Annotated in this window: 106 protein-coding genes and 1 pseudogene; 78 read left to right on the top strand and 29 right to left on the bottom strand. The window is 71.5% G+C overall.

Going from position 1 to position 113,295, the window contains the following annotated elements:
- Positions 1-171 precede the first annotated feature (171 nt).
- A complete protein-coding gene (locus tag R8Z57_RS10305) occupies positions 172-687 on the bottom strand; it encodes a hypothetical protein (RefSeq protein ID WP_318353679.1) in 516 nt (171 codons plus the stop codon).
- A gap of 265 nt (positions 688-952) precedes the next feature.
- Here R8Z57_RS10305 and coaBC point away from each other — a divergent pair, with 265 nt between their 5' ends.
- From coaBC to R8Z57_RS10270, 7 genes are all read left to right on the top strand, one after another.
- On the top strand, positions 953-2,176 hold the full coding sequence (coaBC, locus tag R8Z57_RS10300) for a bifunctional phosphopantothenoylcysteine decarboxylase/phosphopantothenate--cysteine ligase CoaBC (RefSeq protein ID WP_318353678.1): 1,224 nt from the start codon (positions 953-955) through the stop codon (positions 2,174-2,176).
- Positions 2,177-2,254: 78 nt separating this feature from the next.
- Positions 2,255-3,151, top strand: coding sequence for a glycerophosphodiester phosphodiesterase (locus R8Z57_RS10295; protein ID WP_318353677.1), 897 nt, complete (start codon positions 2,255-2,257; stop codon positions 3,149-3,151).
- A 114-nt stretch (positions 3,152-3,265) separates the two neighbouring features.
- A complete protein-coding gene (locus tag R8Z57_RS10290) occupies positions 3,266-3,904 on the top strand; it encodes a hypothetical protein (RefSeq protein ID WP_318353676.1) in 639 nt (212 codons plus the stop codon).
- A 302-nt stretch (positions 3,905-4,206) separates the two neighbouring features.
- Positions 4,207-6,360, top strand: a complete 2,154-nt coding sequence (locus R8Z57_RS10285; RefSeq protein ID WP_318353675.1) for a DEAD/DEAH box helicase — start codon at positions 4,207-4,209, stop codon at positions 6,358-6,360.
- 108 nt (positions 6,361-6,468) lie between these two features.
- The gene (locus R8Z57_RS10280; RefSeq protein ID WP_318353674.1) at positions 6,469-7,557 is read left to right on the top strand and encodes a hypothetical protein; all 1,089 of its coding nucleotides are present in this window, start codon (positions 6,469-6,471) and stop codon (positions 7,555-7,557) included.
- A 107-nt stretch (positions 7,558-7,664) separates the two neighbouring features.
- Positions 7,665-8,693: an ATP-dependent 6-phosphofructokinase gene (locus R8Z57_RS10275; protein ID WP_318353673.1), complete on the top strand. Its 1,029-nt coding sequence runs from the start codon at positions 7,665-7,667 to the stop codon at positions 8,691-8,693.
- A 299-nt stretch (positions 8,694-8,992) separates the two neighbouring features.
- Positions 8,993-9,943 carry a hypothetical protein gene (locus R8Z57_RS10270; RefSeq protein ID WP_318353672.1) on the top strand — a complete coding sequence of 317 codons (951 nt, stop codon included), beginning with the start codon at positions 8,993-8,995 and terminating at the stop codon, positions 9,941-9,943.
- A gap of 340 nt (positions 9,944-10,283) precedes the next feature.
- Here the strand turns inward: R8Z57_RS10270 and R8Z57_RS10265 are convergent, their stop codons facing one another.
- A complete protein-coding gene (locus R8Z57_RS10265; protein WP_318353671.1) occupies positions 10,284-12,428 on the bottom strand; it encodes a S9 family peptidase in 2,145 nt (714 codons plus the stop codon).
- 155 nt (positions 12,429-12,583) lie between these two features.
- Between R8Z57_RS10265 and R8Z57_RS10260 the strand changes: the two genes are divergently transcribed.
- The 5 genes from R8Z57_RS10260 to R8Z57_RS10240 all read left to right on the top strand — a co-directional run bounded on the left by R8Z57_RS10260 (position 12,584) and on the right by R8Z57_RS10240 (position 17,658).
- On the top strand, positions 12,584-13,984 hold the full coding sequence (locus R8Z57_RS10260; RefSeq protein ID WP_318353670.1) for an inorganic phosphate transporter: 1,401 nt from the start codon (positions 12,584-12,586) through the stop codon (positions 13,982-13,984).
- Entirely contained in the window at positions 13,981-14,313 is a 333-nt protein-coding gene (locus R8Z57_RS10255; RefSeq protein ID WP_318353669.1) for a peptidase, read from the top strand. Before R8Z57_RS10260 ends, R8Z57_RS10255 begins: the two co-directional genes overlap by 4 nt.
- Positions 14,314-14,387: 74 nt before the next feature.
- Positions 14,388-15,299 (top strand): phosphodiesterase, encoded by a 912-nt coding sequence (locus R8Z57_RS10250; protein ID WP_318353668.1) that lies wholly within the window; start codon positions 14,388-14,390, stop codon positions 15,297-15,299.
- A gap of 142 nt (positions 15,300-15,441) precedes the next feature.
- Positions 15,442-16,932 (top strand): aspartate ammonia-lyase, encoded by a 1,491-nt coding sequence (locus tag R8Z57_RS10245; RefSeq protein WP_318353667.1) that lies wholly within the window; start codon positions 15,442-15,444, stop codon positions 16,930-16,932.
- Between the two features lie 147 nt (positions 16,933-17,079).
- Positions 17,080-17,658, top strand: a complete 579-nt coding sequence (locus tag R8Z57_RS10240) for a DUF4190 domain-containing protein (RefSeq protein WP_318353666.1) — start codon at positions 17,080-17,082, stop codon at positions 17,656-17,658.
- A 58-nt stretch (positions 17,659-17,716) separates the two neighbouring features.
- On the opposite strand, the gene R8Z57_RS10235 is transcribed toward R8Z57_RS10240, so the two are convergent.
- Positions 17,717-18,580, bottom strand: a complete 864-nt coding sequence (locus R8Z57_RS10235; RefSeq protein WP_318353665.1) for a fumarylacetoacetate hydrolase family protein — start codon at positions 18,578-18,580, stop codon at positions 17,717-17,719.
- 102 nt (positions 18,581-18,682) lie between these two features.
- Here R8Z57_RS10235 and R8Z57_RS10230 point away from each other — a divergent pair, with 102 nt between their 5' ends.
- From R8Z57_RS10230 to R8Z57_RS10220, 3 genes are all read left to right on the top strand, one after another.
- Positions 18,683-19,912, top strand: coding sequence for a PrsW family intramembrane metalloprotease (locus R8Z57_RS10230; protein WP_318353664.1), 1,230 nt, complete (start codon positions 18,683-18,685; stop codon positions 19,910-19,912).
- 233 nt (positions 19,913-20,145) lie between these two features.
- Positions 20,146-20,514 (top strand): FKBP-type peptidyl-prolyl cis-trans isomerase, encoded by a 369-nt coding sequence (locus R8Z57_RS10225; RefSeq protein WP_318353663.1) that lies wholly within the window; start codon positions 20,146-20,148, stop codon positions 20,512-20,514.
- Positions 20,515-20,691: 177 nt separating this feature from the next.
- Positions 20,692-21,255 carry a YceI family protein gene (locus R8Z57_RS10220; protein ID WP_318353662.1) on the top strand — a complete coding sequence of 188 codons (564 nt, stop codon included), beginning with the start codon at positions 20,692-20,694 and terminating at the stop codon, positions 21,253-21,255.
- A 78-nt stretch (positions 21,256-21,333) separates the two neighbouring features.
- Here the strand turns inward: R8Z57_RS10220 and R8Z57_RS10215 are convergent, their stop codons facing one another.
- Entirely contained in the window at positions 21,334-21,981 is a 648-nt protein-coding gene (locus R8Z57_RS10215; RefSeq protein WP_318353661.1) for an NAD(P)-binding oxidoreductase, read from the bottom strand.
- A 98-nt stretch (positions 21,982-22,079) separates the two neighbouring features.
- On the opposite strand from R8Z57_RS10215, the gene R8Z57_RS10210 reads away from it, so the two are divergent.
- Positions 22,080-23,027 (top strand): AraC family transcriptional regulator, encoded by a 948-nt coding sequence (locus R8Z57_RS10210; protein WP_318353660.1) that lies wholly within the window; start codon positions 22,080-22,082, stop codon positions 23,025-23,027.
- A 6-nt stretch (positions 23,028-23,033) separates the two neighbouring features.
- Here the strand turns inward: R8Z57_RS10210 and R8Z57_RS10205 are convergent, their stop codons facing one another.
- Positions 23,034-23,981, bottom strand: coding sequence for a DMT family transporter (locus R8Z57_RS10205; RefSeq protein ID WP_318353659.1), 948 nt, complete (start codon positions 23,979-23,981; stop codon positions 23,034-23,036).
- A 238-nt stretch (positions 23,982-24,219) separates the two neighbouring features.
- Between R8Z57_RS10205 and rpsO the strand changes: the two genes are divergently transcribed.
- Positions 24,220-24,489, top strand: coding sequence for a 30S ribosomal protein S15 (rpsO, locus tag R8Z57_RS10200; RefSeq protein WP_005048780.1), 270 nt, complete (start codon positions 24,220-24,222; stop codon positions 24,487-24,489).
- 191 nt (positions 24,490-24,680) lie between these two features.
- Here rpsO and R8Z57_RS10195 read toward each other — a convergent pair whose 3' ends face one another.
- From R8Z57_RS10195 to R8Z57_RS10185, 3 genes are all read right to left on the bottom strand, one after another.
- Positions 24,681-25,703 (bottom strand): isopenicillin N synthase family dioxygenase, encoded by a 1,023-nt coding sequence (locus tag R8Z57_RS10195; RefSeq protein ID WP_318353658.1) that lies wholly within the window; start codon positions 25,701-25,703, stop codon positions 24,681-24,683.
- A gap of 97 nt (positions 25,704-25,800) precedes the next feature.
- Entirely contained in the window at positions 25,801-27,045 is a 1,245-nt protein-coding gene (locus tag R8Z57_RS10190) for an oxygenase MpaB family protein (RefSeq protein ID WP_318353657.1), read from the bottom strand.
- Between the two features lie 181 nt (positions 27,046-27,226).
- Positions 27,227-28,402, bottom strand: coding sequence for an acyltransferase family protein (locus R8Z57_RS10185; protein ID WP_318353656.1), 1,176 nt, complete (start codon positions 28,400-28,402; stop codon positions 27,227-27,229).
- A 130-nt stretch (positions 28,403-28,532) separates the two neighbouring features.
- Between R8Z57_RS10185 and R8Z57_RS10180 the strand changes: the two genes are divergently transcribed.
- Positions 28,533-30,029 carry a carboxylesterase/lipase family protein gene (locus R8Z57_RS10180; RefSeq protein WP_318353655.1) on the top strand — a complete coding sequence of 499 codons (1,497 nt, stop codon included), beginning with the start codon at positions 28,533-28,535 and terminating at the stop codon, positions 30,027-30,029.
- A 12-nt stretch (positions 30,030-30,041) separates the two neighbouring features.
- Positions 30,042-30,923: an alpha/beta fold hydrolase gene (locus R8Z57_RS10175; RefSeq protein ID WP_318353654.1), complete on the top strand. Its 882-nt coding sequence runs from the start codon at positions 30,042-30,044 to the stop codon at positions 30,921-30,923.
- Positions 30,924-30,959: 36 nt separating this feature from the next.
- Here the strand turns inward: R8Z57_RS10175 and R8Z57_RS10170 are convergent, their stop codons facing one another.
- From R8Z57_RS10170 to R8Z57_RS10155, 4 genes are read right to left on the bottom strand one after another with little or no spacing between them, the layout of a single operon-like run.
- Complete coding sequence (locus tag R8Z57_RS10170; RefSeq protein WP_318353653.1) at positions 30,960-31,871, bottom strand: carbohydrate ABC transporter permease; 912 nt, start codon at positions 31,869-31,871, stop codon at positions 30,960-30,962.
- On the bottom strand, positions 31,871-32,806 hold the full coding sequence (locus R8Z57_RS10165; RefSeq protein ID WP_318353652.1) for a sugar ABC transporter permease: 936 nt from the start codon (positions 32,804-32,806) through the stop codon (positions 31,871-31,873). The genes R8Z57_RS10170 and R8Z57_RS10165 overlap by 1 nt, the downstream gene beginning before the upstream one ends.
- A gap of 1 nt (position 32,807) precedes the next feature.
- The gene (locus R8Z57_RS10160; RefSeq protein WP_318353651.1) at positions 32,808-34,097 is read right to left on the bottom strand and encodes an ABC transporter substrate-binding protein; all 1,290 of its coding nucleotides are present in this window, start codon (positions 34,095-34,097) and stop codon (positions 32,808-32,810) included.
- 36 nt (positions 34,098-34,133) lie between these two features.
- The gene (locus tag R8Z57_RS10155) at positions 34,134-36,302 is read right to left on the bottom strand and encodes an alpha-galactosidase (protein WP_318353650.1); all 2,169 of its coding nucleotides are present in this window, start codon (positions 36,300-36,302) and stop codon (positions 34,134-34,136) included.
- An 89-nt stretch (positions 36,303-36,391) separates the two neighbouring features.
- Between R8Z57_RS10155 and R8Z57_RS10150 the strand changes: the two genes are divergently transcribed.
- From R8Z57_RS10150 to R8Z57_RS10140, 3 genes are all read left to right on the top strand, one after another.
- The gene (locus tag R8Z57_RS10150; RefSeq protein WP_318353649.1) at positions 36,392-37,543 is read left to right on the top strand and encodes an ROK family transcriptional regulator; all 1,152 of its coding nucleotides are present in this window, start codon (positions 36,392-36,394) and stop codon (positions 37,541-37,543) included.
- Between the two features lie 189 nt (positions 37,544-37,732).
- Entirely contained in the window at positions 37,733-38,932 is a 1,200-nt protein-coding gene (locus R8Z57_RS10145) for an LLM class flavin-dependent oxidoreductase (protein ID WP_318354076.1), read from the top strand.
- A 1-nt stretch (position 38,933) separates the two neighbouring features.
- Positions 38,934-39,581: an FMN reductase gene (locus R8Z57_RS10140; RefSeq protein WP_318353648.1), complete on the top strand. Its 648-nt coding sequence runs from the start codon at positions 38,934-38,936 to the stop codon at positions 39,579-39,581.
- A gap of 3 nt (positions 39,582-39,584) precedes the next feature.
- Here the strand turns inward: R8Z57_RS10140 and R8Z57_RS10135 are convergent, their stop codons facing one another.
- Positions 39,585-40,454 carry a DNA/RNA non-specific endonuclease gene (locus R8Z57_RS10135; protein WP_318353647.1) on the bottom strand — a complete coding sequence of 290 codons (870 nt, stop codon included), beginning with the start codon at positions 40,452-40,454 and terminating at the stop codon, positions 39,585-39,587.
- A 163-nt stretch (positions 40,455-40,617) separates the two neighbouring features.
- Between R8Z57_RS10135 and R8Z57_RS10130 the strand changes: the two genes are divergently transcribed.
- Positions 40,618-41,499 carry a manganese catalase family protein gene (locus tag R8Z57_RS10130; protein WP_318353646.1) on the top strand — a complete coding sequence of 294 codons (882 nt, stop codon included), beginning with the start codon at positions 40,618-40,620 and terminating at the stop codon, positions 41,497-41,499.
- A 39-nt stretch (positions 41,500-41,538) separates the two neighbouring features.
- On the opposite strand, the gene R8Z57_RS10125 is transcribed toward R8Z57_RS10130, so the two are convergent.
- Positions 41,539-42,135, bottom strand: a complete 597-nt coding sequence (locus tag R8Z57_RS10125; protein WP_318353645.1) for a DedA family protein — start codon at positions 42,133-42,135, stop codon at positions 41,539-41,541.
- Between the two features lie 139 nt (positions 42,136-42,274).
- On the opposite strand from R8Z57_RS10125, the gene R8Z57_RS10120 reads away from it, so the two are divergent.
- Positions 42,275-44,269 (top strand): GDSL-type esterase/lipase family protein, encoded by a 1,995-nt coding sequence (locus R8Z57_RS10120; protein ID WP_318353644.1) that lies wholly within the window; start codon positions 42,275-42,277, stop codon positions 44,267-44,269.
- 33 nt (positions 44,270-44,302) lie between these two features.
- On the opposite strand, the gene R8Z57_RS10115 is transcribed toward R8Z57_RS10120, so the two are convergent.
- Positions 44,303-44,488: a hypothetical protein gene (locus tag R8Z57_RS10115; protein WP_318353643.1), complete on the bottom strand. Its 186-nt coding sequence runs from the start codon at positions 44,486-44,488 to the stop codon at positions 44,303-44,305.
- Between the two features lie 30 nt (positions 44,489-44,518).
- Entirely contained in the window at positions 44,519-44,698 is a 180-nt protein-coding gene (locus R8Z57_RS10110) for a DUF5302 domain-containing protein (protein WP_318353642.1), read from the bottom strand.
- 331 nt (positions 44,699-45,029) lie between these two features.
- Here R8Z57_RS10110 and R8Z57_RS10105 point away from each other — a divergent pair, with 331 nt between their 5' ends.
- The 3 genes from R8Z57_RS10105 (at position 45,030) to R8Z57_RS10095 (ending at position 49,454) form a co-directional block, all read left to right on the top strand.
- Positions 45,030-47,309, top strand: a complete 2,280-nt coding sequence (locus tag R8Z57_RS10105; protein ID WP_318353641.1) for a polyribonucleotide nucleotidyltransferase — start codon at positions 45,030-45,032, stop codon at positions 47,307-47,309.
- A gap of 297 nt (positions 47,310-47,606) precedes the next feature.
- Complete coding sequence (locus R8Z57_RS10100) at positions 47,607-48,668, top strand: aldo/keto reductase (RefSeq protein WP_318353640.1); 1,062 nt, start codon at positions 47,607-47,609, stop codon at positions 48,666-48,668.
- A 183-nt stretch (positions 48,669-48,851) separates the two neighbouring features.
- Complete coding sequence (locus R8Z57_RS10095; RefSeq protein ID WP_318354075.1) at positions 48,852-49,454, top strand: histidine phosphatase family protein; 603 nt, start codon at positions 48,852-48,854, stop codon at positions 49,452-49,454.
- A gap of 43 nt (positions 49,455-49,497) precedes the next feature.
- Here the strand turns inward: R8Z57_RS10095 and R8Z57_RS10090 are convergent, their stop codons facing one another.
- Positions 49,498-49,971 (bottom strand): GNAT family N-acetyltransferase, encoded by a 474-nt coding sequence (locus tag R8Z57_RS10090; protein ID WP_318353639.1) that lies wholly within the window; start codon positions 49,969-49,971, stop codon positions 49,498-49,500.
- Between the two features lie 60 nt (positions 49,972-50,031).
- Between R8Z57_RS10090 and dapB the strand changes: the two genes are divergently transcribed.
- Positions 50,032-50,847, top strand: a complete 816-nt coding sequence (dapB, locus tag R8Z57_RS10085; RefSeq protein ID WP_318353638.1) for a 4-hydroxy-tetrahydrodipicolinate reductase — start codon at positions 50,032-50,034, stop codon at positions 50,845-50,847.
- On the top strand, positions 50,844-51,293 hold the full coding sequence (locus tag R8Z57_RS10080; RefSeq protein ID WP_318353637.1) for a tetratricopeptide repeat protein: 450 nt from the start codon (positions 50,844-50,846) through the stop codon (positions 51,291-51,293). The genes dapB and R8Z57_RS10080 overlap by 4 nt, the downstream gene beginning before the upstream one ends.
- 61 nt (positions 51,294-51,354) lie before the next feature.
- Here the strand turns inward: R8Z57_RS10080 and R8Z57_RS10075 are convergent, their stop codons facing one another.
- The 4 genes from R8Z57_RS10075 to R8Z57_RS10060 form a co-directional block, all read right to left on the bottom strand.
- Entirely contained in the window at positions 51,355-52,299 is a 945-nt protein-coding gene (locus tag R8Z57_RS10075; RefSeq protein ID WP_318353636.1) for a TIGR01777 family oxidoreductase, read from the bottom strand.
- Complete coding sequence (locus R8Z57_RS10070) at positions 52,292-52,717, bottom strand: OsmC family protein (RefSeq protein ID WP_318353635.1); 426 nt, start codon at positions 52,715-52,717, stop codon at positions 52,292-52,294. The genes R8Z57_RS10075 and R8Z57_RS10070 overlap by 8 nt, the downstream gene beginning before the upstream one ends.
- Before the next feature lie 103 nt (positions 52,718-52,820).
- Positions 52,821-53,459 carry a DUF4395 domain-containing protein gene (locus tag R8Z57_RS10065; protein WP_318353634.1) on the bottom strand — a complete coding sequence of 213 codons (639 nt, stop codon included), beginning with the start codon at positions 53,457-53,459 and terminating at the stop codon, positions 52,821-52,823.
- Complete coding sequence (locus R8Z57_RS10060; RefSeq protein WP_318353633.1) at positions 53,452-53,889, bottom strand: thioredoxin family protein; 438 nt, start codon at positions 53,887-53,889, stop codon at positions 53,452-53,454. Before R8Z57_RS10060 ends, R8Z57_RS10065 begins: the two co-directional genes overlap by 8 nt.
- A 146-nt stretch (positions 53,890-54,035) precedes the next feature.
- Here R8Z57_RS10060 and R8Z57_RS10055 point away from each other — a divergent pair, with 146 nt between their 5' ends.
- From R8Z57_RS10055 to dapF, 17 genes are all read left to right on the top strand, one after another.
- Positions 54,036-54,845 carry a thymidylate synthase gene (locus tag R8Z57_RS10055; RefSeq protein WP_318353632.1) on the top strand — a complete coding sequence of 270 codons (810 nt, stop codon included), beginning with the start codon at positions 54,036-54,038 and terminating at the stop codon, positions 54,843-54,845.
- Positions 54,842-55,363, top strand: a complete 522-nt coding sequence (locus R8Z57_RS10050) for a dihydrofolate reductase (protein ID WP_318353631.1) — start codon at positions 54,842-54,844, stop codon at positions 55,361-55,363. Before R8Z57_RS10055 ends, R8Z57_RS10050 begins: the two co-directional genes overlap by 4 nt.
- A gap of 19 nt (positions 55,364-55,382) precedes the next feature.
- A complete protein-coding gene (locus R8Z57_RS10045; protein WP_318353630.1) occupies positions 55,383-56,147 on the top strand; it encodes an SDR family oxidoreductase in 765 nt (254 codons plus the stop codon).
- An 84-nt stretch (positions 56,148-56,231) separates the two neighbouring features.
- Positions 56,232-57,209, top strand: coding sequence for a 4-hydroxy-tetrahydrodipicolinate synthase (gene dapA / locus R8Z57_RS10040; RefSeq protein ID WP_318353629.1), 978 nt, complete (start codon positions 56,232-56,234; stop codon positions 57,207-57,209).
- A 71-nt stretch (positions 57,210-57,280) separates the two neighbouring features.
- Positions 57,281-58,957: a ribonuclease J gene (locus R8Z57_RS10035; protein ID WP_318353628.1), complete on the top strand. Its 1,677-nt coding sequence runs from the start codon at positions 57,281-57,283 to the stop codon at positions 58,955-58,957.
- Positions 58,958-59,264: 307 nt separating this feature from the next.
- On the top strand, positions 59,265-59,759 hold the full coding sequence (locus tag R8Z57_RS10030) for a GNAT family N-acetyltransferase (protein WP_318353627.1): 495 nt from the start codon (positions 59,265-59,267) through the stop codon (positions 59,757-59,759).
- Positions 59,760-59,843: 84 nt separating this feature from the next.
- Positions 59,844-62,585, top strand: coding sequence for an FtsK/SpoIIIE family DNA translocase (locus R8Z57_RS10025; RefSeq protein WP_318353626.1), 2,742 nt, complete (start codon positions 59,844-59,846; stop codon positions 62,583-62,585).
- A 65-nt stretch (positions 62,586-62,650) separates the two neighbouring features.
- Positions 62,651-63,223, top strand: a complete 573-nt coding sequence (pgsA, locus tag R8Z57_RS10020) for a CDP-diacylglycerol--glycerol-3-phosphate 3-phosphatidyltransferase (RefSeq protein ID WP_318353625.1) — start codon at positions 62,651-62,653, stop codon at positions 63,221-63,223.
- A complete protein-coding gene (locus R8Z57_RS10015; RefSeq protein WP_318353624.1) occupies positions 63,220-63,684 on the top strand; it encodes a CinA family protein in 465 nt (154 codons plus the stop codon). The genes pgsA and R8Z57_RS10015 overlap by 4 nt, the downstream gene beginning before the upstream one ends.
- A 164-nt stretch (positions 63,685-63,848) precedes the next feature.
- The gene (locus R8Z57_RS10010) at positions 63,849-64,157 is read left to right on the top strand and encodes a helix-turn-helix domain-containing protein (RefSeq protein WP_109211855.1); all 309 of its coding nucleotides are present in this window, start codon (positions 63,849-63,851) and stop codon (positions 64,155-64,157) included.
- 45 nt (positions 64,158-64,202) lie between these two features.
- Complete coding sequence (locus R8Z57_RS10005) at positions 64,203-64,427, top strand: DUF3046 domain-containing protein (protein ID WP_318353623.1); 225 nt, start codon at positions 64,203-64,205, stop codon at positions 64,425-64,427.
- A gap of 248 nt (positions 64,428-64,675) precedes the next feature.
- Positions 64,676-65,728: a recombinase RecA gene (recA, locus tag R8Z57_RS10000; RefSeq protein ID WP_318353622.1), complete on the top strand. Its 1,053-nt coding sequence runs from the start codon at positions 64,676-64,678 to the stop codon at positions 65,726-65,728.
- On the top strand, positions 65,728-66,555 hold the full coding sequence (locus R8Z57_RS09995) for a regulatory protein RecX (protein WP_318354074.1): 828 nt from the start codon (positions 65,728-65,730) through the stop codon (positions 66,553-66,555). Before recA ends, R8Z57_RS09995 begins: the two co-directional genes overlap by 1 nt.
- A gap of 76 nt (positions 66,556-66,631) precedes the next feature.
- Positions 66,632-68,188 (top strand): tRNA (N6-isopentenyl adenosine(37)-C2)-methylthiotransferase MiaB, encoded by a 1,557-nt coding sequence (gene miaB, locus R8Z57_RS09990; protein WP_318353621.1) that lies wholly within the window; start codon positions 66,632-66,634, stop codon positions 68,186-68,188.
- Between the two features lie 145 nt (positions 68,189-68,333).
- Positions 68,334-69,224 carry a tRNA (adenosine(37)-N6)-dimethylallyltransferase MiaA gene (gene miaA / locus R8Z57_RS09985; RefSeq protein WP_318354073.1) on the top strand — a complete coding sequence of 297 codons (891 nt, stop codon included), beginning with the start codon at positions 68,334-68,336 and terminating at the stop codon, positions 69,222-69,224.
- Positions 69,221-69,643, top strand: coding sequence for a GNAT family acetyltransferase (locus tag R8Z57_RS09980; protein ID WP_318353620.1), 423 nt, complete (start codon positions 69,221-69,223; stop codon positions 69,641-69,643). The genes miaA and R8Z57_RS09980 overlap by 4 nt, the downstream gene beginning before the upstream one ends.
- 59 nt (positions 69,644-69,702) lie before the next feature.
- Positions 69,703-70,590: a diaminopimelate epimerase gene (dapF, locus tag R8Z57_RS09975; RefSeq protein WP_318353619.1), complete on the top strand. Its 888-nt coding sequence runs from the start codon at positions 69,703-69,705 to the stop codon at positions 70,588-70,590.
- A 58-nt stretch (positions 70,591-70,648) separates the two neighbouring features.
- On the opposite strand, the gene R8Z57_RS09970 is transcribed toward dapF, so the two are convergent.
- The gene (locus tag R8Z57_RS09970; RefSeq protein ID WP_318353618.1) at positions 70,649-71,296 is read right to left on the bottom strand and encodes a class I SAM-dependent methyltransferase; all 648 of its coding nucleotides are present in this window, start codon (positions 71,294-71,296) and stop codon (positions 70,649-70,651) included.
- Between the two features lie 114 nt (positions 71,297-71,410).
- On the opposite strand from R8Z57_RS09970, the gene hflX reads away from it, so the two are divergent.
- Complete coding sequence (gene hflX, locus R8Z57_RS09965; protein ID WP_318353617.1) at positions 71,411-72,928, top strand: GTPase HflX; 1,518 nt, start codon at positions 71,411-71,413, stop codon at positions 72,926-72,928.
- Between the two features lie 23 nt (positions 72,929-72,951).
- Here hflX and R8Z57_RS09960 read toward each other — a convergent pair whose 3' ends face one another.
- Entirely contained in the window at positions 72,952-74,922 is a 1,971-nt protein-coding gene (locus R8Z57_RS09960) for a S9 family peptidase (protein WP_318353616.1), read from the bottom strand.
- Positions 74,923-75,194: 272 nt separating this feature from the next.
- Here R8Z57_RS09960 and R8Z57_RS09955 point away from each other — a divergent pair, with 272 nt between their 5' ends.
- Positions 75,195-76,157: a methylenetetrahydrofolate reductase gene (locus tag R8Z57_RS09955; RefSeq protein ID WP_318353615.1), complete on the top strand. Its 963-nt coding sequence runs from the start codon at positions 75,195-75,197 to the stop codon at positions 76,155-76,157.
- Positions 76,158-76,248: 91 nt separating this feature from the next.
- The gene (metE, locus tag R8Z57_RS09950; protein ID WP_318353614.1) at positions 76,249-78,594 is read left to right on the top strand and encodes a 5-methyltetrahydropteroyltriglutamate--homocysteine S-methyltransferase; all 2,346 of its coding nucleotides are present in this window, start codon (positions 76,249-76,251) and stop codon (positions 78,592-78,594) included.
- On the opposite strand, the gene R8Z57_RS09945 is transcribed toward metE, so the two are convergent.
- Together R8Z57_RS09945 and lexA are read right to left on the bottom strand one after the other, a co-directional pair.
- The gene (locus R8Z57_RS09945; RefSeq protein WP_318353613.1) at positions 78,584-80,230 is read right to left on the bottom strand and encodes a hypothetical protein; all 1,647 of its coding nucleotides are present in this window, start codon (positions 80,228-80,230) and stop codon (positions 78,584-78,586) included. The genes metE and R8Z57_RS09945 overlap by 11 nt on opposite strands.
- Before the next feature lie 69 nt (positions 80,231-80,299).
- Positions 80,300-80,980 (bottom strand): transcriptional repressor LexA, encoded by a 681-nt coding sequence (lexA, locus tag R8Z57_RS09940; RefSeq protein ID WP_318353612.1) that lies wholly within the window; start codon positions 80,978-80,980, stop codon positions 80,300-80,302.
- 264 nt (positions 80,981-81,244) lie between these two features.
- On the opposite strand from lexA, the gene R8Z57_RS09935 reads away from it, so the two are divergent.
- From R8Z57_RS09935 to R8Z57_RS09905, 7 genes are all read left to right on the top strand, one after another.
- Entirely contained in the window at positions 81,245-81,637 is a 393-nt protein-coding gene (locus R8Z57_RS09935) for a LysM peptidoglycan-binding domain-containing protein (protein WP_318353611.1), read from the top strand.
- Between the two features lie 74 nt (positions 81,638-81,711).
- A complete protein-coding gene (locus R8Z57_RS09930) occupies positions 81,712-82,806 on the top strand; it encodes a histidinol-phosphate transaminase (RefSeq protein ID WP_318354072.1) in 1,095 nt (364 codons plus the stop codon).
- The gene (gene hisB, locus R8Z57_RS09925; protein WP_318353610.1) at positions 82,803-83,411 is read left to right on the top strand and encodes an imidazoleglycerol-phosphate dehydratase HisB; all 609 of its coding nucleotides are present in this window, start codon (positions 82,803-82,805) and stop codon (positions 83,409-83,411) included. The genes R8Z57_RS09930 and hisB overlap by 4 nt, the downstream gene beginning before the upstream one ends.
- Complete coding sequence (hisH, locus tag R8Z57_RS09920) at positions 83,408-84,079, top strand: imidazole glycerol phosphate synthase subunit HisH (protein ID WP_318353609.1); 672 nt, start codon at positions 83,408-83,410, stop codon at positions 84,077-84,079. Before hisB ends, hisH begins: the two co-directional genes overlap by 4 nt.
- Before the next feature lie 73 nt (positions 84,080-84,152).
- On the top strand, positions 84,153-84,899 hold the full coding sequence (gene priA / locus R8Z57_RS09915; protein ID WP_318353608.1) for a bifunctional 1-(5-phosphoribosyl)-5-((5-phosphoribosylamino)methylideneamino)imidazole-4-carboxamide isomerase/phosphoribosylanthranilate isomerase PriA: 747 nt from the start codon (positions 84,153-84,155) through the stop codon (positions 84,897-84,899).
- Positions 84,883-85,713: an SseB family protein gene (locus tag R8Z57_RS09910; protein ID WP_318353607.1), complete on the top strand. Its 831-nt coding sequence runs from the start codon at positions 84,883-84,885 to the stop codon at positions 85,711-85,713. The genes priA and R8Z57_RS09910 overlap by 17 nt, the downstream gene beginning before the upstream one ends.
- 111 nt (positions 85,714-85,824) lie before the next feature.
- Positions 85,825-87,225, top strand: a complete 1,401-nt coding sequence (locus R8Z57_RS09905; RefSeq protein WP_318353606.1) for a pyridoxal phosphate-dependent decarboxylase family protein — start codon at positions 85,825-85,827, stop codon at positions 87,223-87,225.
- Between the two features lie 12 nt (positions 87,226-87,237).
- Here the strand turns inward: R8Z57_RS09905 and R8Z57_RS09900 are convergent, their stop codons facing one another.
- The gene (locus tag R8Z57_RS09900; RefSeq protein ID WP_318354071.1) at positions 87,238-87,618 is read right to left on the bottom strand and encodes a DUF1844 domain-containing protein; all 381 of its coding nucleotides are present in this window, start codon (positions 87,616-87,618) and stop codon (positions 87,238-87,240) included.
- A gap of 325 nt (positions 87,619-87,943) precedes the next feature.
- Between R8Z57_RS09900 and infC the strand changes: the two genes are divergently transcribed.
- The 19 genes and pseudogenes from infC (at position 87,944) to argH (ending at position 107,859) form a co-directional block, all read left to right on the top strand.
- Positions 87,944-88,579 (top strand): translation initiation factor IF-3, encoded by a 636-nt coding sequence (gene infC / locus R8Z57_RS09895; protein WP_318354070.1) that lies wholly within the window; start codon positions 87,944-87,946, stop codon positions 88,577-88,579.
- A 70-nt stretch (positions 88,580-88,649) separates the two neighbouring features.
- Entirely contained in the window at positions 88,650-88,844 is a 195-nt protein-coding gene (gene rpmI / locus R8Z57_RS09890) for a 50S ribosomal protein L35 (RefSeq protein ID WP_159844935.1), read from the top strand.
- Positions 88,845-88,876: 32 nt separating this feature from the next.
- The gene (gene rplT, locus R8Z57_RS09885; RefSeq protein ID WP_318353605.1) at positions 88,877-89,260 is read left to right on the top strand and encodes a 50S ribosomal protein L20; all 384 of its coding nucleotides are present in this window, start codon (positions 88,877-88,879) and stop codon (positions 89,258-89,260) included.
- A gap of 225 nt (positions 89,261-89,485) precedes the next feature.
- Positions 89,486-90,286, top strand: coding sequence for an RNA methyltransferase (locus R8Z57_RS09880; RefSeq protein WP_318353604.1), 801 nt, complete (start codon positions 89,486-89,488; stop codon positions 90,284-90,286).
- Between the two features lie 87 nt (positions 90,287-90,373).
- Positions 90,374-91,165, top strand: a complete 792-nt coding sequence (locus R8Z57_RS09875; RefSeq protein ID WP_378722865.1) for an amino acid ABC transporter ATP-binding protein — start codon at positions 90,374-90,376, stop codon at positions 91,163-91,165.
- 61 nt (positions 91,166-91,226) lie between these two features.
- A pseudogene (locus R8Z57_RS09870) lies at positions 91,227-92,147 on the top strand (glutamate ABC transporter substrate-binding protein).
- A gap of 68 nt (positions 92,148-92,215) precedes the next feature.
- Entirely contained in the window at positions 92,216-92,863 is a 648-nt protein-coding gene (locus tag R8Z57_RS09865) for an amino acid ABC transporter permease (RefSeq protein ID WP_318353603.1), read from the top strand.
- On the top strand, positions 92,860-93,786 hold the full coding sequence (locus R8Z57_RS09860; protein ID WP_318353602.1) for an amino acid ABC transporter permease: 927 nt from the start codon (positions 92,860-92,862) through the stop codon (positions 93,784-93,786). Before R8Z57_RS09865 ends, R8Z57_RS09860 begins: the two co-directional genes overlap by 4 nt.
- 48 nt (positions 93,787-93,834) lie before the next feature.
- Positions 93,835-94,884, top strand: coding sequence for a phenylalanine--tRNA ligase subunit alpha (gene pheS, locus R8Z57_RS09855; protein ID WP_318353601.1), 1,050 nt, complete (start codon positions 93,835-93,837; stop codon positions 94,882-94,884).
- A complete protein-coding gene (gene pheT / locus R8Z57_RS09850) occupies positions 94,884-97,421 on the top strand; it encodes a phenylalanine--tRNA ligase subunit beta (RefSeq protein ID WP_318353600.1) in 2,538 nt (845 codons plus the stop codon). The genes pheS and pheT overlap by 1 nt, the downstream gene beginning before the upstream one ends.
- Before the next feature lie 97 nt (positions 97,422-97,518).
- A complete protein-coding gene (locus R8Z57_RS09845) occupies positions 97,519-98,499 on the top strand; it encodes an NAD-dependent epimerase/dehydratase family protein (RefSeq protein WP_318353599.1) in 981 nt (326 codons plus the stop codon).
- Between the two features lie 127 nt (positions 98,500-98,626).
- Positions 98,627-99,601: a hypothetical protein gene (locus tag R8Z57_RS09840; RefSeq protein ID WP_318353598.1), complete on the top strand. Its 975-nt coding sequence runs from the start codon at positions 98,627-98,629 to the stop codon at positions 99,599-99,601.
- A 325-nt stretch (positions 99,602-99,926) separates the two neighbouring features.
- Positions 99,927-101,012: an N-acetyl-gamma-glutamyl-phosphate reductase gene (gene argC / locus R8Z57_RS09835; RefSeq protein ID WP_318353597.1), complete on the top strand. Its 1,086-nt coding sequence runs from the start codon at positions 99,927-99,929 to the stop codon at positions 101,010-101,012.
- Complete coding sequence (gene argJ / locus R8Z57_RS09830; protein ID WP_318353596.1) at positions 101,009-102,166, top strand: bifunctional glutamate N-acetyltransferase/amino-acid acetyltransferase ArgJ; 1,158 nt, start codon at positions 101,009-101,011, stop codon at positions 102,164-102,166. The genes argC and argJ overlap by 4 nt, the downstream gene beginning before the upstream one ends.
- Complete coding sequence (argB, locus tag R8Z57_RS09825) at positions 102,163-103,062, top strand: acetylglutamate kinase (RefSeq protein ID WP_318353595.1); 900 nt, start codon at positions 102,163-102,165, stop codon at positions 103,060-103,062. The genes argJ and argB overlap by 4 nt, the downstream gene beginning before the upstream one ends.
- Entirely contained in the window at positions 103,059-104,273 is a 1,215-nt protein-coding gene (locus R8Z57_RS09820) for an acetylornithine transaminase (protein ID WP_318353594.1), read from the top strand. The genes argB and R8Z57_RS09820 overlap by 4 nt, the downstream gene beginning before the upstream one ends.
- A complete protein-coding gene (argF, locus tag R8Z57_RS09815; RefSeq protein ID WP_318353593.1) occupies positions 104,270-105,193 on the top strand; it encodes an ornithine carbamoyltransferase in 924 nt (307 codons plus the stop codon). The genes R8Z57_RS09820 and argF overlap by 4 nt, the downstream gene beginning before the upstream one ends.
- A 31-nt stretch (positions 105,194-105,224) precedes the next feature.
- Complete coding sequence (locus R8Z57_RS09810; RefSeq protein ID WP_318353592.1) at positions 105,225-106,334, top strand: heparan-alpha-glucosaminide N-acetyltransferase domain-containing protein; 1,110 nt, start codon at positions 105,225-105,227, stop codon at positions 106,332-106,334.
- 94 nt (positions 106,335-106,428) lie between these two features.
- Complete coding sequence (gene argH / locus R8Z57_RS09805) at positions 106,429-107,859, top strand: argininosuccinate lyase (RefSeq protein WP_318353591.1); 1,431 nt, start codon at positions 106,429-106,431, stop codon at positions 107,857-107,859.
- A gap of 24 nt (positions 107,860-107,883) precedes the next feature.
- Here the strand turns inward: argH and R8Z57_RS09800 are convergent, their stop codons facing one another.
- The 3 genes from R8Z57_RS09800 to R8Z57_RS09790 all read right to left on the bottom strand — a co-directional run bounded on the left by R8Z57_RS09800 (position 107,884) and on the right by R8Z57_RS09790 (position 109,670).
- Entirely contained in the window at positions 107,884-108,486 is a 603-nt protein-coding gene (locus R8Z57_RS09800) for a hypothetical protein (protein WP_318353590.1), read from the bottom strand.
- Between the two features lie 94 nt (positions 108,487-108,580).
- Positions 108,581-109,192, bottom strand: coding sequence for a DNA-binding protein (locus tag R8Z57_RS09795; protein WP_318353589.1), 612 nt, complete (start codon positions 109,190-109,192; stop codon positions 108,581-108,583).
- Between the two features lie 73 nt (positions 109,193-109,265).
- Positions 109,266-109,670 (bottom strand): MerR family transcriptional regulator, encoded by a 405-nt coding sequence (locus tag R8Z57_RS09790; protein WP_318353588.1) that lies wholly within the window; start codon positions 109,668-109,670, stop codon positions 109,266-109,268.
- A gap of 53 nt (positions 109,671-109,723) precedes the next feature.
- On the opposite strand from R8Z57_RS09790, the gene R8Z57_RS09785 reads away from it, so the two are divergent.
- The 3 genes from R8Z57_RS09785 (at position 109,724) to R8Z57_RS09775 (ending at position 112,941) form a co-directional block, all read left to right on the top strand.
- A complete protein-coding gene (locus tag R8Z57_RS09785; RefSeq protein WP_318353587.1) occupies positions 109,724-110,677 on the top strand; it encodes an aldo/keto reductase in 954 nt (317 codons plus the stop codon).
- 113 nt (positions 110,678-110,790) lie between these two features.
- The gene (tyrS, locus tag R8Z57_RS09780; protein WP_378722856.1) at positions 110,791-112,092 is read left to right on the top strand and encodes a tyrosine--tRNA ligase; all 1,302 of its coding nucleotides are present in this window, start codon (positions 110,791-110,793) and stop codon (positions 112,090-112,092) included.
- Between the two features lie 39 nt (positions 112,093-112,131).
- The gene (locus R8Z57_RS09775) at positions 112,132-112,941 is read left to right on the top strand and encodes a DUF4184 family protein (protein WP_318353586.1); all 810 of its coding nucleotides are present in this window, start codon (positions 112,132-112,134) and stop codon (positions 112,939-112,941) included.
- Positions 112,942-113,295: the final 354 nt, after the last annotated feature.

Genomic DNA, 113,295 nt, shown 5'->3' with positions numbered 1-113,295 from the left:
TCAACGACCGGGGGAACCGCCTCGGTGGTCGGTGTTCGAGCGTTTCGTCTCGCTCCGCTTGCTCAACGACCGGGTCTCAGCAGAGGTTCCGGTCGTTGAGCGAGGGAGCGCCATCGACCGAGACGAAACGCCTCGGCGCCGGCGCAGATCCTCGGCGTCTGACGCTCCCGCTCAGGTGAGGTCGAGGCCGCCCCACTCGCCGGGCCGCGTCAGCTCGCCGTAGTGCACGTCGACGTCGTCGGCCGACACCGAGGCGACGCAGGCCAGCAGCGACAGCGTCGGGTACCCGTACGGGCGGTTGTCGCGGATGATCGCGCCGTCGTCGGTGGGCGGAAGCGCCGCCGAGCGCTCGAGCACCTCGACCCACGGCATCCACCATCGTCCTTCGGTCGCGGGCACCGTCGACCGGAAGTCGCCGAGCCACCGGGCGATGCGCGGCGTGGCGGGGTCATCGACGTCGTCGTGCGCGATCATGTGCGTGCCCGGCTCGAGCTCGGTCGTGCGCAGCGCGACGCCGTCCCACGTGAGCACCCGGGCGCGCGGCCCGTCCACCTCGACGAGGTTGAACCCGTGCGTCGCCGGGGCGCCCGCGGGCGGGCGGCCGGCGACCGTGTCCAGCACGATGCCGCCGCGCGACACCAGCTCGGACTCGGGACGCGTGGACTCGTCGGCCCGGTTGAGCAGCACCGCCAGCCGCCCGGCGGCGGGGTCCGCCGCGAGCCACGCGCCGCCGCCCGCACATCCCTGACGCCGACGACGCCGTCGTGCGGTTCGGGCCACCAGCGGCCGAGCGGGTTCCAGGGGCGCTGCGGATCCTCGTCGCGGATCGCCAGCAATCGCGTGGGCTCGTCCGCCGATTCCGGGACGCGGATGACGACGGTGCACATGCGGGGCCTTTCGAGGTGAGGGCCGGCGTGAGCCGGGCATCGGGCAGTCGTGCCAAGATCGGAGGGTGTTCGTCGTGGTCGGGGTCACGGGTGGCATCGCCGCCTACAAGACGGTGCAGCTCGTGCGCCTGCTGGTCAAAGCCGGGCACGAGGTCCATGTCGTGCCCACCGACGACGCGCTGCGGTTCGTGGGGCTGCCGACGTGGGAGTCGATCAGCCGGCATCCCGTGACGACCTCCGTCCACGACGACGTCGCGCGGGTGCGTCACGTCGCGCTCGGCCAGGCGGCCGACCTCGTGATCGTGGCGCCCGCGACGGCGAACACCCTGGCGAAGATGACCGCGGGACTCGCGGACGACCTCCTCGGAACGACCCTACTCGCCACCACGGCGCCGGTCGTCGTGGCGCCCGCCATGCACACCGAGATGTGGCGGCACCCCGCGACGGCGCACAACATCGCGACGCTGCGCGAGCGCGGCGTGATCATGGTCGGGCCCGAGGACGGCGAGCTCACCGGCGGAGACACCGGGCCGGGACGGATGTCGGAGCCCGAGGCGATCCTCGAGGCGGCGCTGGCCGCCGTCGCGGCGGGCCGGGGCGACCTCGACGGCCTCCGGGTCGTCGTCAGCGCCGGCGGCACGCGCGAGCCGATCGACCCGGTGCGCTACATCGGCAACCGCTCCAGCGGGCGTCAGGGCGTGGCCGTCGCGCTCGCCGCCGCCGAGCGGGGCGCCGAGGTTGTGCTCGTCGCGGCGCATGTCGACGACGGCGTGCTGGCCGCGGCATCCGCTCTCCCCGGCGTGCGGGTGGTGCGGGCGGGCACCGCCGCCGAGCTCGGTGCGGCGGCCGAGGCCGAGGCCGAGGCCGCGGACGTGGTCGTGATGGCGGCGGCCGTCGCCGACTACCGCGTGGCCGAGGTGTCGCCACGGAAGCGCTCGAAGGACGCCGCGCCGGGCGGCGGCATCACGCTCGACCTGATCGAGAACGACGACATCCTGGCGGGCCTCGTCCGCGCGCGGCGGGACGGGCAGACCGTCGTGGGATTCGCCGCCGAGACGCCCGGTGAGGGTGAGACGCTCCTCGACCGCGGACGCCGCAAGGCCGCGCGCAAGGGCACCGACCTGCTGGCGGTGAACGAGGTGGGGTGGGCCCGGGGATTCGAGACGGCCGACAACGCCGTGACGATCATCGACGCCGCCGGCGACGTGCTCGCGGCCCGCCGGGGCAGCAAGCAGGAGGTCGCACACGCCCTGTGGGACGCCGTCCTCGAGGTCCGGGGAAAAAGATAACGAAAGCGTAACGGCGCATGTAGAGTGGTCGGCACCACGTCGAAGGGGACGTGGTGTACGACCCGGAGGACATGCCCGATGCCCCATGCCGCGGCATCCGATCGCCCGCGCGACCGGATCCACGCCCTGTTCGTCGTCTGCGTGCTCGCCGTCGCGAGCCTCGTCATCGCCTTCCTCGGCGCCGCACCGTCGCGCGTCACCTCTCGCGAGCTCCTCGGAGACACGCGGACGCCCGGCGAGGCGGCCTTCATCGCGAGCCATCGCGGGGGAGCGGCCACCGCGCCGGAGAACACCCTCCCCGCCGTGACGGCGGCACTGGCGGGCGGGTTCGAGTACGTCGAGGTCGATGTCGCACTCACCGCCGACCGCCATCCGGTGCTGATGCACGACAATAGCGTCGACCGCACCACCGACGGCCACGGGCGCCTCGCCGCCCTGACGCTCGCCGAGGTGCGCGCCCTCGACGCCGGCGCCTGGTTCGACGAGGCGTACGCCGGCACTCCCGTGCCGACGCTCGACGAGTTCCTCGATCTGCTCGTCACCGCCGACGGGCGGGCGATCGTGGAGTTGAAGGGGGAATGGGATGCCGCGGCCGTCGACGCGGCGGTCGCCGCCGTCGCCGCGCGCGGCCTCGAGCGCCGCATCGTCTTCGCGAGCTTCGACGCCCGGACGCTCGCCCTCGCGGCGGCGGGGTCGAAGGTGCTGTCGCGGCTGCTCATCCTCAAGCAGGTGCCGTCGGATGTCGTGAGCGCGGTCGCCGAGGCGGGCGCGCGGGGCGTGGTGGTGAACCGCAAGGCGGTGCTCGCGCGGCCCGAGATCGTCGACGAGCTCCATGACGCCGGCGCGCGCGTCGTGGTCTACACGCTCAACGACGACGACCAGTGGGACGCGGTGACCGCGCTCGGAGTGGACGGCATCGTGACCGACGACCCGCACACCCTCTCGGAGTGGCAGAGCGCCTACGCCGGCCCGTAGCGACTCGAGCGGTGCGGACGCGGCGTGGCCCCCGGCATCCGATCGTCCTCCTCGTTAGGGTCGGAGGCGCGCATGCTCCACCCGGGACGTGCGCTCGACGGAGGTGTGCGGCAGATGACCGAGCGGAAGACGGCGACGCGGATCGCGATCGGCTGCGTGGCGCTCGCGACGCTCGTGGGCCTGGTCACGGGCTGCCGGCCCGAGCCGGGGGCGACGCCGTCGAGCAGCCCGTCCACCACGGCGAAGGAGCCCCGTCCCGTGCCGTCGGGCACCCCGGTCGAGACGCAGAAGCCCCAGACAGGGTTCGAGGTGCCGGCGACGTGCGAGGAGATCTACTCGCCGGCGATGCTGGCCGAGCTGCAGGCGGCCAACCCGCCGCTCAACGACCCCGGCGTGACGATGCTCTCGGCCGAGAACGCCGATGTGCTCGAGATCATCCACGGCGGCGCGCCGACGCTGCGCTGCTCGTGGGGCGGGCCGGGCGAGTACGGCCTGGCCACCAACGTCACGGCGATCGACGCCGACCAGGCGACCGCCGTGCTGGCGGCGCTGCCGGCCGCCGGCTTCGGCTGCGAGGAGCTCGGCGACGGCACCGTCTGCCGCATCGAGCAGCGCGGCGTCACGCTCGACGACGAGGAGTACACGCGCGGCGAGACGCACTACGTCGGCGACGGCGGGCTGGTGACGACGGCCTGGATCAACTTCGCGCCGACCGGCTACACCGAGGACGTCGTCGCGACGCTCTGGGGGTGACCGCAGCGGGGATCGCGGCCGGGTGCTCGCGGCCGGGTGGCCGCGGACGCGCCCCGAGATCGTCCTCCCGGACACGCCCCGCGACATGACTTCCCCGGATGACCGCCCCGTCCCATAGAATGGGCCGAGGGGAATCCGCTGACGATGTCGCAGCTCGCAGAAGCGAGTGCCCGCGACCGCCGGCGGCGCCGCCCCGATCCCGCGTTCGCGACGGCGTCCGCGCCGCCCGCGGGAGCACGCAGAACCATCGGAGTCATCCGATCCTCGCCGGTCCCGATCCGGCACTCACGCTCAGGAGGAGCATGCCGACCACGGCACCCGCCCAGACGGCGCAGCGTCGCCGCAAGTCGTCGTCCGCGCGCCGCGACGACGAGGCCCCCATCATCCCGATCCTCGCGCGCAAGGTGCGCGAGGTCGAGGCCAAGGCGCAGCGCGGAAAGCTGGGCCCGACCAACCGCGTCAAGTTCCAGGTCATCGCGTTCCTGGTGCGCGAGGAGCGCGCCCGCGTGAAGGCCGACGGAGAGCTGACGGATGCCGCGCGCGCCGAGCTGCTGAAGCGGCTCGACGGCGTCGCGACCATCCTCGCCAAGACCGCCGCGCGCGACACCTCGCTCATCCAGCTGCTCGAGGTCGACCAGGCCACGTCGCCGGTGGCCCGCCGCATGCGGCGGGACTGGCTGCTGGAGTCGGGCGCGGAGCTCGCGCCCGACGAGCTCATCATCACCGACGTCGCGCCGGTCGCCGCCCCGGTGGTTCCCGCCGCGCTCGCGCAGCGGCAGGTCGTGCCGCAGCAGGTCGAGGCGCGACGCGAGTCGAACCCGTTCCTGGCGCCCGACCTCACCGCCCGTGCTCCGAAAGAGACGCCCCGTCGTCGCCTGGACAGCTGGGAGCTCATGGGCCCGCTGTACAAGGCGTTCGAGACGGGCGCCGGCGGCGGCAGCGCCACCATGGAGCTGCCTCCCGTCCCGGAGTTCGACCGCCTCTCGCCCAAGGGTCTCGAGGTCATGCCGCACCAGTCGCGGTTCCTCGAGTCGGTGCGTGCGGGACATCGCACGTTCCTCCTCGCCGACGAGCCGGGCCTGGGCAAGACCGCCGAGTCGGTGCTCGCGGCATCCGTCGCGGATGCCTACCCGCTGCTGGCCGTCGTCCCCAACGTCGTGAAGATGAACTGGGCGCGCGAGGTCGAGCGGTGGACGCCGCAGCGCCGAGCCACGGTCATCCACGGAGATGGCGAGGGGATCGACGCGTTCGCCGACGTCTTCATCGTCAACTACGAGATCCTCGACCGTCACCTCTCGTGGCTGAGCTCCATCGGCCTGAAGGGCATGGTCGTCGATGAGGCCCACTTCATCAAGAACCTGACGTCGCAGCGCTCGCAGAACGTGCTGGCGCTGGCCACCCGCATCCGCGAGCAGGTGCGCAACCCGCTCCTCCTCGCGCTGACGGGCACGCCGCTCATCAACGACGTCGAGGACTTCGACGCGATCTGGCGTTTCCTCGGCTGGACCAACGGTGAGAAGCCCGGCTCGGAGCTCATGGAGAAGCTCGACGAGACCGGGCTGACGCCCGCCGACAAGTCCTTCTACCCCGAGGCCCGCGACGCCGTCATCTCGATGGGCATCGTGCGACGCAAGAAGAAGGATGTCGCGGCCGACCTCCCCGACAAGCTCATCGCCGACCTCCCCGTGGAGCTCGACGACGAGTTCGGGCGCTCGATCCGCCAGGCCGAGCGCGAGCTCGGCGAGCGCCTCGCGGCGAAGTACCGCCGGATCATCGAGGCGCGCGGCGACCGCGGGCTCGCCCCCGGCGAGGTGGACGACGACATCGTGCGCCTCGTCGCCCACAACGAGCTCGAAGAGTCCAAGGCCGCCGGCACCGGCTCGGAGAACGTCTTCACGATGGTCCGCAAGATCGGCCAGGCCAAGGCCGTGCTCGCCGCCGACTACGCGGTGCAGCTGCAGCGCTCGGTCGGCAAGGTCGTCTTCTTCGCCAAGCACATCGACGTCATGGACGCCGCCGAGGCGCACTTCGCCGCCGCGGGCCTGAAGACGGTGTCGCTGCGCGGCGACCAGGCGACGACGGCGCGTCAGCAGGCGATCGACGCCTTCAACAACGATCCCGAGGTCGGCATCGCGGTCTGTTCGCTGACGGCCGCGGGCGTCGGCGTCAACATGCAGGCCTCGTCGAACGTCGTGCTCGCCGAGCTGTCGTGGACTGCCGCCGAGCAGACGCAGGCGATCGACCGCGTGCACCGCATCGGCCAGGACGAGCCCGTGACGGCGTGGCGCATCATCGCCGCGCACACGATCGACACCAAGATCGCCGAGCTCATCGACTCGAAGCAGGGCCTTGCGGCCCGCGCGCTCGACGGCGAGGCCGTCGACCCGCAGTCGAGCGACTCGGTGCAGCTGTCGGCGCTCATGCACCTGCTGCGCCAGGCGCTCGGCGCCGCGTAGGCGCGAGCACGAGGAGGGGCGGTCCGGCGACGGGCCGCCCTTCTTCGTGTGCACTGGTGCGTCATGGGGCGCGCGTCGGCTCGCCCCGGGCCCCGCTAGGGTGGCGGAATGCCCCTCGACGCCGACGCGCTGCTCGCCGGCCCGCGCGGTCGCCGTCTCTGCCTGGAGCTCGCGCGCCGGAGCGCGGAGCGCGCCGAGCGGCCTTCCCAGCAGGAGTCGCTCACGGTGCTCTGGTGGGCGGCTCGCGCTTACGATCCCTACCCCGGCGTCGTCCTGACTATGCGCAGCCCGGACGAGGGGTCTCCCTCCGAGCCGCCGACGCCGTCGGCGAGCGACGCCGCCGCGGCGCTCGACACGCTCGCCTTCGTCGAGCCCACCGCGGCCGCGCTGCGCGATGCGCTCGAGATGTCGGTGAGCACGGCGATGTACTGGCAGGAGCCCGACGGCGTCGACGGGCTGTGCGCGACCCCCGAGCTGACCGAGCCGCTCCGCCGCATCGCCGAGCTCATCTCCGCCGCCCCCGCCGCAGGCTGGTGGTCGACCGGGCTCGCCGAGGACGACCAGTGGACCATCCCGTGGGAGGGTGCCGGCCGCGCACCGACCGACCTCGACGCGCAGCTGCATGCGTGGCGCGACGAGACACTCGCCGATGACGCCCGAGCGGCGGCCGAGCGCCCCGACGACCCGGCCGCCCCTTGGGGCGGATACTGGTGGTCGATCCCGCCGCACGGCATGGTGCGCACCACCCGGTCGCTCGGCGCGGACGGGCCCGCACGGCTCTGGTTCGAGGAGGACTCGCTCGGGGGTGACGAGGCCGTCGCCACCCCGGTCGACGCCTACCCCGCGCGGGTGATCGAGATCGACGGCGCCGAGGACTGGGCAGAGCTGTGCCGGCGGCATCCGCTCGATGTCACGGCGTCGCGCCGGCAGGACTGGTACCGCGTCACCGGCCGCGACGGGCCGTGGGTGATCCCCGACTGGGTGGCGGTCGCAACGGTCGCCGATGCCGTGCACCTCACTGTGGCCGGGTACCTGGCGGCCGCGACGCGGCTCATCGAGCTCGGCGATGGGCGTGCGTCGGTGCTCGCGGGCTGGAACCCCGACGAGACGTTCTGGTTCCGCGGCGTGTCGCCGCGCCCCGCAGATCAACAGCGATGGCGCCGCGACGACGGCGTCTGGCGGCGGGAGCCGGACTGACCGGCGCGACGTCAGCCGGGGGCGTGTGACAGGGAGCGGCATCCGGCACTAATGTCGGGGGAGGCAGCGTCGCCGACCCTCTTCACCCGACAGCGAGGAACACAGCAATGAAGATCGGCATCCTGACGAGCGGCGGCGATTGCCCCGGACTCAACGCGGTCATCCGCGGTGTCGTGCTGAAGGGCACCACGAACTACGACCTCGAGTTCGTCGGCATCCGCGACGGGTGGCGCGGCGTCGTCGACGGCGACTTCTTCCCGCTGACCCGTCACGAGGTGAAGGGCCTGTCGAAGGTCGGCGGCACGATCCTCGGCACCAGCCGCACCAACCCCTACGAAGGCCCGCGCGGCGGCGCCGAGAACATCGCGAAGACGATGTACGGACACCGCCTCGACGGCATCATCGCGATCGGCGGCGAGGGCACTCTCGCGGCGGCCAACCGCCTCTCGAACGACGGCATCAACGTGCTGGGTGTGCCGAAGACGATCGACAACGACCTGCGGGCGACCGACTACTCGTTCGGCTTCGACACCGCCGTCAACATCGCGACCGACGCCATGGACCGCCTGCGCACCACGGGCGACTCGCACCAGCGCTGCATGGTCGCCGAGGTCATGGGCCGCCACGTCGGCTGGATCGCCCTGCACGCCGGCATCGCCGCGGGCGCCCACGCGATCTGCATCCCCGAGGTGCCGATGTCGATCGACGAGATCGCCGACCTCGTGACCAAGGCGCACGACCGCGGGCGTGCACCGCTCATCGTCGTGTCGGAGGGCTTCACGCTCACCGGCATGGACGAGGCGTACAGCGACAAGGGCCTCGACGCGTTCAACCGTCCGCGGCTCGGCGGCATCAGCGAGGTGCTCGCGCCCGAGATCGAGCGCATCACCGGCATCGAGACGCGCTCCACGGTGCTCGGCCACATCCAGCGCGGCGGCTCGCCGTCCGGCTTCGACCGCGTGCTCGCCACCCGCCTGGGCCTCCACGCCGCCGATGCCGTCGTGGACGGCGCGTGGGGCCAGATGGTCGCGATGCGCGGCACCGACATCGTGCGCGTGCCTTTCGCCGACGCCCTCGGCGAGCTCAACACGGTGCCCCTGTACCGGTACGAAGAGGCCGCCGCCCTCTTCGGCTGATCCCGCGGTCGCGGGCGCCTGAGCCCGTCCGAGCTCCTGCAGCCGCAGGCGCCGAGCCGTCGGCATCCGCTCATCGCTCTTTCTGTCATCGCGGCGGTTCCACCGCGCGCATGTCCCCATTTCGGCGACGCGTGTCCCAATTTCCGCGCTAAGACGGCGAGCTTGTGAAAGAAAAGGGGACATGGAGAGGAGCGGGCCGACGCTGTGACGGCTCCTCCACAACGAGCGTTCGACGGAGGCTGTACCCCATTCGCGCGCTCGAGCGCTGGCTGCCGACCGTGGTGGACAAGAGTGAGCGGATGCCGCGCCGCTCGCCCTTGCCGCCAGAACTGCTCGCTCGATTCAGCGTCGCCGACGCCCTCGCGCTCGGCGTCTCGCCGTCGAGACTGAACAGCCGCGAGCTCAGGCGTCCTTTCAACGGCGTGCGCTCGACCGTGGTTCCGTCCGGCGCGACCCTGCTGGACGCGTGTCTCGATTACGCGCCGCGGCTGGCGCCATGCCAGTTCTTCAGCCACGAGACGGTGTTCGGGCTCATCGGAGCGCCCACGCCGGGGTGGCCTTACCGTCCGCTGGTCCATGTCTCGGCGCACCGGCCGGCGCGAGAGCCGCGCACTGCCGGAATCGTCGGCCACCGGCTGCAGGTGCGCGAGCCGGCGACGCGGGTGCTGGCGAATGGCCTGCGGGTGGAAGATCCTGTGCGGGCCTGGCGGCAGGCCGGCACGCTCTGGCCGCTGGACGCGCTCGTCGCGGCGGCAGACTTCCTGATCAGCGACCGAGGTCGCAGGCCACTCGCTTCGCTCGATGAACTCGTCGCCGAAGTGAACGCGATGGGCGACGTCCGCGGAGGCATCCTGCGCACAGCGCTGCTCCACTCGCGTGAGGGTGTGCGCTCCTCGCGCGAGACCGACCTCCGACTCCGCCTCCTCGCGGCCGGCCTGCCCGAGCCCGAGATCAACTGGACGCTGCGCGACCACCGCGGATCCTTCGTCGCCGAGCTCGACCTCGCCTACCCGCGATGGCGAGTCGCGCCGGAGTATGACGGACGCGTGCACGCCGAGAACGCCGCGCAGTTCGAGAAGGACGCCGACCGGTGGGACCGCATCCGCGCTGTCGGCTGGGAGCATGTGCGGATCCTCAACCACCACATGCGCGGCGACGGTGGGGCGGCGGTCGCGAAGGTGCGCGACGCGCTGATCCGGGCGGGCTGGCGTCCCGGACAATCGAGCCGTGTCCCACTTTCGTTCGAATAGAGGCTCTCATGCGGCCGAAAGTGGGACATGTGCCGCGGAAAGTGGCACATGCACCGCAGAAAGTGGGACATCCCTGCAGGGAGTGCGACCTGCCGGTGGGGGTATGCCGCGTCCGGCGGTCTGCGGCGCGCCGGCGCCGCGACAGTCAGCCGTGTCCCACTTTCGTTCCCATAACGGGGCCGGTGGAGTCGAAAGTGGGACATGCGCCGCAGAAAGTGGGACATGCGCCGCAGAAAGTGGGACATGCAGCCGGAGGGCGGTCGGGTGCCGCGGTCCGCACCTCGAAGAGGAGAGCGGATGCCGCGGGCCGCGGCATCCGCTCTCCGCGAGCGCGTGAGGGTCAGGCGTCGGCCACGCCCAGCACGTCCAGGATCCAGGCGAGCTCGAACGCCCGCTCGCGCCAGGCGTTGTAGCGGCCGCTGACCCCGCCGTGGCCGGCGACCATCTCGCACTTGAGCAGCGCGTCGGCGCCGACCTCGCGTAGGCGCGCGACCCACTTCGCCGGCTCGACGTACAGCACCCGGGTGTCGTTGAGCGACGTGACGGCGAGTATGCGCGGGTACGAGGCATCCGTCCGCACGTTCTCGTACGGGGAGTACGACTTCATGTAGGCGTACACGTCGGGGTTGTGCAGGGGGTCGCCCCACTCGTCCCACTCGATGACCGTGAGCGGCAGCGACGGGTCGAGGATGGTCGTCAGCGCGTCGACGAACGGCACGTCGGCGAGCACGCCGGCGAAGAGCTCCGGAGCGATGTTCGCCACCGCTCCCATCAGCAGCCCGCCCGCCGAGCCGCCCTCGGCCACGAGCTGCGAGGCCGTCGTGTAGCCGTTGTCGATGAGGTGCAGCGCCGCGTCGACGAAGTCGGTGAAGGTGTTGCGCTTGTTGAGCAGCTTGCCGTCCTCGTACCACTGGCGGCCCATCTCGCCGCCGCCGCGGACGTGCGCCACGGCGAACACGACGCCGCGGTCGAGCTCCGACAGCCGCGCCACCGAGAAGCCGGGCTCGATCGAGTGCTCGTACGATCCGTAGCCGTACAGGTGCACCGGGCGCGGCGCGACGCCCGCGTCGCCAAACGAGCGCTTGTAGACGAGCGAGACCGGCACTTGCGTGCCGTCCTGCGCGGTCGCCCACACGCGCTCCTGCGCGTAGTCCGACGGCTCGTAGCCGCCGAGCACCGGCTGCCGCTTGCGCAGGTGCAGCTCGCGGCTCGCGACGTCGAGGTCGTACACCGTCCCCGGCGTGACGAACGAGCCGTAGCCCAGCCGCAGCAGCGGCGGCGCCCACTCCGGGTTGCCGCCGGTGCCCACCGAGTACAGCGGCTCGTCGAACGCGATCTCGTCGACGGCGCCGGTCGCGTAGTCGAGCATGCCGAGTCGAGCGAGGCCGCCGCGGCGATAGCCGACGACACCCCAGTCGCGGAAGGTCGAGACGCCGAGCAGACGCTCGCCCGGGCGGTGGGGGATGACGACCGACCTCGCGCCGGAGGGATCGGATGCCGCCACCCGCACCAGCTCGAAGTCCAGGGCTCCGTCGTTGTGGAGGATGAAGAGGACGTCCTCGCCCTCGACGACGGCGTGCTCGGAGTCGTACTCGACACCCTCGGTGCGCGGCCACACGACGCGCGGCTCGCCACGGAGGTCGTCCGCATCCAGCAGCCATTCCTCGCTGGTGATGGACGAGCCGAGGCCGATCACGAGGAAGCGGTCGCTGCGGGTGAAGCCGGCGCCCACCCAGTACTTCTCGTCGGGCTCGTGGAAGAGCTTCGCGTCCTCGGCGACGGGCGTGCCGAGCTCGTGCAGCCACACGGTGTCGGGGCGCCACGCGTCGTCGACCGTCGTGTAGACGATGAAGCGGCCATCGGGCGAGAAGGTGGCACCGGCGAAGGTGCCGGGGATCTCGTCGGGCTGCTGCTCGCCCGTGACCAGGTCGCGCACGCGCACGGTGTAGCGCTCGTCTCCCGCGACGTCGACGCCGAACAGCATGAGCCGGCCGTCGTTCGAGACCTCGAAGCTGCCGAGCGAGAAGAACTCGTGGCCCTCGGCCTCGACGTTGCCGTCGAGCAGGACCTGCTCGCCCGGCACCTCCACGTCGGGCGAGAGCTCCGGCGGGGTCCAGTCGTCGGGGGACGCCAGCGGCGCCCGGCACTGGATGCCGTACTGCTTGCCCTCCACGGTGCGGCCGTAATACCACCAGTCGCCGCGCCGCGTGGGCACCGAGAGGTCGGTCTCGAGCGTGCGGCCCTTGATCTCGTCGAAGATGCGCTCGCGCAGCCCGTCGAGATGCGCGGTGCGCTGCTGCGTGTACGCGTTCTCGGCCTCGAGGTGCGCGATGACGGCCGCATCCTCCTTCGCGCGGAACCACTCGTACCGATCCTCGACGTCATCGCCGTGGTGGGAGCGCACGGTGATCCGGCTGTCGGCGACGGGGGGACGGATGCCGGAGGCAGAGGCGGATGCGGCGGAGGCAGGGTCGCTGAGGGTCACCGTTCCACGCTAGTCGCCTCCGAGTTGACCGGTCGGGTCGCCGATGTAGGATTCTTCTGGCCGGTTGCCGGTTCCTGAATTCTTGGTGAACTGTTCGTTCGTCGCGCCGATCCCGTCGGCACCACTCCTTCTTCACTCCTCACCGAAAGCGAACGGTGGAAACCGCAACCCTCATCATCGTTCTGGTGATCGCGCTGGCGCTGTTCTTCGACTTCACGAACGGCTTCCACGACACCGCGAACGCGATGGCCACGCCCATCGCCACCGGGGCCCTCAAGCCCAAGACCGCGGTGCTGCTCGCCGCCGTCCTGAATCTCATCGGCGCGTTCCTGTCGACCGAGGTCGCCCAGACGATCTCGGGCGGCATCATCAACGAGGCGCAGATATCCCACGACATCTTCCCCGAGATCATCTTCGCCGGCCTCATCGGCGCCATCACGTGGAACATGCTCACGTGGCTGCTGGGGCTTCCGTCGTCGTCGTCGCACGCCCTCTTCGGCGGGCTGATCGGCGCGACGCTCGTGGGCGTGGGCGTCGCCGCCATCAACTTCGGCGTCGTGATGTCGAAGGTGATCCTGCCGGCGCTGATCGCGCCGGTGACCGCCGGGCTGATCGCCTTCCTCGCGACCAAGCTCGCGTACGCGCTCACACGGCGCTACGACAGCAAGCCCGACGGGCGCGACGGCTTCCGCTTCGGCCAGATCTTCACGTCGTCGCTCGTGGCGCTCGCCCACGGCACCAACGACGCGCAGAAGACGATGGGCATCATCACGCTGCTGCTGATCACGGCCGGACTGCAGTCGTCGGCCGATCCCGAGCCCCAGACGTGGGTCATCTTCGCCTGTGCGATCACCATCGCCCTCGGCACCTACATGGGCGGCTGGCGCATCATCCGCACGCTCGGCAAGGGGCTCACCGAGGTCAAGCCCGCGCAGGGCTTCGCGGCGGAGAGCTCGACGGCCTCGACGATCCTGGCCTCGAGCGCCCTCGGCTTCGCGCTGTCGACCACGCAGGTCGCGTCGGGATCGGTCATCGGCTCGGGCCTCGGCCGCCGCGGGTCGCAGGTGCGCTGGCGCACCGCGGGCCGCATCATGATCGGCTGGGTCCTCACCCTCCCCGCGGCCGGCGCGGTCGGTGCGCTCGCCGCGCTGCTGGTGGTGTGGCTGCCGGTCTGGGGCGTCATCATCGACGCCATCCTCGCGGTCGCCATCATCCTGGGCCTCTTCATGCGGTCACGTCGCGACGAGGTCAACGCGTCGAACGCGATGAGCGAGGTGGCCGAGTCCGGCCGCGCGGTCAAGGTCAAGAAGAACCCGCCGCCCACGCGGCGGCAGCGCGCGATCGCGCGCGAGGAGGCGCGACGCCGTGCGGCCGAGGAGGCCGCGGCGAAGAAGGCCGCGAAGGCTGCCAAGTCCGGCAAGCCGGCCAAGACCGCGCCCGCGGCGCCGGCCCCCGTGGCGCCCCGCACCTCGGGCGATGGCTCGGGCAGCGGTGCATCCCCCGACGCCGGAGACGACCGAACGCCGTCGTCGACGAAGAACGGGGCCGAGTCATGATCGAGATCAACTGGCTGGCCTTCGTCCAGGTCTTCATCGCGGCGCTGATCGCTGCGGTGCTCGTCGTCGGCTTCTACGCGCTGGGCCTGCGCATGCTGGTGCGCGCCGGCCGTGCGCCGGTCGTCGCGCCGGCCGAGTTCACCGACGCGATCACGGTCATCTCCGAGAAGGAGGCGCGCCGCGCCGAGAAGGCCGCGGCCAAGGCCGCGAAGCGCAGCCCCCTGACGACCGGTCAGAAGCGCCTGGCGCTGGTGGCCGCGTACGCCAGCTTCGCCGTGTGCGCGGCGGCCGTCCTGGGCGGGCTGCTGCTCATCGTCTTCAACCACTGAGCACTCCGACACCGGCCGGCGCGATGCCGGATCGGTGCGGCGCCCGGTCGGTGCTCGCCGAATAGACTCGGGGCATGGACGCGGCCCCGGTGCAGTTCGGTCAGTACCCTCCCGCGCGACGCACGCTGCTGCACCTCAGCGACACGCATCTCCTCGCCGGCAACGCCCCGCTCGGCGGCCGGTTCGACACGGGCGCCAACCTCGCCCGGACGCTCGACGCCGCCGAGGCCACCGGCATCCGTCCCGACGCCATCGTCTTCACCGGCGACCTGACCGATCTCGGCGAGCCCGAGGCCTACACAGCCCTGCGCGCGGCTGTCGAGCCGGTCGCCGAGCGACTCGGCGCCCCCGTGGTGTGGGTGGCCGGCAACCACGACGAGCGGCCGGCCCTGCGCCGTGACCTGCTCGGCCTCGACCCGACCGAGCAGCCGGTGACCGGAGTGTGGGATCTGGGGGGCCTCCGCCTGATCGCGCTGGACTCGACGGTGCCGGGCTGGCATCACGGCGATCTCGATGCCGCGCAGCTCGAGTGGCTGCGCGCGGAGCTGGCGACCCCGGCGCCGCTCGGAACCATCCTCGCGATGCACCACCCGCCCCTGCCCTCGCACGTGCCGCTGTTCGACATCCTCGAGCTGCGCGACCAGCGACGCCTGGCACAAGTGATCGCCGGAACCGACGTGCGCGCCATCCTCGCGGGCCACCTGCACTACTCCACGAGCGGCACGTTCGCGGGTGTGCCGGTGAGCGTCGCGGCGGCCACCTGCTACACCATGAACCTCGCCCGCGCGGCGGTCGAGGTGAACGGCATGGACGCCGGGCAGTCCTTCCATCTCGTGCACGTGCACGACGAAACGATCACCCACGCCGTCGTCCCGGTCGTCGACGCGCCTACGAGCGACTACTTCTCGGCCGAGTGGGTGGAGCGGATGTCGCGGCTCACGCCCGAGCAGCGCCTCGAGGAGTTCTCGCGCAAGCGCCGACTCTGACCTCTTCGACACCGTGAGTCCTCCGCCGTGTACGTCGCGCGTGGTCGCGCTGTACGCGGCGTACAGGCGGCCGCGGGTGTCCCGCGAGTAGGCTCGAACGCATCCCGCACACCGCTGTGAACGACCCACGAGGACTGCACACATGGCTCTGGACGCAATGACGCGAACCCGCACCGAGACCGACTCCCTGGGATCCCTGGAGATCCCCGCCGACGCGTACTGGGGCATCCACACCGCCCGCGCGCTGGAGAACTTCCCGATCTCGAAGCGGCCGATCTCGGTGTACCCCGACCTCGTTCGCGGGCTCGCGATGGTGAAGCAGGCGTCCGCGCGGGCGAACAAGGAGATCGGGGCGATCGACGCGGCCAAGGCCGACCTCATCGACCGCGCCGCGCAGCTGGTGATCGACGGCCAGTACCACGACCAGTTCGTGGTGGGCGTGATCCAGGGTGGCGCGGGCACGTCGACCAACATGAACGCCAACGAGGTGATCACCAACATCGCGCTCGAGCTGGCGGGGCGCGAGAAGGGCGACTACGCGTTCCTGTCGCCGATCGACGACACCAACCGCAGCCAGTCGACCAACGACGTCTACCCGACGGCGATCAAGGTGGGCCTCGGGCTCGACCTGCAGACGCTGCTGGAAGAGCTCGACCTGCTGCGGCGTGCCTTCCTGGCGAAGGCCGTCGAGTTCCACGACGTGCTCAAGGTCGGCCGCACCCAGCTGCAGGACGCCGTGCCGATGACGCTCGGACAGGAGTTCCACGGGTTCGCCACGACGCTCGGCTACGACCACCAGCGCCTCACCGAGAACGCGTACCTGCTGTACGAGGTCAACATGGGCGCGACGGCGATCGGCACCGGCATCACGACCCATCCGGCGTACTCGTCGGCGGTGCTGCGGCACCTCCGGGAGATCACGGGGCTCGACCTCGCGACCGCGGCCGACCTGGTCGAATCCACGAGCGACACCGGCTCGTTCATGTCGTTCTCGGCCTCGCTCAAGCGCAACGCCATCAAGCTGTCGAAGATCTGCAACGACCTGCGCCTGCTCTCGTCGGGCCCGCAGGCGGGCTTCGGCGAGATCAACCTCCCGGCACGGCAGGCAGGGTCGAGCATCATGCCGGGCAAGGTCAACCCGGTCATCCCCGAGGTCGTGAACCAGGTCGCCTTCGCCGTCGCCGGCGCCGATCTCACGGTCACGATGGCCGTCGAGGGCGGGCAGCTGCAGCTCAACGCGTTCGAGCCGGTCATCGCGCACTCGATCTTCCAATCCATCACGTGGCTCCGTCAGGCGATGTTCACCCTCCGGGTCAACTGCGTCGACGGCATCACCGCGAACCGCGAGCGGCTGGGCGCCATGGTCGGCTCGTCGGTCGGGGTCATCACCGCGCTCACGCCGTTCATCGGCTACGCCGCGGCCGCCGCGCTCGCCAAGACGGCCCTGCTCACCGGCCGGAGCGTCGCGGACCTCGTCGTGGAGGCCGGCTTGATGTCGGCCGACGAGGTCGCCAAGCAGCTCTCGCCCGCCCGACTGTCGGGCCTGGAGACGGTGACCGCCGCCATCCCGGTGGTGCAGGCTCCGGAGGACGTGGTGGTGGGGGAGTCCGCTGCCGACGCGCACCGCGTCTGACCGCCGGCCCGCGGGGCGGCGAAATCACCGGTCCGCCCGCGAAAGCCGCGTGCCCATCGGCGAACCCGGGCGCCCCCGGCGCGGCCGATTGCCCCGGGGGCGCCGGGACCGCTACCGTCATGCAGAGTCCATGCGAGAGGAACCCACATGACCGACCCCCAGACGCCTGCCGACCCGGCGAAGCAGCCCGACACCACCCCGGACGTCCCGCCGGCGCCCGCCGCCGACGCGCCTTCGGCAGCACCGGCCGCTCCGGCCTACGACGCGGCGCCCGCCGCCGACCCGGCGCCTGCCGTCCCGTCGTACGACAGCGCCCCGCCGGCGGCCCCGGCCTACGACACCGCCCCGCCCGCGGCCCCCGCCTACGGCGCGGCTCCGACCTACGCCGCTGCCCCGCCCGCGGCGTACGGCGGCCCGGCCGAGGGCCCGGTTCCGGGAAAGACGCTCGGCATCGTCGCGCTCGTCGTCGTCTTCTTCGCGTCGCTGATCGGCCTGATCCTCGGCTACGTCGCGCGCTCGCAGAGCAAGAAGGCGGGCGTGAAGAACACTCCCGCGAAGATCGCGATCATCCTGGGCTGGATCTTCCTCGTGCTCACCATCATCGGCACGATCATCTTCGTCGTCGTCCTGGTGAACCTGGGGTCGTCGGCTCTGCAGGAGCTGTGCGAGGGCATGCCTCCGGGAACGTACGACCTCACCACCGGCGGCACCGTCACCTGCCCGTGACGCGCTGACCACAGGAAGCCCCTTCTCCTTCGGAGGAGGGGCTTCCTCGTTCGTGCCGTCAGCCGACGATGCGGCAGTGCGTGGTGAGCGCGCCGATGCCGTCGATGCCCACCGTGACCGACGAGCGGTCGCGCAGGAACACCTGCGGGTCGCGCGAATACCCGGCGCCGCCGGGGCTGCCGGTCGAGATGAGCGTTCCGGGCAGCAGCGTGGCCGACCGGGAGAGATGCGAGATGAGGGTCGACACGGGCCGCACCATCTGCGCGGTCGACGCGTCCTGCAGCGTCGTCCCGTCGAGGACGGTCCAGATGTGCAGCGCCTGCGGGTCGGGGATCTCGTCGGCGGTCACCACGAACGGCCCGGTCGGGGTGAACCCGTCGAACGACTTGCAGCGCGACCACTGCGCTTCCGAGTACTGGATGTCGCGCGCGGTGATGTCGTTGACCACCGTGTAGCCCCACACGTGATCGAGCGCCCGCTCCGGCGCGACGTCCTTCGCGGGCGTGCCGATGATGACGCCGAGCTCCGCCTCGTAGTCGACCGACTCGCTGAGCGCCCTCGGCCATGTCGTCGTGCCCTCGTGGGCGGCGAGGGAGTTCGGCCACAGCACGAACACGGTCGGCGTGGAGTCCGTCTTCAACCCCAGCTCGCTGGAGTGCGCCGCGTAGTTCAGTCCGATGGCCAGGATCACGGGTGGCGCGAGCACGGCGGACGCGAACCGCAGGGTGTCGAGCGGATGCCGCGCCCCGGCGTCGGCGGCATCCCGCACACGCGCGAGCAGCTCGTCGCCGCCGGCGATGAGCTCCTCGAGCACGCCGGGCGCGCCGTCGAAGAGCCCGGCCACGACGATCGCCTCGTCGCCCTCGATCACGGCCAGTCGCGGCTCGTCCGACCCCGGGAACAGCACATGGGCGAAGCGCATGCCCCCAACCTAGCCGGGAGTCCTCTGCGGCCGGGTCATCTGCGACGTGCCCGATCCCGTCCAGCGGCCGGCGGTGCGCCGGCGCGGCCCTAGGCTGAGCGCATGACGTTGGATCCCGGCGCCGCGCGACCGCGGCCCTCGTTGACGCCGCCCGAGTTCGCCTCCGCGCTCGCCCAGCCCCGGCATGCGGCGCCCGCGCAGATCACCCCGCCGGCGACGTCGCCCGCGCCCGTGCCCTTCCCGACCGGGACGGCACCGCGCCGCGGACGTACGGCATCGGTCTGGCTGGTCGGGATCCTGATCCTCGTGCTGGTCGCTCTCATCGGCTACTTCCTCAGCGCGATGGGCCCGGGGGCGTCGCTGGTCGGCATGCTGCTCGCGCTGGTGCCGCTCGTCGGGGTCCTGTTCGCGGTGCGCATCGTCGACCGCTGGGAGCCCGAGCCGCGCGGTCTGCTGGCGCTGGCCGTCGCGTGGGGCGCGATCGCATCGGTCGGCATCGCCCTGGGGGTGGACTGGGTGCTCTCGCTCGCGTTCGGCGACGGCACCTCAGAGGTGCGCGAGGTGCTGCGGGCGGTGGTGCAGGCGCCGGTCGTGGAGGAGTTCGCCAAGGGCCTGGGTGTGCTGCTCATCTTCGCGACCGCGCGCCGGGCGTTCGACGGCCCGGTCGACGGCATCGTCTACGGCGCCCTCATCGGTGCCGGGTTCGCCTTCACCGAGAACATCCAGTACTTCGCGCTCAGCTACATCCAGGGTGGCGCCGTCGAGACGACGGCGACATTCTTCATGCGAGGCATCCTCTCGCCATTCGCGCACGTGATGTTCACGAGCGTCACGGGCTTCGCCGTCGGGCTCGCCGCGCGCCGCGGCTTCTCCACCGGGCAGGCGATCGGTCCCTGGCTGCTCGGGCTCGCGGGCGCGGTCGCGCTGCACGCCTTCTGGAACGGCTCCGCGGTCTTCGGCGACTTCTTCCTGCTCTACATCACCCTCCAGGTGCCGCTGTTCGTCGGCTTCATCCTCGGCGTCGTCGCCCTGCGCCGCGAGGAGTCGCGGCTCACCCGGCGGCGGCTGGGCGACTACGCGGCGGCCGGCTGGTTCACCCCGCAGGAGGTCGACATGCTCGCCACCTCCGCGGGGCGCAAGGCGGCACTGGCGTGGGCGCGCTCGCTGCGGGGCGACCGCAGTGCCCTCATGAAGACGTTCATCGCCGATGCGACGGCGCTGGCGGCGACGCGCCAGCGCGCGATCACGGGGCGGGATCCGCAGGCCGCCGGCGACGAGCGCGACCTCCTCGCCAAGACCACGGCCACCCGCGCGGCGATGTTCGCCCCGTAGACCTTGACACCGCGGCGGCCTCCCCGGCATCCTGAGACCAGCCAACTCAGCGCTCGGTAGACACGCAGGCATCGCCGCGGCACCGAGCGCTGAGTTTTGAGTCGGGCCGGATCGATGCGAGCGAAGCCCGCGTTGATGCGGCCCGACTCAAGATCGGGGAGCGAGCGCCAGCGAGCGTATCGAGATCCCCGCGACGGTGCGCGCACAGCCCTCGCCGTGCTTGGATGGGTGTCATGACTGACGACCGCACCAAGCCCGAGATCGACCCGCCCGCCGGCCCGGCGCCGGCCGACCTCGTCATCCGCGACCTCGTCGTGGGCGACGGCGCCGAGGCCAAGCCCGGCGACACCGTCACCGTCCACTACGTGGGCGTCGAGTACGAATCCGGTGAGGAGTTCGACTCGTCGTGGAACCGCGGCGAGAGCATCCAGTTCCCGCTGCGCGGCCTCATCCAGGGGTGGCAGGACGGCATCCCGGGCATGAAGGAGGGGGGTCGCCGCGAGCTGGTGATCCCGCCGAACCTCGCCTACGGTCCCGCCGGCGGCCACTTCCTCGGCGGCAAGACGCTGATCTTCGTCATCGACCTCATCAAGGTCGGCTGACCGCTTCTCGTGCACGCAGAGGGGGACGGATGCCGCGGCATCCGTCCCCCTCTCGCATGAGTCCCGCCGCCCCGGACGATATCAGTTTGCATTCATGGGAATAGAACTGGACGATGGTCGTGTTGGACCACGTATGCCCGGTCCCCGCGGGCGCCCCACACGACACGAAGGACGACCATGACCGACTCCACCACGATCGACGTTCCCGGCTACAAGGCAGGCACCTGGGTGCTCGACCCCGCGCACAGCGAGGTCACGTTCAGCGTCCGCCACATGATGATCTCGAAGGTCCGCGGCACCTTCGGCATGAAGAGCGCGACCCTCGTCGCTCCCGAGAACCCGCTCGAGGCCCAGGTCGAGGCATCCGTCGACGTCACGTCGGTCGACACGAAGGACGACGGCCGTGACAACCACCTCCGCTCCGCCGACTTCTTCGACGTCGAGAACCACCCGACGATGGAGTTCCGCTCGACCGGCGCCCGCATCGAGGGCGACGACTTCCTCGTCGACGGCGACCTGACCATCCGCGGCATCACCAAGCCGGTGACCTTCGAGTTCGAGTTCGGCGGCTTCGGCACCGACCCGTGGGGCAACTACAAGGCCGGCGCCACCGCCAAGACCGTGGTGAACCGCGAGGACTTCGGCCTCACCTGGAACGCCGCGCTCGAGACCGGCGGCGTGCTCGTGGGCAAGGACGTCACGATCACGCTCGACCTGCAGGGCGCGCTCCAGCAGGACTGACCGCAGCGCACGAGATGAGCGGATGCCTCGGCCCGAGGCATCCGCTCATCTTCGCGTGGGCGGGGCGCTCGACAGGAGTCAGCCCGAGACCGACACCGTCTCGCGCACGTGCACGACGCCCTCGACCAGCGCGACGTGCACGTGGGCGACGCCCCGCCGGGTGACCTTGTTGCGCCGGATGGTGCCGTCGGTCGATGTGAAGTGCTCGGGGGAGTCGTCGTCGGTGAGATAGACCGGCTGAACGATGGTCCAGTCGAGGTCGGAGCCGCGGAGCACTCCCTCCTGGATCTCGGAGTCGATGATCTGCGGGCGGATCAGCAGGGCGAAGAGGATCCGGTCGGTGAGCCGCAGGAGCGAGCGGGTGTCGCCCACGCCATAGGACGACTGCACGACCAGGCGGCGGACGCCGGCCCGGCGCGCGGCCGCGACGATGGCCGCGGTGCCGGTGGAGCGGACGTCATCGCGCGTGCCCTGCGCGCCGCGCAGCCGCACCCGTACGACGGGCTCGGAGATGCCGAGCGTCACGACGATGCCGTCGTGCCCGGGGATGACGGCATCGAGGACCGCCTGCTGGGTGGCGTCGCCGTCGACGCGCTGCAGCCCGGGGCGGGCGGAAAGCGCCGAGGCGTGGCGGGCGAGGGCGGTGACGGTGTGGCCGCGCTCGAGCAGGGCGTCGCAGACGGCCCGGCCCGATCCGCCCGTGGCGCCGATGACGAGGATGTTCATGAGGATCTCCCTTCGGTGGTGATCCCACTCTCGCGCCGCCGCGCAGGATGATCTATCGTCAGGTGTACGTATTCCATGATCGATCGTCCGGAGGCCGCATGACTGTCGCGATGCCGTGGGACAGCGAGGACGCCCTGACTGCGGCCCTCTACCAGGTGCGCATGCGCGGCGCCTTCTACTCGTGGACCGAGGCCTCGACGGAGTGCGCGGTCGCGATGCCGCAGTTCCCCGGCACGCTGAGCTTCCACATCGTGGCGCACGGCACCGCGTATGTGGAGGTGGCGGGTGCGGAGGCCGTCCGGCTGGATGCGGGGCGGCTCGCCTTGGTGCCGCGGGGGATCGACCACCGGGTCTCGACCGCGCCCGGCGCGCCGCTCGCCGGCCGTGCCGACCTGCTGCCGCAGGCCATGCTCGGCGACGCCTTCTCGGTGCTCCGGCTCGGGCCGGAGACCCCCGAACCGCCGCTGGCGCTGCTGTGCGGCGTCGTCGCGTTCGACTCGCCCGCCGTGGACGACATGCTCGCCGTGCTGCCGTCGATCGTGACGGTGGACTCCGCGCGCCACCCCGTCATGGCGGCGCTGCTGCCGCTGCTGGCGCGCGAGCTGCGCGAGCCCATGCCGGGCGGCGATGCCGTCGCGACACGCCTGGCCGATGTGCTCGTGGTCGAGACGATCCGCGCGTGGCTAGCCGACGGCGAGGCCGAGACCGGCGGCTGGCTCGCGGCGCTGCGCGACCCGCAGCTGGGGGCGGCGCTGGCTGCGGTGCACCGCGAGCCCGGGCATCCGTGGACCCTCGAGGTGCTCGCCCGGCGCGCGACGATGTCGCGCTCGGCGTTCGCCGCGCGCTTCACCGCCGTTGTCGGCACGCCGCCGATGGCCTACGTGGCCGCGGCGCGCATGCGCGCCGCGCGTGCGATGCTCGCCGAGGGGCGGAGCGTCGCGGCGGTCGCCGCCGCCCACGGCTACGGCTCGGAGGCCGCATTCAGCCGCGCCTTCGCCCGCGTGACGGGGGAGACGCCCGGGCGCGTGCGGCGCAGCGCCGCCTGACCGTCGTCAGGGCGACGGTGTCGCGCGCCGCCGACGGAGCCGGTCCTGTGCGAGCAGGATGCCCAGGAAGACCACGAGCGCGCCCACCGGCTCGTTCCAGGAGATCGTCTCGCCGAGGATCGCGATGCCGAGGATCACGCCCACCACGGGCGTGATGTAGGTCACCGTCGAGGCGCGCGTCGGTCCCCAGGCGCGCACGGTGTTCTGGTTCCAGACGTACGCGATGCCCGTCCCGAGGCATCCCAGCAGCACCAGGCTCAGGATGATGGGGGCGTCGAGGCGCACCGGCGACAGCACCAGCACGGGCGTGAGCAGCGCCATCACCACTCCCGCCATCGCGATGTAGCCGAACGTGAAGGCGAGCGCCGACATGCCGGTGTTCGAGACGAACCGCCGCATGTACGCGAAGCTGAACCCGTAGCTGGCGGTCGCCCCCAGGATCGCCAGTTCGGCCACGAGGCTGCCGTCGAAGGCGATGCCCTGCCAGGGCGCGATGATGACGATCACGCCCAGGATGCCGACCCCGATGCCGACGACCTGCATCGCCTTGAGCCGCTCGACGCGGAACACCAGCCACGCCATGATCGCGGTCATGATCGGCGTGGTGGCGTTGAAGATGCTCGCGACGCCCGAGCTGACGTGCTGCTGCGCCCACGAGAACAGCAGGAAGGGGATGACGCAGAACGTCAGCCCCAGGACGAGCAGGTGCGCCCACACGCGCAGGCTCCGCGAGAGCCGCTCGCGGCGGAGCAGTACGAGCGCCCCCAGCGTGAGCGCGCCGAGGAGGATGCGGGTCCAGGCCACCTGGGCGGGCGAGATGCCGGTGAGCGAGACCTTCATGAACAGGAAGCTCGATCCCCAGACGACGCCCGCCAGCACGAACTGGACGGCGACCCACCGCGCCGACGGGCCGGCGGCGGCGCGCAGCGTCGGGGTCGTCGCGGTGGAGGTCATGCAGCCACGGTACGACCGCGGCGGCCGGCCCACGCCGCTGCGGGGATGCGTCGTCCGAAATCCGCCGATGTGCGGCCGTCCGGCTACGGCGCGGAGCGGACCGGCGCGGGAGGCGGCGGTTCGCCGGGGCATCCGTTCACTGGTAGACTCTTCAGGTTGCCGTTGGATCGGCCGCGGAGAAAGAGAGCTCGCACATCGGGTGACGGGCACCGCGCAACAAGCAGAGAGGGGATCACCTATGGCACTGGAAGCAGACGTCAAGAAGGCGATCATCGAAGAGTACGCGACGCACCCCGGTGACACCGGATCCCCCGAGGTGCAGGTCGCGATGCTGACGCAGCGCATCAAGGACCTCACCGAGCACCTCAAGGAGCACAAGCACGACCACCACTCGCGTCGTGGGCTGTTCCTGCTCGTCGGTCAGCGCCGCCGTCTGCTCGGCTACCTCCAGGACATCGACATCAACCGTTACCGGTCGCTGATCGAGCGTCTCGGACTCCGCCGCTAATCGCAGCCAGCGTTCAATCGCGCAAAACATTCTTGTGAAGGCCTCCCCACGGTGTGGGGAGGCCTTCAACGTTTCCGCCCGCCTGCGCCGAAACAGGGCATTCGCGCCGAAACCGAGGACGAGGCCCCAGGTTTCGACGCGATTGCCTTGGTTCGAGAGCCCTGGGCGAAGAAGTCTGGCGGATGCCGCGGCTAACGCGCGGCGGAGGCCCGCGCGGCGACGAGGTCGGCGTGGTGGATCTCCGCCACGTCGGGGTGGGCGCGCAGCCGTGACTTCAGCGCGTTCTCGCCGTACAGCGCATGGATGGGGTTCGACGGATCCTGGGTGACGCCGCGCGCCTGCGCCGCCAGCTCAGCGGGCAGCTCGATGAGCGGCAGGCGCTTGTCGAGCGCCGGGTTGAAGAAGAACGGCACCGAGATGCGGTCGTCGGGGTACCTCGGGGAGATGACGCGGTGCTTGGTGGCGATGAGGTAGCCCTGCGTGGCGTACTCGAGCAGTTCGCCGATGTTCACGACGAAGGCCCCGGGCACCGGGGGAGCGTCGACCCAGACGCCGTCGCGCTCGACCTGGAGCCCGCCCTTGCCCGGCTCGACCCACAGCAGCGTCAGCACGCCCGAGTCCTTGTGGGCCCCGACGCCCTGCTGGGGCGTCGGGTCCTCCTTGCCGGGGTAGCGGACGATCTTGATGAGCGTCGAGGGCTCGCCGAAGTGCTCGTCGAAGTAGTCCTCGCGCGCACCGAGCGACAGCGCCCACGCCCGCAGGAGCTTGCGGGCGACGCCCGACAGGTGGTCGTGCCACTCCGACACGACCTCGCGCAGCTCGGGTTGCGCGTCGGGCCACAGGTTCGGGCCGACCAGGCGCGCGAAGTCGGGCGCGCCGGGATCGGCGACCGCCTCGCGCTCGGGGCCGATGTCGATCTGCTCGCGCCAGTCGACCTCGCCCTGGGTGCGCTCGCCGCCCACGCGGGTGTACCCGCGGAAGTGCGGGCTCTTGACGTTCTCGATGGCGAGCTTGTCGGCCTCCGGAAGGGCGAAGAAGTCGCGCGCGGCCCGGTGCAGGCGTGACTCCAGCTCGGGGGTGACCCCCGTCCCGGTGAGGTAGAAGAAGCCGACGTCGTGGGTCGCCGCCCGCAGGTCGTCGCGGAATCGCGCGGCGGCCTCCGGGCCCTCGTCCAGCCGGGAGAGATCGAGGATCGGCAGGTTCAGCTCGGTCATGAGCCGAGAGTAGGCGCGGGTCGCGGCATCCGTCCCGTTTGTTGCCGTGGGTTACCGGCGGTGGAGCCCGGCACGCCGACCGGGCCCCACCGTCCGGTCAGGAGGTCGGGCGGTTCATGTCGGGGATCGTGATGGGTGTCGTCGTCCCCGACTGGCCCTTGTTCAGGAACGCCATCGCGATCGCCCGCAGCAGCTGGTCGAACAGGTAGAAGTTCGCCGGCATGATGCGGATCAGCCCCTCGCGGAACAGGATGTACGACGGCCAGCCGACACGGATCGTCGCGGCCGCCACGTAGTCCCGCTTGAGCCCGAGCCAGTCACCGACGTCGTTGCCGAGCTGATAGCGCACGAACTCGTTGAGGAAGCCGCGCGTGACCCCGAGGTCGACCTGGGCGACGAGCCCGAGCAGCACCTCGGCCAGGTACTTGCCCTCGGTCGTCGGAGCGAGGATCGGGGTCAGGATCTGCGCGGCCTGGGCGTGGGCGGCATCCCACGTCGCGGGGATGTACTCGTCCCGCACGCCGAGGAAGTGCAGCGCCACCTGCCAGGAGTGCAGGAACGCGTCCTCGTCGGCCCGCGACATCGGCACCTTCCACTCCTTGAGCTTCTTGTGCGCGAACGTGCCCGTGCTGTGGAACGTGACGAGGATGTCGTGGTTCGAGATCGGGATCTCTTCGTCGTGGCCGCTGGCCTGCCAATGCGGCGATTGCGGCAGCAGGTGACGCACCGCGGCGTGCACCATGCGGGTGCGGTTGGCGGTGACGATGAACTCGCCGGTGTTCTCGAAGGCGTTGAGGTCGCTCAGGTCGTAGCCGAACGAGAACGTCTTCGCGGCGCGGTCCTGCATGTCGGCGCCGCCCTTCGAGTGATACACCGACCGCGCCTCGCGGGGGATCACCGTCGACATGATGCCGCCGCCGACGCCGTAGATCATGAAGAGGTACGTGTCCTTGCGGCGGTTGAAGTCGGCCGCGCGGCGCAGCTTGGTGCGGTCGGCCCACGCGGGCAGCTGCATGTGCCCGTTCAGCCAGCCCGAGATCTCGGGCGGGAGGCCGGCGGGAACGGGCTGCCAGTTGTTGACCCAGCCGTCCATCGCCGCGTTGACCTGGGCGGTCTGCCCGCTGTCGGTGATGGTCGCGATGATCTGGTCGATCTCGTCGTCCCAGACCCACTGCGGGTCGACGCCGCTGCCGCTGCCGACGACGGACTGGCTCGGCGCCCAGGTCCACGACCTCTCCGACACGGCACCGGTCGTCGCCGATGCGGCCTTGGGCACGACGGCGCCGGCCAGGCCGAGCGCTGCTCCCAGCGTCAGCACGGAGCGTCTGTTCACGTCGGTCATTTGCCACCTTCTTCCCGGAAAAAGGGATGGACCGACCCCGGCCGCCACGTCACCCTCGACGCGCTCTGTTACCCGCAGTCCATCCTGGACTGATGTGATTCGCCGTTAACATATGGGCAGAACGCGGCAGCGCGCAACCCCTCCCGTGGGAAGGGGTCGGGGCGCGCGGGAAAGCCGGAGGTCAGCCGTTCTGACGCGGATCGGGGCGCGGAGTCCGAGGCTCCTCCCGCGGGCGCCGCGACCCGGTCGGGTCGCTGCGGCGTCCCTCGCGCCTGGCCAGGGTCGGGTCGGCGAACAGCCAGTTCGGGCGGGGCTCGACGAGCGGCCGGAAGATCCGGCGGACCGGCTTCGTCGCAAGGCCCAGTGCGATGAGGACGGAGGCCACGATCACCAGCGGCAGCCAGAGCCACGTCGGCTCGGCGTGGCGGAGCAGCCCGTTCTCGCGGAACGGGTACAGCACGAACGAGTGCAGCAGGTAGACGTACATCGTGTACTGCCCGAAGTGCGTCCACCAGTGCCCGCCGCGCGGCAGCAGGGCGAAGAACGCGAACGACAGCGCGATCGCCACGAGCATCAGGGCGAGGCGCACGCCGCCCGCCCACCACTGCGTGCCGCCGATCGCCGCATAGTTCTCGTCGTAGAACAGCCACTCGCGCAGGTTCATGGCGCGCCAGTCGTCGACGAAGAACCACGCCGCCCAGCCCGCGACGGCGAAGAGGCCGACGCTTCCTGCCCAGACCCACCACGAGCGGTGGTCGAGGAGGCGCCATCTCGCCACGATGTCGTGCTCGCGCAGCCACCAGCCGAGCGTGAAGAAGGGCAGCAGTCCCAGCGTGCGCGACAGCGAGAAGGTCGAGTCGATGTTCGGCAGGTACCCGGCGCCGATCGAGATCGCCACCGTCCACAGCAGCGGCCACCGCAGCAGCGCGAGGTACGGCAGGACGACCCGGAAGATGCCCAGCGCCAGCAGGAACCACAGCGTCCACGACGGCTGGGTGAGGTTGGGGCTGGCCTGTCCCTCGACCAGCCACTTCGTCAGCGTCCACAGTCCCTCGAAGACGACGTAGGGCACGAGGATGTCGGTGATCACACGCGCCATCTGCGTCCGGGTGGGGGCATCCGACTTCGAGAAGTAGCCCGAGATGATCGCGAAGGCGGGCATGTGGAACGCGTAGATCACCAGGTACAGGCTCAGGGCGATGTCGGAGTCGTAGGTGAGCCGCTGCACCGCGTGGCCGAGCACCACGAGCACGATGCACGCGAAGCGCGCGTTGTCCCAGAACGGCACGCGCCGGCGCGGTCGAGCGACCGATCCCGTAGGGGTGCTCGCGGTGGGTGGAGCGCTGCTGCCGGTCATCGTCACCTCTCGCCGGGGCGCTGACCACCTTAGCCGCGTCCGCGGCGCCGGGCCGCTGCTTGACACCGCGTCCCAGGGTGCCGGAATCTGAGTGCGAGCGTGCCGGCGAGCCGCGCCGGAGAGGACGATGATGACGGATGCCGCGACCGGAGCCGCATCGCCGGGCTCCGCGACCGACCGCCCCGTGGTGAGGGTGAGCGCGGGTGCGGTCCGCGGCACCCGCGTGGACGGACTGGACCGCTTCCTGGGCATCCCGTACGCCGCCCCGCCCGTCGGCGAGCGCCGATTCCGGGCGCCGGAGCCGGCGGCGGCGTGGGAGGGGGAGCGGGATGCCTCGGCCTTCGGCCCGACCGCCCCGCAGCGCCCGTACGGCGCGGCGATCGCGAAGTACCTCGCCACCGTCGAGGTGCCCGGCGACGACATCCTGACCGTCAACGTCTGGACGCCCGTCGACCGCGCGCCCGATGCCGCGCTGCCGGTGCTCGTGCTCGTGCACGGCGGTGCCCTGACGCGCGGCGGCGCGGCGCTGCCGACCTACGACGGCGAGCGTTTCGCGCGCCACGGCATCGTGTTCGTGTCGGTGCAGTACCGCCTCGGCCAGGAGGGGTTCGCGGTGCTCGACGACGCGCCGCAGAACCTGGGCGTGCTCGACCAACAGGCCGCGCTGCGCTGGGTGCGACGCGAGATCGCGGCGTTCGGCGGCGATCCCGGCCGCGTGACGGTGATGGGGCACTCCGCCGGCGCCAACACGCTGGCCGCGCTCCTAGCGCTGCCGCACGCGAAGGAGCTCTTCGACCGGGCGATCCTGCAGTCCGGCCCCCTCGTGGCGCAGCCCGCGGGCAAGGCCGGCCGCATGACGCAGGCGATCGCGAAGCGCCTCCGGGTGCCGGCCACCCGAGCGGGCTTCGCCGCGGTGCCCGCCGACGACCTCGTCGCCCACCAGACCGCGATCGCCGCCGGCGGCTCGCCGGCCGGCCGTGGCCCGACGGTGGCCCTGGCGATCGGCGGCGAGGCGATCCCGCGCAACCCGCTGGAGGCACTCCTCTCGGGTGCGGGCCGCGGCATCCCCGTCCTCATCGGCTCGACGAGCGAGGAATACCGTCTCTGGCTCGTGCCCACCGGAGCTGTCGACCGGGCGAGCCGTCTCACGGTGACCCTCGCGCGGCTCGCGACGCGGGTGCCCGCCCGCATCGTGCGCGCCCATCGGGCGCGTCGGCCGGGTGCCAAACCGGGCGAGATCCTCGGCGAGGTCATCACCGACATGCTGCTGCGGGGGCCGATCACGCGGCTGGCCGACAGCCGTGTCGGCGCCGCGGACTCGCCGACGTGGGTCTACGAGTTCCGCTGGCGCAGTCCCGTCGACGACCTGGGCGCCGCCCACGTGATGGAGCTCGGCTTCGTGTTCGACCGTCTGGCGCAGCCCGACGCGATCGGCATCGGCGGCCCGGATGGACCGCAGCCGCTCGCCGACGCGATGCACCGGGCGTGGGTCGCCTTCGTGACCGACGGGGATCCCGGGTGGGAGCGATGGTCGGAGCGGCGACCGGTGCAGGCGTTCGACGCGGACGGCGGCCACATCGACTACGCGCCGCGGCAGGACGAGCTCGACGGCCTTCCCGAGCGGTAGTCTCGCACCGCGATGACGACGATCGACGACGCGCTCGAGCGCGACCTCACCATCCGCGACCTCGACTGGCGCGTCTTCCCGGACGGCACCGAGCGCGATGTGTTCGGCGCCCCGAGCGGTGGGCTGGCGCGGGTGCGCCTGGGCGAGGCGTCGGCGCCGCGCGTCGTGCTCGTGCCGGGAGTCGCCGGGTCGAAGGAGGACTTCGTCCTGCTCTTCCCCGTGCTCGCGGCGGCCGGCTACCGGGTCGAGTCGTACGATCTGGCCGGCCACTACGAGTCCGCCGGCGCCGGGCCGGCGAACCTCGACCCGCCGCGCACCTCCTACGACTACGCCCTCTTCGTCGACGACCTCGTCGCGATCCTCGAGGACGGCGGCCCCGCGCACGTGCTGGGCTACAGCTTCGCCGGCCTCGTCACCGAGCTCGCCCTCGTCGCGCGGCCGGACCTCTTCCTCAGCCTGACGCTCATGTCGGCGCCCCCGGCGACAGGGCAGGTGTTCCGGGGCGTGAAGCACATCGGCCCGATCTCCGACATGCCGCCGCATCGGGCGGCCGGGCTCATCCTGTGGGGCATCCGGTACAACCTCAACCGCACGCCGCCCGGTCGCATCGCGTTCGTGCGCGAGCGGCTGGGTGTCACCGGCCGCGCCTGCATCGACGACGTGGTCGGGCTCATGATGGCGATGCCCGACATCGCCGCCGACGTGGCCGCGACCGACGTCCCCAAGCTGATCGCGGTGGGGCAGCAGGACCTCTGGCCGCAGTCGCAGCACGACGCCTACGCCCGGCGCATCGGCGCTCGTGTCGCCACGTATCCCACCGGGCACGCGCCCTGCGAGACCGCGCCGCACCAGCTCGCGCGCGACATGCTGCGACTCTTCGCCGACGCGCGGTGAGGGGGGGATGCCGCGGCCGCGGCATCCCTCCCGCCCTCACTTGATCGAGCCCCGCGTGACCCCGGAGATCACCCAGCGCTGGCTGAAGATGTAGACGATCAGCAGGGGCGCCATCGCCATCAGGTAGGACGCGAACGCCACCGTGTAGTCGGTGTTGAACTGACCCTGGAACACGTACTGCGCGAGGGGCAGCGTCCGAGCCGAGGGTTCGGTCAGCACGACGAGCGGCATGATGAAGTCGTTCCACGCCCACACGCAGGTGAGGATGCCGACCGTGGCGTTCATCGGCATGAGCAGCGGGAAGATGACCTGCCAGAACACGCGCCAGGTGGAGGCCCCGTCCACCCGCGCCGCCTCTTCCAGCTCGATGGGGATCGAGCGGATGTACGCGGTGTAGATGAAGATGTTCAGCGACAGCCCGTAGATCGTGTAGAGCACGATCATCCCGACCTGGTTGTCCATCCCGAGCAGCGAGGTCTGCTTCACCAGCGGAAGCATGATGATGGGGAACGGGATGAAGAGCGCGGCCAGCAGATAGAAGAACACGCCCTTGAAGAAGGGACGGTGGATGTTCCGCGCGATGGCGTAGGCGACGATCGAGCTCGTCAGCAGCGTGAACACGACCGACCCGACGGTGATGAACGCGGTGTTGGCCAGCGCCTGCGGAAAGCTGGTGCGCTGCCACGCATCGGCGAAGTTCTCCCACCGCACCGGATTCGGCCACTCGAAGCCGGTGCCGGAGGTCAGCTGGTCGGGGGTCTTGAGTGCGACGACGACCGCGAGGTACAGCGGGACGAGGATCGTCAGCGAGCACACCGCGATCAGTGCGGTCGCCCACCAGTTGGTGCGGCGGGTGTCGTCGTCGTCCCGCACGCGGCGCCGGACCCGCGGCCGGACCGCAGCGGTGGCGTCTTCGATCTGCACGGAGGTGTTGGTCGTGGTGGTCATCAGAAATCGGCCTCTCTGCGCTGAAGGACCCGGAACTGGAACAGCGACACCACCGTGATCACGATGAAGAAGATCACGGCGTTGGCCGCCTGGTAGGCGAACTCCCCGCCGCTGAAGCCGCCGCGGAAGATGAGCAGCGTCACGGACTCGGTCGAGGTGCCCGGGCCGCCGTTGGTGAGCGCCACGATCGGGTCGAACACCTGCAGGAAGCCCTTGAGGCTCAACACCACGTTGATGGTGAAGAAGGCGCTGATGAGCGGGAAGGTGATCGACCGGAACTGCCGCCACGGCTTGGCGCCGTCCAGCGCGGCCGCCTCGTAGAGCTCGGCCGGGATCGTCTGGAGCCCGGCGAGGTAGATGATGATCGAGAACGCGCACGCCTGCCAGACCGCGAGGGCGACGATGGCCGTCCACGCCCAGGTCTCGTTGGTGAGGATGTTGTCGGCGAACAGCGGGATGCCCGAGAGGATCTTGGGCAGCGAGTTCGAGAAGAAGAATTGGAACACGTAGCCGATGACCAGGATCGCCAGCACGTACGGGACGAAGTAGACGCCCCGCCAGAACTCGCGCGCCCTAATCTTCGCGTTCAGGCCCAGCGCCACCGCCAGCGAGATGACGTTGGTGAGGATGGTCGCGAAGACGGCGAACAGGAACGAGAACCCGTACGCCTGCAGGATGCGCTCGTCTTTGAACAGATTGATGTAGTTCGACAGGCCCACGAAGTTCCAGGCGCCGTAGCCCGGGTAGTTCGTGAAGCTGAAGAAGATGCTCACGATGACGGGGAGGGTGTGGAAGGCGGCGAACGCGATGACGGCGGGCCACACCATCCAGTAGTACGCGGAGGGGGCTCTGCTCGTCTCCGAGCGCACCCTCCCAGCCCGCTTCGGCGCGTCGGGGGACGTGCTGGACCTCACGGCCTGCGTGACGGTGGTCATGTCACTCTCCTGTCGTCACGGGGATCGTTCGAGCGGCGACCTTCGCCCACTCGCTGTCGAGGGCCTTCAGGGCGGCTTCGGTGTCGCCCTCGAAGAGGTACTGCTGGTCGATCGGGATCAGCGGGATCGCCGGCGGGACCTGGTGGTCGATGAAGCCGGTGATCCGCCCGTCCTGGAAGTAGGGCGCGACCGACTGCAGGGCGGGATCGTCGCTGAGCTCTGCGCCCTCGACCGAGGGGACCATGTTCTGCGACGCGGCGAACCTCTCGATCACCTCGGGCTGGAAGACGTAGTCGAGGAAGCGCTGCGCCGCCTCCTCCTTCGCGCCGTTCCTGCCCATCGTGAAGACGACGTCGACTCCCGAGACCAGCAGGCTCTCGCCGGGCTCGTCGGTCGGGTAGGGGAAGATACCCATGCGGATGTCGGGGTTCACCTGCTTGATCGGGTTGGTCGCCCAGATGCCCTGCAGCAGCATGGCGGCCTCGCCGTTGGCGAACGCGGCGTTGCCGTCGTCGTACGTGCGCCCGCGGTAGCCCTCCTGCATGTACGAGAACAGCTCGTACTGGCGCTCCATGGCCTGCGGGAAGTCCTTCTCGAACGACACCTCCGAATCCGGCCCGACGTTCTCGCCCTCCTCGCGCATCTTCTCGAAGAAGTCGCCCTGCGCCGGGTACGCGCCCAGCGCGTTCCAGGAGGGGATGGCGGTCCATGAGTCGGCGAGCGTGCCGTAGAACGGCTGGATGCCCGCTTCGACGAGCGCGTCGCACACGGCGATGAGCTCGTCCCACGTCTCGGGCACCTCGAGTCCCTGCTCCTCGAAGATGTCCTGGTTGTAGATGATCCCGTTGGCGTTGTTGACGTATCCGAGACCGTTCACCTCGTCGCCGTACGTCCCCAGGTCGGCGAGGATCTCCTGCACCGCCGGGTTGATGGTGTCGAGGATCGGGTCGCCGGTGAAGTCGTGGAAGACCCCCGCCTGCGCGAGCCGGCCGAAGTTGCCGTTCGCGTTGAGGGTGATGACGTCCGGCACGCGATCCTTGACCAGCAGCGTGCGGATCACCGTGTCGGCGTCGGCGACCTGATTCTGCACGACATCGATGTCGGGGTTCTCGGCCTCGAAGTCGGCGATGATCTCGTTGAAGTCCTCGAGCGCCTCGCCTTTGAACTGGAAGAAGTTCAGCGTCGTCACGCCGTCGGCCGGCTGCTGCGCGCAGCCTCCCGCCACGGCGGCTGTCGCGGCGACGGCCGCGACCGCGAGGGGTCGGGTCCATCGTCGGTGAAGAGTTCTCATCGTTGCGCCTCCTTGCGCGTGGGGTGGGTGGAGTCTTCAGTCCTCGGCCGTCAGCTCGACGACCATCGCCTGCTGGGGGCGCTGCACCGGAGGGCGCACGCCGATCTCGGAGAGCTCGAGGCCCGTCAGCGCCGGCGGGTTCTCGGCCCACTCCAGCGGCGACTGGCCGGCGTCGTCGCCGTCGCGCGTCACGACGCGCAGCCGGTACACGCGCGAGGGATCGAGCCCCGGCACCCGGATCCGCCCCGCCGGGTAGGCGGCGCTCGTCGCCGTCTGCACGATGGTGAAGACGGCGGATGCCGCGTCCGTCGCGACGACGCCGCGCACGTCGATACCGGGTTCGGTGCCGTCGACGTGCACGACGCGTCCCGATGCGATGAGGGGGCGCAGGCGCTTGGCGAGCGCGACCCACTCGGCGATCTCGGCCCGGCGCGCCTCGTCGACGGTGGTGAGGTCCCACTCGATCCCGAAGTGCCCCAGGAGGGCGACCGCCCCGCTCAGCCCGAGCGAGACCGTCCGGCCGGACGAGTGCACGATGGGACTGGTCAGGTGCATGCCCATCATCTCGGGCGGCACGACGAGGCCCGTGTACCGCTGGTTGTCGAGGCGCTCGAGGGGGTCGAGGCTGTCGCTGGTCCAGATGCGGTCGGCGCGGTCGAGGATGCCGAGGTCGACGCGGGCTCCGCCGGAGGCGCAGCTCTCGATCTCAAGGCCGGGGTGCGCCGCCTTGAGCTCGTCGAACAGGCGGTACACCGCGAGGGTGTGGGCATGCACGCGGGCGCCGCCGGCCGGCCCGCCCGCCGCATCGACGAGATCGCGGTTGTGGTCCCACTTGAGATACGCGATGGGGTACTCGTCCAGGAGGGCGTGGAGTCGCTCCGCGATGTGCGCGTACGCCTCCGGCTGGGAGAGGTCGAGCACCTGCTGCTGCCGCGCCGACGGCGGGAGCGACATGCGTCCTCGCAGGATCCATTCCGGATGCCGGCGCGCGAGGTCGCTGTCGGGATTCACCATCTCGGGCTCGACCCACAGGCCGAACTCCATGCCGCGCGCGCGCACGTGGTCGACGAGCGGATGCAGGCCCTGCGGCCAGACGTCGGCGTCGACCGTCCAGTCGCCGAGACCGGCCGTATCGTCGCGTCGGCCGTGGAACCACCCGTCGTCGAGGACGAAGCGCTCGACTCCCACGGCGGCCGCCGCGTCGGCGAGCGCCATCAGGCGGTCGAGGGTGTGGTCGAAGTACACCGCCTCCCACGTGTTGAGCGTCACCGGACGGGGACGGCGGGGGTGCTGCGGGCGCGCCCGCCACTCGTCGTGGAAGCGCTGCGACAGCTCGGTGAGGCCGTCGCCCCACGAGCCGATGACCCAGGGCGAGCTGTAGGCGGCGCCCGCAGGCAGCACGACCTCGCCGGGGAGCAGCAGCTCGCCGCCGGCGAGGAGGGCGTCGCCGGTGACGACCCGCTCCGCCAGCAGCCGCTGGTTGCCGCTCCATGCGACGTGGATGCCGTGCACCCGGCCCTGCTCGAAGCCGAAGCCGGGACGACCCGCGGCGAGGAGGATCGCCGAGTCGGCGCCGGTGCGCCCGCGGCGGCTCTCGCGCACGTGCGTGCCGAAGGTGAGCGCGCGGCGCTGCGGGGCGCGCTCGCGGAGGTGATGTCCGGTGGTGTCGAGCACCTCCGTCGCATCCCAGGGCAGCGGGAACGTCGACTGCAGCGTGTGCACCGTGTACGGGGTCGCACCGGTGTTGCGTACGGTGGCCCGCTGGTGGAAGAGTCCGCTCGGCCCGATGCGGAGCTCCGCCCGCACCGCGATCCCGGCTTCGGCGTCGACGAGGGCGATGCTCGCGCGGTGGCCCGTCGCCTGCACGTCGGCGACCGAGAGCCGGATGCTCACGCCGGTGCCCTCGCGATGGCCTTCCACCCCGGGGGTGCCGAACCAGCCGTCCGCGGCGGCAGGGAGGAGGGTGAGTGCGGGCGTCGCGTCGAGCCCTCCCGACACGCGCTGCGCGCGAGCGGCCACCGCGAGCCCTCGGAGCGTCTGGGCGGTGGAGCCCTCGAGCGCGGCGCCCCAGTGGACGATCGCCGGAGCGGGCGCGGCGTCGAGGTCGACGACGACGCTCGTGCCGCCACGGCTCAAGTGGAGCACCCGTGGGTCGGGGGAAGGCGCTCGGTGCTCGGCCTCGAGCAGCCGTTCGGTGCTGTGCATGGACTTAGTTCTACCACGGAACTAATGATGCGGGCAAGACGGTCTTCTGTGACGATCGGACCGGTGTTCGGTGGTGTTTTCGTGTCAAAATGGAAACATTCGACGCCCAGGGGAGGCCGCCGACGATGCTGACGGAGAGTGAACGCGCGCTCGCGCGGGCCGTGCTCATCCACGGGCCGATCGCGCGCAGCGCCTTGACCAACCGGCTGGGGCTCTCGCCGGCGAGTCTCACGCGCCTGGCCAAGCCTTTTCTCGATCGCGGATACCTCGTCGAGCTCGACGATCTCGCGGACGGCTCGGTGGGGCGGCCCGTCCGGCCGCTCGACGTTGCCCCGGGGCTGGGCAGGTTCGGCGGCGTGAAGGTCACCGGCGACGCCCTCGAGGTGGTCGTCACCGATGTGCGCGCCGAGCCGGTCGCCCAGAGCGCCAAGCCGCTTGAGACCCACGAGCCGCGCGCGGTCGCAGGCCGGATCGCCGGCGCGCTGCGCGCGCTCGAGTCCGAGGCGCTGGTCGGCGTGGGGGTCGCACTCGGCGGCGCGGTCGACGACGGCATCGTCCGGTTCGCGCCCTTCCTGGAATGGGAGGACGTGGAGTTCGCGGCACTCGTCGAGCGCGAGCTCGGGGTGCCCGTCACCCTCGAGAACGACCTCGTCGCCCTTGCCGAGGCGGAGCGGTGGTTCGGGCTCGGGCGCGGAATGCCCGGCTTCGTCGTCCTCACGATCGGCGCCGGCGTCGGCTACGGCCTCGTCGTGGGCGGCGAGGTGGTCCGCTCGTCGGAAGCCGGACTGGGTCTCGGCGGGCACATCCCCTTGAGCGACAGCGGGCCGCTCTGCCAGGCGGGCCACCGAGGGTGCTCGCAGGCGATGCTCACGTCGGGGTCGATCTCCGCGCAGGTCTCGGCCGCGCTCCAGCGCCCCGTGTCCTACGAGGAGGCGCTCGCGCTCGCCGCGGCGGGCGAGCCGGCCGCGGTGGCCGTCATCGACGCCGCGGCCGACGCTCTGGGTCGGTTCATCTCCCTCGCCGCCAACCTCACGTTCCAGGATGCGGCCGTGCTGGCCGGCGAGGGCATCGGACTCTTCGCGATCGCGGAGGAGCGCATCCGCGCGGCGATCTGGGCCGGACGCGACCCTCGCGCCGAGCCTGTGCGGCTCTACGTCGACGACTCCGGCTTCGCCGCGTGGGCCCGCGGCGCGGCGGCGGTGGCGATCCAGTCCGCCGTCGACCGCCTACGCCTCGACTGAGAGACGCTCCGAGCGGTTCTTCCCTGCGGGTGTCGGCGGATGCCGGAGGCCGCGGCATCCGCTCGGGAATAACCTTGGTGCGGACGCGTTGCACCGGATACATTCATTTGCATAGATTCGTCCGACGGAGATCCCGCACGGCGAAGGAGCGGAGAAGCGATCGTGAGCGAGAGCACCACGTGGTCGGGAATGCAGTTCGGCATCTTCACGGTGAGCGACATCACCCAGGACCCGACCGACGGCACCACGCCCAGTGAGGCCGAGAGGATCCAGGCGACCCTGCGGATCGCGAAGCACGCCGAGGAGGTCGGCCTCGACGTCTTCGCCCTCGGCGAGCACCACAACCCGCCGTTCTGGTCGTCGTCGCCCACGACGACCCTCGCCTACATCGCGGCGCAGACCGAGCGGCTCGTCCTGTCGACCGCCACGACGCTCATCACCACGAACGACCCGGTGAAGATCGCCGAGGACTACGCGATGCTGCAGCACGTCTCGGGCGGTCGCACCGACCTCATGATCGGTCGCGGCAACACCGGTCCGGTCTACCCCTGGTTCGGCAAGGACATCCGCCAGGGGCTGCCCCTCGCGATCGAGAACTACAACCTCCTGCACCGCCTGTGGCGCGAGGACGTCGTGGACTGGGAGGGGAAGTTCCGCACGCCCCTGCAGGGCTTCACGTCGACGCCTCGCCCGCTCGACGGCGTCGCGCCGTTCGTGTGGCACGGGTCGATCCGCACACCCGAGATCGCCGAGCAGGCGGCCTACTACGGCGACGGCTTCTTCGCGAACAACATCTTCTGGCCGAAGGAGCACTACCAGCGCCTCATCACGCTGTACCGCCAGCGCTACGCCCACTACGGCCACGGCACGCCCGAGCAGGCGATCGTCGGCCTCGGCGGACAGGTCTTCATGGCGGCGAACTCGCAGGACGCCGTGAAGCAGTTCCGCCCCTACTTCGACAACGCCCCCGTCTACGGCCACGGCCCCTCGCTCGAGGACTTCAGCGAGATGACGCCGCTGACGGTCGGCTCGCCGCAGCAGGTCATCGACCGCTACGCCGCCATGCGCGAGACCTACGGCGACTACCAGCGTCAGCTGTTCCTGATGGACCACGCCGGACTGCCGCTCAAGACGGTGCTCGATCAGCTCGACATCCTCGGCGGCGAGGTGGTTCCGGTGCTGCGCAAGGAGCTGCAGAAGGGCCGCCCGGCGGAGGTTCCGGATGCCCCGACCCACGCGAACCGCGTGGCCGCTGCCTACGGCGACCAGGCGCCGCGCCAGGCCGTCCCCGGTGCGAACCGCGGCGACAACCTCGTCGGTGCGAGCCCCTACCAGGACAGCCCGGCGCCCGCGGGCGCGGCGTTCGGCCTCGGCCGGAAGGAGGCGTGAGATGACCACGGCACGCCGCATCGCGGTCGTCTCGGCCGGCCTGTCGAACCCGTCGTCGACGCGCATGCTCGCCGACCGGCTCGCGGTCGCCACGACGAAGCAGCTGGCTGAACGGGGCATCGAAGCGGAGGTCGACGTGTTCGAGCTGCGCGACTACGCCCACGACATCACGAACAATCTGCTCACGGGCTTCGCTCCGGCCGCCCTCGAGTCGGTGATCAACGCCGTCGTCTCGGCCGACGCCGTCATCGCGGTGACCCCGATCTTCTCGACGAGCTACTCCGGGCTGTTCAAGTCCTTCATCGACGTGCTCGACCCCGATGCGCTCACCGGCAAGCCGGTGCTGATCGGCGCGAACGCGGGGACCGCCCGCCACTCGCTCGCGATCGACTACGCCATCCGCCCGCTCTTCACCTACCTCCACGCGGAGCCGGTCTCGACCGGGGTCTTCGCCGCGTCGAGCGACTGGGGCGCCTCGGCCGACAACGTCGCGCCGCTCGGCGAGCGGATCGACCGGGGTGCGCGTGAGCTCGCCGAGGCGATCGCCCGCCGCGAGCCGGCGACCGACGCCGATCCGTTCGACCCCGCCAACTATCTCGGCGAGGGACGCTCGTTCGGCCACCTGCTCGGCGGCCTCGCGGGGGAGTAGCCCTCAGCCGAGGAACACGTCCTCCGGAGCGCGGAGGGGACGCCACCCGTCCTCTCCGCGCTCCTGCGCGTCGCCGAGGCCCGCGACGGCCGGCAGCACGTCGGCCTCCACCAGCGCACCGAAGTCCACGCCCGCGAGGTGCTCGATGTCGGCGACCGGCACCTGGAAGGTGCGGAAGGCCGCGAGCCGCGGGATCGCGAGGGCCCCTTGGCTCAGGTCGATGAGATCGGACTGGTCGAGCACGAATCCCGCGGCCTCGAGCACGGCCGGCAGTGCGTCGCCGTCGGGCGCCGGTTGCGGCATCCGCTCGTCCGCCGCCGTCCAGGCGACGACCTTGTAGAAGCGTCTCGGCACCTGGATGCCGCGATACGCGGGGTCGTCGGGGGCGAGCACGGGAGCCGTGAACACGCTGAGGCGCCGCCGCAGGGCGCCGGCGTACTCGAGGACGTGGTCCTCGAGGCCCAGCCACAGCTCTTTCGACTGATTGAACGCGCTCGCCTGCGGGGCGGCGTTGGGGTAGAAGAACGTGGCCTCCATCGCGCGTCGCGCCTCGGCCGGCGTGCCCCACCCCGGATCGCGGCGGCGCACCAGGTGGCCGCGGTCCAGGTCGTTGGCGGCGTACACGTCCGCGCCCGCCTGCTCCGCGTCGGGAACGCGCGGGTCGAGCCGCCACGTGCCGCTGCGCGGGAGGTCGCGCAGCGACGCGCCGTCGACGTTGACTCCCGTCACGGCGGCCAGGCGGCGGACGGGGTCGAGCAGCACGGTGAACCGCGGGTACGGGAGCTCGCGGATCTCGCTGTCTCCCAGCGGCCGCGGCAGCGGCACCGGCACGGGGAGGAAGCGGGGGTCGTATCCGGTCTCGTCGTCAGCCACGTCTCCATCCTGGCGTGCCGCCCGCCCGGCTCGAGCCGCCGCGTCCCGGCGAAGCCGCATTGTCACGTGCCGGCCAGGGCTTGGCAACCCCCGTGCCGATTCGGGGTCTGGGGGAGTGGGGTGGCCGGACACCGGGGGAGACCCGAGCGAGAAGAGGACGAGCATGTATTTCCACCGTCAAGAGCTCCAGCACAAGGCCACTCCGGATGCCCCGGACGCGGTCTACGCCCGCAAGCTGCAGGAGGTGCTCGGCGGTCAGTACGGCGAGATCACCGTCGCGCTGCAGTACCAGTTCCAGGCGTGGAACATGCACATCCCCGGCAAGTACCGCGACCTCGTGTTCGGCATCGGCGCCGAGGAGATGGGCCACGTCGAGATGCTCGCGGTGATGATCGCGCAGCTGCTCGAGAAGTCGCCGCTGGGCGTGACCGAGGACGCCGTGCAGGACGATCCGACGGTCGCCGCCATCGTGGGCGGCACCGATGTCCAGCACGCCATCGTCGCCGGCGCCGGTGCCCGCGCGGTGGACAGCAACGGCAACCCGTGGATGGGCTCGTACCTCACCTCGAGCGGCAATCTCCTCGCCGATTTCCAGGCGAACGCCAACGCCGAGATGCAGGGTCGGCTGCAGGTCGCCCGGCTGTACCACATGACCCAGGACCACGGCGTGCGCGACCTCCTGGCCTTCCTGCTCGCCCGCGACACGATGCACCAGAACCAGTGGCTCGCTGCGAGCGCGGAGCTGATGGAGGAGGGCGTCGAGGCGCTGCCCGTGCCGAGCAACTTCCCGCTCACCAAGGAGGAGCGCGACGTGGCGTACCAGTACATCAACTTCTCGGACGGCGCCGCCGCGGCGGAAGGACGCTGGGCGAGCGGCCCGACCCCGGACGGGCACGGCGAGTTCTCGTACGTCCCCGAGCCCGAGCCCGGCGTGCCGATGCCGCCGCCGACGCACCCCGACGCGCGCTTCTACGGCACGACCGACGTGCCGAACATTGTGGAGAAGGCGGCGGGCGGCATCCAGGACGCGATGACCAAGGAGTGAGGAGGAGCCGGCCGGCGGCACGGCGGCCGGCCGTGCTCATCACTCCGCGCGGGTGCCCCCGAAGCGCCGCGCGAGGACGGCGTCGATCCCCAGGCCGATCCCGACCGCGAGGACGACCGAGACGACCACGGCGACCACCGGGCCGCCGGGCAGCAACGCCGCCACCGCCGCCCCGATGAGTGCCTGGTACAGCGCCCACGCCAGCGCGGCCGCCGTCGCGATCGCCAGGTAGCGCGGCGCCCCGACCTTCGTGGCGCCCGCCGTCAGGTTCACCGCGAGCCGCGCGAAGGGCACGAAGCGGGCGGTGAACAGCACCAGCGCCGCGCGCTGCTCGAGCCGGGCCCGCGCCCACGCGAGGGCGGCGCGCACCCGGCGCGTCCGCATCCAGCGCCACCGCTCGAGCCCGATCGTGCGGCCGACGAGGTAGCAGGCGGCATCGCCGAGCACCGCGGCGACCGTCGCGACCACGATGACGGCACCGAGCCCCGGCTCGCCGGTCGACACCGACAGTGCGGCGAAGGCGGTGACGGCGGCCTCGCCGGGCACGACCACGAGGAACGCGTCGCCGAGCACCAGTGCGAACAGCACCGACAGCGCCCACGGGCTCTGCGCGACCTGGCTCAGCAGCTCCTCCACGTCTTCTTGGTAGCGGCCGCCGGTGAACGGCGACCGAACGAGGCACGTCCGGTGACCCGTCGTGGTGCATCCGGTGAACACTTGCGCGAGGGCGGTGTCCGCGGCATCCGTCGAGGCGGCGCGCCGTCACGCTGGAGGCGTGAGAGTCGCACTGCTCGCCGAATCGTTCCTGCCCCACATGAACGGCGTCACCGGGTCGGTCCTCCAGGTTCTGCGGCACCTCGCCGCAGAGGGCCACGAGACGCTCGTCATCGCGCCGAGGTCCGGCGAGGTCACCGCCGACCTCCACGGCGCCCGCACCGAGCTGCTGCGCTCGGTGCCCCTGCCGTCCTACCCCGAGGTGCGCGTCGTGTTCGCCCGTGCGGCGCGCCTCGCGGCGATCCTGCGCGCCTGGCACCCCGACGTCGTGCACCTCGCCTCCCCCTTCGTGCTCGGCTGGCAGGGCGTCGCCGCGGCGGACGCCCTGCGCATCCCGACGGTCGCCGTCTACCAGACCGACGTCGTGGCGTACGCGGAGAAGTACGGGATGCCGCAGGCCTCCGCGCTCGTCGGCCGCCACATCGCGCGTCTGCACCGCCGCGCGACCCTGACGCTGGCGCCCTCGACGGCGTCGATCCGGCAGCTCGAGGACCTCGGCGTGGACCGCCTGCGTCACTGGGGCCGTGGCGTGGACACCGCGCGGTTCGGTCCCGAGCGGCGCAGCGACGCGTGGCGCACCGCCGTCGCACGCGTCGCGGCCGGTGAGAGCGTCGTGGGCTACGTCGGCCGCCTCGCCCCCGAGAAGCAGGTGGAGGACCTCGCCGCGCTCGCCGCCCTCCCCGGCGCGCGCGTCGTCGTCGTGGGCGACGGCCCGTCGCGGGCGGGCCTGCAGCAGGCGCTCCCCGATGCCGTGTTCACCGGGCACCTCACCGGCACCGCGCTCGCCGAGGCACTCGCGAGCTTCGACGTCTTCGTGCACCCGGGCGAGAGCGAGACGTTCGGGCAGACCATCCAGGAGGCGCTCGCCAGCGGCGTGCCGGTCGTGGCGACCGGGGTCGGCGGCCCGGTCGACCTCGTGCGCTCGAGCGTCGACGGCTGGCTCTATCGCCCCGGCGACCTGCGCGACCTGCGGTCGCGGGTGGCCGACCTCGTGGGCGACGAGGGCAAGCGGCGCGCGTTCGCCGCGGCGGCTCGCGAATCCGTCCGGGAGCGGACGTGGGATGCCGTCTGCCACCGGCTCGTCGACCACTATGACGAGGCGCAGGCGCTCCGCCGCATCGACGACGCACAGGTGCAGCGGGGGGCGACGCGGCCGGCCGTGCCCACGCCGGCCGACACGCGGCCGTGGTCGAGGTTCGTGGCGCTCGGCGACTCGATCACGGAGGGTCTCTGCGACACGTCGCGCATGCCCGCGGGGGAGCTCCGCGGCTGGGCGGACCGGCTGGCGCAGCTGCTCGCACACGCGCGCGACACCGACGACCCGTTCCGCTACGCGAACCTGGCGGTGCGCAGCAAGCGGGTGAGGGACCTCCTCGACGATCAGCTGCCGCGCGCTATCGCGCTGCGTCCCGAGCTGGTCTCGATCCTGATCGGCGCCAACGACCTGGTCGGCCGGCGCGTCGATCCGCTCGCGGTCGCCGCGCAGCTGGAGGCCGCCGTCCGCACGCTGCGGGCGGCAGGCGCCGACGTGCTGCTCGTGACCCCCTTCCTGCCGCGCCGTCGCGCGGCGACGCTGTTCGCCCGGCGGTTCGCCGTGTTCTCGTCCGAGCTGCGGCGCATCGCCGCGCGCACCGGGGCGGTGCTGCTCGACACCGACGCGTTCGTCGACGACGCGTCGCGGCCGGCGATCGGCGACCTGGCGCTGTGGGCCGACGACAAGGTGCACCTGCGCTCGCGCGGGCATCGGTACCTCGCGTACCGGGCGGCGGAGGCGCTCGGCGTGCCGCACGCCGAGGCGCTGTCCGGCCTCGACGCGGCGCTGCACGCCGACGACGACACGGTCGTCGATGGCACGTGGCTGCGGCGCGACGCGCTGCCGTGGATCTGGCGTCGGCTGCGGGGACGCACGGCCGGCGACGGCCGGGCGCCCAAGCACACGGGCTACGTGCTGTTGGGGGGCGGGGGAGAGGTGCGCGCCCGCACGGCAGCGGGCTGAGGCATCCGTCGCCCCGCGAGGGAACCCGGGGGCCTACGCGCCCGGTTCGATCTCGCCGGCCTCGATGGCGGACTCGCGCTCCTCGAGCTCGAGCTCGTCGTCCTCGCGCTCGACCGCCTCGCGGGGGTCGAGCGTGGGCGGCGGCGTCTCGAGCTCCGCCTCGTCGTCGATCGGCACGTCCCGGTCGTCGTCCGGGATCCGCTCGCGGAAATCGCTCATGTCGGACTCGCGATCACCTTCGCTGGGCCGCTACCCGCTCTTGCGGCGGAACTCGCGCTTGGTCACGGCGCCGTGGGTGCCGTGGATCGCGGAGTCGGCGTCCATGTGCGCCTCGCCGTCGCGGTGCTGCGCGTTCTTCTTGTCGAGCGCTTCCTTGAACTTGCGCTTCATCTCATCGGATGCCGCGCTCGGCTTGCCGTCGGTGCTCATGTGCCCACCCTAGGCGGCGGGCAGGCCGGGGCGCCAGAGGATGCGGCCATCGCGGCGCCCGCTGATAGGCTTGTGCGGGTTGTCCTCTGGGCATCCGCTCAATTCCACATGAGCACGGTGCCGAGACAGGCACTGTGGAGCAGGCCGGCAGGAAGCTGGTCCCCTGTGGTGGGTTCCCCGTCGGCAGACGCCGGGTGGTCTTCTACTGGTGACCAGCGCTGGCGAGTCCCGCGGCATCGCCGCGCGCTGAGATCTGCCTGTTCCTGCTCCTTCGATCGACCCTCGCTCGGCGCACGGCCGGTGCGAGGCTAAACAAAGAAGGAGAGACCTCTTGGAAGGTCCTGAAATCACCGCCGCCGAAGCCGTCCTCGACAACGGCCGCTTCGGCACCCGCACCGTCCGGTTCGAGACCGGCCGACTCGCGCAGCAGGCACAGGGTGCCGTCGCCGCGTACCTCGACGAGGAGACGATGCTCCTGTCGGCGACCAGCGCCGGCAAGCACCCTCGTGAGGGCTTCGACTTCTTCCCGCTGACCGTCGACGTCGAGGAGCGCTCGTACGCCGCCGGCAAGATCCCCGGCTCGTTCTTCCGCCGCGAGGGTCGTCCCTCGACCGAGGCGATCCTCGTCTGCCGTCTCATCGACCGCCCGCTGCGCCCGTCGTTCGTCGACGGCCTGCGCAACGAGGTGCAGATCGTCGTGACGGTGCTCTCGATCGCGCCGGGCGAGTTCTACGACGCGCTCGCGATCAACGCCGCCTCGCTGTCCACGCAGATCTCGGGCCTGCCGTTCTCCGGCCCGATCGCCGGCGTGCGCCTGGCGCTCATCCCCGGCCACGGCGAGCACTCCGACCAGTGGGTCGCGTTCCCGACCGTCAAGCAGCTCGAGGAGGCCGTGTTCGACCTCATCGTCGCCGGTCGTGTGCTCGACGACGGCGACGTCGCGATCATGATGGTCGAGGCCGAGGCCACCGAGGGTTCGTGGAACCTCATCAAGGGCGGCGCGACCAAGCCCAGCGAAGAGGTCGTCGCACAGGGCCTGGAGGCCTCGAAGCCGTTCATCAAGGAGCTCGTCGCCGCGCAGAACGTCGTGGCGAACACCGCCGCCAAGGAGATCCAGGAGTACCCGGTGTTCCCGGCGTACAGCCAGGAGACCTACGACTTCGTCGCCGGCCGCGCGTACGACGAGCTGGTGGGCATCTACCAGATCGCCGACAAGCAGGAGCGCCAGAACGCCGACGACGCGGTCAAGGACCGCGTCAAGGCCGAGCTCATCGCCGCCGTCGAGGCGAGCGAGCTGCCCGCCGTCTCCACGCTCGAGTTCTCCGCCGCCTACAAGTCGGTGACGAAGAAGATCGTGCGCGGCCGCATCCTCACCGAGGGCGTCCGCATCGACGGCCGCGGCCTCGCCGACATCCGCCCGCTCGACGCCGAGGTGCAGGTCATCCCGCGCGTCCACGGCTCGGCGATCTTCCAGCGCGGCGAGACCCAGATCCTGGGCGTCACCACGCTGAACATGCTCAAGATGGAGCAGCAGATCGACTCGCTGTCGCCCGTCACGCACAAGCGCTACATGCACCACTACAACTTCCCGCCCTACTCGACGGGTGAGACGGGTCGTGTGGGCAGCCCGAAGCGCCGCGAGATCGGCCACGGGTTCCTTGCCGAGCGCGCGCTCGTGCCGGTGCTCCCGGCCCGCGAGGAGTTCCCCTACGCGATCCGCCAGGTGTCCGAGGCGCTCGGCTCGAACGGGTCGACGTCGATGGGCTCGGTGTGCGCCTCGACCCTCTCGCTGCTGAACGCGGGCGTGCCGCTGCGCGCCCCCGTCGCCGGCATCGCGATGGGTCTCGTCTCGGACGAGGTCGACGGCCAGACGCGCTACGCCGCGCTGACCGACATCCTCGGTGCCGAGGACGCCCTGGGTGACATGGACTTCAAGGTCGCCGGCACCAGCGAGTTCGTCACCGCGATCCAGCTCGACACGAAGCTCGACGGCATCCCGTCGTCGGTGCTGTCGGCCGCGCTCACGCAGGCCAAGGACGCGCGTCTGACGATCCTCAACGTGCTCAACGCCGCGATCGACGGCCCGGACGAGATGGCGCCGACCGCCCCGCGTGTGATCAGCGTGCAGATCCCGGTCGACAAGATCGGCGAGCTCATCGGCCCGAAGGGCAAGACGATCAACGCGATCCAGGACGAGACCGGCGCCGACATCTCCATCGAGGAGGACGGCACCGTCTACATCGGCGCGGTCGACGGCCCCTCGGCCGAGGCCGCCCGCGCCCAGGTCAACGCGATCGCCAACCCCACCAACCCGGAGGTCGGCGAGCAGTTCCTCGGCACCGTCGTGAAGATCGCGACGTTCGGCGCGTTCATCTCGCTCCTGCCCGGCAAGGACGGCCTGCTGCACGTCAGCGAGGTCCGCAAGCTCGCCGGCGGCAAGCGCGTGGAGAACGTCGAGGACGTCCTGTCGGTCGGCCAGAAGCTCCTCGTGAAGATCACAAAGATCGACGACCGCGGCAAGCTGTCGCTCGAGCCCGTGCTCGAAGAGGCGGCCGACCAGGAGGGTCGCGATGCGGCCAACCCCGGCCCCGAGGCGCCGGCCGAAGGCTGAGCCCGCGGCGGGTGACCGCCTCTCACACGGATGCCCGCCCCTCCCGGAGGGGCGGGCATCCGTCGTCCGGTCGCCTCGGCGTGGCGTATCCGGCGCGGATGACGTCGTGCACGGGCCGAAACTGCCGTGAATCCGCAGTTTTGACGCGCCGTGATCAAAGCGTTATGTAATGTTTATCGACAGTTCGCCTCATCGGCCGGTCCGCTGTCCGGACTGGCCTACCCTCTAAGTACGCGCCGGGGGGCGCGCGCACAGTGATCACGGAAGCTCCTGCGGGCGGTCGTGAGGGGGTGGCACATGGCTTACTTCGGCGTTGACTCGACGCTTCCTTCGGCGAGTCCGGATGCCGCGGCCTCCGCCGGTGCGCCGCAGGCCCCGCACGCTCGTGCCCCGCACCCCTCCGCACCCATCCCGGTGCAAGGGCCGTCGGTGGGGAGCAACGTGCGCGTCCCGCTGGGGGAGAGCGGTGCGGACGTGTTCCCGCTCATCCTCGGCGCGGCCGAGTTCGGATGGAACGTCGACCTCGAGTCGAGCCACGCGATCCTCGACACCTACGCGGAGCTCGGCGGCAACGCCGTGCACACGGCCGACAGCTACTCCAGCGGCCGCAGCGAGCACATCATCGGCCAGTGGCTGCACTCGCGAGGTCTGCGTGACGACGTCGTGCTGACGGTGCGCGTGGGCGGACACGCCGACAATCCGGGCCTGGGTCCGGTCCACCTGATCCGCGCGGTCGAGGCGTCGCTCACGCGGCTGCGCACCGACCGCATCGACGTGCTGTACCTCGATGCCACGACCGACCGTGAGACGTCGCTCGAAGACACGCTCGCCACGGCCGAGTGGCTGGTCGAGACGGGCAAGGTGCGCGCGCTCGGCGCCATCGGCTACAGCGCCGCCCAGCTCGTGGAGGCGCGGATCTTCTCCTCGGCGGGCTACCCGCGCATCACCGTGCTGGACGTGCCCTTCAACGTCCTGCGCCGCCACGAGTTCGACGCCGACCTCCGGCTCGTCGCGGGTGCCCAGGGCATGGCGGTGACGCCGTCGCACGCGCTCGAGCACGGGTTCCTCGCAGGTCGGCAGCGCTCCAAGCTGCGCGGCGCGCTCTCGGTGCGGGGCGCGCAGCTCGCCGCGAACCTCAACCGCCGCGGCAGCCGCACGCTGCGTGCCCTCGACGCGGTCGGCGCCGACCTCGGCGTGCCCGATGCCGCCGTGGCGGTGGCGTGGCTCCTGGCGCAGAAGCTCGTCACGGCGCCGATCGTCAACGCCTACGCGCCGCAGCACGTCGAGGAGCTCGTGCAGGGCGTCGGCGTGCGCCTGAGCCGCGCGCAGCTGTCCGACATCGGCCGCGCGTCGGTGTAGCAGCCGTTCGCCCGACCGCCCGCGCGGTCCGGTGCGCGGACCCTCAGCGATCCCCGTGCGCGCAGATGGGACGCGCCGTCCACAGCGTCGGCGGAGGCATCCGATCCGTGTCGTAGGGTGGATGAAGTGCCTCTCCGGGCACTCGATCCGGACCTGACCAACCTCGATGGCGAAGTGAGCGGCGTGACGCACTACATCTACCTCGTGCGGCACGGCGAACATCAGGACGCCGAGCACGGTCTGGTCGACGGGCCGCTCTCGCCGCGCGGTCGTCGACAGGCGTCGCTGCTGGCGGACCGCCTCTCGGGCGTGCCGTTCGACGCCGTGTGGCACTCGCCCCTCGAGCGCGCGAGCCAAACGGCGCGCGCCGTCGCCGAGCGCATGCCTTCGCTCTCGCCCGAGCCGTCCGCCCTGCTGTTCGACTGCGTGCCGACGGGGATGACCGAGGAGACCCCCGCCGCGTTCGAGCCGTTCTTCGGCGCGGTGACGGATGCCGAGATCGAGGCCGGCAGCGCGCAGATGTCTGATGCGGTGGCCGAGTTCCTCGCGCGCAAGCGCGGCGAGGTGCACGAGCTCCTCATCACGCACAACTTCGTCATCGCGTGGTTCGTCCGCGAGGTGCTGCAGGCGCCCGACTGGCGCTGGATGACGCTCAATCAGGCCCACTGCGGCCTGACCGTCATCGCGCAGAAGCAGGGGCGCCCCTGGACGCTGCTCTCGCACAACGACATGGCGCACCTCCCCGTCGAGCTGCGCACCGGGCTGCCCGAGATCTACCCGGTCTGACCGAGCCGCCCGCGCCCGGTGCGGCACCGGGCCGACGCCGCTGTCAGAGGGCCTTGCCGTACCAGCGCGACGCGTTGGGGTTGTCGTTGTAGGGCTCGATCTCGACGAAGCCGGTACGGGCGTACAGAGCGCCGGCGGCTTCGAGCGAGTGGTGCGTGTCGAGCACCAGCTCGGCGGCGCCGAACTCCCGCGCGCGCCGCTCCAGGTCGTCGACGAGGAGGCGCCCCCAGCCGCGCCCGCGGGTGACCGGACGCAGATACAGGTGCTTCAGCTCGTACCGGGAACCGAGCGGACCGGGCGGGATGCGACGGATGCCGGCGCATCCCTGCGCGACGCCCTCGTCGTCGTCGAGGACCACGAAGACACCGGCCGGCGGCTCGAACGCCGCCGGGTCGGGGAATGTCGTCCGGTACGCGACGCCCTGGAGGGTGAATCCCTCGGTGCGGGCCTGGAAGTACTCGGCCAGCAGCTCGTGTGCGTCGGGGGCGTCGGCGGGGGAGGAGCGCAGTGTCACCACCCCTCCAGCGTAGGCGCCTCGGCCGCCGGGGCGGCGCGGGCCCCCGCCTAGGATGGAGGCATGACGACACGCGTGGCCATCGTCGGCGGCACCGGCAAGCTCGGCGGCATCATCGCCGACGTGGTCGAGGCCGAACCGGGGTTCGAACTGGCCGCGGTGCTCTCGTCGCGCTCGGAGCTCTCGGAGCTCGACGGCGCCGATCTCGTCGTCGACGCGTCGACGCCGGCGGTGTCGATCGACGTCGTCCGCGCCGCCATCGAGCGTGGCGTCAACGTGCTGATCGGCACGTCCGGCTGGTCTGCCGAGCGCATCGCCCTCGTGCGGCCCCTCGTCGAGGCGGCGGGCACCGGGGCGCTCTTCGTCCCCAACTTCTCGCTCGGCTCGGTGCTGGGTTCTGCGCTCTCCGCCGCCGCGGCGCCGTTCTTCCCCTCGATCGAGATCGTCGAGGCGCACCGAGAGACCAAGATCGACTCCCCGAGCGGGACCGCGGTGCGCACCGCCGAGCTCATCGCCGCCGCGCGCGCCGGGGTCGGCCCCGTCGAATCGCCGCACGTCGACCAGCGGGCCCGCGGTCAGCAGGTCGCGAGCGTGCCCATCCACTCCCTCCGCCGGCCGGGCGTGATCGCGCGGCAGGAGACGATCCTCTCCGGAGCCGGCGAGTCGCTCACCATCGTCCACGACACCGTCGAGCCGGCGCAGGCCTATGCCCCCGGCATCCGTCTCGCCCTCGCGGCGGCGCGCGACGCGCGGGGCGTCACCGTCGGACTCGACAGCCTCATCGACATCGGCATCGGCCGCCGCACTGCGCCCGCCGACGCGCGTCCGGTCGACGAGGGCGGCGTCCCCGGTCAGGTCGCGCGCACGACGGGCGCATGAGCGCCCGCATCGGCGTCGCCGTCATGGCGGCGCTGCTGGCGCTGTACATCGTGCTCGTCGGGCAGCGTGCGTGGCTGCTGCTGACGAGCGGCGACGCCATCGCCGTGGGGATGGGGATCGCCCTCGTCGTGCTGCCCCTCATCGCGGCGTGGGCGCTCGGGCGGGAGCTGTGGTTCGGGGTGCGCGCTCAGCAGCTCGGCCGCCGTCTGGAGACCGAGGGCGGGCTGCCGCAGGACGACGTCGCGGTGCGCCCCAGCGGCCGCGTCATGCGCGAGGACGGGGATGCCGTCTTCCCCCGCTACCGCGCCGACGCCGAGGCGCACCCCGACGACTGGCGGGCGTGGTACCGGCTCGGCCTGGCGTACGACGCCGCCGGCGACCGCCGCCGCGCCCGCGAGGCGGTGCGCACCGCGATCCGCCTCGAGACGGCGGAACGCCGCGGCTGATCGCGTGTCGACGGCGTCAGCCGTCCGCCGGCACTGCCGCCGCGACGGCGTGTCGACGGCGTCAGCCGGCCGCGGGCACTGCCGCCGCGACGGCGTCCTCCACCGTGCGGTGCGTGAAAGCGAAGCCCGAGCCCTCCAGCGCCTCCGGCACCACGTGGGCGTCGGCGGTGAGGATCGCCTCGGTGGCGTCCGCGCCGAGCACGAGCTTCATGCCCCACACCGGAGCGCGCAGGAGGAACGGCCGGTTCATGCGCACGGCGAGCGCGAACCCCAGGTCGTTCGCGGTGGCGCGGGTGGGGCCGGAGAGGTTCACCGGGCCGGTGAGCCCGGTGTCGATGACGTGCCGGATCGCCGCCACCTCGTCGTGGAGCGAGATCCACGGCCACGCCTGGGTGCCTCGCCCGATCGGGCCCGAGACGCCGAGGCGGGTGAGCAGGAGGAGCGGCTTCAGCACGCCGTGCGGATGCACGACCGGCGCGGTCCGCAGCAGCGTCACCGCGGCATCCGGTCCCGCACCCGTCGCGGCGGCCTCCCATTCCCCGCACAGATCCGCCAGGAACGAGTCGCCGCGCGGGGCGGACTCGGTGAGCCGCGCGCCGGGCGCCGAGCCGTAGTACCCCACGGCGGAGGCCGAGACGAGGTGCGGGGCGTCCGGTCCGAGCTCCCGGACGGCGCGCGCGAGTGCGCGTGTGGGCACGATGCGCGACCACAGCAGCGTGTCCTTGTACGCCGCCGTCCACGGGAAGCGGCCGATGCTCGCCCCGTTGAGACCCACGACGGCGGCCGCCCCGGCCAGCACCTCCGGGTCGAGCGGCTGCTCGTCGGTGAGCCACTCCACCTCGTGCGCGGCCTGCGGAGGTCTGCGCACCAGGGTCGTGACGGTGAAGCCGTCGGCCCGGAGGCTCGCCACGAGCGCCTCGCCGATCAGGCCCGAGGCGCCCGCGACGACGACGCGGCGACCGGCGGAGACACCCCCGCCGGTGCCGGACGCGCCGGGATCAGGCAAGCGTCGCCTCGAGGGTGATCTCGACGCCCGCGAGGGCCTGCGAGACCGGGCAGCCCGCCTTCGCGCCCTGCGCGAGGCGTTCGAACTCCTCGGGGTCGAGCCCGGGGACCACCGCGTTGACGTTGAGGTGGCTGCCGGTGATGCCGGTGCCGGGTTTGAACGTCACCGAGGCGGTGGTGTCGATGGACTCCGGGGGAGTGCCGTTCTCGGCGAGCGCGAGCGAGAACGCCATGCTGAAGCACGACGCGTGGGCCGCGGCGATCAGCTCTTCCGGCGTCGTGACGGACGTCGAGCCTTCGCTGCGGGCCTTCCAGTTGACGGGGAACGTGCCCAGGCCCGACGACACGAACGTCGTCTCGCCGGAGCCGTCGAAGAGGCCGCCCTTCCAGGCGGTGGTGGCTTCGCTGGTGACGGTCATGTGGGGCCTCCTCGCTCGCGGGACGCCCGCGGTCCGGGCGTCAGGCGTCAGCCTAATCGGGACGGATGCCGCACCGCGACGGTCCCGGCCGGTCCAGTGCGCGTCAGGCCGACGCCGGCCGCGCCCGGCCCACGACCCCCGCCCGCTGCAGCAGCAGGTAGAGCTGGCAGCCGAGGCACAGGCCGAAGACGGCGTTGAGGAATGCTGCGACGAACGCCGCGGCGGCGGCGAGGACCAGGGCCCACGGCACCCCGCACAACTGCAGGACCAGCCCGGTGGCGGCGACGAAGAGGCCGACGCCCTGCGCGAAGCGCGGTGGGCGCGGGTCCTCGAGCTCGGTCGGCGCGGAGAGGCGAGGTGCCACGACCTTGCGGAACAGCACGCCCCAGGGGGCGGTGCGCGGCGACACCACGCCCCACAGGAACAGCAGAGCCGTCACCAGCAGCAGCAGGAACGCGGGATCGAGGATGCGCTGCAGCGGCGTGGCGTAGGTGATGAGCCACGGGCTGCCGCCCGCGAGGAACGCTAAGGACCCGCCGCCGGGCGCGAAGACCGCGCCGGCGAGCGGCTGATACGCGAACCAGCCGAACGACGCCGTGCTGTCCTCCGGCAGCCGCGCGGTCGACAGCCCCGTCAGCCCGAGGAACACGACGCCCAGCAGCAGCGCCGACGTGATCCCGGCCGCGAAGCGCGGGCCCCGAGGGTCGATGCCACGTGCGGCGCGGACGGTCCGCTCAGACATTGGCGTCCTCCGCGGTCAGGCGGTTGAGCTCGAGCTCGAGGACCTCCCGGCTCGGCGCGCCCCCGAAGCGGGTCTGCACCATGCCGTGGCGGTCCAGCACGAGCGTCGTCGGCGTCTGCAGCACGCGGAAGTGCTTGGCGATGTCGGGGCGGTGGGTGAGGTCCACATCGAGATGGCGCACGCCCGGGTGGTCGTCGGCGATCGCCGCGAGCGTGCGATGGACGCCCGGGCAGCGGGCGCACATCTCGGTGCTGAACTGCAGCAGGGTGGCCGCCTCGCCCAGGCCGTCGGCGCCGAGTCGATGCGGCTCGACCACCTCGTGCACCACCCGGCGGCGGGCACGAGACTGTCGCCAGTTGAGGAACGCGCCGAGCGCCACGGTCGCCGCGAGGAGCACGGCGAGTGCGATGAGGGCGCCGACGAGGGTCACAGCAGATCAGGGTAACCCCTTTCACCTGAATAGAGGCCGGATCGGCGAAGATGACGGGAATCGACGTAACACGGGCTCGGCTCCTCCCTCGGCGGAGGCCGGCGCGGGACGGCCCCCGTCGGCTGCTCCCCGGTATCGTGGCTGGCGTGACCACGCCGATCCCGACCCCGTACGAGGACCTGCTGCGCGACGTGCTCGACAACGGCACGCACAAGGACGACCGCACCGGCACCGGCACCACCAGTGCCTTCGGCCGGCAGATCCGCTTCGACCTCTCGCAGGGCTTCCCCCTCATCACCACCAAGCGCGTGCATTTCAAGTCGATCGCGTACGAGCTGCTGTGGTTCCTCCGCGGCGAGTCGAACGTGGCGTGGCTGCAGGAGAACGGCGTCACCATCTGGGACGAGTGGGCGGATGCCGCGGGCGAGCTCGGTCCGGTCTACGGCGTCCAGTGGCGCTCCTGGCCGACGCCGTCCGGCGACCACATCGACCAGATCGCGCTCGTGCTGGATCAGATCCGGGCGAATCCGGACTCGCGCCGGCTGATCGTGTCGGCCTGGAACCCGGCCGACATCCCCGATATGGCCCTTGCGCCGTGTCACGCGATGTTCCAGTTCTACGTGGCCGACGGCCGGCTCTCGTGCCAGCTGTACCAGCGCAGCGCCGACCTCTTCCTTGGCGTGCCCTTCAACATCGCGTCGTACGCGCTGCTGACCCTCATGGTCGCCCAGCAGGCGGGCCTCGAGCCGGGCGATTTCGTGTGGACGGGCGGTGACTGCCACATCTACGACAACCACGTCGAGCAGGTGCGCGAGCAGCTGAGCCGCGACCCGTACCCGTACCCGACGCTGCGCCTCGCGCGGAAGCCCGAGTCGATCTTCGACTACCGCTACGAGGACTTCGTGGTCGAGGACTACCGGCATCACCCCGCGATCCGCGCCGCGGTGGCGGTGTGACGGTTCCCGTCGGCCTCGTCTGGGCCGAGGCGCGCGGCGGCGTGATCGGCGCCGACGGCGGCATGCCCTGGCACGTGCCCGAGGACCTCGCCCACTTCAAGGCCGTGACGATGGGCGCGCCCGTCGTCATGGGGCGGCGCACGTGGGAGTCGTTCCCGCCGCGGTTCCGCCCGCTGCCGGGTCGCCGGAACATCGTGGTGACGCGGCAGGAGGCTTGGACGGATGCCGGAGCCGAGCGTGCGTCCTCGCTCGAGGCCGCCCTCGCCCTGGCCGGCGCCGACGGGCCCGAGCGCGCCTGGGTCATCGGCGGCGGAGGGCTGTTCCGCGAGGCCATCGGCGGGGCCGGCATCCTGGAGGTGACCGAACTCGACCTCGGCGTGGACGGCGACACCTACGCGCCGGACCGGAGCGGCTGGCGCACGGCGGCGGTCGACCCGGCCGAGGGCTGGCACACGTCCAGCTCCGGCATCCGCTACCGCTTCCTGACACTGGAACGTCCGGAGGGTCCCCTCGCCTGAGCGGCATAGGCTGGCCCGCATGGCGAAGACGGCACTCATCACCGGAGCGAGCTCGGGACTCGGCGCGGAGTACGCCCGCCAGCTGGCGGCGCGCGGCGCCCACCTGGTGCTCGTCGCACGCGACCGGGCGGCGCTCGACGACCATGCCGCGCGGCTGCGACGCACCTACGGCATCGAGGTCGAGGTGCTGGTCGCCGATCTGCTGAAGCCGCGCCAGCTCGCGAAGGTGGTCGCGCGGGTGGCCGACCCCGAGCGACCCGTCGAGATGCTGGTGAACAACGCGGGATTCGGGCTGCCGCTGGCGTTCGAGCGCAACGACATCGAGGACGAGGTGGAGCACCTGCGCCTGCACGTCGAGGTGCCGATGCGGCTGACCCACGCCGCGCTGGGCGCCATGCTCGGTCGTGGCCACGGCCGGATCGTGAACATCGCGTCGGTCGCGGCGTTCATCCCGCGCTCCACGTACGGGGCGTGCAAGGGGTGGCTCGTGGGCTTCAGCCGCTGGGCCAACGGGCGCTACGCGCCCTCGGGCGTGACCGTGACGGCGGTCTGCCCCGGCTACACGCACACCAGCTTCCATGAGCGCATCGGCCTGCCGCCCGGCCAGGAAGGGGTGCCCGACGCGCTCTGGCTGAACGCGCGCGACGTCGTCTCCGAGTCGCTGCGGGATGTCTCGCGGGGCCGCCCGGTCTCGATCCCGTCGCTGCGGTACAAGGCGCTCGTCGCCCTCGCGCGCTTCGCACCGCCGGCTCTGGCGTCCCGGCTGGGCGAGCGCGGACGGTAGCGCGCCCGCCTGCCGGGGCCGCGGCATCCGTCACACCACCACCGCCCGTGCGCAGCCGGCGCGGCATCCCGATAACCTGAAGACATGACGCATACGGGCAACCCCTTCGGACAGGTGCTCGTCGCGCTCGTCACCCCCATGACGGCCGACGGCGAGGTCGACTGGCCCGCTGTCGAGAAGCACATCGACGACGTCATCACCGCGGGGGCCGACGGCATCGTCGTGACCGGCACCACCGGCGAGACGTCGACCCTCACCGATGCGGAGAAGATCCGCCTGGTCGAGGTGGGAAAGGATGTCGCAGCCGGGCGGGCGAGCATCATCACGGGCGGCGGATCGAACGAGACCGCGCACGCCATCGAGCTCTACAAGGCCAGCGAGAAGGCCGGCGCCGACGGCATCATGATCGTCACGCCGTACTACAACAAGCCGACCCAGGCCGGCATCCTCACGCACTTCCGCCTCGTCGCCGACGCCACCGACCTGCCGGTGATCCTCTACGACATCCCGGGCCGCACCGGCGTGCCCATCCGCTACGAGACGATCCTGCGCCTCGCCAAGCACCCCAACATCCTCGCGATCAAGGATGCCAAGGGCGACTTCAGCGAGGTGAGCCGCGTGCTCAATCAGACCGACCTGATGTACTTCTCGGGCGACGACGCCAACGTGCTGCCGCACCTCGCGATCGGAGCCACCGGCCTGATCGGCGTGACCGCGAACATCGCGGCGCAGCCGTACCGGGTGATCGTCGACGCCGTGAACAGCGGCGACCTGAAGGCGGCGACGGCCGCGCACATGCAGCTCGAGCCGCTCGTGCGCGCCGTGATGACCCACGTGCCCGGCACGGTGTCGGCGAAGTACATCCTGCACGGCCTCGGCCGCATCGGCAGCCCGCGCGTGCGACTGCCGCTCGTCGGGCCGGAGGAGTGGGAGGCCGCCAAGATCGAGGACGAGCTCGCCCTCGTCTCCGACGTCCCGGGTGCCGACTTCTCGAACTTCCGTCCCGACCGCAACGCCGCCGCCGGCGGTGCGCTGCCGAAGGTCTCGGGCACGACGAGATGACAACGCGTGCCGCCGCGGCGGCACGACAACATTCGCAACGGATGCCCAGGGCGTCCTGAGGAGGCTCCACGATGCCCACCACCCCGTACGACCCGCCCGAGCTCGCTGCCGGCACGCTGCGGGTCGTCCCGCTCGGCGGCCTGGGCGAGGTCGGCCGCAACATGACCGTCTTCGAGTACGGCGGCAAGCTCCTGATCGTCGACTGCGGCGTGCTGTTCCCCGAGGAGCACCAGCCTGGCGTCGACCTGATCCTCCCCGACTTCGAGCCGATCAAGAAGCGGCTCGACGACATCGTCGGCGTCGTGCTCACCCATGGCCACGAGGACCACATCGGCGCGGTGCCGTACCTGCTGAAGCTCAAGAGCGACATCCCGATCATCGGCTCCGGCCTGACGCTCGCGCTCACCGAGGCGAAGCTCAAGGAGCATCGCATCAAGCCGTACAGCCTGACGGTCGCGGAGGGGCAGCGCGAGAACCTCGGGCCGTTCGAGCTCGAGTTCGTCGCGGTGAACCACTCCATCCCCGACGCGCTGGCGGTGGCGATCCGCACGCCCGCCGGTCTCGTGCTGGCGACGGGCGACTTCAAGATGGACCAGCTGCCGCTCGACGGCCGGCTGACCGACCTCCGCGCGTTCTCGCGGCTGGGGGAAGAGGGTGTGGACCTCTTCCTCGTCGACTCGACGAACGCCGACGTTCCCGGCTTCACGCCGCTCGAGCGCTCGATCGGACCCGTGCTCGACCAGGTCATCGGCAAGGCCCCGCGTCGCGTCATCGTGGCGAGCTTCTCGAGCCACGTGCACCGCGTGCAGCAGGTGCTGGATGCCGCAGCCGCCCACGGCCGCCGCGTGGCGCTCCTCGGCCGCAGCATGCTGCGCAACATGACGATCGCCGAGGAGCTCGGCTATCTGCACGTGCCCGAGAACGTGCTGATCGACTACAAGAAGGCGCGCGACCTGCCCGACGACCAGATCGTCTACATGTCGACGGGCTCGCAGGGCGAGCCGATGGCGGTGCTCAGCCGCATGGCGAACCTCGACCACGCGATCGAGCCCGGACCGGGCGACACCGTCATCCTCGCCTCGAGCCTCATCCCCGGCAACGAGAACGCGGTGTACCGGGTGATTGACGGGCTTACCAAGCTCGGCGCGAACGTCGTCCACAAGGGCAACGCCAAGGTGCACGTGTCGGGGCATGCGGCGGCGGGCGAGCTGCTCTACTGCTACAACATCCTGAAGCCCCGCAACGTGCTGCCCGTGCACGGCGAGTACCGGCACCTCATGGCCAACGCCCGCCTCGCGCAGGACACCGGGATCGCGCCCGAGCGCACGCTGCTGGCCGAGAACGGCACGGTCATCGACCTCAAGGACGGTGACGCGCAGGTCGTCGGCCAGCTCGACCTCGGGTTCGTGTACGTCGACGGGTCGACGGTCGGCGAGATCACGGATGCCGACCTCAAGGACCGCCGGATCCTCGGCGAAGAGGGCTTCATCTCGGTGATCGTGGTCGTCGACGCCTCGACGGGCAAGGTCATCTCCGGCCCCGAGATCCACGCGCGCGGCTTCGCGGAGGATGACGCGGTGTTCGAGAGCGTCAAGCCGAAGATCGCCGCGGCGCTCGCCGAGGCGGCGACCTCGGGCGTTCGCGACTCGCACGCCCTCTCGCAGGTCGTGCGTCGCACGATCGGCCGCTGGGTGAACCAGTCGCTGCGCCGCCGCCCGATGATCGTCCCGCTGGTGATCGAAGCGTAGCGAGATCACCGTCGGGCGGAGTATCGAAGCGTAGCGAGATCACCGTCCGGCGGAGTAGCGAAGCGTAGCGAGATCACCGTCGGGCGGAGTATCGAAACGTAGCGAGATCACCGTCGGGCGGAGTATCGAAACGTAGCGAGATCACCGTCGGGCGGAGTATCGAAACGTAGCGAGATCACCGTCCGGCGGAGTAGCGAAGCGTAGCGAGATCACCGTCCGGCGGAGTATCGAAGCGTACGCGCACCGGCATCACGCTCTCCCTCCGTCTCGTCATCGCGGCGTAACACGCACGCCGTAGCATCGCCTCGTGGCCTCCAGCTTCCGTGTGCGCGCGGCCGTCGCCTCCGACGGCGCGTTCCTCGGCGACATGGTGGTCGAGGCCGCGAACTGGGCGCAGGGCGGTGTGAGGCCGCGCCACGAGGTCATCGGCGGCGACGACCACCGGCGCTATGTCGCGGGGTGGATGCGCCCGGGCGACGCCGGATTCGTGGCGGAGGATCTCCATGGCGAGCCGGTCGGCGCGGCGTGGTACCGCATGCTGCCGCGCAGCGATCCCGGCTTCGGGTATGTCGGCACGGGCGTGCCGGAGCTGATCATCGGCGTGCGGCCCATCTGGCGCGCCCACGGCGTGGGCAGGACGCTGCTGCAGCGGCTCTGCGAGCACGCCCGGAGCCAGGGCTTCGCCCGCATCAGCCTGAGTGTGGAGCGCGGCAACTTCGCGTCGACGCTGTACCGCACCGAGGGGTTCGCGGTCGTGCGGAGCGGCCTGGGCCGCGACACGATGGTCAAGCGGCTCCGCTGAGGAATGCGCGACCACGCCTCGGCGGGTCGCCGACGGGCGGCGTGGTTGCCGGGGATTGTCGGTGACGACGCCTACCGTGGAGGGATGGCCAGGAGCTCAAGCCCGACCAAGGGGTCGAGCGCGTCGTCGAGCGCGCGTTCCGGTGCGTCGGCGACGGCGCGCAAGCCTGCGGCCGCGAAGCCGGCCCCGGCTCCCAAGCGCTATGTGAACGAGCCCGACCGGCCGCCCGTCGTGGTGCGCGCGTGGATGGGGCTGGCGCACGCGACCGGCGCGCTGTTCCGCGCGTTCGGTCCCGAGACGCTCGAGAAGGAGCAGCGCCGCGACGGCTTCCCGTTCCTCCTGGTGCTGCTCGCGATCGCCGGCGCGGTGAACGAGTGGTTCTTCATCGGCAGCGAGGTGTCGGCGAACATCAGCGCCTATACTGTGGGCGCCCTGATCGGCCGGGAGGCGTTCGTCCTGCCGGTGCTGCTCCTGATCCTGGCGGGCTGGATGTTCCGGCATCCGTCATCGGTGCACGACAACGGCCGCGTCGGGATCGGGTTCGGACTGCTGCTGATCACGATCGCGGGCTTCTGCCACGTCGCGGGCGGCCGCCCGCAGCCGAACGAACTGCTGCCCGCGCTCAGTCAGGCCGGCGGCCTGTTCGGCTGGATGATCGGCGAGCCGCTCGCACTCGTGCTCACCGACGTCGGCGCGTACGTCGTGCTGTCGCTCCTAGCCGTGCTCAGCATCCTGATCATCACCAAGACGCCCCCGAACCGGATCGGGCGCCGACTCGGCGAGCTGTACGCGTGGATGTTCGGCGCCGAGCCTCGTGAAGACAAGCCTGTGACGGATGCCGCAGCCGAGGCCTCCGACGACGACGGCGACCCCTCGCTGCCCTGGTGGCGGCGCAACAAGACGGGGCGCGAGAAGGACCCGGACGACGGTCTCGGCTCCGAGGACCTCACAGAGCTGCTGCCGGTGGGGTCGTCGCAGGGCGGCTTCGATCAGGCCGTCGTGCCGACGACGCCGCCGCCTCCCGCGCCGGCCGCCGCGACGGACGCCCTCACCGAGATCATCGATCCCTCGGTGCTGTCCGCGGCGAAGGCGGCGACCTCGTCGCACACGTCGCTGCGCGACGACGCGGAGATGATCGAGGATGACGGCACGCTGCCCGGCCTCGACGGCATCGGCTCCACCACCGCGCTGGACTCTCCGTCCGCGCCGTACCGCCTCCCGTCGGTGAACGCGCTCGCGGCCGGCACGCCGCATGTCGCGCGCTCGCAGGCGAACGACGAGACCGTTCGCGCGATCACGAGCGTGCTCGAGCAGTTCAAGGTCGACGCCCGCGTCACCGGCTTCTCGCGCGGACCGACAGTGACGCAGTACGAGATCGAAGTCGGCCCGGGCGTCAAGGTCGAGCGCATCACGGCGCTGACCAACAACATCGCCTACGCGGTCGCCTCCAACGAGGTGCGCATCCTCGCTCCCATCCCCGGGAAGAGCGCCATCGGCGTCGAGATCCCCAACACCGACCGCGAGATCGTGACCCTCGGCGACGTGCTCCGCTCGACCGCCGCGACGAACCAGACCCATCCCATGACGATCGGCGTCGGCAAGGACGTCGGCGGCGGCTACGTCGTGGCGAACCTCGCCAAGATGCCCCACCTGCTCGTGGCCGGTTCGACCGGCTCCGGAAAGTCGAGCTTCGTCAACTCGATGATCACCAGCCTGCTGATGCGGGCGAAGCCCGCGGACGTGCGGATGGTGCTGATCGACCCCAAGCGCGTCGAGCTCACGTCGTACGCGGGCGTGCCGCACCTCATCACGCCGATCATCACGAACCCGAAGAAGGCGGCAGAGGCGCTGCAGTGGGTCGTGAAGGAGATGGACATGAGGTACGACGATCTCGCGTCCTTCGGCTTCCGTCACATCGACGACTTCAACAAGGCCGTCGTCGCGGGCGAGATCACGCTGCCGCCCGGCAGCGAGCGGGTGCTCAAGCCGTACCCGTATCTCCTCGTGGTCGTCGACGAGCTCGCCGACCTCATGATGGTCGCCCCGCGCGACGTCGAGGACTCGATCGTCCGCATCACCCAGCTCGCCCGCGCGAGCGGGATCCACCTGGTGCTGGCCACGCAGCGCCCCTCGGTCGACGTGGTCACCGGCCTCATCAAGGCCAACGTGCCGTCGCGCCTCGCTTTCGCGGTGACGAGCGTCACCGACTCGCGGGTCATCCTCGACCAGCCGGGCGCCGACCGCCTGATCGGTCAGGGCGACGGCCTGTTCCTGCCCATGGGCGCCTCCAAGTCACTGCGCGTGCAGGGCGCGTGGGTCAGCGAGAGCGAGATCGAATCGGTCGTGAAGCACGTCACGGCGCAGGCGCGGCCGGAGTATCGCTCCGACGTGCAGGCCGCGGCCGAGAAGAAGGAGATCGACGCCGACATCGGGGACGACCTCGAGCTGCTCCTGGCCGCCGCCGAGCTGGTGGTCTCGAGTCAGTTCGGCTCGACGTCGATGCTGCAGCGCAAGCTCCGCGTCGGCTTCGCGAAGGCCGGCCGCCTCATGGACCTGCTGGAGTCGCGCGAGATCGTCGGCCCGTCCGAAGGCTCGAAGGCCCGCGACGTCCTGGTCACCGTGGAGCAGCTGCCGACCGTGCTGGCGCGACTCCGCGGCGAAGACGTCCCCGCTGCGCCGGCCGCCCCCGCGGCGCCTGGCGGCCCGGCGTCGGCTGCGGACGACCGCTACGGGACGGATGCTGTCGACGCGCAGTACGACGGCTACCCGGTCGTCGACGGTGACGAGGGCTCCGAAGACGCCTGGGGTCTCACCGGACGCGACTGACCCGCGGCTCGCCGCGGCCTCGCGCAGGTCGGCGCCGTCCCGGCGGCGCCGATAGGCTCGAGGCCATGGCGATTCCGCGGCAGCTGCCGAACGCGATCACGATCGTGCGCATCCTGTGCGCCCCCGTGTTCCTCTGGATGCTCCTCGCGGACGGGGGAGCGGACGGACCGCTGCGGTGGTGGGCGGCGGTGCTGTTCATCGTCGCGATCGCCACGGACGGGGTCGACGGGTATCTCGCCCGCAGGAACGACATCGTCACCGACCTCGGCAAGCTCCTCGACCCGATCGCCGACAAGGTGCTCACCGGCTTCGCCTTCATCGGTCTGTCGATCCTCGGGGAGCTCCCGTGGTGGGTGACCATCGTGGTGCTGATCCGCGAGATCGGCATCACGATCTATCGCCTGATCGTGGTGAGCGATCACGTGCTCGCGGCGGCCTGGATGGGCAAGCTGAAGACCCTCGCGCAGGGGGTGGCGCTGTCGCTGGCATTGCTCCCGCTGTGGACGGTCGTGGGCGAGTGGATCTTCTGGGTCAACGGCATCACGATGACGATCGCCGTGATCCTCACGATCGCCAGCGGCATCGACTACGTGGTCACCGAGGTGCGCGGCGCCCGCGCGAAGCGGAGGGGTGCGTGACGGACGAAGCCGTCGCACTCCTGCGCGCACTCGACGCGCGGGGGTGGTCGATCGCCGCCGCGGAGTCGCTGACCGGCGGACGCGTCACGGCGACCCTGGTGGACGTGCCCGGCGCCTCCGCCCACGTGCGCGGGGGGATCGTCGCCTACGCGACCGATCTCAAGGCGTCGGCGCTCGGCGTGGAGCCGGACCTCCTCGCCGCGCGGGGCGCCGTCGATCCCACGGTCGCCGAGCAGATGGCGCAGGGCGTGCGCCGCGTCCTGCGCGCGGACGTCGGGCTGGCGACCACCGGCGTCGCCGGTCCCGATCCTCAGGACGGGCACGCGGTCGGCACGGTCTACGTCGCCGTCGCCACGCCCGAGACGGCGATCGTGTCCGCCCTGTCGCTGTCGGGCACCCGCGACGAGATCCGCACCCGCAGCGTGCAGGGCGTGCTCGAGCTCGCGCTCACCGTGGTGTGAGGCAGCCGCTCGCTCCAGCGCCTCGGGAACAGACGGTGTTTCGTCTCGGTTACATTCGGTGATTCCCACCCATCACCCAGTTCACGGGATTAGATTGGCATCAGCAGGTGCTGTACTGTTGTCCACCCGGACGACGGCGGAATCGGAAGTAAGGAGGGGGCCCGATGATCCTGGTACGTCAAGAGATCGGCGAAGTGCTTCGTGATTTCCGTCAGCAGAAGGGGCGCACCCTCCGTCAGGTGGCGAGCCGCGCGAGTGTCGCGCTGGGCTATCTGAGCGAGGTCGAGCGGGGCCAGAAAGAGGCCTCGAGCGAGATCCTCGCCTCGGTCGCCGAGGCGCTCGACGTCCCCATCTCGACGATCATGCGCGAGGTCGGAGACCGCATCTCGGTTCTCGAGGGCCTGCAGACCTTCCCCGACGTCGTGCCCGACGACCTCGTGGCCTCGGTCGACGCCGAGCTGTCGCTCCGCTGATCCTGCCCTCCGCCCTTCGATGAAGCTCTGGAGCCGCCGGCACCCATGCGTCGCAGTGAGTTCAACCGCGCCGTGAACGACGAGTTCGGCGGGCGCGCCGGCACGGTGGTGACGGACCTCGTCCTCTCCCAGGTCGGAGGTCGCACCGCCGCCGACGCGATCGCCGCGGGCGTCGACCCGCGCGAGGTCTGGCTCGCGATCTGCGAGGAGCTCGACGTCCCCGCCGAGCGCCGCTACGGCGTCGGCCGTCTCGAACCTCGTCGCCGCTGAGGCGGCGTTCGATACCGCCGCGGCGCGGCGTGTCCTCGAAGAAGTGTTCGATATCGGCGTAGGCTCCTGCACAGCAGGTGTCGAGGACGTGTTTTCCACGGACCGGGGAGGAGTGAGGGCCGATGTCGGAGCCCCTCCCTAACGTGATCCACGTCGAACGACACCACACGCCTTGTCGCAGCATCCGTCCCACCGGGCCGGAGCGCGACAGCCTACAGGCGACGGAACGCGAGTAAGAGGAGCACGTCATGCCATCACCCGTTGACCGCGAGAAGGCCCTGGAATCGGCCCTCGCCCAGATCGACCGGCAGTTCGGGAAGGGCTCGGTGATGCGGCTCGGCAGCGACGAGCGCGCTCCCGTCGAGGTCGTGCCCACCGGCTCGATCGCGCTCGATGTCGCCCTCGGCATCGGCGGGCTCCCGCGCGGCCGCATCATCGAGATCTACGGGCCGGAGTCGTCGGGTAAGACGACGCTGACCCTGCATGCGATCGCCAACGTGCAGCGCGCCGGCGGCATCGCCGCGTTCGTCGACGCCGAGCACGCTCTCGACCCCGACTACGCGCAGAAGCTGGGTGTCGACATCGACCAGCTGCTCGTCTCGCAGCCCGACACGGGTGAGCAGGCCCTCGAGATCGCCGACATGCTGGTGCGCTCCGGCGCCATCGACCTCGTCGTCATCGACTCCGTGGCCGCGCTCGTGCCCAAGGCCGAGATCGAGGGCGAGATGGGCGATTCGCACGTCGGTCTGCAGGCGCGCCTCATGTCGCAGGCGCTCCGCAAGCTCACTGGTGGCCTCAACCAGACGAACACCACGATGATCTTCATCAACCAGCTGCGCGAGAAGATCGGCGTCTTCTTCGGTTCCCCCGAGACCACGGCCGGTGGAAAGGCGCTGAAGTTCTACGCGTCGGTGCGCCTCGACATCCGTCGCATCGAGACCCTGAAGGACGGTGCCGAGGCCGTCGGCAACCGCACGCGCGTCAAGGTCGTGAAGAACAAGATGGCTCCGCCGTTCAAGCAGGCCGAGTTCGACATCCTCTACGGCGTCGGCATCTCGCGCGAGGGAAGCCTCATCGACTTCGGCGTGGAGCACGGCATCGTCAAGAAGTCGGGTGCGTGGTACACGTACGAGGGCGAGCAGCTCGGTCAGGGCAAGGAGAACGCCCGCAACTTCCTCATCAAGAACGAGGACGTGGCGGCCGAGATCGAGTCGAAGATCAAGACGAAACTGGGCATCGGCGTTCCGCGTGGCGCAGCCGAAGCGCCCGGCGACGAGCTGGCGGCACGCCGCCCGGCGTGATGGTCCGCTTCGTCGACAGCGGGGACGAGTCCGACGTCGGATCCGGCGACGGACTCGCCCCCGTGACGTCGATCTTCAGCGAGCGCGGCCGAAAGGGGTACGCGAAGTCCGCGGCCGACGTCCGTCAGGAGCTCGAAGATCGGATCCCCTCCGCGCGACGCGCGCTCGAGGACCGGATCCCGTCCGCTCGGCCGGAGGTGGAGCGCCGGATCCCCACCGCCGAGCCGGAGCGCGAGGACCGGGTCCCCTCCGCTGCTCCGATCGACTTCGATGCCGAGCGCTCCGAGCGGGGCCGCTCGCGCGCGGGCACGGGCCGGGGGAGTGAGCGGGGGCAGGCGAGCCCTGCGGAGGCGGCGGAGCAGGGGCTGCTCAAGAAGCTGCGCGGACGGCAGCTGTCGGTCTCGGAGGCGAAGGCCTACCTCCGTCAGCACGACCTCGACGCCGACGCCGAGCAGGCGCTCCTCGACGCCTTTCTCGCACGCGGTTACCTCGACGACGCGCGGCTCGCGGAGCAGCTCGTGCACGCCGGAGTCGACCGCAAGGGGCAGGGGAGGCGGGCGATCGCGCAGAGTCTCGCCCAGCGCGGGGTGCCCCGCGATGTCGCCGACTTCGCCCTGGCCGAGCTTCCCGACGACGACGCCGAGCGTGCACTCGAGTTCGCCCGCACGAAGGCGGGCTCGATGCGCGGGCTCGAGCGCGACGTCGCGCTGCGCCGGCTGGCCGGGCAGCTCGCGCGACGCGGCTACGGCGGACCGGTCGCCCTCGACGCCGCTCGGCAGGCGCTCGACGAGGCGGGCCGGCCCTCCGGCCGAGTGCGGTTCGAGTAGCGGCGTCGGTCCGGCGCGGGACGCGGCATCCGCCTCCGGCTCGTCCGATCGGCGCGGCTCGTAGAATGGCCTGATCATGTCTTCGCCCTCCGCAACCCCGACTCTCATCGCGCCCTCCGTCGCCGCGCACGGCGTCGACGGCCGCGCGCGCACCTACGAGGTGCGCACCTTCGGCTGTCAGATGAACGTGCACGACTCCGAGCGTCTGTCCGGTTCGCTCGAGAGCGCCGGATACGTCCGCGCCGAGGTCGGCGAAGAGGCCGACGTCGTCGTCATCAACACCTGCGCCGTCCGCGACAACGCCGCCGGCAAGCTCTACGGCACGCTCGGTCACCTGAAGTCGCGCAAAGACAAGCACGACGGCATGCAGATCGCCGTCGGCGGCTGCCTCGCGCAGATGGACAAGGAGGCGGTGCAGCAGAAGGCCCCGTGGGTCGACGTGGTGTTCGGCACCCACAACATGGGTTCGCTGCCGAGCCTGCTCGAGCGCGCCCGCCACAACGGCGAGGCCGAGCTCGAGATCCTCGAATCCCTCGAGATCTTCCCATCGACGCTCCCGACCAAGCGCGACAGCATCTACAGCGGCTGGGTGTCGATCTCGGTCGGCTGCAACAACACCTGCACGTTCTGCATCGTGCCGAGCCTCCGCGGCAAGGAGAAGGACCGCCGCCCGGGCGACATCCTGAACGAGATCCGCCTGCTCGTCGACGACGGCGCCATGGAGGTCACCCTCCTGGGGCAGAACGTCAACTCCTATGGCGTCGAGTTCGGCGACCGTCAGGCGTTCGGCAAGCTGCTCCGCGCCGCAGGTGAGATCCCCGGGCTCGAGCGCATCCGCTTCACCAGTCCGCACCCGGCGGCCTTCACCGACGACGTCATCGACGCGATGGCCGAGACGCCCGCCGTCATGCCGCAGCTGCACATGCCGCTGCAGTCGGGAAGCGACCGGATCCTCAAGGCGATGCGCCGCTCGTACCGCAGCGAGCGGTTCCTCGGGATCCTCGACCGCGTCCGGGCCAAGATCCCGAACGCCGCGATCTCGACCGACATCATCGTCGGTTTCCCCGGCGAGACCGACGAGGACTTCGAAGACACCATGCGCGTCGTCGAGCAGGCACGCTTCGCCAGCGCGTTCACGTTCCAGTACTCGATCCGCGAGGGCACACCCGCCGCCACGATGCCCGACCAGGTGCCGAAGGAGGTCGTGCAGGCGCGCTACGAGCGCCTGGTCGCCCTCCAGGAGCGCATCTCGCTGGAGGAGAACCAGAAGCAGCTCGGCCGCGAGCTGCAGGTGCTCGTCTCGACCGGCGAGGGGAAGAAGGATGCCGAGACCCACCGGCTGACCGGTCGCGCCGAAGACAACCGGCTCGTGCACTTCGAAGTGCCCGCCGGATCCGACACGCCCCGCCCCGGCGACGTCGTGTCGGTGGTCGTGACGCACGCGGCGCCGTTCCACCTGCTCGCGGACGCGCCGGACGGCGCCCCGCTGCGCATCCGTCGCACCCGCTCGGGCGACGCCTGGGATCGCGCGCAGGCGGAATCCTGCGGTGTGCCCGCGCCCGCCGACGGCGCGACCGCCGGTGCGCCGCGGTCGGTGTCGCTGGGTCTTCCCACCCTCCGCCTCGGCGTGTGAAGGTCGTCGGTCGTTGACCGCGGAGCGCCGCGACGAGGCCGAACGCCGCGGGCAGCCCGCCGCGCCTGCCCCGGAGGCCTCCGCCTCGCCCGCCGCGCACGCCGACGGGGGCACCGCTGACCCGTCACCTCGGCTCTGGGCGGTCGTGGGTGCGACCGGCACCGGCAAGACCGCGCTCTCGCTCGACCTCGCCGAAGCGCTCGCGGCGCGCGGCCGCCCGGCGGAGATCGTGAACGCGGACGCCATGCAGCTCTACCGCGGCATGGACATCGGCACTGCCAAGCTGCCGGTCGACCAGCGCCGCGGCATCCCGCATCATCTCTTCGACGCGCTCGACGTCACCGAGGACGCGGCGGTGGCCTGGTATCAGGATGCCGCGCGCGCCGCGATCACCGGCATCCACGCCCGCGGTGCCGACGCCGTCCTGGTGGGCGGGTCGGGTCTCTACGTGTCGAGCGTGCTGTTCGACTTCCGGTTCCCGCCCCGCGACGAGGAGCGGCGCGCCGCTCTGGAGGCCGAGCTCGACGAGCGCGGTCCAGGGGCCCTGTACGCCCGGCTGCGTGAGCTCGACCCCGCCACGGCGGTCAGGGTCGATCCGCGCAACGGCCGGCGCATCGTGCGCGCACTCGAGGTGCTCGCCCAGGGCGAGCGCACCCACGGCGCCGCGCTGCCCGACGAGCCCGTGCTCTGGCGCGACGCGACGAGGATCATCGGCGTCGCCGTGCCGCGGGAGCAGCTCGTCGCGCGCCTGGACGCGCGGGTCGAGCGGATGTGGGCCGACGGCCTCCTCGACGAGGTGCGAGACCTGCGGGAGCGCGGCCTGGAAGGCGGCGTCACGGCGCGACGCGCGATCGGATACGCGCAGGCGCTCGCCCAGCTGGCGGGCGAGATGACGGCATCGCAGGCGATCGACGAGACCCAGGGGCTGACACGGCGATACGCCCGGCGCCAGGTGTCGTGGTTCAAGCGATACCAGGGTGTCCGGTGGGTCGACCCGGGAGCGGATGCCGCAGCACTGGCAGACTCGACCGCATGAGTCTCGACATCCGGCCCTTCGATCTCGCCGACACCGAGGCGGTGGTGTCGCTCTGGCAGGCCGCGGGCCTGACTCGTCCATGGAACAACCCGTACCAGGACATCCGCCGCAAGCTGTCGGTGCAGCCCGAGCTCTTCCTCGTCGCCGCCGACGGCGCGGCCGTCGTCGGGACGGTCATGGCCGGGTACGACGGTCACCGCGGCTGGCTCTACTACCTCGCCAGCGCACCGGATCGCCGCGGCGAGGGGATCGCGCGCCGCCTGGTCGCCGAGGCCGAGGAACGGCTGATGGCGATGGGGTGCCCGAAGGTGCAGCTGATGGTGCGGCCAGAGAACGGCGTCGCGCGCGGCTTCTACGACGCGCTGGGCTACGAGCCGTTCGACACGTGGAACACGGGCAAGCGCCTCATCGCCGACTGACGCGGGACGCCCGCCCTGCACCCGCCGGAGCCGCCCCGGCCCGCCCCTAGACTGGGACGATGCCGCAGACGATCACGTTCACCAAGGGCCACGGCACCGGCAACGACTTCGTGATCGTCCCCGACCCGGATGGCGCCCTCGACCTCACCGACGACCAGGTCGCGGTGCTGTGCGACCGGCGGTTCGGCATCGGCGGCGACGGCATCCTCCGGGTGGTGCGCGCGCGGGCGATCCCCGAGGGCGCGGAGGCCGCGGACGCGGGCGCCGAGTGGTTCATGGACTATCGCAACGCCGACGGGTCGAAGGCCGAGATGTGCGGCAACGGCGTTCGGGTGTTCGTGCGCTATCTCGTCGACGTCGGCTGGGCCGATGTCGACGGCGGGCCTCTGGCGGTGGGCACGCGTGCCGGGGTCAAGACGGTCACCCGCAGCGACGGCACGCTCGGCGAGCGGGGCTACGAGGTCGACCTGGGCGCGTTCCGGGTCGACGAGTCCGAGGTCCTGGTGCGCACCCGAGGGGGCGGAGCCCCCCGGCCCGGCGTGGGCATCGACGTCGGCAATCCGCACGTCGTCGTGGCGCTCCCCGACGAGGCCGAGCTCGAGGCGCTGGACCTGACCGCGCAGCCGCTCCTGCACCCCGAGGCCCCGCACGGCGCCAACATCGAGTTCGTCGTGCCGAGCGATCCCCTCGTGCGAGAGGGCGTCGGCTCGATCCGCATGCGGGTCTTCGAGCGGGGCGTGGGCGAGACGCTGAGCTGCGGCACCGGCGTGGCCGCCGCCGCGCTGGCGGTGCGGCACTGGGCAGGACCGGCCGCCCCGGACCACTGGCGCGTCGACGTCCCGGGCGGCACGCTCGGGGTGCGGATGCCGGAGGTCGACGGCGAGCGCCACGTGCTGCTCTCGGGCCCCGCCACGCTGGTCTACAGCGGCGAGGTCACCCTGGCGTGACGACGCCGGGCCGGGACTCGTCCCGGCCACCGCATGCGGGATGATCCCGGGTCGGCGGTCAGAGCTCGGGGAGCGCGATCGGCTCGCTCGGCGGCGAGCCGTGGCGGCGCACCTTCAGCACGCGGAAGCCGCGGGCGGTGGCCGCGCGGTGCACGCTGAAGCGCCGGTCGAGCGTGGCCGCCAGCCACCGCTGCAGCGAGTCGGAACCCAGGTTTCGCTGCACGACGAGCCAGGCATCCGCCCGCTCGTCCAGGCGCGGGATCCACCGCTCGAGCAGCCCGTGCAGCTCGTTCTTGCCCACCCGGATGGGGGGATTGGAGCGGATGGTGCGGAACATCACGTCATCGGGAACATCGTCGGGCAGCACGGCGTTGACGTTCGTGAGCCCGAGGTCGTTCGCGTTGCGGCGCACCAGGTCGAGGGCCCGCTCGTTCACGTCGACCGCCCACACCGTGGCGTGCGGCGCGTCGAGGGCGAGGCTGAGCGCGATCGGTCCCCACCCGCAGCCCAGGTCGAGGAAATTCCCGCCGGGTGGCGGCGGGGGAGTGTTCGACAGCAGCACCGCGGTTCCCGAGTCCACGTGGTCCGGGCTGAAGACGCCCCCGGCGGTCGTGACCTCGAGAGCGCGTCCGGCGAGCGTGACGCGGATGCGGCGCAGGTTCTCGGGGCTGGCGGGCGTCGCACTGAAATAGTGGTCGCTCCCCATGGTCGACGAGCCTAGCGGAGGTGCTCGTCGCGGCGGGAGCGTAGAATTCACGGATGCCTCGAACCGGCCGATGAACGGCGGAAAACGGCATCCCATCGATACACGAAGGAACACATGACGGATACGACAACCCCCCACAGCACCGACGAGACGCCGGTCGACCCGGTGGATCGCGTGCTGGCGCGCGCCGAAGCACGCTCGGGGGTCCACGTCTTCGGGGCTGCGCAGGCGCTCCAGGACGAGGCGACGATCGGGCAGGCCGACACCGACGGCGAGCAGTGGGACCGCGAAGAGCGGGCCGCGCTGCGGCGCGTCCCCGGACTCTCCACCGAGCTCGAGGACGTCACCGAGGTCGAGTACCGGCAGCTGCGACTCGAGAACGTCGTGCTGGTCGGCGTGCACGCGCAGGGCGAGACGGTGGATGCCGAGAACTCGCTGCGTGAGCTGTCGGCGCTGGCCGAGACGGCCGGCGCCGTCGTGCTCGACGGCGTCCTGCAGCGGCGTCCCCACCCCGATCCGGCGACCTACGTGGGCCGCGGCAAGGCCGAGGAGCTGCGCGACATCGTCGCCGCGGTCGGCGCCGACACCGTGATCGCCGACACCGAGCTCGCGCCCAGCCAGCGTCGCGCGCTCGAGGACGTCGTGAAGGTGAAGGTCATCGACCGCACCACCGTGATCCTCGACATCTTCAGCCAGCACGCCAAGAGCCGCGAGGGCAAGGCGCAGGTCGAGCTCGCGCAGCTCGAGTACCTGCTGCCGCGCCTGCGCGGCTGGGGCGACTCGATGAGCCGCCAGGCCGGTGGGCAGGTCGGCGCCGGCGGTGCGGGCATGGGCTCGCGTGGTCCCGGTGAGACGAAGATCGAGCTCGACCGCCGGCGCATCCGCACGCGCATGGCGCAGCTGCGTCGCCAGATCCGCGACTTCGCCCCGGCGCGCGACGCCAAGCGCGCCGAGCGCAAGCGCCACACGATCCCGTCGGTGGCGATCGCGGGGTACACGAACGCCGGCAAGTCGTCGCTGCTTAACCGGCTCACGAGCGCCGGCGTGCTGGTCGAGAACGCGCTGTTCGCGACGCTCGACGCCACGGTGCGCCGCACCGAGACCACCGACGGCCGCGTCTACACGCTCACCGACACCGTCGGCTTCGTGCGGAACCTCCCGCACCAGCTCGTGGAGGCGTTCCGCTCGACCCTCGAAGAGGTCGGCGACTCCGACGTCATCCTCCACGTCGTCGACGGCTCTCACCCCGACCCGGCGGCGCAGCTGGCGACGGTGCGCGACGTGATCGGCGACGTCGGCGCCCGCGACATCCCGGAGCTCGTCGTCTTCAACAAGGCGGATCTGCTCGACGACGACACCCGCCTGGTGCTGCGCGGGCTCGAGCCCAAGGCGGTCTTCGCCTCGTCGCGGACCGGTGAGGGCGTCGAAGAGCTCCGCGCCGCCATCGAGGCGGCGCTGCCGCTGCCGGCGGTCGAGGTGCGGGCACTCGTGCCCTACGACCGCGGCGACCTCATCTCGGCCATCCACGAGCAGGGCATGATCCTGTCGCAGGAGCACGAGGAGGGCGGCACGGCCATCCACGCACGCGTGGGCGAGCACCTCGCCGCGCGGCTGGCCCCCTTCGAGGTCTGACCCGCACGCCGCAGCTCGAGCCGCTACGCGAGCTCGAGCGGCGGCACCCCGGGCGTCTCGAACCCGAGCACGCGCCCGAGAAATGCCAGCTCCGCCTCCATCGTCCGCACGAGGGTGGCAGCCCCGCGGAACCCGTGGCCCTCGCCCTCGAAGGCCAGATACGCGTGCGCCACGCCGTTCGCGGCGAGGGCGTCGCGCACCGCTTCCGACTGCGCGGGCGGCACGACCTGGTCGTCCAGTCCCTGCTCGATCAGCAGCGGCGTCTGCATCCGCTCCAGGCGCGACAGCGGCGACCGCTCGACGTACAGCGCCTCGGCCTCGGGGAGCGGACCGACCAGGCCGTCGAGGTAGCCGGCCTCGAAGTCGTGCGTGTCCTCGGCCAGGCGGCGCAGGTCGGCGACGCCGTAGCGGCTGATCCCGGCTGCGAAGGCGTCGGTGTCCGTCAGTGCGCAGAGCACCGTCCAGCCGCCCGCCGATCCGCCCGCGATCGCGAGCCGCCGCGCGTCGGCGACGCCCGCCGCGGCGAGTCCCCGGGCGGCGGCCACCACGTCGTCGACGTCGACGACGCCCCACTGCCCGAGCAGGCGCTCGCGGTAGGCGCGACCGTACCCGCTCGAGCCGCCGTAGTTCACGTCGAGCACGCCGATGCCTCGGCTCGTGAGATAGGCGATCTTGCCGGATGCCGCGCCCCCGACATGATCGGTCGGTCCGCCGTGCACGAACACGACATAGGGCGGCAGCTCACCCGCCGGCGCGACCGCGTGGGGGTTCGTCGGCGGGTAGTCGAACGCGTGCACCGGCCCGTGCAGGCCGGGGACCGTGACGGCGCGGGAGCGCGGCATCCATTCGTCTCCCCACGGGGAGGAGGCGCCCACCACCAGGCGGCCGGCGTCGGGCCGGTCGACGTCGATCTCCCACAGCCCCGCACCGGAGGCCCCCGCCCCCGCGAGCAGCAGCCGCGAGCCGCGCACGTCTTCGATCGAGAGACGGGTGACGGGCTCGACCTCCAGGTCGCGGACCTCGCCCGCGGGGTCGATGGTCACGAGGCGCTCGGCGCCGTTCGTGCGCACGGCGACGATGCGGCCGTCGCCCAGGGCCGCGAACCAGCGCGTGCCCAGCACCCAGAGCGCGCCGCCGGTGTCGGCGTCCGCGGGGGCGAGGGCTTCGGGCGCACCGCCGTCCACCGGGCCGAGCGCCCACAGGTTCCAGCGCCCGGACGGATCGTCGGCGTAGACGAGCTCGTCGTCGCCGACCCATTCCGGCTGCAGCGGCGCCCGGCGGAGCCCCTCGCCGCCGGCGACCACGGTCCACTCCGAGACCCTGCCGCCCTCCAGGGGGCCTACGCGGAGCTCGGCGCGGTCCCACGCCATGTCGGGACGGTTCCAGGCGATCCACGCCAATCGCGTGCCGTCGGGGGACAGCGCCGGATGCGCCACGAAGTCGCTGCCGGCGGCGAGAGAGGCCACCCGTGCCGGGTCGGCCGCGGCAGCACCCTCGAGCGGAATCTCGACGATATCGCGCGCGGGGACCGCGCCGGCGGTGTGATCCTCCCGCACCGCGAGGAGCCGGCCGCCCTGCAGCGTCAGCCCGCCGTAGCGCACATCGCCCGCGTCGGGGGTGAGGGGCCGCGGCTCGGAGTCCGGGTCGAGGCGCCAGACCCGCTGGTCCGTCTTCTCGACGAAGTACAGCGTCCCCGCATCGTCGGCGGTCCATGATCCGCCGCCGTACTCGTGCACGCGCGGTCGCGCGCTCCACGGGGCGGGCAGCACGTCGACGACGGTTCCGGATGCCGCCCTCCGGCGCACCGCGGACCTCCCGCCCTCGTCGGCGACCGACTCGCCCCACCAGGTCTCGGGCCCCGCCGCCGTGCCGCCCACGAAGCGGGCGCCCTCCAGCCGGGGAGAGCCCGCAGACACGGCGGCGGCCGACAGCGGCGACGGCCAGCTGCCGTAGGGGAGCACGACGGGGGAGCCGGGAGCATCGGGAGTCGTCACGCCCCCACGCTACGGCGTCGCGAGGGTCGCACCGCGATCGAAACACAACGTCACAGGCCCAGCGCAGGGGTCGCGCTCCGCTACGGTGGACCCATTGTCGCCCGGTCGTCCGCGAGGACACCCCACCTCGGGGTCCGGGCAGGAGCGACAGCCGAGCCCGGCACCCGCCCGCGATGACACCCCGTCGGCCGTTGCGGCCGGTGAGTGGTGCCGCGGCCGCCCGGGCACTTCCCGTTCGGCTCAGCCCCTGTCCCCGATCCGAGAAGCAGGCCATGTCGATCGATCTGAGCACTCCTCCCGTGCCGATCTCCTTCGAGGTGTACCCGCCGCGCTCCGACGCCGGTTTCGCGGCACTGCACGAGACCATCCGCCACCTGGCATCGGTCGATCCGCGGTTCATCTCCGTGACCTACGGCGCCGGTGGCTCCACCGGCGGGCGCTCCCTCGAGCTGCTGACCCACATCCTGCGCGAGACCCACATCGAGCCGCTCGCGCACCTGACCTGCGTGGGCAACACCTACGCCGGCGCGAACGCGCTCATCCGCGAGTTCCTGGATGCCGGCATCACGAGCTTCCTCGCGCTGCGCGGCGATCCGCCGGCCGGTGCCTCCGAGGACGACGCGTTCCTCGGCGACCTCGAGAGCGCCGCGCAGCTGGTGCAGCTCATCGACCGCGTGCAGGCGGAGCGTGCGCCCTACACCGAGGCGCCGATCCCCGGTGTACCCGGCGCGGTGCGCGTCGAGAAGCGCCGCAAGATCGACATCGCCGTCGCCGCGTTCCCGAACGGTCACCCCCGATCGCGCTACGCGTCCGAGCACATCGACGCCCTGCTGGCCAAGCAGGCGGCGGGTGCCACGCTGGCGATCACCCAGCTCTTCTTCCACGGCGACGACTACCTCGCCTTCGTGCAGCGCTCGCGGGAGGCGGGCGTCACCATGCCGATCCTTCCCGGGATCATGCCCATCACCTCGCCCGCGCGCCTGCGGCGCGTGCTCGAGCTCACCGGTGAGGAGCTGCCGGGCGACCTCGCCATCGCGCTGGAGGTCGAGCCGACCGCACAGGGGCAGCGCGAGGTGGGCATCGCGCACGCCGCCCGCCTCGCGCGCGAGGTCCTCGACGGTGGGGCCCCCGGCATCCATCTCTACGCCTTCAACAATCACGACACGGTCCTCGAGGTTCTGCGAGAGGCCGGGGTGCTGACCCCGCCCTCCCGCGTCCCCGACCCCACCCGCTGACGCAGGCGCCGTCATCCGTCGGAGGTCCCGACGGTCTCTTCGGCGACCCCGAAACCACCACCACCACCGCCGTACACGAAAGGGAGACACCATGACCGACCCTCGCCCCCGCACCTCGCCGTTCCCGAAGGGCACGATCCTCGGCTACCCGCGGATCGGCCGGCGCCGCGAGCTCAAGCGCGCCGTCGAGGCCCACTGGGCCGGCACGATCGACGCCGCGGAGCTCGAGCAGATCGCCGCACGCCTGCGGCGCGACACGCGCGAACGGCTCGCGGCCCTCGGTCTCGGCCGCGACGACTCGTCGATCCCCGAGTCGTTCTCGTTCTACGACCAGGTGCACGACGCCGCCGTCACGGTCGGTGCCCTGCCGGAGCGGTTCGCCGCGCGGCGCGACCCCGACGGCGGCATCGGCCTCGGCGCGTATTTCACCGCCGCACGGGGCGAGGGCGAGGACGCCCCCCTCGAGATGACGAAGTGGTTCGACACCAACTACCACTACCTGGTCCCCGAGATCGGCCCCGAGACGGTCTTCGCGCCGTCGAGCGACCGCTTCGCCGCGCAGGTGGCAGAGGCGAAGGCCGACGGCTACACCGTGCGGCCCGTGATCGTGGGGCCGGTCACGCTCCTGGCCCTCGCGAAGGCGAGCGACGCCGCACCGGCCGGATTCGATCCGCTCGGGCGCCTGGACGATCTGCTGCCCGTGTACGCAGAGCTGCTCGCGAGCCTGCGTGCGGCCGGCGCCGAGTGGGTCCAGCTCGACGAGCCGGCGCTGGTGAGCGAGAGCCTGCCGGCCGCGCCGGCGGCGCTCGCGGATGCCGCGGCCCGCGCCTACGCCGCCCTCGGCGCCGCGACCGACCGGCCTGCCCTCCTCGTGACGGCGGGCTACGCGCAGCTCTCGCCCGAGGCGTGGCGCGCGCTCGCCGCCGCGCCGATCGAGGCGATCGCCCTCGACCTCACGCGGGGCGCCGTCCCCGAGACCGTGGAGGGCCTGGCGGACAAGACGCTGGTGGGCGGCGTCGTCGACGGGCGCAACGTGTGGCGCGGCGACCTGGAGGCGGCATGGGCCGGGCTGGAGCAGCTGCGCGGCGTGGGTGCCGCCGACGTCGCCGCGGGCACGTCCACCTCGCTGCAGCACGTGCCGCACGATGTCGACGACGAGGCCGCGCTCGATCCGCGGCTCGCGTCGTGGCTCGCCTTCGCCGACCAGAAGGTGGGGCAGGTCGTGATCCTCGCCGCAGGCCTGGTCGACGGCCGCGCGGCGATCGCCGAGGCGCTGGCCGAGGCATCCGCCGCTCTGGACGACCGGCGCGGCGCACCCGGCGTGCGCGACGGGGCCGTGCGCGAGCGCGCCGCGGCGCTGGAGGCGGGCGCCTTCGAGCGCGGCGACTACGGCGCGCGCGTGGCAGCCCAGGACGCCGCGCTCGGCCTGCCGCTGCTGCCGACCACGACGATCGGCTCGTTCCCGCAGACCGGCGAGATCCGGCGCGCGCGAGCACGCCACGGGCGCGGCGAGCTGCACGCGGACGAGTACGAGCGGTTCCTCCGCGACGAGATCGCGCGCGTGGTGACGCTGCAGGAGGAGGTAGGGCTCGACGTCCTCGTGCACGGCGAGGCCGAGCGCAACGACATGGTCCAGTACTTCGCCGAGCACCTCGACGGCTTCGCCGTCACCGAGAACGGGTGGGTGCAGTCGTACGGCTCGCGGGCGACGCGACCCTCGATCCTGTGGGGCGACGTCGCGCGGCCGGCGCCGATCACCGTCGCGTGGTCGGAGTTCGCCCAGTCGCTCACCGGCAAGCCCATGAAGGGCATGCTGACCGGTCCCGTCACGATCCTGGCGTGGTCGTTCGTACGCGACGACCAGCCGCTCGGCGACACCGCGAACCAGGTCGCCCTCGCGCTCCGCGACGAGATCGCCGACCTCGAGGACGCGGGCATCCGCGTCATCCAGGTCGACGAGCCCGCACTGCGCGAGCTGCTGCCGCTGAAGAGCGCCGACCAGCCGGCCTACCTGGAGTGGTCGGTGGGATCGTTCCGTCTCGCGACGGCGGGGGCGGATGCTGCCACCCAGGTGCACACGCACCTCTGCTACTCCGAGTTCGACGTCGTGATCGACGCGATCGCGGCCCTCGACGCCGACGTGACGTCCATCGAGGCGGCCCGCAGCCGCGGTGAGGTGATCGGCGACATCGCGGAGTCCGGGTTCGCGGCGGGCATCGGGCCCGGCGTGTACGACATCCACTCGCCGCGCGTGCCGTCGGTGGACGAGATCGCCGAGCTCCTCGACCGCACCGTCGCCGAGCTGCCGCTGCGCCGCGTGTGGGTGAACCCGGACTGCGGGCTCAAGACGCGCGGCTACGACGAGACCGTGGCGTCGCTGCAGAACCTCGTCGCCGCGACGCGGCAGATCCGCGAGCGCGTGGAGCTCAGCGCCTAGGAGCGCGGGGCTTCTTCGGGGGAGCGGATGCCTCGGCCGGCGCGGCGGCGTCGGCCGAGGCATCCGTCTCCACGATGGTGGCGTCCCCGTCGACGGGGGCGGCGTCGGCCGCCGGTGCATCGACCACGACCACCCTCGGCTGCTCGTCGGCGAGGACCAGCGTCGGCTGGTCGTCGGTGAGCACGGCGGTGGCGTTGCCGTCGGCGAGCACGACGGTGGTGTCGTCGCCGAGGACGGCGGTCGGCTGGTCGTCGATGCCCCCGTCCGGGTCGCCGGCTCCCGAGTCTGCGGAGGACCGCGGCGGCACCTCGCCCGGGCGGACCTGCAGCAGCTCGAGGATCCAGGCGACGATCAGCGTGACGATGAGCACGAGGAAGATGTCGCCCGCCGACAGCGGTCGCAGGCCGAACAGCCAGATGACGGCCACCACGATGAGGAGCGTGCGGACCAGCCCGCGGTAGCGGTACAGCCACGCGCCGAACCGTCCGGTGCGGAATCCGTGGCCGCCCAGCTGACGGCGCAGCGACGAGTTGATGCTGCCGATGGCCCGGCGCGAGCGCACGGCGGGCGTCCACCGGCCGGCGAACCAGCCGAGGACCGCGATGACGATGCCGAGCAGCACCGCGATGCCCGCGGTCTGCTGCATCGAGCCCACCAGGCTCTGGTAGACGACGTCGAGGGCGTTCGCCGACAGGCCGAACTGAACGGCCGCCTGGCCGACGACGGGGGTGCCCACGGCGAAGGCGAGCGCCAGCGCGCCGCCGCCGAGCGCGAAGCCGATGCCCGAGCCCAGCACCGCGGTGCTGCGTCGCCGCGCGATGAGGATCCCCAGGGCGAAGAGACCGATCGTCACGATCGGCAGCCACCAGCCCAGCGCGGTCGCGAGCGTGTACGTCGTGCGGATGGTCACGAGCGTCTCGCCGGTGCCGATGATGACGACCTTGTCGATCGCGGGGATGAGCTGGGCGATCCCGACGCCGCGGTCGATCAGGTTCTGCTTGACGCGTTCGACGACGGCGCCCAGCTGGATGCCGAGTCCCTGGTCGTTCATGACGACGATGCCGCCGCCGTCCGACGTGGCGGCGGCGGTGAGGGCGCGGTGCGCAGCGCGGGTGGTCGCCGTCCACGTGTCGGCGAAGGCATCCGACTCCACCACGCGCGTCACCGTCTGGGTGAGGAGGTTCTGCAGGCCCTCGGCCGCGGGCGCCTGCAGGAGCTTCAGAGCCTGGGACGCACGCGGCGGCAGGCCGAGCTGGTCGATCCCGTCGAAGACGTTCGCGGTGAGCTCCTCGAAGTTCACCTGCGCCTCGACGGCCTCGACCGTCTCGTCGATGATCATCTGCTGGACGGCGGGGTCGTCCGCGAGCGGGGCGAGCGTCGCGACGAAGGCGGATTCGTCGACGAGTTCGAGGCGCGCCCACGCCGTGACGATCGAGATCGGGACCAGGATCGACGCGATGACGATGCACAGCGCGGAGAAGAAGGCGCGCCACCGGCTGCCCGTGGGCGCGTTCGACGACCTCGGAGCGGGCGGCTCGGCGGGCGCGGACGCGCGCAGTCGTGCGTTCTCGGCCTCGAGCGCCTCCAGGCGGGCGTGGAGTTCCGGGCTGGCGGCGAGGGGCGCTTCGGAGGTCATTCCCCCCTTATAGCGCGTCCCGCGGTGTCGCGGCCACCCGTGGGCGTCGCGCGTTTCGCATGAAAGCGGTCAGACCGCCCGCATCACCGCGACGACCTTGCCGAGAACGGTCGCCTCGTCGCCCAGGATCGGCTCGAAGGCGGAGTTGCGGGGGAGCAGCCACGTGTGGCCGTCGCGCTGGCGAAACGTCTTGACGGTGGCCTCTCCGTCGAGCATCGCCGCGACGATGTCGCCGTTGTCGGCGGTGGCCTGCGAGCGCACCACGACCCAGTCGCCGTCGCAGATGGCGGCGTCGATCATCGACTCGCCCGAGACCCGCAGCATGAAGAGGTCGCCCTTGCCGACGAGCTGACGGGGCAGGGGGAAGATCTCCTCGACCTGCTGCTCGGCGGTGATGGGCACGCCGGCCGCGATGCGTCCCACGAGCGGCACGAGCGCGGCGTCGCCGACCGACGGCGCGCTGTCAGCCGGGTTCTCGGCCGCGGTGCCCGGCAGGTCGATGAGCACCTCCATGGCGCGCGTCTTGCCGGCGTCGCGCCGCAGGTAGCCGCTCAGCTCGAGCTGATTGAGCTGGTGCGTGACGCTCGAGAGCGACTTGAGGCCGACGGCGTCGCCGATCTCCCGCATGCTCGGCGGGTAGCCGTGCCGGGCGATGGAGCGCTGGATCACCTCGAGGATCGCGAGCTGCTTGTCGCTCAGGCTCTTGCGCCGACGAGTCTGGGGCTTCTCGCGCCCGGCCGCGTCGCTCATCTTCCGGCTCCGTCCTGCGCTCTGCCGTCGAGCGCTGTTTCTTCGAATGTCGGAGGCCCGTGGTGGGGTTCTCGTATCGAAACCGTATCCGGACCCAGCGCTTCCGAGGAACAACCTCGCCGCGTGTCGCGTTCGAGAGATCGCCATCCGAATCCGGTGTTGACATCGTACAGACTCGAAGATAGCTTCGGAAGAGAGGTTCGCATTCTCCACTCCCGGCCGAGTGGAGATTGCGAATCTCTCCCCATCAGGAGGAGAGCAGCCATGACCGCGATCGGCATCACGACATCCGTTCCCTCGCCGGCGCGCGCGGCGACCGTCGCCGTGCGCCGGGCCACGCGCCTTCGTCTCACGGTGCGCGGTCGCCGGGTGCTCGCCGCCCTCGCCGCGCTTCCGGCCGTCGTCGCGCTCAGCGCCGCGGTCCTCGGCGGCGGCGCGGCGCTCGCCTCGCGCGACGCCGGCGCACCGGCGGGGCAGTTCGAGACCATCACGGTCTCGGCCGGCGACTCGCTGTGGACCATCGCCGAAGAGGTCGCGCCCGACCGCGATCCGCGCGACGTCGTCGACCAGATCGTCCGGTTGAACGCGCTCGACAGCGTGCTCGTGCAGGCGGGTCAGAGCCTCGCGATCCCGGCCGAGTACTCGATCGCTCCCTGAGCGTCCGGCAGGCAGGCCCCCGGCCGCTCGCGCTCCCGTCACCGAGCGGCTCGAGCGTGGAGCGCGGCCCTACCATGGGAGGGGTGAGTGCACGTCTCGAAGACCTTCCCCTCCGCGCGGATCTGCGCGGTCAGAAGCCCTACGGAGCCCCGCAGGCTCCGTTGCCCGTGGCCCTCAACGTCAACGAGAACACGCATCCCGTACCGCAGGACGTCGCCGACGACATCGTCGATTCCATCGCGATCGCGCTGCGCGACGTGAACCGCTACCCCGACCGCGAGTTCACCGCACTGCGCGAGGGGTTCGCCGACTACCTCGGGCACGGGCTGACCCGCGAGCAGATCTGGGCCGCGAACGGCTCGAACGAGGTGCTGCAGCACATCCTGCAGGCGTTCGCCGGACCCGGCCGCAGTGCGTTCGGGTTCGGCCCCACGTACTCGATGTACCCGCTGCTCACCAGGGGCACCGGTGCCGAGTGGGTCGCCGGCGCCCGTGCCGACGACTACACGATCGACCCCGCGGACGCCGCCCGCCAGGTGGCCGATGCGGCGCCCGACGTCGTGTTCCTCTGTTCGCCCAACAACCCGACGGGCACGCCGCTGCGCCTCGACGCGATCGAGGCCGTGTACGAGGCGAGCAACGGCATCGTGATCGTGGACGAGGCGTACTTCGAGTTCGCGCCCGGTGACGAGCGGTCGGCGCTGACGCTGCTGCCGGGCCGTGAGCGCCTGGTCGTCTCGCGCACCATGAGCAAGGCCTTCGCGTTCGCCGGCGCCCGGGTCGGCTATCTCGCCGCCGACCCCGCGCTCATCGACGCGCTGCGCCTGGTGCGCCTGCCCTATCACCTGAGCGCGCTCACCCAGGCGGCGGCGTCGGCCGCGCTGCGGCACGCGCCCACGATGCTGCGCATGGTCGACGACATCGTCGGGCAGCGCGACCGCATCGGCGCCACCGTCGAGGCGCTCGGCTACACGCCGCACGAGTCCTGGACGAATTTCGTGCTGTTCGGTGGCGTCGCCGATCCCGCGGCGACGTGGCGCGCCCTGTACGACGAAGGCGTGCTGATCCGCGACGTCGGCATCCCGCACCACCTGCGGGTGACCGCGGGCACCGAGGAGGAGACCACCGCGTTCCTCGACGCCCTCGCCTCGGTAGGATCGGCCGCATGAGCGCCGCATCACGCACCGCCTCGTTGCGACGGTCCACGAGCGAGTCCACCGTCGAGCTGGAGCTCGACCTCGACGGCACCGGACGCAGCCGGATCGACACCACCGTGCCGTTCTTCGACCACCTCCTGACGGCCTTCGCGAAGCACTCGCTCACCGACCTCACCGTCCGCGCCTCGGGCGACACCGACATCGATGCCCACCACACCGTCGAAGACATCTCGATCGTGCTCGGTCAGGCGATCCGCGAGGCGCTCGGCGACAAGACGGGCATCTCGCGCTACGGCGACGCCCTGGTCCCGCTCGACGAGGCGCTCGCGCAGGCCGTGGTCGACATCAGCGGGCGACCCTACCTGGTACACACCGGAGAGCCCGCGGGCTTCGAGCACCACCTCATCGGCGGGCACTTCACCGGCTCCCTCGTGCGCCACACCTTCGAGGCCATCTCGTACAACGCCGCGCTGACCGTCCACGTCCGCGTGCTGTCGGGGCGCGACCCGCACCACATCGCCGAGGCCGAGTACAAGGCCTTCGCCCGCGCCTTCCGGCAGGCCAAGGCGCTCGACCCGCTGGTCGACGGCATCCCCAGCACGAAGGGCGCGCTGTGACCTCCAGCGACATCCCCGCGGCCGATCGGCCGCTCGTCGCGGTCCTCGACTACGGCTCCGGCAACGTCCACTCGGCGGTGAAGGCCCTCATCGCCGCCGGAGCGGATGCCCGCCTGACGTCCGACCGGGGTCTGGTGCGAGATGCCGACGGGCTCTTCGTGCCGGGCGTGGGGGCGTTCCGTGCGGTCGCCGAGGCACTGCGTGCCAGCCGCGGCGACGAGCTCATCGAGCGCCGCCTCGCCGGCGGACGGCCCGTGCTGGGCGTGTGCGTCGGCATGCAGATCTTCTTCGAGCGCGGGGTGGAGCGCGGCATCGACACCGACGGCCTGGGCGAATGGCCCGGCGTCGTGACCGAGCTCGACGCGCCGGTGCTGCCCCACATGGGCTGGAACACCGTCGAGGCCGGTGAGGGCACGCGCCTGTTCCGCGGCATCGAGCACGAGCGCTTCTACTTCGTCCACTCGTTCGGCGCGCAGAAGTGGCTGCTCGACGTTCAGCCGCCGTTCCCCCAGCCGGTGCTGACGTGGTGCGACTACGGCACGCCGTTCCTCGCGGCGGTGGAGAACGGGCCGCTGTCGGCGACCCAGTTCCACCCCGAGAAGTCGGGGGATGCCGGCATCCGGCTCCTGACGAATTGGATCGACGGCCTTCGCGGGGCTACCCTCTGAGACCGTGCCGTCTGCGGGAGTGTGTGCTCCGAAGGACCGTCTCGCACAGCAGTCGAATCACAGCCAGGAAGACATGAACGATTTCGCGTCAACGCCCCAGCTCGTCCTTCTGCCCGCCGTCGACGTCGCCGATGGGAAGGCCGTCCGGCTGACCCAGGGCGAGGCCGGCACCGAGACGAGCTACGGCGACCCCGTCGACGCGGCGCTGGACTTCGCCCGTCAGGGCGCGCAGTGGATCCACCTCGTCGACCTCGACGCCGCCTTCGGCCGGGGCAGCAATGCGGGCGTGCTCCGCAAGGTCATCAAGCAGGTCAAGGGCGTCCAGGTCGAGCTGTCGGGCGGCATCCGCGACGATCGCACCCTCGAGGCCGCGCTCGAGAGCGGCGCCTCGCGCATCAACCTCGGCACGGCCGCGCTCGAGAACCCCGAGTGGGCCGCCGACGTCATCGGCCGGTACGGCGACGCGATCGCGGTCGGCCTCGACGTGCGCGGCACCACGCTGGCCGCGCGCGGCTGGACCCGCGAGGGCGGCGACCTCTGGGCCGTGCTCGACCGCCTCGAGTCCGCGGGGTGCAGCCGCTACGTCGTCACCGACGTGACCAAGGACGGCACCCTCAAGGGCCCGAACCTGGATCTGCTTCGCGAGCTGACCGCCCGCACCCCGAAGCCCGTCGTCGCATCCGGCGGCGTCTCGAGCCTCGACGACATCGCTGCGCTGCGCGACCTCGTGCCGCTCGGCGTCGAGGGCGCGATCGTGGGCAAGGCGCTCTACGCCGGTGCCTTCACGCTCGCCGAGGCGCTGGATGTCGCCGGACACTGACCCGCACGCCGCTCACCACGGCGACCCGCCCGCCGGCGACGCGACCGGCGCGCACGCGAACGATGCCGCAGCCGACTCGGCGGGCGTGCCGTGGGAGGGGCGCAGCTTCCACTCCAACCCGCACTCCGGCGACGACGGGTCCGCCGATCCGGCTCTGCTCGCCGCTCTCACGGCATTCCGCGCCGGCTCGGGCGACCAGCGCGCGGTCGTCGACGCGTACCGCTCGGCGCGTCTGCTCATCCCGCTCCTCGCCGAGAAGGGCGACCACGGCATCGGCGCGCACGGCCTCGAGGTCGACAAGACCCAGGAGCTCTCGATCGTGACGGTCGCCGCCCCCGACGGCCGGCGCGTGCTGCCGGTGTTCTCGTCGGTCCAGGCGATGGGGCGATGGGATGCCGCAGCCCGGCCGGTCCCGGTCGACGGCGTCCGCACGGCACTGGCGGCGGCCGCCGACGACACCGACCTCATCGTGATCGATCCGGGTTCCGACACCGAGTTCGTCCTCCGCCGGCCCGCGGTCTGGGCGATCGGCCAGAACCAGCCGTGGGAGCCGAGCTTCCTCTCTCCCGAGGTCGTGAAGGGCCTCCACGAGAGCATCGGCGGCGAGCTGTCGGTGATCGACCTCGCCGTCGAGCCGGGCGATCCCGACGCCCGCCTGCGAGGGCCAGAGCTCGTCGTGCGGCTGCACCTCATGAGCGGCCTCGAGAAGACCGAGCTCGACGCCGTGCTGGCGCGGCTCGCGAAGCGGTGGGCGGCCGACGACCGCATCGCGGTGCTGGTCGACTCGCTCACGGTGAAGCTCGTCCGCGCCTGAACGGGCGTATCTGAGCCGCCCCGGTCGTACTCTCGGTCTGCAGTCGCCCGTCGCCTGCCCTTGCGGCGCACGCACGGGCGGCGGATGATCGGCTCGGCGGAGGATGGCTCGATGGGGAACAACACGCACGACCAGTACCGGACGGCGCTGGACCGCGCACACGCGCACGCGCAGCAATGGCTCGACACGGTGGCCGAACGCCCGGTGCGGCCGGAGCTCGACGCGGACGGCGTGCTGGCGCGCCTGGACCGCGCGCTCCCCGAGCAGGGGACGGATGCCGCAGCCGTCGTCGACGAGCTCGCCGAGGCCGCCGAGCCGGGCCTCATGGCGATCGGCTCCCCGCGGTTCTACGGCTTCGTGATGGGCGGCACCTATCCGGCAGCGCTGGCGGCGGACTGGCTCGTGTCGGCGTGGGACCAGAACACCGGCTCACGCCAGCCGACGCCGGCGACGGCCGCCGTGGAGGAGGTCGCGGGCGACTGGCTGGTCGACCTGCTCGGCCTGCGTGCCGGAAGCGGTGTGGGCTTCGCGACGGGCGCGACGATGGCGAACCTGTCGTGCCTGGTCGTCGCCCGCGACGCGGTGATCCGCGCGCACGGCGCCGACCCGGCCGCCGGGTTGCAGCAGGCGCCACCGGTCCGCTTCCTGGCAGGGGACGCCGTGCACACCTCGGTCGTGCTCGCCGGCCGCCTCTCGGGGCTCGGGGTCCCGATCACGGTGGGGGCGGACGATCAGGGCCGCATCGACGTGGCGGGACTCGAGCGCGCGCTGGACGCGGGGGAGGGCCCTGCCGTGGTGGCGCTGCAGGCGGGTGATGTCCACTCCGGCTGCTTCGACGATTTCGCGGCGGCGGTGGAGGTGGCCCGTCGCGCCGGAGCGTGGGTGCACGTCGACGGCGCGTTCGGTCTGTGGGCGGCGGCGAGCCCCAGGCTCGAGCACCTCGTGCGCGGGCTCGCGGACGCCGATTCCTGGGCGACCGACGCCCACAAGACGCTGAACGTCCCCTACGACTGCGGGGTCGCGATCGTGCGCGACGAGGCCGCGATGACCGCGTCGCTCGGCGCCCACGCGGCCTACCTGCCGGCCGTCGCGAGCATCGCCGATCCGTACGACCACGTGCCCGAGCTCTCGCGCCGCGCGCGCGGTGTGCCGGTGTGGGCGGCGCTCCGGTCGCTCGGACGCCGGGGAGTCGTCGATCTCGTGGACGGACTGGCGGATGCCGCGGCCGCCCTCGCCGCCGGGTTCGCAGAGATCCCGGGACTCGAGGTGCTCAATGACGTCGTCTTCACCCAGGTGTGCCTGGCGACGGCCGACGATGCGACCACGGCCGCGCTGGGGGAGTGGCTCCGCGCCGAGGGGACGGCGTGGGCGTCGTCGTCGACGTGGCAGGGACGGACGGTGGTGCGCTTCGCGGTCAGCAACCACGGCACCGACGCCGAGGCGGTCCGCCGCACCGTCGACGCCGTCCGCCGCGGAGCGCTGGCCCTCGGGATCGGTGCCCCGGCCGGCTGAGCCGGCGCCGATTCAGCTGACCGGTCCGGTCCACTTCTCGCCGGGACCCTTGCCGATCGGGTCGGGGATCACGGACGCCTCGCGGAAGGCGAGCTGCACCGAGCGCAGCCCGTCGCGCAGCGACCGCGCGTGCATGTCGCTGATCTCGGGCGCGCCGGCGGTGATGAGGCCGGCGAGGGCGTTGATGAGCTTGCGCGCCTCGTCCAGGTCGGTCTGCGCGGCCGGGTCGTCGGCGAGCCCGACCTTGACGGCGGCGGCGCTCAGCAGGTGCACCGCGGCCGTGGTGATCACCTCGACCGCCGGCACGTCGGCGATGTCGCGAGAAGCGGATGCCGCGGCCCGTTCCTGCTCCTCCCAGCGGGCGTGGCGCTCGGCATCCCGATCCGCCGTCATGCCCGTCGCCTGCTCGTCCTCGTCTCGAATCGTGTCCACGCCGTTCTCTCTGATAGACTGCTGCGGTCTCCGGTGCGTTCTGCACCGGATCGGAAAGAGGATCACATCCCACCCGCGCTTGCCGTTCCAGGCTACCGGGTCACGCACTCCGCCCCGACCGCTCTGCGGCCGGGGTAGCCGCGACGAGATCGACGCGGAAGGCTCCATGCGAGCAGGGTGCAGGAAGTCGGCGCTGAAGCGTCACGACGGGTGGAGTGGCTCTCGATCCACCCGCGACACGACCGTGTGTCGCGGGGGTCCAACCCTCTGACCCTAGGAGTTCCGCATCAGCGATCCCCGCACCAACGACCGCATCCGGGTGCCCGAGGTCCGCCTCGTCGGCCCGAACGGAGAGCAGGTCGGCGTCGTCCGCATCGAGGTGGCGCTGCGCCTGGCCCAGGAGGCCGACCTCGATCTCGTCGAGGTGGCCCCCAACTCGAAGCCGCCCGTGGTCAAGATCATGGATTACGGCAAGTTCAAGTACGAGGCTGCGCAGAAGGCCAAGGAAGCGCGTCGCAATCAGGCGAACACCGTCCTCAAGGAGGTCCGGTTCCGTCTGAAGATCGAGGCCCACGACTACATCACCAAGCTCAAGCGCGCCGAGGGCTTCCTCCAGTCCGGCGACAAGGTCAAGGCGATGATCCTGTTCCGCGGTCGCGAGCAGTCGCGCCCCGAGCAGGGCGTGCGTCTCCTCCGCAAGTTCGCCGAGGATGTCGCCGAGTTCGGCACCGTCGAGTCGAACCCGACCATCGACGGCCGCAACATGGTGATGGTCATCGCCCCGCACAAGAACAAGTCCGAGGTGAAGACCGAGCAGAACGCCCAGCGTGCTGCCAACAAGGAAGCCGCCCGCTCCGCCCGCAACGGCGGGGCGACCTCGGAGGCCGACGCCCCCGAGGCCGAGGCCGCCACGGCCGAGTAGGCCCCACAGACTCCCGCACCGCGGGATACCGACTCCCGCCTGGGCGGGAAGTGAAACGAAGGAAGAAGAGATGCCGAAGCAGAAGACCCACTCGGGCGCCAAGAAGCGCTTCAAGGTCACGGGCAGCGGGAAGCTCATGAAGCAGCAGGCGAACCTTCGCCACAACTTCGAGGGCAAGCCCACGCGCCGTACCCGCCGCCTGTCGCAGGAGCAGGTGCTCGCCCCGGGCGACGCCAAGGTCGCGAAGAAGCTCCTCGGCCGCTGACGCGCGCCGACGCAAGTTAGGAACATCAAGAAATGGCTAGAGTCAAGCGGGCCGTCAACGCCCACAAGAAGCGTCGCGTCATCCTCGAGCGCGCCTCCGGTTACCGGGGTCAGCGTTCGCGCCTGTACCGCAAGGCGAAGGAGCAGGTCACCCACTCGCTCGTCTACGCGTACCGCGACCGTCGCAAGCGCAAGGGCGACTTCCGTCGCCTCTGGATCCAGCGCATCAACGCCGCTGCCCGCCAGAACGGCATCACGTACAACCGCTTCATCCAGGGCCTCGGCCTCGCGGGTGTGCAGGTCGACCGCCGCATGCTCGCCGAGCTCGCGGTGAACGAGCCCAAGACGTTCGCGTCGCTCGTCGCGACCGCCAAGAACGCGCTGCCCGAGAACGTCAACGCTCCGAAGAGCGCCTGACCCCCGGCATCCGTCGTCTCGGAAGGGCGTCCTCCGCACGGAGGGCGCCCTTTCGCCGTTCATGTCGTCCTGCCAACGGGTGCTTCCGTGACGAGACCGCGCGACAGCACCGAACTCGGGGTCGGGACGGTGCTGTTGTGAGGTCTCGTCGCGATGGCGGAGGGAGACGGATGCCGCTACCGCCGCCGGCACGGCGCAGCACGCCGCGACCCTAGACTGAGAGCCGTGCTCGAGAACCCTCGCTCTCCGCGTGTCCGCGCCGTCGCGAAGCTGACCAAGCGCAGCGCGCGCCAGGAGACCGGACTGTTCCTGCTCGAGGGTCCGCAGTCTGCCCGCGAGGCGCTCGCGTACCGTCCCGACACGCTCGTCGAGCTGTTCGCCACGCCGTCCGCGCTCGAGAAGCACACCGACGTGCGCGACGCCGCGAAGGACGCCGGCCTCGACGTCGTCTACACGACCGAGGCGGTCCTCGACGCGATGGCCGACACCGTCACGCCGCAAGGGATCGTGGCCGTGGCGCGGCAGTCGCCGACGTCGGTGCGCGACGTCTTCGCGGCCTCGCCCCGCCTTGTCGCGATCTGCGAGGAGGTGCGCGACCCCGGAAACCTCGGCACGATCATCCGCGCCGCCGACGCGGCCGGCGCGGACGCCGTCATCCTCACCGGGCGCACCGTCGACCCCTACAACCCCAAGGTGGTCCGCGCCACGACGGGTTCGCTCTTCCACGTGCCGGTGGCCGTGGGGGTCGAGCTGTCGACCGCCGTCGAGAAGGCGCACGCGGCGGGCGTGCGGGTCGTCGCCGCCGATGTGGGCGGCGGTGACTTCCTCGCCGCGCGCGAGCTGCTCGCCCAGCCGACGGCCTGGCTGTTCGGCAACGAGGCCCGCGGCCTCGACGACGACGCGCTCGCCCTAGCCGACCTGTCGCTGCGGCTCCCGATCTACGGGGCCGCCGAGTCGCTGAACCTCGCGACCGCCGCGAGCGTCTGCCTGTACGAGACCGCTTTCGCACAGCGCGCGGCGGGATGATCTCGCGCTGTTCCGCTGCTGTTACAACACGGTAAAGACACGGCGGGGTACTGGCATCGTGTCTCAGCCCCGCTCTAGTGTGGCGCTATGACGACGCCCGATGACCGCGCGCCGAAGACGTCGAACATCAACGTCCGTCGCGGTGACCCCTTGGTCCAGATCACCGATGTCCAGAAGCACTACGGCGAGTTCCAGGCGCTGAAAGACATCGACCTGACCGTCAATCGCGGCGAGGTGGTGGTGGTGATCGGTCCGTCGGGGTCGGGCAAGTCCACCCTGTGCCGCACCATCAACCGCCTCGAGACGATCACGAGCGGCACCATCACGATCGACGGCAAGGAGCTGCCGAAGGAGGGGAAGGACCTCGCGGCGCTGCGCGCCGACGTCGGCATGGTCTTCCAGTCCTTCAACCTCTTCGCGCATCTGTCGATCCTCGACAACGTGACCCTCGGGCCGATCAAGGTCAAGGGCATGAAGAAGGCGGATGCCGAGAAGCTCGGCCGTCAGCTCCTCGACCGCGTCGGGGTCGGCCACCAGGCGGCCAAGCTCCCCGCCCAGCTGTCCGGTGGTCAGCAGCAGCGCGTCGCCATCGCGCGGGCCCTCGCGATGCAGCCGAAGGTCATGCTCTTCGACGAGCCGACCAGCGCGCTCGACCCCGAGATGATCAACGAGGTGCTCGACGTCATGGTCGGCCTCGCCCAGGAGGGCATGACGATGATCGTCGTCACCCACGAGATGGGCTTCGCCCGCAAGGCGGCCGATCGCGTCGTCTTCATGGCGGACGGGCAGATCGTCGAGGAGGCGACGCCCGAGGAGTTCTTCACCAACCCGCGTTCGGATCGCGCGAAGGATTTCCTCTCGAAGCTCCTGACCCACTGACGTCCGCGCCCGCACCGGCGCGGCGAACGAAGAAACACACGCAACGGACTTGGAGGATCACATGCGAAAGCTCAGGATCGGCGGCGCCCTCGCAGGCATCGCCATCGCGGCACTCGCGCTCACCGCGTGCAACAGCGGCACGCCCGGCGCGTCCCCCTCGGAAGAGGGCGACACCGGTGGCGACGAAGAGACGTCGAGCACTCCGTGGGAGGTCGCGACCGACGTCTCGATCGAGGGCAGCCCCACGTTCGACGCCATCACCGAGCGCGGCTCGGTGAAGGTCGGTGTCAAGGAGGACCAGCCCGGTCTCGGCTACCTCGACCCGACCACGGGTGAGCGCACCGGCTTCGACGTCGACATCGCGCGCTGGATCGCGGCATCGCTCGGCTACGACGAGGACCAGATCGAGTTCACGGCCATCCCGTCGGCCAACCGCGAGCAGGCGATCGTGAACGGCGACATCGACTACTACGTCGGCACGTACTCGATCACCGACAAGCGCAAGGAGCAGATCTCCTTCGCCGGGCCCTACTTCATCACCGGCTAGGGCCTGCTCGTGGCCGCCGACAACGAGGACATCGAGGGACCGGACGACCTCGCCGGGAAGAACGTCTGCTCTGCCACCGGATCCACGTCGATCCAGCGCATCAAGGACGAGTACCCCGACGCCACCACCACTGAGTTCGACACGTACTCGCAGTGCGTCGAGCAGCTCAAGAGCGGCCAGGTCGACGCGGTCACGACAGACGAGGCGATCCTCATCGGCTACGCCGCACAGGACCCCGACAACCTGAAGGTCGTCGGCGACGTGTTCAGCGAGGAGCGCTACGGCGTCGGCATCCAGAAGGGTGACACGGCGTTCGTCGAGTTCGTGAACACGATGTTCACCGACGGTGGCGACACGTGGGATGCCATCTTCGAGAACAACCTCGGCGCCGCAGGCGTGGAGGGCGAGCAGCCGGACGTCGACCCGGTCGACTGACACACGGTAGTGGCGGCACCCGGCGAGAACCGGGTGCCGCCACCTCATCCGAGGAGGAGGACGCGTCGGTGAACATCATCACGGACTACCCCGATCTGTGGCGCGACGCTCTCGTGGGAACGCTCGTGCTGTTCTTCGGGGGCGCGGTGATCGCGCTGATCCTAGGCGTCATCGTCGGCGCGATGCGCGTGTCGCCGATCCCGGTCGCGCGCGCGGTCGGCACCGTGTACGTGAACTGGATCCGCAACACCCCGCTCACGCTGGTGATGTTCTTCTTCGCCTTCTGCGTGCCCCTTCTCCTTCCCGGTCGTGCGAATTTCCTCGTGCTCGCGGTCTGCGCGCTCGGCATCTACACCGCGACGTACGTAGCGGAGACGATTCGCTCCGGCATCAACACCGTGCCGGTCGGGCAGGCGGAGGCCGCGCGCGCACTCGGCCTGACGTTCGGACAGGTGATGTCGCTGGTCGTGCTGCCGCAGGCGGCACGCTCCGTGATTCCGCCCATGATGAGCGTCTTCATCGCGCTGCTGAAGAACACGACCGTCGCCGCCGGATTCTCCGTCGTGAACCTCGGCAACATCCGCGCCGAGATGAGTGAGAACGGCGAGAACCAGCTCCTCACCATCGTGTGGGTGATGGTGTTCTTCGTCGTGATGGTGCTGCTTCTCGCCTGGCTGCAACGAGTGCTCGAGAACCGATGGAGGGTGGCGAGATGAGCTCCGTCCTGTACGACGTTCCCGGTCCCCGGGCCGTCATCCGCAACCGCATCCTCGGCGTGATCACCGTCCTGGTGGTGCTCGCAGTCCTCGGCTGGGTGCTGTGGCGCTTCTGGGTGACCGGCCAGTTCAGCGCAGAGAAGTGGTACGCCTTCACCTTCACGCGCATCTGGGAGCAGTTCGGGCTCGCGACGCTGCGCACGCTCGCAGCGTTCGCCGTGGCATCCGTCGGGGCGATCATCCTGGGCTTCGTACTCGCGATCGGCCGGCTGTCGGATCACGCCTGGGTGAGGTTGCCCATCACCGGCGTCACCGAGGTGTTCCGAGCGATCCCCGTGCTGATCTTCATGATCCTGCTGTACTACGGCCTCCCCGTGATCGGCATCAAGATGTCGTCCTACTGGGCCGTGGTGATCGCACTGATCGCATACAACGGCTCCGTGCTCGCTGAAGTGATCCGCGCCGGCGTCGAGTCGCTGCCGCGAGGTCAGAAAGAGGCGGGCTACGCGATCGGCCTCCGCAAAGCCGGCGTGATGCGGCTGGTGCTGATGCCGCAGGCCATCCGCGCGATGATGCCCGTGATCATCGCGCAGCTCGTCGTCACGCTGAAGGACACCGCACTCGGCTTCATCATCACCTACCCCGAACTGCTGTACTTCGCGCGCCTGCTCGGCTCCAACGCGGTACTCGGATCGCCGCTGATCCCCGCTGCACTGGTCGCCGGCACGATCTATGTGGTTTTGTGTCTCGCGCTCTCGTATGTCGCGTACACCGTGGAGAAGCGGCTGCGGCGCTCGCCCGGCACCAGTGGTGTGGCGGGCGCGGGGATGGGGCCGGGCGTGGGGAATGCGCCGACCACTGACACGGAGTTGATCGCCGCTCAGAAGGGGATCGGGAAGTTCGATCCCGGGAGCACCGCCTGAGGCCCGGACGGCGGGTCGAGGCATCCGCCGTCGGTAGACTCGTCTCTCGTGTCCGACGCTCCCGAAACCACCGAGATCACGCCTGAGGCGGTGAACGCCGCCGTCGAGGCCGCCCTCGAGGCCATCGCGGCCGCCGGCGACACCGCAGCGCTGAAGGCCGCCCGCTCCGCGCACTCCGCCGAAGGCTCGCCGCTGGCGAAGCTCAACGCGCGGCTGCGCGACGTGCCGAACGACAAGAAGGCGGAGTTCGGCAGGCTCGTCGGCCAGGCCCGCGGCCGGGTGAACCAGTCGTTCGCCGCCCGCGAGGAGGAGCTCGCCGCGGCGGAGACCGCCGCGAAGCTCGAGGCGGAGCGCGTCGACATCACGGCGCTCGCGGCTCGTGCGCGCGTCGGGGCGCGGCATCCGATCTCCCTCCTCCAGGAGCAGATCGCCGACATCTTCGTCGGCATGGGATGGGAGATCGCCGAAGGCCCCGAGCTCGAGCACGAGTGGTACAACTTCGACGCGCTGAACTTCGACGTCGACCACCCGGCGCGCCAGATGCAGGACACCTTCTTCGTCGACCCGGTCGAGCGCCACCTCGTCATGCGCACGCACACGAGCCCCGTGCAGGTGCGCTCGATGCTCGAGCGCGACCTGCCGCTGTACGTGCTGTGCCCGGGCCGCGTCTACCGCACCGACGAGTACGACGCCACACACCTCCCGGTATTCACGCAGTTCGAAGGCATCGTCGTCGACAAGGGCATCACGATGGCGCACCTGAAGGGCACGCTCGACCACGCCGCCAAGGTGCTGTTCGGCGCCGAGGCCAAGACGCGGTTCCGTGCGAACTTCTTCCCCTTCACGGAGCCGTCGGCCGAGCTCGACCTGTGGCACCCGACCTTCAAGGGCGGGGCCCGATGGATCGAGTGGGGCGGTTGCGGCATGATCAACCCCAACGTGCTGCGGGCGGCGGGGATCGACCCGGAGGAGTACTCGGGCTTCGCGTTCGGCATGGGCATCGAGCGGACGCTGATGTTCCGCAGCGACGTCCAGGACATGCGCGACATGGCCGAGGGCGATGTCCGCTTCAGCGAGCAGTTCGGAATGGTGGTCTGATGCGCGTCCCGCTCTCCTGGCTCCGTGAGTACGTCGACGTCCCGGCGGATGCCTCGCCCGAGGACGTCCTGGCCGCGCTCGTGCGGGTCGGGTTCGAAGAGGAGGACGTCCACCGCTTCGAACTCCAGGGACCCATCGTCGTGGGCGAGGTGCTCGAGTTCGTCGAAGAGCCCCAGTCCAACGGCAAGACCATCCGCTGGTGCCAGGTGCGCGTGGCGCCCGACGGGGAGACGGCGGCCGACGGCGGCGACGCCGTCCACGGCATCGTGTGCGGCGCCGGGAACTTCTTCGCCGGCGACAAGGTCGTGGTGACCCTGCCCGGTGCGGTGCTTCCCGGCCCGTTCCCGATCGCCGCGCGCAAGACCTACGGCCACGTGTCGGACGGCATGATCGCCTCGGCCCGCGAGCTCGGACTGGGCGAGGAGCACAACGGCATCCTGCGGCTGGTGGAGCTCGGCATCGATGCGCCCGTCGGCACCGACGCCATCGCGCTGCTGGGCCTGGACGATGTCGCGGTCGAGATCAACGTGACCCCCGACCGCGGCTACGCGCTGTCGGTCCGCGGTGTCGCCCGGGAGTACTCGCACTCGACCGGCGCCACCTTCCGCGATCCCGCCGAGCGGCCGTGGGAGGAGCTCGCGCCGGGCTCCGGCTTCCCGGTGAGCGCCGACGACGCCGCCCCGATCCGCGGGCGCGCCGGTGTGACCGAGTTCGTCGCGCGCGTGGTCCGCGACGTCGACCCCACCAAGCCCACACCCGCCTGGATGATCGCACGCCTGTCGCTGGCGGGGATCCGCTCGCTCGGCATCCTGATCGACATCACCAACTACGTGATGCTCGAGCTCGGCCAGCCGATCCACGGCTACGACCTCGACAAGCTGCAGGGCGGCATCACGGTGCGCCGCGCCACGGCGGGGGAGAAGCTCGAGACCCTCGACGGCAAGGTCCGCACCCTCGACCCCGAAGACCTCCTCATCACCGACGAGTCCGGCCCGATCGGCCTCGCCGGCGTCATGGGCGGCGGCACGACCGAGATGGGCGACAGCACCCGCAACGTGCTCATCGAAGCCGCCACGTTCGACACCGTGTCGATCGCCCGCACCGCGCGCCGGCACAAGCTGCCGAGTGAGGCATCCCGCCGCTTCGAGCGCGGTGTCGACCCGCTCGTGCCGTTCGTGGCGGCCCGCCGCGTCGCCGACCTGATGGTCGAGTACGCCGGCGGCACCAGCGACGACGCCTACGGCGCGGCGCTCTTCGCCGAGGTTTTCATCCCCGGCATCGAGCTGCCGCCGCTGTTCGTGCAGCACCTCATCGGCGTGGACTACACCGACGGGCAGATCGAGGCCGCCCTGCGCCTCATCGGCTGCGACGTCGTGCCGAACGAGGACGACGCCGCCGGATGGCAGGTCATCCCGCCCTCGTGGCGCCCTGACCTGACCGACAAGTGGACGCTCGCGGAGGAGGTCGCCCGCATCGAGGGCTACGACCGCATCCCGTCGGTGCTGCCGCTGCCGCCCTCGGGCCGCGGCCTGACGCCCGCCCAGCAGGGCCGCCGGCGCGTGGCGAACGCGCTCGCGGCGGCCGGCTACGTCGAGACGCCGTCGTTCGGATTCACCACCGAGGAGCAGAACGACCTCCACGGGTCGGCCTCGGGCGAGCACCTCCCGAGCGTGAAGCTCGCGAACGCGCTCGACGGGCAGGCACCGTTCCTGCGTCGCTCGCTGCTGCCCGGCCTGCTCCAGGTCGCGCACCGCAACGTCTCGCGCGGCTTCACCGACGTCGCGCTGTTCGAGACCGGCGTCGTGTTCCTCCCGAAGCCCGGGGTGCGCTACGGCACGTCGTTCGTCCCGCCGCTCGCGGTGCGCCCGGATGCCGCGACGCTCGCCGAGCTCGACGCCTCGATCCCGCCGCAGCACCGTCACGTCGCGGTGCTGCTGACCGGCACGCTCGTGCCGAAGCAGCCGGGGGTCGCCCCGGTGACGGCCGAGCTGTCCGACGGGCTCGACGCCGTCCGGACCATCGCTTCGGCGGCCGGGGTCACCATCGAGGTCACGCAGGGCGAGCGCGCGGCGCTGCACCCGGGGCGCACGGGTGTGCTCTCGGTCGGCGGCACCGAGGTCGGCTACGTCGGTGAGCTGCTGCCGGCGGTGGCCGCGGCATCCGATCTTCCGGGCCGCGTCATCGTCGCCGAGCTCGACCTCGACCTCGTGCTGTCGCTGGCGGGCGAGAAGGTCGTCGCGGCGTCGCTGTCGGGATTCCCGGCGGCCACGCAGGACGTCTCGCTCGTGCTCGGCGCCGACGTGCCCGCGTCCGAGGTGCGGGCTGCGCTCGTCGAGGGCGCGGGGGAGCTGCTCGAGTCGCTGCGGCTGGTCGACGACTACCGCGGCCAGGGCGTGCCCGATGGTCGGAAGAGCCTCACCTTCGCGCTGCGCTTCCGGGCCCCCGACCGCACGCTGACGGCGGCCGAGGCGTCCGAGGCGAAGCTCGCCGGCGTCGCCGTGGCGGCCGAGCGCTTCGGAGCGACCCTCCGCGAGTGACGGTGATCCGCCGGCGCACGGCGTTCCGCCGGTGTACGGCGTTCCGCCGTCGGCGGAGACGGATGCCGCCACCCGGCCGGTCTGGTTGGGTGGAGGCATGACCGACGTACTGGTGCTGGGCGGAACCGGCTGGCTGAGCGGACGCATCGCGGAGCGGTGGCTGGATGCCGGAGCCGCCGTCACGTGCCTGGCACGGGGCGGCCGGGAGGCGCCGTACGGGGCGACGCTCGTCGTCGCCGATCGGGGCGCCGCGGATGCATACACCCAGGTCGAGAACCGCGACTGGGACGAGATCGTCGACATCTCGTCGAACCCGGCGCATGTCGCCGGGGCCCTCGACGCGCTGAAGGATCGCACGCGGCACTGGACCTACGTCTCGACCGTCTCCGTCTACGCGTCGAACGAGAGTGCGGGCGACGACGAGGGCGCTGAGCTGCTGAGTCCGGCCGGCCCCGACCAGGACGAGGACTATGGCCGCGCGAAGGCGCGGGCCGAGGCATCCGTCCGCGCCGCGTTCGGCCATCGCGCGGCCGTCGTGCGCCCCGGCCTGATCGTCGGGCCCGGCGACCCCACCGACCGGTTCGGCTACTGGGTGGGGCGGCTCGCGCTCGCCGGCGATGCCGACGTGCTCGTGCCCGACACCGCCGGCCGCGGAGCGCAGGTGATCGACGTCGACGACCTCGCCGAGTTCGCGCAGGCGATCGGACGCGAGCGATGGACGGGCGTCGTGAACGCCGTAGGCGATCCGGTCGACCTCGACCGCCTGCTCGCCGAGGCCCGCGAGGCCGCCCGACACACCGGCGCCCTGGTGCCCGCCGCCGACGCCTGGCTCGAGGAGCATGGCGTGGCGTACTGGATGGGCCCGCGGTCGCTGCCGCTGTGGCTCCCCGCCGGCACGCCGGGTTTCTGGACCCGCTCGAACGCCGCCTACCGCCTGCTGGGCGGCGGCCTGCGCCCTGTGCGCGACACGCTCGAGCGCACGCTCGCCGACGAGCGCGCTCGTGGCCTCGACCGTCCCCGTCGCGCCGGCCTCCCGCGCGCCGACGAGCTGACGCTCCTGCGCCAACTCCAGGCGTGACTCCGGCTTTCGAGTAGCGCACTTGGCGCCTCCGACCGGCGAAGATCTGCAAAGTGCGCGATTCGAAAACCGCCCGGACTGTGGATAACGCGCGGACGCGGAACCCCAGGCATGGCACGGTTTCGGCATGGAACATCGAGAGCCGCTGCCTGACGGTCTGCCAGAGGACTTCCCGGTCTGGCTCGCTCGCGCCCACGGAGTGACGCGCGGTCGCCTGCGCCAGCGTGACCTCGACGCTCCGTTCTTCGGCGCGCGACTTCGCCGCCACGAGGCCGCGGACATCGACGCCGACGATCCGTACGCACGTCAGCGCCTCCTCCGCGTGGAGCGTGCACGGCAATACGCACCGCGACTCCACACCGGTCACTACTTCAGCCACCAGACCGCGGCCGCCGTGTGGAAAGCGCCGCTGCCCCTGGAGTTCACGCCGCACGGGGAGGTCGCCGGTGCGGCCGACCTCGAGCTGCATGTCTCGGCGTTCGGCCACATCCCGTTCCCGCGTGCGACCGGCGTCAGAGGACACCGGACGATGCTGCGCCTTACCGAAGTGACCGAGCACGACGGTCTGCGGGTGTCGTCGCCGGCGGCGACGTGGGCGTCGCTGGGCGTGCTGCCGCTCTTCGATCTCGTCGCTCTGGGCGACTTCTTCTGCCGACGATGGCGCGAGGGCCCCGGCCGACCTCATCCCGGCCGACCGCCCCTCTCCACCATCGAAGACCTGCGACGAATGCTGGAGGCCGGCCGCCGGCGTGGTGCCGATCGTCTGCGCGCAGCGCTCGGCATGATCCGCGAGGACGCCTGGTCGCCTCGGGAATCGCTTGTGCGCTGCATCCTGGTCGAGGCGAGACTGCCCGAACCCGAACTGAACACCGACGTGTACGACGAGCGCGGCGTGTTCCTCGGATGCGTCGACCTGGCGTATCCGCGTGAGAAGGTCGCGATCGAGTACCTCGGGATGCTCCACGGCGAGCGGTGGGCGCAGGATGTCGAGCGTCTCGCCCGGCTCCGCGCCGCCGGATGGGCCGTGATCGAGGTGACCTCGCCGCTGCTGAAGCGCCCTCACGACCTGGTCGCCCGCGTGACGGCGGCGTTGAAGGTCTGACCGGGATTTCGAATCGCGCACTTTGCACGTTTCGTCGGTCGAGAACTGCAAAGTGCGCGATTCGAAACGAACACGCGATTTGCGGATGCCGCGGACCGGCGGCTATCGTCGGCGCATGCCTTCGGCGACCCAGGGACTCTCGACGCTCGTTGCGAGCGCTGCTCCCGCGTGCCGACGCCGACTCCGCCTCTCCGTGATCCTGGGCGAGCGCCGACTCTAGGCGACCCCGCACACCGTCCCGTCGTGGACGTCTGCGAGCGGGTGTCGCCGTCATCTGGCCCCCTGCCGAGCTTCGTCGAAGCGCCCAGACTCTAAGGTGGAATCCATGACATATTCGGTCGCCGTCTCCGGCGCATCCGGCTATGCGGGCGGCGAGATCCTGCGGATCCTCGCCGCGCATCCCGACGTCGAGATCCGCACCGTGACCGCGCACTCCAACGCGGGACAGCCGCTCATCCAGCACCAGCCGCACCTGCGCTCGCTCGCGCAGCTGACGCTCGCCGAGACCTCGCCCGAGGTGCTCGCCGGTCACGACATCGTCTTCCTGGCGCTGCCGCACGGCCAGTCGGGGCAGTACACCGACGCCCTCGGCGACACAGCCCTCGTGATAGACGCGGGCGCCGACCACCGCCTCGAGTCGGTGGCCGACTGGGATCGCTTCTACGGCGGCGACTTCCACGAGCCGTGGGTGTACGGCGTTCCCGAGCTGCCGATCGCAGGTGGCAGGCAGCGTGAACGTCTGGTGGGGGCATCCCGCATCGCCGCGCCCGGGTGCAACGCGTCGACCGTGAGCCTGAGCCTCGCGCCGGGCGTCGCGGCGGGCGTCATCGACCCGTCCGACATCGTCACCGTGCTCGCGGTGGGACCGTCGGGTGCGGGGAAGAGCCTCAAGACCAACCTGCTCGCGAGCGAGATCCTCGGCACCGCCAACCCGTATGCGGTCGGCGGCACGCATCGCCACATCCCCGAGATCCGCCAGGCGCTCGCCGCGGCGCGCGCCTCGGGCGAGCCGGCCGCCGGCGCCGCCGGCACCAGCCCCGACCGCGGCATCCGCATCTCGTTCACACCCGTGCTCGTGCCGATGGCGCGGGGCATCCTCGCGACGTCGACCGCCCCCATCGCCCCCGGCGCCACCGACGAGCAGATCCGCGCTGCGTGGGAGACCGCGTACGGCGACGAGACGTTCGTGCAGCTGCTGCCGGCGGGGGAGTTCCCGCGCACGGCCGACGTCGTCGGCGCCAACACCGCGCTGATGGGCCTGGCCATCGATCGCGACGCTAACCGCGTGGTCGTGGTGACAGCGGTCGACAACCTCGTCAAGGGCACGGCGGGCGCCGCCGTGCAGTCCATGAACATCGCGCTCGGCCTGCCCGAAGGCACCGCGCTCACAGTGAACGGAGTCGCCCCGTGAGCGTCACCGCCCCGCAGGGATTCGAGGCGGCCGGAGTCGCCGCGGGACTCAAGTCGACCGGCAAGCCGGACGTCGCGGTGGTCGTCAACCGCGGCCCGCTCAAGGTCGGCGCGGCGGTCTTCACGAGCAACCGCGCGAAGGCGAACCCGATCCTGTGGTCGCAGGAGGTCGTCCGCGACGGCGTGGTCGAGGCCATCGTTCTCAACTCCGGCGGCGCGAACTGCTTCACCGGATCCTTCGGCTTCCAGACGACGCACCAGACCGCCGAGAAGGCGGCCGCGCTGCTCCAGGTCAGCGCCGGCGACGTCCTCGTGTGCTCGACCGGGCTCATCGGCACGGGCGACGAGGTCTTCCGCGCGAAGGTTCTCGCCGGCACCGAGCAGGGCATCGCCGAGCTCTCCGCAGACGGCGGGGACGCGGCATCCCTCGCCATCATGACCACGGATTCGAAGCCGAAGCGCGCTCTGGCGACGGGCGACGGCTGGACGATCGGCGGCATGGCGAAGGGGGCCGGGATGCTGGCACCCGGCCTCGCCACGATGCTCGTGGTGTTGACGACCGACGCGGTGCTCGATGCGGCTCAGGCCGACGAGCACCTCCGGGCGGCGACGCGCGTGAGCTTCGACCGGCTCGACTCGGACGGCTGCATGTCGACGAACGACCAGGTCACCCTGATGGCGTCCGGCGCGTCCGGCGTCACGCCCGACCCCGAGGCGTTCGCCGCGGCGCTCGCCGAGGTGTGCCGCGACCTCGCCACCCAGCTGCAGGGCGACGCGGAGGGCGCGAGCCACGACATCACGATCGAGGTCATCAACGCCGCCTCGGAGGACGACGCCGTCGACGTCGGGCGCTCGGTCGCCCGCAACAACCTCTTCAAGGCCGCGATCTTCGGCAACGACCCCAACTGGGGCCGCGTGCTGGCCGCGATCGGCACGACCGAGGCCGCGTTCGACCCGTACGACGTCGACGTGTGGATGAACGGGGTGCGGGTGTGCTCGGCCGGCGGCCCCGACGCTCCGCGCGAGGCCGTCGACCTCACGCCCCGCAGCACGAGCGTGCTGATCGACCTCAAGGTGGGATCGGCCTCGGCCGTCATCCTCACCAACGACCTGACCCACGACTACGTGCACGAGAACAGCGCCTACTCCTCATGACCGATCTGCAAGACACCGATCCGTCCGAGGCCAGCGCCCGGGCGATCACGCTCATCGAGTCGCTGCCGTGGCTCAAGCGCTTCCGCGACCAGATCGTCGTGGTGAAGTACGGCGGCAACGCGATGGTGAGCGAAGAGCTGCAGGATGCCTTCGCCGCTGACATCGCCTACCTCCGCTACGTCGGGGTCAAGCCCGTGGTCGTGCACGGCGGGGGACCGCAGATCTCGTCGATGCTCGACCGCCTGGCGATCCCGAGCGAGTTCAAGGGCGGCTACCGCGTCACCTCGACCGAGGCGATCTCGGTGGTGCGCATGGTGCTCACCGGTCAGATCAACCCGCAGCTCGTCTCCAAGATCAACGCGCACGGCCCGGTGGCGACCGGCCTCAGCGGTGAGGACGCCGGCCTCTTCGGCGGCCGTCGCCGCGGGGTGGTCATCGAGGGCATCGAGCACGACCTCGGCCGTGTCGGCGACGTCGTCCAGGTCGATCCGCAGCCGGTGCTCGACCAGATCGAGGCGGGGCGCATCCCCGTGGTCTCGAGCATCGCTCCCGACCTCGACCACCCGGGACACTCGCTCAACGTCAACGCGGATGCCGCGGCATCCGCTCTCGCCGTCGCGCTGGGTGCGGCGAAGCTCGTGGTGCTCACCGACGTCGCCGGGCTCTACGCCGACTGGCCGAACCGCGACTCGCTCGTGTCGCACCTGACCTCGACCGAGCTGCGCGGGATGCTGCCGACGCTCGAGTCGGGCATGATCCCGAAGATGTCGGCGTGCCTGGAGGCCGTCGAGGGCGGCGTCGAGACCGCCGCCATCATCGACGGGCGGGTGCCGCACTCGGTGCTCGTGGAGATCTTCACCAGCAAGGGAATCGGAACAGAGGTGGTGCTCGGATGACGTGGCAGGACGATGCGGGGCGCGACCTCGTCAAGAGCTTCGGCGCGCGGATGGCGATGTTCGTGCGTGGCGAGGGCTCGTACCTCTGGGACGCCGACGGCAAGCGGTACCTCGACTTCCTCGCGGGGATCGCGGTGGACTCGCTCGGCCACGCGCACCCGGTGTTCGTCGACGCGATCGCGACGCAGGCCGCGACGCTCGCGCACGTCTCCAACTACTTCGCGACGCCGCCGCAGCTCGCGCTCGCCGCGACGCTGAAGCGCCTGGCCGGAACCGGCGACGAAGGCCGCGTGTACTTCGGCAACTCGGGCGCCGAGGCCAACGAGGCCGCGTTCAAGCTCGCCCGCCTCCACGGCGGCAGCGAGCGGCCGCGCATCCTGGCGCTCACCGATGCCTTCCACGGCCGCACCATGGGCACGCTCGCCCTCACCGGCAAGCCGTACATGCAGGAGCCGTTCCTCCCGATGACGCCGGGCGTCGAGTTCATCGACTCCACCGTCGAGGCGCTGGAGGCCGCGATCGACGACCGCGTGGCCGCACTCTTCGTCGAGCCGGTCAAGGGCGAGGCCGGCGTGCTGCCGCTGCCCGAGGGGTACCTCGCCGCCGCGCGGGAGATCACCGAGCGCCATGGCGCGCTCCTCATCATCGACGAGATCCAGACCGGCGCCGGCCGCACGGGGGAGTGGTTCGCCTTCCAGCACGCGGGCATCACTCCCGACGCGATCACGGTCGCCAAGGGCATCGGCGGCGGCTTCCCGATCGGCGCCCTCATCACGTTCGGCGAGGCGAGCGAGCTCTTCTACCCGGGCACGCACGGCTCGACCTTCGGCGGCAACGCCCTCGGCACCGCCGTGGCGGCCGCGGTGCTCGGCGAGATCGAGCGGGCCGAGCTCGTGCGCAACGCCGCCGAACGCGGTGCCCAGCTGCGCGCGGCGATCGAGGCGATCGACTCGGACCTGGTCAGCGGATGCCGCGGCTCGGGGCTGCTCGTCGGCGTGGCGCTCGCGCATCCGGTCGCGAAGGCGGTCGTCGCGGCCGCTCAGGGGCACGGGCTCGTCATCAACGCGCCCAATGACGAGACCATCCGGCTCGTCCCCGCGTTGACCATCGGCGACGTCGAGATCGACGAGTTCGTCGAGCTGTTCACCGCGTCCCTGCGCACCGTCGAGGACGCGCTCGTGCTCGAGACCCCCACGGAGGTTCCCGCGTGACCCGTCACCTGCTGCGCGACGACGACCTGACACAGGCCGAGCAGAACGAGATCCTCGATCTCGCCGTGGCACTCAAGAAGGACCGCTGGAAGCTCAAGCCGCTCGAGGGCCCGCAGACCGTCGCGGTCATCTTCGACAAGTCGTCGACCCGCACGCGCGTGTCGTTCGCGGTCGGCATCGCCGACCTCGGCGGCTCGCCGCTGATCATCTCGACCGCGAACAGCCAGCTGGGCGGCAAGGAGACCCCCGCCGACACCGCGCGCGTCCTCGAGCGCCAGGTCGCGGCGATCGTGTGGCGCACCTACGCGCAGGCGGGCCTCGAGCAGATGGCCGACGGCACGCGGGTGCCGGTCGTGAACGCGCTGAGCGACGACTTCCACCCGTGCCAGCTGCTGGCCGACCTCCTCACGATCAAGGAGCACAAGGGCGAGCTCGCCGGTCTCACGCTGGCGTTCTTCGGCGACGGCATGTCGAACATGGCGCACTCGTACGTGCTGGCCGGCGTCACCGCCGGCATGCACGTGCGCGTCGCGTCGCCCGAGTCCTACGCGCCGCGCGACGACGTGATCGCCGATGCCGACCGACGCGCCGCCGAGACCGGCGGATCGGTGACGCTCTACACCGACCCCAACGAGGCGGCGGCCGGCGCCGACGTCATCGTCACCGACACCTGGGTGTCGATGGGCAAGGAGGAGGAGAAGCTCGCGCGCCTGCGCGACCTCGGCGGGTACAAGGTCACCCAGGAGCTCATGGCTCTGGCGCGTGAGGACGCGATCTTCATCCACTGCCTCCCCGCCGACCGCGGCTACGAGGTCGACGCCGAGGTGATCGACGGACCGCAGAGCGTGGTCTGGGACGAGGCCGAGAACCGCCTGCACGCCCAGAAGGCGCTGCTGGTCTGGCTGCTGCGCCAGAGCTGAGCGACGGTCGTCGTCGGGCGGGAGCGTGGGAGTGACCTGGTTCGCCTCGCGCTGGGACCGCCTCACGGGCCCCGGCCGCATCGCCGGGATCGATCTGGCGCGCGGTCTCGCCGTCGTGGGCATGTTCGCCGCGCACCTGCTGTCGATCACCGAGCCCTTCGCGTTCGATGACCCGTCGACCTGGATCGCCGTGGTGGACGGGCGCTCGTCGATCCTGTTCGCGACGCTTGCCGGCGTGTCGATCGGATTGATGACCGGAGGTCGCACACCGGTCACGGGGCTCGAGATGGCCCGCGCCCAAGGCCGGCTGGCGGTGCGTGCCGGGCTGCTGTGGGTGATCGGCATCCTCCTCATCGCCACCGGGGTTCCCGTCTACGTGATCCTCCCGGCGTATGCGGTGATGTTCCTGCTCGCCCTCCCGCTCACCCCCTTGCCGGCGAGGGTGCTGCTCCCGCTGGCGGCGGTGATCGCGCTGACGATGCCGTTCGTCCAGGTGATCCTCGACGCCATCCCCGGGTGGAACTCGCCGCTGGGCTTCGAGGTGTGGCGCGGGCTCGGCTGGGCCTATCCGTTCACGACGTGGATCGCCTTCGTGCTGGCGGGGCTCGGCGTCGCGCGCGCCGGCGTGACGCGTCTCCGGGTGCAGGTGTGGCTGGTCGCGGCCGGTGGTGCGCTCGCCGTTCTCGGGTATGGGACGGATGCCGCCACCGGCGCCGACCGTGACGCCGAGACCGCGTCGTACCTCGGCGCGCTGTGGACGGCACGCGCGCACTCGACGGGCCTGCTCGAGGTGATCGGCTCGGGCGGGTTCGCGCTGGCCGTGCTGGGCGTGTGCCTCCTGCTGTGCCGGACGGTGGTGGCCTGGATCGCGGTCCCGCTGCGCGCGGTCGGGGCCATGCCGCTCACCGCGTACACGCTGCAGCTGGTCGTATGGGCGGGGATCGCCTGGACGACACTGGATCGCGTGGGCGACCTCGCCGGGTTCCGCGCGCTCGATCCGTTCTGGCCTTTCACCATCGGCACCGTGGTCTTCTGCACGGCATGGGCCCTCGTCGTCGGGCGCGGCCCGCTCGAGACCCTCCTCGACCGGGCGTCGCGCCTGGCCGTCCCGGCGGTGCCGGCTTCCGCTTCTCGTTCCTGAGCGGTCGCTCGATGGTCTCGGCCCGGCGCCCGTGACGGCGCCGCATCGCCGTCACGGGGAGTGGCATGCCACGCGGCGTCGGTAGGCTGGTCGGGTGAGTGATGCGAAGGGCGACGGCACCAACGAAGGCGCGCTGTGGGGGGCACGGTTCGCGACCGGCCCTTCTCCGGAGCTCGCCGAGCTGAGCCGGTCCACGCACTTCGACTGGGCGCTGGCGCTCTATGACATCGCCGGTTCGCACGCGCACGCCACGGCGCTCGCCGCGGCGGGCTATCTCAGCGCCGACGAGGCGCAGGCCATGCACGACGGCCTCGACGTGCTCGCCCGGGGCATCTCCGACGGCACGCTTCGGCCCGCGGCATCCGATGAAGACGTCCACGGCGCACTCGAGCAGGCGCTGATCGGCGTCGTCGGCGCCGAGCTCGGCGGAAAGCTCCGGGCCGGCCGCAGCCGCAACGACCAGATCGCGACGCTCGTGCGCATGTACCTGCTCGACCACTCCCGCACCATCGCGCGAGAGATCCTCCGCCTGATCGACGCGCTCGTCGCCCAGGCCGAGTCGAACGCCGACGCCGTCATGCCGGGGCGCACGCATCTCCAGCACGCGCAGCCCGTCCTGCTCGCCCACCATCTGCAGGCGCACGCATGGCCCCTGGTGCGAGACCTCGAGCGGCTGCGGGACTGGTCGGCCCGCGCCGCCGTGTCGCCGTACGGCGGAGGCGCGCTCGCCGGCTCCACGCTCGGCCTCGATCCGCAGCTGGTCGCGCGGGAGCTCGGGCTGGATCGCCCCGCAGAGAACTCCCTCGACGGCACGGCCGCGCGCGACGTCGTCGCCGAGTTCGCCTTCATCGCGGCGATGATCGGCATCGACGTGTCGCGGTTCGCCGAAGAGATCATCCTGTGGAACACGCGGGAGTTCAGCTTCGTCACCCTCGACGACGGCTACTCGACCGGTTCGAGCATCATGCCGCAGAAGAAGAACCCCGACATCGCCGAGCTCGCGCGCGGCAAGGCCGGGCGTCTCATCGGCAACCTCTCCGGACTTCTCGCCACCCTCAAGGCGCTCCCTCTCGCGTACAACCGCGACCTGCAGGAAGACAAGGAGCCGGTCTTCGACTCGGTCCGCACGCTCGAGACGGTGCTCCCGGCGTTCGCCGGCATGGTGGCGACCATGCGGTTCCACACCGAGCGCATGGCGGAGCTCGCGCCGCAGGGCTTCTCGCTCGCGACCGATGTCGCCGAGTGGCTGGTCAAGCGCGGGGTGCCGTTCCGCGATGCGCACGAGATCTCGGGGCACCTCGTGCGCGTCTGCGAGGAGAACGGCCTCGAGCTGCACGAGGTGAGCGACGAGCAGCTCGCGGCGGTCTCGCCGCACCTGGCGCCCGACGTGCGCAACGTGCTCAGCGTGGCGGGATCGGTCGCCAGCCGCACCGGGGCGGGCGGCACGGCACCTGTGCGTGTCGAGGAGCAGCGCGCCGAGCTGGTCGAGCGCTCGCAGGCCGCCGCGCACTCGCTCGGCCTCTGAGCCGCGCCCTCACGCGCGGCACCGTCACCAGATCGCCAGCCGCACCACGCCGGCGACGAGGCACGCCCACACGAGGCTGGCGAGCGTGCCGATGATGAATCGCTCGCGCGCCTCGGCGGCGGCGAGCTCGGAGAAGCGCCCGATGCCCTTGAGCGCGACCACGATGGCAATCGCCTCCGGGAAGCCGGCGATGATCCCGAGCGCGACGGCGATGCGCTCGAGGTAGCCGATGGTGGTGCCGCCGCGCAGCACCTCGCGCACCGCGCCCTCGCCCGCGGGACCGGCGACGCCGGGGAGCGACGGGGCGCGCAGCAGGATGCCGCCGTTGTCGCCCTCCTCGACGCGGCCGTGGGTCGCGACGTCGAGCACGCGGCGGGTGATGGGGTTGCCGCCGAGGATCGCGACCGCGGTGCCGAGCAGCGCGATCCCGAGCCCGACCAGCAGCGGGACGTCGAAGGGCGAGACGACGACCACGATGAGGCTCAGCACCACCAGGGCGCCCGCCGCGATGAGGGGCACATCGGCCGGCTTCCGGAGGCTTACGATGACCAGCACCAGTGCCGCCCCGAGCGCGAGGAACAGGAAGACGGAGAGCGCGGCGACGAGCAGCACGTCGGGGGAGACCATGGCGTCAGTCTGGCACGGGCCCACGACGGCGCGGGGAGGAGGGCGTCGGGCGTGCCAATCTGCGGATCCGTGGCGGTGCGCTGCCCGGTGCGGCTCAGACCGGCCGCTCGGGCGACGAGCCGGCCTCGGCGTCGAGGCGCGCGAGGATGCGCTCCAGCGCGGGCACGGCGGCCTCCTCCGCGCGCAGCGCGGCCGCCTTCGCGCGGAGGCTCACGGCCCCTTCCGAGATACCCAGCCGCGCGGCGGCTTCGCGCTGGGTCACGCCCCCGGCGAGCAGGTCGTAGACCTCCCAGCCCTCCGGTGTGCGGCGGTCGCGCACCTCGATGAGAAGGCGGACGAGCGCCTCGGCGTCCTCGCTCCCGTCGCCCGTGAGGGCGAACCGCGTCGGCGCCCTCTTCGCTCTCTCGACGGCGTCACGCGCGTGGACGAAGGCGGGACCCCGCGCAGCGCGCACGCTGTCGGGGAGCGGGAGCTCGATAGCGCCGACGCCGAGCCCGACGCTCCAGCCCTCCGTCCTGGTCAGCTCGAGCACGATCGACAGGGCGGCGGCGGGATCGGCGATGGCGACCTGGAGCTCGTCACCGGCGGTGCGTTCCGGGGCGAGCGCGAGTTCGCCGGCGTCGCGCCGGTTCACCGCGGCCAACGCCGCGGGCACGGCGTCGGCATTGACGCGGCTCGCGCGCTGATCGGCGGTGACGACGAACATGTCATCCTTAAGTTCAGGGACAAAAGCAAGGTCGAGTTTAGCATGGAGACTTGAGCGAGAATAGTCTCCAGGCTTAAGCCCTCGGCACTGTAGTCTGCGGGCTTACGGCCGACGCCGCGGTGGCCAGCTGGCCGCGGTACCAGTCCAGCTTCTCGTCCAGGCGCTCCTGCTGGGCACGCAGTTCCGCCATCTGCGCCTCGACGGCGGCGGCATGCTCCTCGAGGAGGGCGACCCGCTCGGCGATGGTGCTGTCGTCACGGCAGAGTGCTCCGTAGCGCCGCAGCCGCTCGATCGGCATGCCGGTCTCGCGCAGGCACCGGAGGAATCCGAGTGCCCCGAGGTCGGCCTCCGAGTACTGCCGGTGACCGCCCGCGCTGCGTGCGACGGGCGGGAGGATGCCCTCCCGCTCGTAATAGCGCAGGGTGTCGAGCGAGAAGCCCGAGATCGCCGCAGCCTCCGCGGGAGAGTACATCGTCATCTCTCGAGCCTAGGGCTTGACCTGGAGCGGACTCCAGGTTGCATCGTGGAGCCATGACCACCTCCACCACCCCCACCTCGCCCCTCGTGCTCGGCGCCATGATGTTCGGCACGACGGTCGACGAGGTGTCCGCGTTCGCACTCCTCGACCGTTTCGTCGAACGCGGCGGCGTCTGGATCGACACCGCCGACTGCTACAGCTTCTGGGCCAGTGCCGACGGCCAGGGCGGAGACAGCGAGCGGGTCCTGGGCCGCTGGCTCGCCGCCCGGCCGGACCTTCGAGAGCGCGTCAAGATCGCCACGAAGCTCGGTGCCGAGCCGCTCTGGGCCGGCTCGTGGCCCGACCGGCGCACGGGCCTGTCGGCGCGCGCCGTCCGCGACGCCTTCGCGGGCAGCCTCGATCGGCTCGGCCTGGAGTCGGTGGATCTGCTGTGGCTCCACCAGGAGGACCGGCGAACGCCGATCGAAGAGACCGTCGACGCGCTGGCCGAGCTCACTGGAGCGGGGCTCGCGCACCGGGTCGGGGCATCCAACCACCCGGCCTGGCGTGTCGAGAGGGCCCGGGCGCACGCGCGGTCGATCGGCTCGGTGCCGCTGGATGCGCTGCAGCTGAACGCCACGTACCTGCGGGTGCGGCCGGGGACGCGGCCGCCCGGCGTCGAGCATCGCTTCGGTGTGCTCAGCGACGAGCAGCGCGACTACGCCGACGAGCACGGGCTCGAGATCTGGGCCTATACGCCGCTGCTCTCGGGCGCGTACGACAATCCCGCCAAGCAGATTCCCGAGGCGTACGACCACGTCGGCAACATCCGCCGGCTCGAGGTCCTCGACGACGTCGCCGGCGAGCTGGGTGCGACCCGGGGCCAGACGGTCCTCGCGTGGCACGTGGCCCGTGGCGTGCGCCCGATGCTCGGCGGCAGCAGGCTCGACCAGCTCGACACGGCGATGGACGCGGTGCTCCTGCCGCTGACGGCCGAGCAGGTGCACCGCCTCGACGCGGCGGTGTGAGCGGATGCCGCGGCCCGGCCATCAGCGCCGGGCTGCGGCATCCGTCCCCGAGCGCTCGGCTCGGTGCGCTCGCCGGCACGGCTCGCCCGCCGGGCGCTGATAGCCTGGCGGGCGTGTCTGAGACCCCCGTGAGCGCGACCGCGCCCGCGAACGACTCCGCGTTCGAGAACGTGTGGGACGAGATCGTGTGGCGTGGGCTCGTGCATGTGTCCACCGATCAGGAGGCGCTGCGCGCCCTTCTCGCCGGGGACCCGATCACGTATTACTGCGGCTTCGACCCGACCGCGCCGAGCCTGCACCTCGGCAACCTCGTGCAGCTGCTGCTCATGCGCCGCCTGCAGCTCGCCGGTCACAAGCCGCTCGGGCTCGTCGGCGGCTCCACCGGACTCGTGGGCGACCCGCGGCCGTCCGCGGAGCGCACGCTCAACACGCGCGAGACGGTCGCCGAGTGGGTGGGCTACCTGCGCTCGCAGGTCGAGCGGTTCTTGAGCTTCGACGGCGACAACGCCGCGCGGATCGTCAACAACCTCGACTGGACCGCGCCGATGAGCGCGATCGACTTCCTGCGCGAGATCGGCAAGCACTACCGCGTGGGCACGATGCTCAAGAAGGACGCGGTCGCCGCGCGCCTGAACTCCGAGGCGGGCATCAGCTACACCGAGTTCAGCTACCAGATCCTGCAGGGCATGGACTACCTCGAGCTCTACCGCCAGTACGGCTGCGTGCTGCAGACCGGCGGCAGCGACCAATGGGGCAACCTCACCAGCGGCACCGACCTCATTCACCGCGTGGAGGGCGTCTCGGTGCACGCGATCGGCACGCCGCTGATCACCAACAGCGACGGCACGAAGTTCGGCAAGAGCGAGGGCAATGCCATCTGGCTCGACGCCGCCATGTGCAGCCCGTACCGGATGTACCAGTTCTGGCTGAACACCGACGACGCCGATGTGATCCAGCGCCTGAAGATCTTCACGTTCCTCACGCGTGCCGAGATCGAGGAGTACGAGCGACTCGTCGCCGACGAGCCGTTCCGGCGCGCCGCGCAGAAGCGCCTCGCGCTCGAGGTCACCACCTTCGTGCACGGGACGGATGCCGCAGCCGCCGTCGTCGCGGCATCCGAGGCGCTCTTCGGCCAGGGCGACCTGGCCGCGCTCGACGCCGCGACGCTGCGCCATGCGCTCGAAGAGCTGCCGAACGCGGCCGTCGCCGCCGGGACGACCGTCGTGCAGGCGCTCGTCGACACCGGACTCGTCTCGAGCCTGTCGGAGGCGCGGCGCGCCATCGCGCAGGGAGGCGTGTCACTCGACGGCGAGAAGGTCGTCGACGACACCGCGACCGTGTCGGGCGGGCTGCCCGGCGGCGTGTCGGTGCTCCGTCGCGGCAAGAAGACGCTCGCGGGCGTGTTCGTCGGCTGATCTGTGAGCGCGGCGACCGCAGCGGCGGGGGAGTGACGGATGCCGTTCACCCCGAGCCACGCGGTCGTCGCGCTGCCGTTCGTGCGGACGCCGCTGGTGCCGGCGGCGATCGCGATCGGCGCGATGACGCCGGACCTTCCGCTGTTCGTCCGCGGGCTGCCGCTGCACTACGGCCTCACGCACGCCTTCGCGTGGCTGCCGGCGACCACGGTGCTGGCGTTCGCCCTGCTGCTGCTGTGGCGGTGCGTGCTGCGTCCGGGCACGCGGGAGCTCGCTCCGCGGTGGCTGGCGTCGCGTCTGCCGGCGGAGTGGGATGCCGGGGCGGGGCCGGCACTGCGTGAGACGGTGGCGTTCGATCCCGGCTCGCGGTCGCGCATGCCCTGGCGCGGCCCGGCGCTCCTCGTCATGTCGCTGCTGATCGGCGTCGTCAGCCACATCGTGTGGGATCTCTTCACGCACGAGGGGCGGTGGGGCGTGGCGGCCGTCCCCGGGCTCGAGTCGTCGTGGGGTCCGCTCCCGGGCTACAAGTGGCTGCAGCACGCGTCGAGCGTGATGGGCCTCGCGGTCATCGCGGTCTGGATGCTGGTGTGGCTGCGGCGACGCCAGGTCGCGGCATCCGTCCCGCGCGTGCTGCCCGATGCGGCGCGGTGGGCGTGGTGGCTGTCGCTTCCCGCGACGCTCGTGGTCGCGTGGGTCTGGGGTCTGGGGGTCTTCGGGCCGCTCGACGACGACTTCACCGTCGCGCACCTCGGCTATCGGGTGCTCCCGCCCGCGTGCGCGGTGTGGGGACTGGTCACGCTGGTGCTCTGCCTCGTCGTGCAGTTCCTGCGGCGCCGTGCCGACAGGTGAGATTCCGCGTGTTTCTGCGGGTGGGGGTGTGCGACACGCCCGGGATGTGGGCTCGATTCGACGGGTGGGCTGGTTCCGCGTAATGTTCTTGTTGTTCGCCCCAAAGGGTAGAGCGGAAGGCCGGAAGGCCTGGCTCCCCTCAAGCAGCGGACCACCTCCCACACACCAGATCCGTTCCTCGGATCGTCCGTTCATCGGACACGTGGGAGTCTTGCTCGAAGAGCTCCGGTCGATTTGACGGGATCGCTTCGGCGAGATAAGATAGTGAAGTTGCCCAGCCGGGGCGCGGATCGCGAGATCCGATGCTGGCTGGTGCGTCCGATCTTTGAGAACTCAACAGCGTGCACTTGTCAA

The sequence above is a fragment of the Microbacterium sp. M3 genome (assembly GCF_033548675.1).
GTDB lineage: Bacteria > Actinomycetota > Actinomycetes > Actinomycetales > Microbacteriaceae > Microbacterium > Microbacterium arthrosphaerae.
Note: the sequence above shows the minus strand (reverse complement) of the source record. Positions and strands in the feature narration are given on the sequence as shown.

Bases quoted from the DNA above. Each gene is read 5' to 3' on its own strand.
- R8Z57_RS10295 (WP_318353677.1), top strand. From the start codon at position 2,255: ATGCCCCATGCCGCGGCATCCGATCGCCCGCGCGACCGGATCCACGCC.
- R8Z57_RS10290 (WP_318353676.1), top strand. From the start codon at position 3,266: ATGACCGAGCGGAAGACGGCGACGCGGATCGCGATCGGCTGCGTGGCG.
- R8Z57_RS10285 (WP_318353675.1), top strand. From the start codon at position 4,207: ATGCCGACCACGGCACCCGCCCAGACGGCGCAGCGTCGCCGCAAGTCG.
- R8Z57_RS10280 (WP_318353674.1), top strand. From the start codon at position 6,469: ATGCCCCTCGACGCCGACGCGCTGCTCGCCGGCCCGCGCGGTCGCCGT.
- R8Z57_RS10275 (WP_318353673.1), top strand. From the start codon at position 7,665: ATGAAGATCGGCATCCTGACGAGCGGCGGCGATTGCCCCGGACTCAAC.
- R8Z57_RS10270 (WP_318353672.1), top strand. From the start codon at position 8,993: ATGCCGCGCCGCTCGCCCTTGCCGCCAGAACTGCTCGCTCGATTCAGC.
- R8Z57_RS10255 (WP_318353669.1), top strand. From the start codon at position 13,981: ATGATCGAGATCAACTGGCTGGCCTTCGTCCAGGTCTTCATCGCGGCG.
- R8Z57_RS10250 (WP_318353668.1), top strand. From the start codon at position 14,388: ATGGACGCGGCCCCGGTGCAGTTCGGTCAGTACCCTCCCGCGCGACGC.
- R8Z57_RS10245 (WP_318353667.1), top strand. From the start codon at position 15,442: ATGGCTCTGGACGCAATGACGCGAACCCGCACCGAGACCGACTCCCTG.
- R8Z57_RS10240 (WP_318353666.1), top strand. From the start codon at position 17,080: ATGACCGACCCCCAGACGCCTGCCGACCCGGCGAAGCAGCCCGACACC.
- R8Z57_RS10235 (WP_318353665.1), bottom strand. From the start codon at position 18,580: ATGCGCTTCGCCCATGTGCTGTTCCCGGGGTCGGACGAGCCGCGACTG.
- R8Z57_RS10230 (WP_318353664.1), top strand. From the start codon at position 18,683: ATGACGTTGGATCCCGGCGCCGCGCGACCGCGGCCCTCGTTGACGCCG.
- R8Z57_RS10225 (WP_318353663.1), top strand. From the start codon at position 20,146: ATGACTGACGACCGCACCAAGCCCGAGATCGACCCGCCCGCCGGCCCG.
- R8Z57_RS10220 (WP_318353662.1), top strand. From the start codon at position 20,692: ATGACCGACTCCACCACGATCGACGTTCCCGGCTACAAGGCAGGCACC.
- R8Z57_RS10215 (WP_318353661.1), bottom strand. From the start codon at position 21,981: ATGAACATCCTCGTCATCGGCGCCACGGGCGGATCGGGCCGGGCCGTC.
- R8Z57_RS10210 (WP_318353660.1), top strand. From the start codon at position 22,080: ATGACTGTCGCGATGCCGTGGGACAGCGAGGACGCCCTGACTGCGGCC.
- R8Z57_RS10205 (WP_318353659.1), bottom strand. From the start codon at position 23,981: ATGACCTCCACCGCGACGACCCCGACGCTGCGCGCCGCCGCCGGCCCG.
- rpsO (WP_005048780.1), top strand. From the start codon at position 24,220: ATGGCACTGGAAGCAGACGTCAAGAAGGCGATCATCGAAGAGTACGCG.
- R8Z57_RS10195 (WP_318353658.1), bottom strand. From the start codon at position 25,703: ATGACCGAGCTGAACCTGCCGATCCTCGATCTCTCCCGGCTGGACGAG.
- R8Z57_RS10190 (WP_318353657.1), bottom strand. From the start codon at position 27,045: ATGACCGACGTGAACAGACGCTCCGTGCTGACGCTGGGAGCAGCGCTC.
- R8Z57_RS10185 (WP_318353656.1), bottom strand. From the start codon at position 28,402: ATGACCGGCAGCAGCGCTCCACCCACCGCGAGCACCCCTACGGGATCG.
- R8Z57_RS10180 (WP_318353655.1), top strand. From the start codon at position 28,533: ATGACGGATGCCGCGACCGGAGCCGCATCGCCGGGCTCCGCGACCGAC.
- R8Z57_RS10175 (WP_318353654.1), top strand. From the start codon at position 30,042: ATGACGACGATCGACGACGCGCTCGAGCGCGACCTCACCATCCGCGAC.
- R8Z57_RS10170 (WP_318353653.1), bottom strand. From the start codon at position 31,871: ATGACCACCACGACCAACACCTCCGTGCAGATCGAAGACGCCACCGCT.
- R8Z57_RS10165 (WP_318353652.1), bottom strand. From the start codon at position 32,806: ATGACCACCGTCACGCAGGCCGTGAGGTCCAGCACGTCCCCCGACGCG.
- R8Z57_RS10160 (WP_318353651.1), bottom strand. From the start codon at position 34,097: ATGAGAACTCTTCACCGACGATGGACCCGACCCCTCGCGGTCGCGGCC.
- R8Z57_RS10155 (WP_318353650.1), bottom strand. From the start codon at position 36,302: ATGCACAGCACCGAACGGCTGCTCGAGGCCGAGCACCGAGCGCCTTCC.
- R8Z57_RS10150 (WP_318353649.1), top strand. From the start codon at position 36,392: ATGGAAACATTCGACGCCCAGGGGAGGCCGCCGACGATGCTGACGGAG.
- R8Z57_RS10145 (WP_318354076.1), top strand. From the start codon at position 37,733: ATGCAGTTCGGCATCTTCACGGTGAGCGACATCACCCAGGACCCGACC.
- R8Z57_RS10140 (WP_318353648.1), top strand. From the start codon at position 38,934: ATGACCACGGCACGCCGCATCGCGGTCGTCTCGGCCGGCCTGTCGAAC.
- R8Z57_RS10130 (WP_318353646.1), top strand. From the start codon at position 40,618: ATGTATTTCCACCGTCAAGAGCTCCAGCACAAGGCCACTCCGGATGCC.
- R8Z57_RS10115 (WP_318353643.1), bottom strand. From the start codon at position 44,488: ATGAGCGATTTCCGCGAGCGGATCCCGGACGACGACCGGGACGTGCCG.
- R8Z57_RS10110 (WP_318353642.1), bottom strand. From the start codon at position 44,698: ATGAGCACCGACGGCAAGCCGAGCGCGGCATCCGATGAGATGAAGCGC.
- R8Z57_RS10100 (WP_318353640.1), top strand. From the start codon at position 47,607: ATGGCTTACTTCGGCGTTGACTCGACGCTTCCTTCGGCGAGTCCGGAT.
- dapB (WP_318353638.1), top strand. From the start codon at position 50,032: ATGACGACACGCGTGGCCATCGTCGGCGGCACCGGCAAGCTCGGCGGC.
- R8Z57_RS10080 (WP_318353637.1), top strand. From the start codon at position 50,844: ATGAGCGCCCGCATCGGCGTCGCCGTCATGGCGGCGCTGCTGGCGCTG.
- R8Z57_RS10070 (WP_318353635.1), bottom strand. From the start codon at position 52,717: ATGACCGTCACCAGCGAAGCCACCACCGCCTGGAAGGGCGGCCTCTTC.
- R8Z57_RS10065 (WP_318353634.1), bottom strand. From the start codon at position 53,459: ATGTCTGAGCGGACCGTCCGCGCCGCACGTGGCATCGACCCTCGGGGC.
- R8Z57_RS10045 (WP_318353630.1), top strand. From the start codon at position 55,383: ATGGCGAAGACGGCACTCATCACCGGAGCGAGCTCGGGACTCGGCGCG.
- dapA (WP_318353629.1), top strand. From the start codon at position 56,232: ATGACGCATACGGGCAACCCCTTCGGACAGGTGCTCGTCGCGCTCGTC.
- R8Z57_RS10035 (WP_318353628.1), top strand. From the start codon at position 57,281: ATGCCCACCACCCCGTACGACCCGCCCGAGCTCGCTGCCGGCACGCTG.
- R8Z57_RS10025 (WP_318353626.1), top strand. From the start codon at position 59,844: ATGGCCAGGAGCTCAAGCCCGACCAAGGGGTCGAGCGCGTCGTCGAGC.
- pgsA (WP_318353625.1), top strand. From the start codon at position 62,651: ATGGCGATTCCGCGGCAGCTGCCGAACGCGATCACGATCGTGCGCATC.
- R8Z57_RS10010 (WP_109211855.1), top strand. From the start codon at position 63,849: ATGATCCTGGTACGTCAAGAGATCGGCGAAGTGCTTCGTGATTTCCGT.
- R8Z57_RS10005 (WP_318353623.1), top strand. From the start codon at position 64,203: ATGCGTCGCAGTGAGTTCAACCGCGCCGTGAACGACGAGTTCGGCGGG.
- recA (WP_318353622.1), top strand. From the start codon at position 64,676: ATGCCATCACCCGTTGACCGCGAGAAGGCCCTGGAATCGGCCCTCGCC.
- R8Z57_RS09995 (WP_318354074.1), top strand. From the start codon at position 65,728: ATGGTCCGCTTCGTCGACAGCGGGGACGAGTCCGACGTCGGATCCGGC.
- miaB (WP_318353621.1), top strand. From the start codon at position 66,632: ATGTCTTCGCCCTCCGCAACCCCGACTCTCATCGCGCCCTCCGTCGCC.
- R8Z57_RS09980 (WP_318353620.1), top strand. From the start codon at position 69,221: ATGAGTCTCGACATCCGGCCCTTCGATCTCGCCGACACCGAGGCGGTG.
- dapF (WP_318353619.1), top strand. From the start codon at position 69,703: ATGCCGCAGACGATCACGTTCACCAAGGGCCACGGCACCGGCAACGAC.
- R8Z57_RS09970 (WP_318353618.1), bottom strand. From the start codon at position 71,296: ATGGGGAGCGACCACTATTTCAGTGCGACGCCCGCCAGCCCCGAGAAC.
- hflX (WP_318353617.1), top strand. From the start codon at position 71,411: ATGACGGATACGACAACCCCCCACAGCACCGACGAGACGCCGGTCGAC.
- R8Z57_RS09955 (WP_318353615.1), top strand. From the start codon at position 75,195: ATGTCGATCGATCTGAGCACTCCTCCCGTGCCGATCTCCTTCGAGGTG.
- metE (WP_318353614.1), top strand. From the start codon at position 76,249: ATGACCGACCCTCGCCCCCGCACCTCGCCGTTCCCGAAGGGCACGATC.
- R8Z57_RS09945 (WP_318353613.1), bottom strand. From the start codon at position 80,230: ATGACCTCCGAAGCGCCCCTCGCCGCCAGCCCGGAACTCCACGCCCGC.
- lexA (WP_318353612.1), bottom strand. From the start codon at position 80,980: ATGAGCGACGCGGCCGGGCGCGAGAAGCCCCAGACTCGTCGGCGCAAG.
- R8Z57_RS09935 (WP_318353611.1), top strand. From the start codon at position 81,245: ATGACCGCGATCGGCATCACGACATCCGTTCCCTCGCCGGCGCGCGCG.
- R8Z57_RS09930 (WP_318354072.1), top strand. From the start codon at position 81,712: ATGGGAGGGGTGAGTGCACGTCTCGAAGACCTTCCCCTCCGCGCGGAT.
- hisB (WP_318353610.1), top strand. From the start codon at position 82,803: ATGAGCGCCGCATCACGCACCGCCTCGTTGCGACGGTCCACGAGCGAG.
- priA (WP_318353608.1), top strand. From the start codon at position 84,153: ATGAACGATTTCGCGTCAACGCCCCAGCTCGTCCTTCTGCCCGCCGTC.
- R8Z57_RS09910 (WP_318353607.1), top strand. From the start codon at position 84,883: ATGTCGCCGGACACTGACCCGCACGCCGCTCACCACGGCGACCCGCCC.
- R8Z57_RS09905 (WP_318353606.1), top strand. From the start codon at position 85,825: ATGGGGAACAACACGCACGACCAGTACCGGACGGCGCTGGACCGCGCA.
- R8Z57_RS09900 (WP_318354071.1), bottom strand. From the start codon at position 87,618: ATGACGGCGGATCGGGATGCCGAGCGCCACGCCCGCTGGGAGGAGCAG.
- rpmI (WP_159844935.1), top strand. From the start codon at position 88,650: ATGCCGAAGCAGAAGACCCACTCGGGCGCCAAGAAGCGCTTCAAGGTC.
- rplT (WP_318353605.1), top strand. From the start codon at position 88,877: ATGGCTAGAGTCAAGCGGGCCGTCAACGCCCACAAGAAGCGTCGCGTC.
- R8Z57_RS09875 (WP_378722865.1), top strand. From the start codon at position 90,374: ATGACGACGCCCGATGACCGCGCGCCGAAGACGTCGAACATCAACGTC.
- R8Z57_RS09860 (WP_318353602.1), top strand. From the start codon at position 92,860: ATGAGCTCCGTCCTGTACGACGTTCCCGGTCCCCGGGCCGTCATCCGC.
- pheT (WP_318353600.1), top strand. From the start codon at position 94,884: ATGCGCGTCCCGCTCTCCTGGCTCCGTGAGTACGTCGACGTCCCGGCG.
- R8Z57_RS09845 (WP_318353599.1), top strand. From the start codon at position 97,519: ATGACCGACGTACTGGTGCTGGGCGGAACCGGCTGGCTGAGCGGACGC.
- R8Z57_RS09840 (WP_318353598.1), top strand. From the start codon at position 98,627: ATGGAACATCGAGAGCCGCTGCCTGACGGTCTGCCAGAGGACTTCCCG.
- argC (WP_318353597.1), top strand. From the start codon at position 99,927: ATGACATATTCGGTCGCCGTCTCCGGCGCATCCGGCTATGCGGGCGGC.
- argB (WP_318353595.1), top strand. From the start codon at position 102,163: ATGACCGATCTGCAAGACACCGATCCGTCCGAGGCCAGCGCCCGGGCG.
- R8Z57_RS09820 (WP_318353594.1), top strand. From the start codon at position 103,059: ATGACGTGGCAGGACGATGCGGGGCGCGACCTCGTCAAGAGCTTCGGC.
- R8Z57_RS09800 (WP_318353590.1), bottom strand. From the start codon at position 108,486: ATGGTCTCCCCCGACGTGCTGCTCGTCGCCGCGCTCTCCGTCTTCCTG.
- R8Z57_RS09795 (WP_318353589.1), bottom strand. From the start codon at position 109,192: ATGTTCGTCGTCACCGCCGATCAGCGCGCGAGCCGCGTCAATGCCGAC.
- R8Z57_RS09790 (WP_318353588.1), bottom strand. From the start codon at position 109,670: ATGACGATGTACTCTCCCGCGGAGGCTGCGGCGATCTCGGGCTTCTCG.
- R8Z57_RS09785 (WP_318353587.1), top strand. From the start codon at position 109,724: ATGACCACCTCCACCACCCCCACCTCGCCCCTCGTGCTCGGCGCCATG.
- R8Z57_RS09775 (WP_318353586.1), top strand. From the start codon at position 112,132: ATGCCGTTCACCCCGAGCCACGCGGTCGTCGCGCTGCCGTTCGTGCGG.